Source organism: Bradyrhizobium sp. USDA 3364 (assembly GCF_054056355.1).
In genome coordinates this window covers 1-110,592 of sequence record NZ_JBSRYG010000002.1, presented here as the reverse complement: position 1 = coordinate 110,592, position 110,592 = coordinate 1, and the positions used below count along the sequence as shown (strand labels likewise).

114 protein-coding genes (1 of these 114 only partly in view) are annotated in these 110,592 nt (G+C 63.2%); 74 read left to right on the top strand and 40 right to left on the bottom strand.

Annotated elements, in window-relative coordinates:
• Positions 1–1,165, bottom strand: partial view of an ABC transporter substrate-binding protein gene (locus ACVILL_RS00725; RefSeq protein WP_456734135.1) — the 5' portion only. The gene continues 425 nt to the left of window position 1, outside the view; the window shows 1,165 of its 1,590 coding nt (coding positions 1–1,165); the start codon lies at positions 1,163–1,165; the stop codon falls past the left edge of the window.
• Positions 1,166–1,507: 342 nt separating this feature from the next.
• Positions 1,508–1,972 carry a GNAT family N-acetyltransferase gene (locus ACVILL_RS00720; protein ID WP_456727378.1) on the bottom strand — a complete coding sequence of 155 codons (465 nt, stop codon included), beginning with the start codon at positions 1,970–1,972 and terminating at the stop codon, positions 1,508–1,510.
• A 296-nt stretch (positions 1,973–2,268) separates the two neighbouring features.
• Between ACVILL_RS00720 and ACVILL_RS00715 the strand changes: the two genes are divergently transcribed.
• A complete protein-coding gene (locus ACVILL_RS00715) occupies positions 2,269–2,901 on the top strand; it encodes an invasion associated locus B family protein (RefSeq protein ID WP_456727377.1) in 633 nt (210 codons plus the stop codon).
• 8 nt (positions 2,902–2,909) lie between these two features.
• Here the strand turns inward: ACVILL_RS00715 and ACVILL_RS00710 are convergent, their stop codons facing one another.
• Positions 2,910–3,383: a hypothetical protein gene (locus ACVILL_RS00710; protein ID WP_456727376.1), complete on the bottom strand. Its 474-nt coding sequence runs from the start codon at positions 3,381–3,383 to the stop codon at positions 2,910–2,912.
• Positions 3,384–3,428: 45 nt separating this feature from the next.
• Complete coding sequence (locus ACVILL_RS00705; protein ID WP_456727375.1) at positions 3,429–3,875, bottom strand: hypothetical protein; 447 nt, start codon at positions 3,873–3,875, stop codon at positions 3,429–3,431.
• On the opposite strand from ACVILL_RS00705, the gene ACVILL_RS00700 reads away from it, so the two are divergent.
• A complete protein-coding gene (locus tag ACVILL_RS00700) occupies positions 3,868–4,800 on the top strand; it encodes a LysR family transcriptional regulator (protein WP_456727374.1) in 933 nt (310 codons plus the stop codon). The two genes, ACVILL_RS00705 and ACVILL_RS00700, sit on opposite strands and share 8 nt — an antisense overlap.
• Before the next feature lie 225 nt (positions 4,801–5,025).
• On the opposite strand, the gene ACVILL_RS00695 is transcribed toward ACVILL_RS00700, so the two are convergent.
• On the bottom strand, positions 5,026–5,820 hold the full coding sequence (locus ACVILL_RS00695) for a class II aldolase/adducin family protein (protein WP_456727373.1): 795 nt from the start codon (positions 5,818–5,820) through the stop codon (positions 5,026–5,028).
• 175 nt (positions 5,821–5,995) lie between these two features.
• Between ACVILL_RS00695 and ACVILL_RS00690 the strand changes: the two genes are divergently transcribed.
• On the top strand, positions 5,996–7,492 hold the full coding sequence (locus ACVILL_RS00690; RefSeq protein WP_456727372.1) for a M81 family metallopeptidase: 1,497 nt from the start codon (positions 5,996–5,998) through the stop codon (positions 7,490–7,492).
• A complete protein-coding gene (locus ACVILL_RS00685) occupies positions 7,489–8,499 on the top strand; it encodes a glutathione S-transferase N-terminal domain-containing protein (protein ID WP_456727371.1) in 1,011 nt (336 codons plus the stop codon). The genes ACVILL_RS00690 and ACVILL_RS00685 overlap by 4 nt, the downstream gene beginning before the upstream one ends.
• A gap of 4 nt (positions 8,500–8,503) precedes the next feature.
• On the opposite strand, the gene ACVILL_RS00680 is transcribed toward ACVILL_RS00685, so the two are convergent.
• The 6 genes from ACVILL_RS00680 to ACVILL_RS00655 form a co-directional block, all read right to left on the bottom strand.
• Positions 8,504–8,776, bottom strand: a complete 273-nt coding sequence (locus tag ACVILL_RS00680; protein ID WP_456727370.1) for a hypothetical protein — start codon at positions 8,774–8,776, stop codon at positions 8,504–8,506.
• Positions 8,777–8,848: 72 nt separating this feature from the next.
• Positions 8,849–9,478: a DsbA family protein gene (locus ACVILL_RS00675; RefSeq protein WP_456734134.1), complete on the bottom strand. Its 630-nt coding sequence runs from the start codon at positions 9,476–9,478 to the stop codon at positions 8,849–8,851.
• Positions 9,479–9,983: 505 nt separating this feature from the next.
• Positions 9,984–11,906 (bottom strand): flavin-containing monooxygenase, encoded by a 1,923-nt coding sequence (locus ACVILL_RS00670; protein WP_456727369.1) that lies wholly within the window; start codon positions 11,904–11,906, stop codon positions 9,984–9,986.
• A 9-nt stretch (positions 11,907–11,915) separates the two neighbouring features.
• On the bottom strand, positions 11,916–12,689 hold the full coding sequence (locus ACVILL_RS00665; protein WP_456727368.1) for an SDR family NAD(P)-dependent oxidoreductase: 774 nt from the start codon (positions 12,687–12,689) through the stop codon (positions 11,916–11,918).
• On the bottom strand, positions 12,686–13,330 hold the full coding sequence (locus tag ACVILL_RS00660; protein ID WP_456727367.1) for a TetR/AcrR family transcriptional regulator: 645 nt from the start codon (positions 13,328–13,330) through the stop codon (positions 12,686–12,688). Before ACVILL_RS00660 ends, ACVILL_RS00665 begins: the two co-directional genes overlap by 4 nt.
• A complete protein-coding gene (locus ACVILL_RS00655) occupies positions 13,327–14,823 on the bottom strand; it encodes an AMP-binding protein (protein ID WP_456727366.1) in 1,497 nt (498 codons plus the stop codon). Before ACVILL_RS00655 ends, ACVILL_RS00660 begins: the two co-directional genes overlap by 4 nt.
• A gap of 173 nt (positions 14,824–14,996) precedes the next feature.
• Here ACVILL_RS00655 and ACVILL_RS00650 point away from each other — a divergent pair, with 173 nt between their 5' ends.
• The 9 genes from ACVILL_RS00650 to ACVILL_RS00610 all read left to right on the top strand — a co-directional run bounded on the left by ACVILL_RS00650 (position 14,997) and on the right by ACVILL_RS00610 (position 23,082).
• The gene (locus ACVILL_RS00650; protein ID WP_456727365.1) at positions 14,997–16,256 is read left to right on the top strand and encodes an ABC transporter substrate-binding protein; all 1,260 of its coding nucleotides are present in this window, start codon (positions 14,997–14,999) and stop codon (positions 16,254–16,256) included.
• Between the two features lie 94 nt (positions 16,257–16,350).
• On the top strand, positions 16,351–17,253 hold the full coding sequence (locus ACVILL_RS00645; RefSeq protein ID WP_456727364.1) for a branched-chain amino acid ABC transporter permease: 903 nt from the start codon (positions 16,351–16,353) through the stop codon (positions 17,251–17,253).
• The gene (locus ACVILL_RS00640; RefSeq protein ID WP_456727363.1) at positions 17,250–18,269 is read left to right on the top strand and encodes a branched-chain amino acid ABC transporter permease; all 1,020 of its coding nucleotides are present in this window, start codon (positions 17,250–17,252) and stop codon (positions 18,267–18,269) included. The genes ACVILL_RS00645 and ACVILL_RS00640 overlap by 4 nt, the downstream gene beginning before the upstream one ends.
• Positions 18,270–18,271: 2 nt before the next feature.
• Complete coding sequence (locus ACVILL_RS00635) at positions 18,272–19,030, top strand: ABC transporter ATP-binding protein (RefSeq protein WP_456727362.1); 759 nt, start codon at positions 18,272–18,274, stop codon at positions 19,028–19,030.
• On the top strand, positions 19,027–19,743 hold the full coding sequence (locus ACVILL_RS00630; protein ID WP_456727361.1) for an ABC transporter ATP-binding protein: 717 nt from the start codon (positions 19,027–19,029) through the stop codon (positions 19,741–19,743). The genes ACVILL_RS00635 and ACVILL_RS00630 overlap by 4 nt, the downstream gene beginning before the upstream one ends.
• Before the next feature lie 27 nt (positions 19,744–19,770).
• On the top strand, positions 19,771–20,976 hold the full coding sequence (locus ACVILL_RS00625; protein ID WP_456727360.1) for a CaiB/BaiF CoA transferase family protein: 1,206 nt from the start codon (positions 19,771–19,773) through the stop codon (positions 20,974–20,976).
• A 15-nt stretch (positions 20,977–20,991) separates the two neighbouring features.
• On the top strand, positions 20,992–21,768 hold the full coding sequence (locus ACVILL_RS00620; protein ID WP_456727359.1) for an enoyl-CoA hydratase/isomerase family protein: 777 nt from the start codon (positions 20,992–20,994) through the stop codon (positions 21,766–21,768).
• Positions 21,769–22,224, top strand: a complete 456-nt coding sequence (locus ACVILL_RS00615) for a MaoC family dehydratase (protein ID WP_456727358.1) — start codon at positions 21,769–21,771, stop codon at positions 22,222–22,224.
• Between the two features lie 3 nt (positions 22,225–22,227).
• Positions 22,228–23,082: an HpcH/HpaI aldolase/citrate lyase family protein gene (locus tag ACVILL_RS00610; RefSeq protein WP_456727357.1), complete on the top strand. Its 855-nt coding sequence runs from the start codon at positions 22,228–22,230 to the stop codon at positions 23,080–23,082.
• A 525-nt stretch (positions 23,083–23,607) separates the two neighbouring features.
• Here ACVILL_RS00610 and ACVILL_RS00605 read toward each other — a convergent pair.
• The 3 genes from ACVILL_RS00605 to ACVILL_RS00595 all read right to left on the bottom strand — a co-directional run bounded on the left by ACVILL_RS00605 (position 23,608) and on the right by ACVILL_RS00595 (position 25,997).
• Complete coding sequence (locus ACVILL_RS00605) at positions 23,608–24,762, bottom strand: OpgC domain-containing protein (protein WP_456727356.1); 1,155 nt, start codon at positions 24,760–24,762, stop codon at positions 23,608–23,610.
• 164 nt (positions 24,763–24,926) lie between these two features.
• Positions 24,927–25,202: a hypothetical protein gene (locus ACVILL_RS00600; protein ID WP_456734133.1), complete on the bottom strand. Its 276-nt coding sequence runs from the start codon at positions 25,200–25,202 to the stop codon at positions 24,927–24,929.
• A 159-nt stretch (positions 25,203–25,361) separates the two neighbouring features.
• Positions 25,362–25,997, bottom strand: coding sequence for a LexA family transcriptional regulator (locus ACVILL_RS00595; RefSeq protein WP_456727355.1), 636 nt, complete (start codon positions 25,995–25,997; stop codon positions 25,362–25,364).
• A 126-nt stretch (positions 25,998–26,123) separates the two neighbouring features.
• Here ACVILL_RS00595 and ACVILL_RS00590 point away from each other — a divergent pair, with 126 nt between their 5' ends.
• The 4 genes from ACVILL_RS00590 to ACVILL_RS00575 all read left to right on the top strand — a co-directional run bounded on the left by ACVILL_RS00590 (position 26,124) and on the right by ACVILL_RS00575 (position 29,653).
• Positions 26,124–26,684, top strand: a complete 561-nt coding sequence (locus ACVILL_RS00590; RefSeq protein ID WP_456727354.1) for a GcrA family cell cycle regulator — start codon at positions 26,124–26,126, stop codon at positions 26,682–26,684.
• 90 nt (positions 26,685–26,774) lie between these two features.
• Positions 26,775–27,350 (top strand): DUF6456 domain-containing protein, encoded by a 576-nt coding sequence (locus ACVILL_RS00585; RefSeq protein ID WP_456727353.1) that lies wholly within the window; start codon positions 26,775–26,777, stop codon positions 27,348–27,350.
• A gap of 311 nt (positions 27,351–27,661) precedes the next feature.
• Positions 27,662–28,084 (top strand): GFA family protein, encoded by a 423-nt coding sequence (locus ACVILL_RS00580; protein WP_456727352.1) that lies wholly within the window; start codon positions 27,662–27,664, stop codon positions 28,082–28,084.
• 306 nt (positions 28,085–28,390) lie between these two features.
• Complete coding sequence (locus ACVILL_RS00575) at positions 28,391–29,653, top strand: CaiB/BaiF CoA transferase family protein (protein WP_456734132.1); 1,263 nt, start codon at positions 28,391–28,393, stop codon at positions 29,651–29,653.
• A gap of 155 nt (positions 29,654–29,808) precedes the next feature.
• Here ACVILL_RS00575 and ACVILL_RS00570 read toward each other — a convergent pair whose 3' ends face one another.
• Entirely contained in the window at positions 29,809–29,994 is a 186-nt protein-coding gene (locus tag ACVILL_RS00570) for a hypothetical protein (RefSeq protein ID WP_016847356.1), read from the bottom strand.
• A gap of 25 nt (positions 29,995–30,019) precedes the next feature.
• On the opposite strand from ACVILL_RS00570, the gene ACVILL_RS00565 reads away from it, so the two are divergent.
• Positions 30,020–30,202: a hypothetical protein gene (locus ACVILL_RS00565; protein WP_456727351.1), complete on the top strand. Its 183-nt coding sequence runs from the start codon at positions 30,020–30,022 to the stop codon at positions 30,200–30,202.
• A 22-nt stretch (positions 30,203–30,224) separates the two neighbouring features.
• Here the strand turns inward: ACVILL_RS00565 and ACVILL_RS00560 are convergent, their stop codons facing one another.
• The 4 genes from ACVILL_RS00560 to ACVILL_RS00545 are packed head-to-tail and all read right to left on the bottom strand — an operon-like array spanning position 30,225 to position 33,329.
• On the bottom strand, positions 30,225–30,545 hold the full coding sequence (locus ACVILL_RS00560; protein WP_456727350.1) for a cupin domain-containing protein: 321 nt from the start codon (positions 30,543–30,545) through the stop codon (positions 30,225–30,227).
• Positions 30,542–31,297, bottom strand: a complete 756-nt coding sequence (locus ACVILL_RS00555) for a YqcI/YcgG family protein (protein WP_456727349.1) — start codon at positions 31,295–31,297, stop codon at positions 30,542–30,544. The genes ACVILL_RS00560 and ACVILL_RS00555 overlap by 4 nt, the downstream gene beginning before the upstream one ends.
• Before the next feature lie 25 nt (positions 31,298–31,322).
• A complete protein-coding gene (locus tag ACVILL_RS00550) occupies positions 31,323–32,615 on the bottom strand; it encodes an MFS transporter (protein ID WP_456727348.1) in 1,293 nt (430 codons plus the stop codon).
• Positions 32,616–33,329, bottom strand: coding sequence for a hypothetical protein (locus ACVILL_RS00545; protein ID WP_456727347.1), 714 nt, complete (start codon positions 33,327–33,329; stop codon positions 32,616–32,618).
• 63 nt (positions 33,330–33,392) lie between these two features.
• On the opposite strand from ACVILL_RS00545, the gene ACVILL_RS00540 reads away from it, so the two are divergent.
• The 3 genes from ACVILL_RS00540 (at position 33,393) to ACVILL_RS00530 (ending at position 36,059) form a co-directional block, all read left to right on the top strand.
• A complete protein-coding gene (locus ACVILL_RS00540; protein ID WP_456727346.1) occupies positions 33,393–34,412 on the top strand; it encodes a GlxA family transcriptional regulator in 1,020 nt (339 codons plus the stop codon).
• A gap of 165 nt (positions 34,413–34,577) precedes the next feature.
• The gene (locus ACVILL_RS00535; protein WP_456727345.1) at positions 34,578–35,711 is read left to right on the top strand and encodes an alpha-hydroxy acid oxidase; all 1,134 of its coding nucleotides are present in this window, start codon (positions 34,578–34,580) and stop codon (positions 35,709–35,711) included.
• 192 nt (positions 35,712–35,903) lie between these two features.
• Positions 35,904–36,059: a hypothetical protein gene (locus ACVILL_RS00530; protein WP_456727344.1), complete on the top strand. Its 156-nt coding sequence runs from the start codon at positions 35,904–35,906 to the stop codon at positions 36,057–36,059.
• A gap of 13 nt (positions 36,060–36,072) precedes the next feature.
• On the opposite strand, the gene ACVILL_RS00525 is transcribed toward ACVILL_RS00530, so the two are convergent.
• On the bottom strand, positions 36,073–36,258 hold the full coding sequence (locus ACVILL_RS00525; protein ID WP_456727343.1) for a hypothetical protein: 186 nt from the start codon (positions 36,256–36,258) through the stop codon (positions 36,073–36,075).
• A 242-nt stretch (positions 36,259–36,500) separates the two neighbouring features.
• Here ACVILL_RS00525 and ACVILL_RS00520 point away from each other — a divergent pair, with 242 nt between their 5' ends.
• The gene (locus ACVILL_RS00520) at positions 36,501–36,854 is read left to right on the top strand and encodes a phasin (protein ID WP_456727342.1); all 354 of its coding nucleotides are present in this window, start codon (positions 36,501–36,503) and stop codon (positions 36,852–36,854) included.
• 25 nt (positions 36,855–36,879) lie between these two features.
• On the opposite strand, the gene ACVILL_RS00515 is transcribed toward ACVILL_RS00520, so the two are convergent.
• Positions 36,880–37,140 (bottom strand): hypothetical protein, encoded by a 261-nt coding sequence (locus ACVILL_RS00515; protein ID WP_456727341.1) that lies wholly within the window; start codon positions 37,138–37,140, stop codon positions 36,880–36,882.
• Positions 37,141–37,317: 177 nt separating this feature from the next.
• Here ACVILL_RS00515 and ACVILL_RS00510 point away from each other — a divergent pair, with 177 nt between their 5' ends.
• The gene (locus tag ACVILL_RS00510) at positions 37,318–37,662 is read left to right on the top strand and encodes a hypothetical protein (protein WP_456727340.1); all 345 of its coding nucleotides are present in this window, start codon (positions 37,318–37,320) and stop codon (positions 37,660–37,662) included.
• Here ACVILL_RS00510 and ACVILL_RS00505 read toward each other — a convergent pair.
• Positions 37,649–37,834: a hypothetical protein gene (locus ACVILL_RS00505; protein WP_074125408.1), complete on the bottom strand. Its 186-nt coding sequence runs from the start codon at positions 37,832–37,834 to the stop codon at positions 37,649–37,651. The genes ACVILL_RS00510 and ACVILL_RS00505 overlap by 14 nt on opposite strands.
• A 717-nt stretch (positions 37,835–38,551) precedes the next feature.
• Here ACVILL_RS00505 and ACVILL_RS00500 point away from each other — a divergent pair.
• From ACVILL_RS00500 to ACVILL_RS00465, 8 genes are all read left to right on the top strand, one after another.
• Complete coding sequence (locus tag ACVILL_RS00500; RefSeq protein ID WP_456727339.1) at positions 38,552–38,713, top strand: hypothetical protein; 162 nt, start codon at positions 38,552–38,554, stop codon at positions 38,711–38,713.
• A 1-nt stretch (position 38,714) separates the two neighbouring features.
• Complete coding sequence (locus tag ACVILL_RS00495; protein ID WP_456727338.1) at positions 38,715–38,969, top strand: hypothetical protein; 255 nt, start codon at positions 38,715–38,717, stop codon at positions 38,967–38,969.
• 408 nt (positions 38,970–39,377) lie between these two features.
• Positions 39,378–39,614, top strand: coding sequence for a hypothetical protein (locus tag ACVILL_RS00490; protein WP_456727337.1), 237 nt, complete (start codon positions 39,378–39,380; stop codon positions 39,612–39,614).
• Between the two features lie 4 nt (positions 39,615–39,618).
• Positions 39,619–39,912: a hypothetical protein gene (locus tag ACVILL_RS00485; RefSeq protein WP_456727336.1), complete on the top strand. Its 294-nt coding sequence runs from the start codon at positions 39,619–39,621 to the stop codon at positions 39,910–39,912.
• Between the two features lie 86 nt (positions 39,913–39,998).
• Complete coding sequence (locus ACVILL_RS00480; RefSeq protein WP_456727335.1) at positions 39,999–40,427, top strand: GNAT family N-acetyltransferase; 429 nt, start codon at positions 39,999–40,001, stop codon at positions 40,425–40,427.
• 310 nt (positions 40,428–40,737) lie between these two features.
• Complete coding sequence (locus ACVILL_RS00475; protein ID WP_456734131.1) at positions 40,738–41,913, top strand: acyl-CoA dehydrogenase family protein; 1,176 nt, start codon at positions 40,738–40,740, stop codon at positions 41,911–41,913.
• A 10-nt stretch (positions 41,914–41,923) separates the two neighbouring features.
• Entirely contained in the window at positions 41,924–42,478 is a 555-nt protein-coding gene (locus tag ACVILL_RS00470) for a flavin reductase family protein (RefSeq protein ID WP_456727334.1), read from the top strand.
• On the top strand, positions 42,475–43,161 hold the full coding sequence (locus tag ACVILL_RS00465; protein ID WP_456727333.1) for a TetR/AcrR family transcriptional regulator: 687 nt from the start codon (positions 42,475–42,477) through the stop codon (positions 43,159–43,161). Before ACVILL_RS00470 ends, ACVILL_RS00465 begins: the two co-directional genes overlap by 4 nt.
• A 6-nt stretch (positions 43,162–43,167) precedes the next feature.
• On the opposite strand, the gene ACVILL_RS00460 is transcribed toward ACVILL_RS00465, so the two are convergent.
• The gene (locus ACVILL_RS00460) at positions 43,168–44,043 is read right to left on the bottom strand and encodes a polysaccharide deacetylase family protein (protein WP_456727332.1); all 876 of its coding nucleotides are present in this window, start codon (positions 44,041–44,043) and stop codon (positions 43,168–43,170) included.
• Positions 44,044–44,059: 16 nt separating this feature from the next.
• Positions 44,060–45,157 (bottom strand): LLM class flavin-dependent oxidoreductase, encoded by a 1,098-nt coding sequence (locus ACVILL_RS00455; RefSeq protein WP_456727331.1) that lies wholly within the window; start codon positions 45,155–45,157, stop codon positions 44,060–44,062.
• 168 nt (positions 45,158–45,325) lie between these two features.
• Between ACVILL_RS00455 and ACVILL_RS00450 the strand changes: the two genes are divergently transcribed.
• The 8 genes from ACVILL_RS00450 to ACVILL_RS00415 all read left to right on the top strand — a co-directional run bounded on the left by ACVILL_RS00450 (position 45,326) and on the right by ACVILL_RS00415 (position 53,814).
• Positions 45,326–46,198 (top strand): FAD binding domain-containing protein, encoded by an 873-nt coding sequence (locus tag ACVILL_RS00450; RefSeq protein WP_456727330.1) that lies wholly within the window; start codon positions 45,326–45,328, stop codon positions 46,196–46,198.
• A gap of 4 nt (positions 46,199–46,202) precedes the next feature.
• Positions 46,203–46,688 carry a (2Fe-2S)-binding protein gene (locus ACVILL_RS00445; RefSeq protein ID WP_456727329.1) on the top strand — a complete coding sequence of 162 codons (486 nt, stop codon included), beginning with the start codon at positions 46,203–46,205 and terminating at the stop codon, positions 46,686–46,688.
• Positions 46,685–49,075 (top strand): xanthine dehydrogenase family protein molybdopterin-binding subunit, encoded by a 2,391-nt coding sequence (locus tag ACVILL_RS00440; protein WP_456727328.1) that lies wholly within the window; start codon positions 46,685–46,687, stop codon positions 49,073–49,075. Before ACVILL_RS00445 ends, ACVILL_RS00440 begins: the two co-directional genes overlap by 4 nt.
• Before the next feature lie 79 nt (positions 49,076–49,154).
• A complete protein-coding gene (locus ACVILL_RS00435; RefSeq protein ID WP_456727327.1) occupies positions 49,155–50,408 on the top strand; it encodes an ABC transporter substrate-binding protein in 1,254 nt (417 codons plus the stop codon).
• Positions 50,409–50,459: 51 nt separating this feature from the next.
• Complete coding sequence (locus tag ACVILL_RS00430; RefSeq protein WP_456727326.1) at positions 50,460–51,344, top strand: branched-chain amino acid ABC transporter permease; 885 nt, start codon at positions 50,460–50,462, stop codon at positions 51,342–51,344.
• Between the two features lie 7 nt (positions 51,345–51,351).
• The gene (locus ACVILL_RS00425; protein ID WP_456727325.1) at positions 51,352–52,338 is read left to right on the top strand and encodes a branched-chain amino acid ABC transporter permease; all 987 of its coding nucleotides are present in this window, start codon (positions 51,352–51,354) and stop codon (positions 52,336–52,338) included.
• On the top strand, positions 52,335–53,105 hold the full coding sequence (locus ACVILL_RS00420) for an ABC transporter ATP-binding protein (protein ID WP_456727324.1): 771 nt from the start codon (positions 52,335–52,337) through the stop codon (positions 53,103–53,105). Before ACVILL_RS00425 ends, ACVILL_RS00420 begins: the two co-directional genes overlap by 4 nt.
• A 4-nt stretch (positions 53,106–53,109) precedes the next feature.
• Positions 53,110–53,814 (top strand): ABC transporter ATP-binding protein, encoded by a 705-nt coding sequence (locus ACVILL_RS00415; RefSeq protein ID WP_456727323.1) that lies wholly within the window; start codon positions 53,110–53,112, stop codon positions 53,812–53,814.
• A 26-nt stretch (positions 53,815–53,840) separates the two neighbouring features.
• Here the strand turns inward: ACVILL_RS00415 and ACVILL_RS00410 are convergent, their stop codons facing one another.
• The gene (locus tag ACVILL_RS00410; RefSeq protein WP_456727322.1) at positions 53,841–54,992 is read right to left on the bottom strand and encodes a zinc-dependent alcohol dehydrogenase; all 1,152 of its coding nucleotides are present in this window, start codon (positions 54,990–54,992) and stop codon (positions 53,841–53,843) included.
• 194 nt (positions 54,993–55,186) lie between these two features.
• Between ACVILL_RS00410 and ACVILL_RS00405 the strand changes: the two genes are divergently transcribed.
• From ACVILL_RS00405 to ACVILL_RS00375, 7 genes are all read left to right on the top strand, one after another.
• Complete coding sequence (locus ACVILL_RS00405) at positions 55,187–56,194, top strand: ABC transporter substrate-binding protein (RefSeq protein ID WP_456727321.1); 1,008 nt, start codon at positions 55,187–55,189, stop codon at positions 56,192–56,194.
• Between the two features lie 37 nt (positions 56,195–56,231).
• Positions 56,232–57,047: an ABC transporter permease gene (locus ACVILL_RS00400; RefSeq protein ID WP_456727320.1), complete on the top strand. Its 816-nt coding sequence runs from the start codon at positions 56,232–56,234 to the stop codon at positions 57,045–57,047.
• Positions 57,048–57,051: 4 nt separating this feature from the next.
• Positions 57,052–57,837, top strand: coding sequence for an ABC transporter permease (locus ACVILL_RS00395; RefSeq protein ID WP_456727319.1), 786 nt, complete (start codon positions 57,052–57,054; stop codon positions 57,835–57,837).
• Positions 57,834–58,892 carry an ABC transporter ATP-binding protein gene (locus ACVILL_RS00390; RefSeq protein ID WP_456727318.1) on the top strand — a complete coding sequence of 353 codons (1,059 nt, stop codon included), beginning with the start codon at positions 57,834–57,836 and terminating at the stop codon, positions 58,890–58,892. The genes ACVILL_RS00395 and ACVILL_RS00390 overlap by 4 nt, the downstream gene beginning before the upstream one ends.
• Positions 58,893–58,901: 9 nt before the next feature.
• A complete protein-coding gene (locus ACVILL_RS00385) occupies positions 58,902–59,741 on the top strand; it encodes a phosphodiesterase (protein ID WP_456727317.1) in 840 nt (279 codons plus the stop codon).
• 299 nt (positions 59,742–60,040) lie between these two features.
• On the top strand, positions 60,041–60,784 hold the full coding sequence (locus tag ACVILL_RS00380; RefSeq protein ID WP_456734130.1) for a Crp/Fnr family transcriptional regulator: 744 nt from the start codon (positions 60,041–60,043) through the stop codon (positions 60,782–60,784).
• Positions 60,785–60,890: 106 nt separating this feature from the next.
• Entirely contained in the window at positions 60,891–61,208 is a 318-nt protein-coding gene (locus ACVILL_RS00375; RefSeq protein WP_456727316.1) for a hypothetical protein, read from the top strand.
• A 72-nt stretch (positions 61,209–61,280) separates the two neighbouring features.
• On the opposite strand, the gene ACVILL_RS00370 is transcribed toward ACVILL_RS00375, so the two are convergent.
• The 7 genes from ACVILL_RS00370 to ACVILL_RS00340 form a co-directional block, all read right to left on the bottom strand.
• Entirely contained in the window at positions 61,281–62,375 is a 1,095-nt protein-coding gene (locus tag ACVILL_RS00370) for an amidohydrolase family protein (protein ID WP_456727315.1), read from the bottom strand.
• 102 nt (positions 62,376–62,477) lie between these two features.
• Positions 62,478–63,473: a Bug family tripartite tricarboxylate transporter substrate binding protein gene (locus tag ACVILL_RS00365; protein WP_456727314.1), complete on the bottom strand. Its 996-nt coding sequence runs from the start codon at positions 63,471–63,473 to the stop codon at positions 62,478–62,480.
• Between the two features lie 20 nt (positions 63,474–63,493).
• The gene (locus ACVILL_RS00360) at positions 63,494–64,186 is read right to left on the bottom strand and encodes a cyclase family protein (protein WP_456727313.1); all 693 of its coding nucleotides are present in this window, start codon (positions 64,184–64,186) and stop codon (positions 63,494–63,496) included.
• A 92-nt stretch (positions 64,187–64,278) separates the two neighbouring features.
• Entirely contained in the window at positions 64,279–65,574 is a 1,296-nt protein-coding gene (locus ACVILL_RS00355; RefSeq protein WP_456727312.1) for a TRAP transporter large permease, read from the bottom strand.
• A gap of 15 nt (positions 65,575–65,589) precedes the next feature.
• Positions 65,590–66,102 carry a TRAP transporter small permease gene (locus ACVILL_RS00350; protein WP_456727311.1) on the bottom strand — a complete coding sequence of 171 codons (513 nt, stop codon included), beginning with the start codon at positions 66,100–66,102 and terminating at the stop codon, positions 65,590–65,592.
• Between the two features lie 41 nt (positions 66,103–66,143).
• Entirely contained in the window at positions 66,144–67,169 is a 1,026-nt protein-coding gene (locus ACVILL_RS00345) for a TRAP transporter substrate-binding protein (protein WP_456727310.1), read from the bottom strand.
• A 39-nt stretch (positions 67,170–67,208) separates the two neighbouring features.
• Positions 67,209–67,943 (bottom strand): GntR family transcriptional regulator, encoded by a 735-nt coding sequence (locus ACVILL_RS00340; protein WP_456727309.1) that lies wholly within the window; start codon positions 67,941–67,943, stop codon positions 67,209–67,211.
• Between the two features lie 81 nt (positions 67,944–68,024).
• Here ACVILL_RS00340 and ACVILL_RS00335 point away from each other — a divergent pair, with 81 nt between their 5' ends.
• On the top strand, positions 68,025–68,831 hold the full coding sequence (locus ACVILL_RS00335; RefSeq protein ID WP_456727308.1) for an SDR family NAD(P)-dependent oxidoreductase: 807 nt from the start codon (positions 68,025–68,027) through the stop codon (positions 68,829–68,831).
• Here ACVILL_RS00335 and ACVILL_RS00330 read toward each other — a convergent pair.
• A complete protein-coding gene (locus ACVILL_RS00330; RefSeq protein ID WP_456734129.1) occupies positions 68,828–69,535 on the bottom strand; it encodes a molybdate ABC transporter substrate-binding protein in 708 nt (235 codons plus the stop codon). The two genes, ACVILL_RS00335 and ACVILL_RS00330, sit on opposite strands and share 4 nt — an antisense overlap.
• Positions 69,536–69,573: 38 nt before the next feature.
• A complete protein-coding gene (locus ACVILL_RS00325; protein ID WP_456727307.1) occupies positions 69,574–70,548 on the bottom strand; it encodes a Bug family tripartite tricarboxylate transporter substrate binding protein in 975 nt (324 codons plus the stop codon).
• 149 nt (positions 70,549–70,697) lie between these two features.
• Between ACVILL_RS00325 and ACVILL_RS00320 the strand changes: the two genes are divergently transcribed.
• From ACVILL_RS00320 to ACVILL_RS00310, 3 genes are all read left to right on the top strand, one after another.
• Positions 70,698–71,768, top strand: coding sequence for an ABC transporter substrate-binding protein (locus tag ACVILL_RS00320; protein ID WP_456727306.1), 1,071 nt, complete (start codon positions 70,698–70,700; stop codon positions 71,766–71,768).
• 124 nt (positions 71,769–71,892) lie between these two features.
• Positions 71,893–73,992: a molybdopterin oxidoreductase family protein gene (locus ACVILL_RS00315; RefSeq protein WP_456727305.1), complete on the top strand. Its 2,100-nt coding sequence runs from the start codon at positions 71,893–71,895 to the stop codon at positions 73,990–73,992.
• A 69-nt stretch (positions 73,993–74,061) separates the two neighbouring features.
• Positions 74,062–74,841: an enoyl-CoA hydratase/isomerase family protein gene (locus tag ACVILL_RS00310; protein ID WP_456727304.1), complete on the top strand. Its 780-nt coding sequence runs from the start codon at positions 74,062–74,064 to the stop codon at positions 74,839–74,841.
• A 268-nt stretch (positions 74,842–75,109) separates the two neighbouring features.
• Here the strand turns inward: ACVILL_RS00310 and ACVILL_RS00305 are convergent, their stop codons facing one another.
• From ACVILL_RS00305 to ACVILL_RS00295, 3 genes are all read right to left on the bottom strand, one after another.
• Complete coding sequence (locus ACVILL_RS00305; RefSeq protein WP_050403640.1) at positions 75,110–75,538, bottom strand: GlcG/HbpS family heme-binding protein; 429 nt, start codon at positions 75,536–75,538, stop codon at positions 75,110–75,112.
• Positions 75,531–78,509, bottom strand: a complete 2,979-nt coding sequence (locus ACVILL_RS00300) for an FAD-binding and (Fe-S)-binding domain-containing protein (RefSeq protein ID WP_456727303.1) — start codon at positions 78,507–78,509, stop codon at positions 75,531–75,533. Before ACVILL_RS00300 ends, ACVILL_RS00305 begins: the two co-directional genes overlap by 8 nt.
• Positions 78,510–78,637: 128 nt before the next feature.
• A complete protein-coding gene (locus ACVILL_RS00295; protein ID WP_456727302.1) occupies positions 78,638–79,390 on the bottom strand; it encodes a GntR family transcriptional regulator in 753 nt (250 codons plus the stop codon).
• A 132-nt stretch (positions 79,391–79,522) separates the two neighbouring features.
• On the opposite strand from ACVILL_RS00295, the gene ACVILL_RS00290 reads away from it, so the two are divergent.
• The 5 genes from ACVILL_RS00290 to rfbG all read left to right on the top strand — a co-directional run bounded on the left by ACVILL_RS00290 (position 79,523) and on the right by rfbG (position 86,843).
• A complete protein-coding gene (locus ACVILL_RS00290; protein WP_456727301.1) occupies positions 79,523–80,722 on the top strand; it encodes a pyridoxal-phosphate-dependent aminotransferase family protein in 1,200 nt (399 codons plus the stop codon).
• Positions 80,723–80,926: 204 nt separating this feature from the next.
• Entirely contained in the window at positions 80,927–82,210 is a 1,284-nt protein-coding gene (locus ACVILL_RS00285; protein ID WP_456727300.1) for an MFS transporter, read from the top strand.
• Positions 82,211–82,920: 710 nt separating this feature from the next.
• Positions 82,921–84,591 (top strand): hypothetical protein, encoded by a 1,671-nt coding sequence (locus tag ACVILL_RS00280; RefSeq protein WP_456727299.1) that lies wholly within the window; start codon positions 82,921–82,923, stop codon positions 84,589–84,591.
• A 154-nt stretch (positions 84,592–84,745) separates the two neighbouring features.
• A complete protein-coding gene (locus ACVILL_RS00275) occupies positions 84,746–85,747 on the top strand; it encodes a glycosyltransferase family 2 protein (protein ID WP_456727298.1) in 1,002 nt (333 codons plus the stop codon).
• A gap of 46 nt (positions 85,748–85,793) precedes the next feature.
• Positions 85,794–86,843, top strand: coding sequence for a CDP-glucose 4,6-dehydratase (gene rfbG, locus ACVILL_RS00270; RefSeq protein ID WP_456727297.1), 1,050 nt, complete (start codon positions 85,794–85,796; stop codon positions 86,841–86,843).
• Here rfbG and ACVILL_RS00265 read toward each other — a convergent pair.
• Positions 86,840–87,979: a Gfo/Idh/MocA family oxidoreductase gene (locus tag ACVILL_RS00265; protein ID WP_456727296.1), complete on the bottom strand. Its 1,140-nt coding sequence runs from the start codon at positions 87,977–87,979 to the stop codon at positions 86,840–86,842. The two genes, rfbG and ACVILL_RS00265, sit on opposite strands and share 4 nt — an antisense overlap.
• Before the next feature lie 201 nt (positions 87,980–88,180).
• Here ACVILL_RS00265 and ACVILL_RS00260 point away from each other — a divergent pair, with 201 nt between their 5' ends.
• The 10 genes from ACVILL_RS00260 to ACVILL_RS00215 all read left to right on the top strand — a co-directional run bounded on the left by ACVILL_RS00260 (position 88,181) and on the right by ACVILL_RS00215 (position 99,124).
• Positions 88,181–89,431 (top strand): class I SAM-dependent methyltransferase, encoded by a 1,251-nt coding sequence (locus ACVILL_RS00260; RefSeq protein ID WP_456727295.1) that lies wholly within the window; start codon positions 88,181–88,183, stop codon positions 89,429–89,431.
• A 52-nt stretch (positions 89,432–89,483) separates the two neighbouring features.
• Positions 89,484–90,254, top strand: coding sequence for a glucose-1-phosphate cytidylyltransferase (gene rfbF / locus ACVILL_RS00255; protein WP_456727294.1), 771 nt, complete (start codon positions 89,484–89,486; stop codon positions 90,252–90,254).
• A gap of 6 nt (positions 90,255–90,260) precedes the next feature.
• Positions 90,261–90,971 (top strand): class I SAM-dependent methyltransferase, encoded by a 711-nt coding sequence (locus ACVILL_RS00250; RefSeq protein ID WP_456727293.1) that lies wholly within the window; start codon positions 90,261–90,263, stop codon positions 90,969–90,971.
• Between the two features lie 410 nt (positions 90,972–91,381).
• Positions 91,382–92,578, top strand: a complete 1,197-nt coding sequence (locus ACVILL_RS00245) for a pyridoxal-phosphate-dependent aminotransferase family protein (RefSeq protein WP_456727292.1) — start codon at positions 91,382–91,384, stop codon at positions 92,576–92,578.
• A gap of 33 nt (positions 92,579–92,611) precedes the next feature.
• Positions 92,612–93,409, top strand: coding sequence for an enoyl-CoA hydratase/isomerase family protein (locus ACVILL_RS00240; RefSeq protein ID WP_456727291.1), 798 nt, complete (start codon positions 92,612–92,614; stop codon positions 93,407–93,409).
• 364 nt (positions 93,410–93,773) lie between these two features.
• Positions 93,774–94,751 (top strand): Bug family tripartite tricarboxylate transporter substrate binding protein, encoded by a 978-nt coding sequence (locus ACVILL_RS00235; protein WP_456734128.1) that lies wholly within the window; start codon positions 93,774–93,776, stop codon positions 94,749–94,751.
• A 246-nt stretch (positions 94,752–94,997) separates the two neighbouring features.
• Positions 94,998–95,873: an S-methyl-5'-thioadenosine phosphorylase gene (locus ACVILL_RS00230; protein WP_456727290.1), complete on the top strand. Its 876-nt coding sequence runs from the start codon at positions 94,998–95,000 to the stop codon at positions 95,871–95,873.
• Positions 95,870–96,970: an S-methyl-5-thioribose-1-phosphate isomerase gene (gene mtnA / locus ACVILL_RS00225; protein ID WP_456727289.1), complete on the top strand. Its 1,101-nt coding sequence runs from the start codon at positions 95,870–95,872 to the stop codon at positions 96,968–96,970. The genes ACVILL_RS00230 and mtnA overlap by 4 nt, the downstream gene beginning before the upstream one ends.
• A 77-nt stretch (positions 96,971–97,047) precedes the next feature.
• Entirely contained in the window at positions 97,048–97,590 is a 543-nt protein-coding gene (locus ACVILL_RS00220; protein ID WP_456727288.1) for a tripartite tricarboxylate transporter TctB family protein, read from the top strand.
• 22 nt (positions 97,591–97,612) lie between these two features.
• The gene (locus ACVILL_RS00215; protein WP_076858927.1) at positions 97,613–99,124 is read left to right on the top strand and encodes a tripartite tricarboxylate transporter permease; all 1,512 of its coding nucleotides are present in this window, start codon (positions 97,613–97,615) and stop codon (positions 99,122–99,124) included.
• 48 nt (positions 99,125–99,172) lie between these two features.
• On the opposite strand, the gene ACVILL_RS00210 is transcribed toward ACVILL_RS00215, so the two are convergent.
• Positions 99,173–100,366: a CaiB/BaiF CoA transferase family protein gene (locus ACVILL_RS00210; protein ID WP_456727287.1), complete on the bottom strand. Its 1,194-nt coding sequence runs from the start codon at positions 100,364–100,366 to the stop codon at positions 99,173–99,175.
• Between the two features lie 299 nt (positions 100,367–100,665).
• Here ACVILL_RS00210 and ACVILL_RS00205 point away from each other — a divergent pair, with 299 nt between their 5' ends.
• The 8 genes from ACVILL_RS00205 (at position 100,666) to ACVILL_RS00170 (ending at position 109,572) form a co-directional block, all read left to right on the top strand.
• Positions 100,666–102,219 (top strand): lipopolysaccharide biosynthesis protein, encoded by a 1,554-nt coding sequence (locus tag ACVILL_RS00205; protein ID WP_456727286.1) that lies wholly within the window; start codon positions 100,666–100,668, stop codon positions 102,217–102,219.
• Between the two features lie 2 nt (positions 102,220–102,221).
• On the top strand, positions 102,222–104,060 hold the full coding sequence (asnB, locus tag ACVILL_RS00200) for an asparagine synthase (glutamine-hydrolyzing) (RefSeq protein ID WP_456727285.1): 1,839 nt from the start codon (positions 102,222–102,224) through the stop codon (positions 104,058–104,060).
• 98 nt (positions 104,061–104,158) lie between these two features.
• Complete coding sequence (locus ACVILL_RS00195; protein WP_456727284.1) at positions 104,159–105,160, top strand: glycosyltransferase family protein; 1,002 nt, start codon at positions 104,159–104,161, stop codon at positions 105,158–105,160.
• A 42-nt stretch (positions 105,161–105,202) separates the two neighbouring features.
• Positions 105,203–106,045, top strand: coding sequence for a methyltransferase domain-containing protein (locus ACVILL_RS00190; protein ID WP_456727283.1), 843 nt, complete (start codon positions 105,203–105,205; stop codon positions 106,043–106,045).
• Positions 106,042–106,611 carry an acyltransferase gene (locus tag ACVILL_RS00185; RefSeq protein WP_456727282.1) on the top strand — a complete coding sequence of 190 codons (570 nt, stop codon included), beginning with the start codon at positions 106,042–106,044 and terminating at the stop codon, positions 106,609–106,611. The genes ACVILL_RS00190 and ACVILL_RS00185 overlap by 4 nt, the downstream gene beginning before the upstream one ends.
• Positions 106,601–107,452, top strand: a complete 852-nt coding sequence (locus ACVILL_RS00180; protein WP_456727281.1) for a class I SAM-dependent methyltransferase — start codon at positions 106,601–106,603, stop codon at positions 107,450–107,452. Before ACVILL_RS00185 ends, ACVILL_RS00180 begins: the two co-directional genes overlap by 11 nt.
• Before the next feature lie 3 nt (positions 107,453–107,455).
• Positions 107,456–108,385 carry an NAD-dependent epimerase/dehydratase family protein gene (locus ACVILL_RS00175; RefSeq protein WP_456727280.1) on the top strand — a complete coding sequence of 310 codons (930 nt, stop codon included), beginning with the start codon at positions 107,456–107,458 and terminating at the stop codon, positions 108,383–108,385.
• Positions 108,382–109,572: a glycosyltransferase family 4 protein gene (locus ACVILL_RS00170; RefSeq protein ID WP_456727279.1), complete on the top strand. Its 1,191-nt coding sequence runs from the start codon at positions 108,382–108,384 to the stop codon at positions 109,570–109,572. Before ACVILL_RS00175 ends, ACVILL_RS00170 begins: the two co-directional genes overlap by 4 nt.
• A gap of 14 nt (positions 109,573–109,586) precedes the next feature.
• On the opposite strand, the gene ACVILL_RS00165 is transcribed toward ACVILL_RS00170, so the two are convergent.
• Complete coding sequence (locus ACVILL_RS00165; protein WP_456727278.1) at positions 109,587–110,030, bottom strand: glycosyltransferase; 444 nt, start codon at positions 110,028–110,030, stop codon at positions 109,587–109,589.
• Between the two features lie 133 nt (positions 110,031–110,163).
• On the opposite strand from ACVILL_RS00165, the gene ACVILL_RS00160 reads away from it, so the two are divergent.
• A partial coding sequence (locus ACVILL_RS00160) for a hypothetical protein (protein WP_456727277.1) occupies positions 110,164–110,592 on the top strand: 429 nt, incomplete at its 3' end.

The following is a 110,592-nucleotide window of genomic DNA, read 5'->3' as shown; positions in this document are numbered from 1 at the left end:
CCAGCATCGGGATCGCGGCCTCGACGATCGGCAAGCCCCAGCTCTCATTCTGGCTGGTGGTCCATTCGAACTCGAAGCCCGTGGGATAACCCGCGTCTGCGAGCAATTGCTTCGCCTTCGCGGGATCGTAGGGGTAAGGCTTCATGGCCTTGTCGTACGCGGGCGAGGTCAGCGGCAGCCAGCTCGTGGCGCGATAGGCCTTGCCCTTGACCAGCTTGTTGATGATCAGATCGGCATCGATCGCGTAGTTGATGGCCTGCCGAACCCGCTTGTCGGAGAAAGGCTTGAACGCGGGATTCATCCCCATATAGCGCGTGAAGACCTCGGCGACCTCGACGATGGTGCCCTTGAGATCGGGGTCGGCCTGATAGGCGACATACTGTGCCGGCCCGAGCACCGAGGTATCGATCTCCTTGTTGCGGAAGGCGACATCGCGCGCCGCGGCTTCGCCCATCAACGAGATGACGATCCTGTCGGCGTAAGGCTTGCCGCGCTTGTAGAACCGATCCCACCGTTCGAGCACGATGCGCGATCCCGGCACGTGCTCGACGAACTTGAATGGACCAAGACCGATTGGCTTCTGGATGAAGCTCTCCTTGGCGCCCTCATCGGCGGGATAGATCGAGGTCAACGCGGTGAAGAAATAGAACGCGGGATCGACCTTTTCGATCAGCTTCATTTCGAGGGTGAAGTCGTCGATCTTCTTCAGGCCGGAGATCTCCTTGGCCTGGCCCTTCTCGACCTCGGCCGCGCCCTCGATGATGCGGACAAAGCGTGCGCCGGGATAGGCCTTGGTGCCGTCCATGATGCGATTGTAGGACCAGATGATGTCGTCGGCCGTCATCCTGCGGCCGTTGTGGAAATAGGCGTCGTCGCGCAGCTTGAAGGTGTAAACGAGACCTCCGCCCGAGACGGTGACCTCCTTGGCAAGTTCCAGAACCGGCTTGCCTTCGGTCGAGTCCCAGATGTAGAGCGACCGGTGCAGAGCCTTGGCGTAGATCTCATCCTGGGCGCGGGGTGTCGTGTGGACGTCCATGCTGGTGAAGCTGGAACCATAGGGCGCCGTCATGCGAATGGTCCCGCCCTTGCGCGGTGTCTGGGCCGCCGCCGTGGCGACGAGTGCGAGCCCCAGACCGGCCGCGATCGCAATCATCTTGAACATCATGTTTCCCCAACGATGCAGAAGCGTTCCGATCAGCGAGTTGATCATCGGCGGCATGTCAGGCGCAAGGTCCTCATGTCGTGTCGATGACGATCGGCACCGATATTTGTGTCCTCTCGATGCGAGGGGCGGGATCATGGAAACGCAGAGTGTGGTGCGCATCCGGTCCGGAATACCGTCGACGCGTGCGCAACTTATGCTTGTGTGCAAGCGATTGCGATTGAACGGATTTCGGGTTCCGTCCTGAGTTCGCGAAACCAGGTTCTACAGTGAAGCCGATGGGCTTGGCGCAACGCATCATCGGGCGCACGTCGCGCTGACCCGTGGTCCCGACCATCCTGCGAACTACAACAGTCCCCGATAAATTCCCGGCGCGGAGCCTTCGATGGCCACCGCGCCGACGGCCTTCGAATAGAAATCCGCCGGCCCGACGCCACCGATGATGGCGTAGCCGAAGCCCTGGTGTTTCATGTCCTCGAGACAGGCGAACAGCAGCGCCTTGCCGATGCCGCCTTGCTGAGCCTTCGGCGCGACACCGGTCGGGCCGAAGAAGTTGCGACACGCCGCGTCGTGGCAAGCGAATCCCAGGATCTTCTTCTGCTGGACCGCGATGAAGCAGGAGACCGGTTGGCGGCTGAATGCGACCTCGGTCTCGCTGGCCCATGCCTCGCTGAACGTCTCCCGCACCCAGGCTGTGACCTTGTGCTTTTCAGGGGCGAGCGCGCGGCGCATGACAATTCCGGCCTGCTGCAACCGATCATAGGCGGGCCGGGAATCGGGCAGGGCATAGAGCTTGACGAGCATGTCCATCCGGCGAGCTTAGTTGAAAACGCGCCGCGGGCAAATCGCGCGAGGGAAGAGGGTCTTCGGGATGCTGCGCTGGCGACAGGCCGCGTCATTTCCGCTGTTGCCTGTCCGAGATCCTGGTCTCGCGCGCAACGGCCCAAAAATACCCGCCGCAGAACGCAACAATCGCAACAATGACGGTGGCGGCGATAATCTCTTGCATGTCGGCGGTTCTCCAAATACACGTACCTCGCATATGTGGGAAATATGCCCACACAAAGGAAAATCGGTTTCCGGACGTAACGCGGCGGAGCGAATGCATGGTCGGAGTCAGCGCAGCAGACAGGCGTCTTCGGGCGATCGCAGCCCTCGTCGTCATGGCCGGCATCGGCCCGGCGCAGGCCGCTCGAACCCATGATCTATCGGATGCCGGCGCGGGCGCCGTCTCGATTCCGGTCGACACGCGCAGCCAGACGTCCGCGGCGGAGGGCGCGGTCCGGGCCGTGCAGCTTCCCAAGGGCGCGTCCGCGATCAGCGAGACCTATGGAGACTGGATCGTCAAATGCCAGCTCGACGGCGGTGCAAGACTGTGCACGCTCAGTCAGACGCAGACCTCCAAAGAGACCAATCAGCAAGTCTTCGCCATCGAGCTGCTCCGCAGGAACGGAAAGACCGAAGGCAACATGTTGATGCCGTTTGGGCTGAAGCTCGACGCCGGGGCCGTCGTCAAACTTGACGGCAAGGATCTGGAGCAGACGCGCTTCTCCACCTGCACGGCGCAGGGCTGCTTGCTTCCGGTATCCTTTCCCACCGTCGTCACCGACACCATGAGCAAGGCCAAGACGCTGACGGTTGCCGCGCAGAACATCAACACCGGGCAGGCGGTCGTGTTCAACGTCCCGCTCAATGGCTTCGCCGCGGCGCTGGAGCGCACCATTCAACTTGGAAGCTGACCGGCGCGCTACGCGGCGACTAGACTGCGCTGGTCGACAGCAATATTGCGGGCCTCGATCGCCTTGACGGAGTTCTCGAACGCTTTCGCCAGCACGCCTCTGCCGACGGTGCGGAGCACGAGGCCGAGGATCCATCCCTTCAGGTTCTTGCCGTCGCGCACCACCACCACGTCGATGTCGGTGGCGCCATCGTGCCGTCGCGTGAAGTTGTAGATGTGGCCCGACGCGCCGCCCCACACATTGGAGTCGGTCGTCGTCAGCACGACACGATCGGGGTCGGACCAGTCGTAGTGCAAACGTTCCCAGAACCCGCCCGAACCTTCCGTCACGTCCGCATGCGAAGGGCCGCGATCATGCACCCTGAGATCGGCGTCGGCGCTGTTGGCGAAGAGCTTCGAGCGGCCCGGCCCAAAGTCAGTGAGGCCGGCGACGTACTGCTCGGGCGTCAGGCTTGTCGTGCGATGAAGGCGGATCGTGGACATCTGCGGCTCCTGGACGGGTATCGGAAAGACACCGACGGTGTCGGGCTAGTCGGAGAGTGCGCCTGACTTGCGGACGGTCAGGCCGGCGCCGTTGCGGCTGATCTCCAGCGCGCCTGCCTGGTTCGGCGTCGAGAGCAGGGCACGCTGACCGGGCGCCAACACCGAGACGAATCGGATAGGCGTTCCGGCCTCGCCGTGCGCGAGCGTGGTCACCACGCGATATCCGTCGGGCTCGACGGTGTAGTAGACGACGCCGGAGACGTCGCCGAGATGGATGCTTTGGCCTTCGATCGGTCTGAGCGTGCTTGCGTGCGCGGCTCCGAGTGAGGCCAGGGTGAGGGCGGCTGCGAGAATTGTGCTGCGGATCGACATGAGATCCTCCGTTGGCTTGGGGTGGACTTGGGCGGCGGGCGATAGCCCATCGGCTCCCTTGCCGGAGGAGATGGTTAGACTATGATTATCGATCAAACAGATGGGATCGATAATGGTCATCGATATCACTAATTTAGGTCGTATCGACTTGAATCTGCTGGTTCATCTCGATGCGCTGCTGACCGAACGGAGCGTGACGAAGGCGGCCGCCTGCGTCGGCATCGGCCAATCCGCGATGAGTCACAACCTCGCCCGCCTGCGCGAGCTGTTCGATGACGAGCTGCTGACGCGTGCGGCCGATGGCATGCGTCTCACCCCGCGTGCGGCGGCCTTGCGCGAGCCGGTGCGAACCGCGCTCATGCAGGTTGAGGCGGTGGTGTTGCGCGACCAGGCCTTCGATCCGGCGACGGCGGTGCGGACGTTCAGGCTCGGACTGTCGGACAGCATGGAAATCCTGATCATGCCCGTTCTGCTGGCGCGCATGCGCGAGATCGCACCGGGCGTTCACTTCCGGCTTTACAATGTTGATGCGTCCCGGCTGCTCGATGACCTCGACGCCGACGAGCTGGATCTCGCCGTCGCCCATGGGCCGCTCCCGCAGGGACAACTGCATCACAAGCGGCGCACGCTGTTGACCGAGCGCTTCGTGTGCATGTTCAATGCCGAGAAGACCGGTATCACGCCGCCGATCTCGCTTGAGGACTACGTAAGGCTGCCTCATGTGCTCACCAGCCTGCGGCCAGCCCGCAGCGTGCGCGGCATCGTGGACGAAGCGCTCGACAAGCTCGGCCTGCAGCGCACGGTTGCCCTGACCACGCCGCGTTTCCTCACCGTCCCGCATCTGGTGGCGCACGCGCCCGTCATCGTCACCATGGGAGCGCGCCTGGCCACGCGCTTCTCCGCTGAGCTCGGGCTCAGCCTCAGCCCGCCGCCGGTGGAACTGAGCGAGATGCCCGTGACGTTGCTGTGGCACGCCTCCTACGATCACGATCCGGCCCATGCCTGGTTGCGAAACCAGGTCGTCGAGCTGGCAGCCGAGCTGTGAGCCCGCGCGGCGATGTCGAGAGATGGCGGGGGTACGACACACACTGGCCGCGCGCCACACGCTCGCTGTCGTCGCTGCGAAAGCAGAGACCCATAACCACGAATGGTTGTTGTTGAGCGATGTCGGAACGACGCGTCCCGTTCAAAACCCCCGCCGCGGCGTATGCGTCCCTTGCTTTCGCAGGGACGACACCGGAGTTGGGGTAGCGCCTCACGCTCAGTCGCCTTACTCCCGATATGACGGGTCCGCCCGATCGAGCTTGCGCAGCAGCGCGGGCCAGGCGAGCTCGCCGTTGCGGGCGGCGCGACCGGGCTTGGGCAGCATCCGCTCATAGGTGTCTTCGAGGATGTTCTGTGGTGGGTAGGTCAGATTGGTGTTGCAGGATAGCGCCATCACCTGGGTCTGGCAGGCACGCTCGAGGCGGAACAGCACGCTGAAGGCGGCGGGCACGGTGCGGCCGACCACCAGCAGGCCATGGTTGCGCAGGATCATCGCCTCGTTGTCGCCGAGGTCGCGCACCAGGCGTTCGCGCTCGTCGACATTATCGGCGATGCCTTCGAAGTCGTGATAGGCGATGTGCAGGAAGCGCATCGAGGTCTGCGCCAGCGGCAGCAGACCGCATTCCATCGCGGAGACCGCCATGCCGGCCGGGGTATGGGTATGCGCGACGCAGTCCATGTCGTGCTTGGCCATGTGGATGGCGCTGTGAATGACGAAGCCGGCGACATTGACGTCGTAGTCGGTTGCGTTGAGCAGTGTGTTGCCCTCGACGTCGACCTTGATCAGGCTGGAGGCGTCGATCTCCTCATACAGCATGCCGTAGGCGTTGATCAGGAACTGGTCGGTGGTGCCGGGCACGCGGCAGGAGATGTGGTTCGCGATCATCTCGGTCATGCCGTACATCGCCGTCAGGCGATAGCAGGCGGCGAGATCGACACGGGCCTGCCATTCCTCGGCGCTCACCTGCTCGCGAACGGATTTGACGACCTTGATCGCGGGCGAGCTGACGGGCGGATTCATGGCGTTCTCTCCTTGGAAAAACCTGTGATCGTTGCCGTGGAAGATAGCAGAATCGGCGCGGCGGCAAGCTCCAGCGCGTCTGCTTATTTGCAGGGCTGGCGGGCAAAAACCGAATGCGGATTGGCGCGCGGCGGGTTCAATGCCAGTATGCGGAAAAAGAGGTGAGGCGCACAAAATGAGCGATCGCAAGATACGTATCGCCGTCCTGCATTTCTCCCACGAAACCGTCTCGTTCCTGCCGAACGAGACCACGCTCGACGACTTCATCTATCCGGGCTCGCCGGCCAAGGGCGAGGCGCTGCTGCAGTTCGATCCCAAGAACTACATGGGCGGCTTCGTGCAGGTGGCGCGCGAGTTCGCCGAGGTCGAACTGGTCGGCATCGAATCCCCGCTCTGGCCGAAAACCTACACCGGATCGGGCTGGATCACCCAGGAAGCCTATCGCACTTTCACCGGCAGGATGATTGCCGGGCTGAAGGAGGAGGGGCCGTTCGACGGTGTCTATCTCTGCCTGCACGGCGCGATGGCGGTGCGCGACGTGCCGCGGCCGGAGGCCGATCTGGCGCGGCAGGTTCGCGAGGTGGTCGGCCGCTCGGCATTCATCGCCGCAACCTTCGATCCGCACGGCAACGAGGACGAGGCGTTCCTCGAGCAGGCGGACATGGCGTTCGCCGTTAAATACTTCCCGCACTATGACGCGCATCTGCAGGGCGAACGGGCGGCACGCATGCTGGTCCGTGCGATCCGCGGCGACTACAAGCCGATGCACAGGACGATCAAGGTTCCCGTGATCTCGCCCACCGTGCTGCAATGGACCGGGGCGCGACCGTGGATGGATCTCGTGCAGCGCGCGCTGGTGTGGGAGGCCCGCGAGGTCGACGTCTACGTCAACATCTTCTTCGGCTTTCCCTTCGCCGATGTTCCCGACGTCGGCATGACCGTGCAGGTCCTGACCAACGACAACCCGAAGCTCGCAGAGCAGGTCGCGCGCGATCTGGCCGGCACGATCTGGCGGCTGCGCGAGGCGCTGCTGCAATCGACCAGGCTGCACAGCATCGCCGAAGGCGTGGCGCTGGCGAAGCAGGCCGCCGCTGATGGCCGCACGCCGGTGGTGCTTGCCGATCACAGCGACCGGTCGGGATCGGCAACCTGGCTGCTGCGCGAGATCATCGCGCAGGACGTCGCCAACACTGTCATCGCGACCATCGCGGATGCCAAGGCGACGGGAAGCGTGAAGGCGTCTGGCGCCAAGGCCGGCGATGCCTTCGACATGGAGATCGGCGGCCTCGCCGACGAGTCGGCAGGCGATCCGGTCCGCATTCAGGGCATCATTTCGGCAGCGACCGAGGGCTACGGGCAGTTCTGGGTCTGCGTGCGCTTCGGCCGCAACAACGTGCTGATCCTCTCCACCTATCTTGTGCAGATCGTGGAGCCGTTCCCGCTGAAGGCGCTGGTGCCCGACATCGATGCATTCGACGTGATGGCGATCAAGTCGCGTGTCCACTTCCGGCGCGGCTTTGACGACAACGGCTTTGCCAAGACGATCCTGCTGGTCGAACCGGACCAGCCGTTTCTCGGCACGACGCGCCTGGACAAGCTGCCTTACAGGAATGTTGATCTGACGCGGTACTATCCTTACGGCAATCCGGCGTTTCCGGAGCAATCATCATGACTGAGGGCCGCTATCGCCTGATCGGCTCGACCGCATCGCCCTATGCGATCAAGCTGCGTGCGCTGATGCGCTACCGGCGGATTCCGCACGACTGGGTGATCATGACCAAGGCGCTGCGCCAGGCGACAGCGCATCTGAAGCCGATGCTGATCCCGGTGCTGCAATATCCCGACGGCAGCTATCGCGGCGAGACCACGACGCTGGCCTATGATCTGGAAGCGCGTCACCAGGGACGCTCGGTGATCCCCGAGGACAAGGTCGTCGCATTCGTCTGCGATCTGCTCGAGGACCTCGCCGACGAATGGGCGGTGAAGCCGCTGTTTCTCTATCGCTGGTGGGATCCGGAAGACCAGGCCTATGTGTCGCGCTGGGCCGGAGAGGAATGGGCGACATCGGAAGCCGCAGCCGGCAGCCGCGACGAAATCGAGGAGTTCCGGCAGCGGCAGATTTCGCGCATGGTCATTCTCGGCGCGACGGACGAGAACAGGCCGCTGCTCGAGGAGAGCTATCGCCGGACGCTTGCGGCGTTCGAGCCGCATGTCGGCATGACGAGCTATCTGTTCGGCAGCCGGCCGTCGCTGGCAGATTTCGCCTGGTTCGGCCAGCTCAGCGAGATGGCGACCGACCCGACCCCGATGCGGATCATGCGCGAGCGTGCGCCGTTCACCGATCACTGGGTGCGGCGGCTCGACGACGCATCCGGTGTCGAAGGCAAGTGGTATCCGCGCGAGCAGGCGCTCGGCGGCTTCGCCGAGGCGCTGCTGCGGATCGCCGGTGAACTCTATCTGCCGTTCCTGGCCGCCAATGCGGATGCTTTCGCAAAAGGCGCCGAACGGCTCGAGATCAATGTCTGGCGTCTGCCTTACGCGCTGGCGCCGTTCAAATATCAGGTCAAGTGCCTGCAGCAGCTGCGCGAGAAGTTCGCCGCACTCGATGCCGGTGATCGCGCTGCGTTGAAGCCCGTGCTGGAACGCACCGGGTGCTGGGCGATCCTGAATGGAAGCTGAGGGTTCAGGCTTTGGGAAAGTCCTTGCGCATCGCGATCTCGGCCGCATCGCCCGGCGACAGCGTGTTGCTGTCGAAGGCGGCCTGGCGCTCGGTCACGATGTCGTAGAGGGAGATCTGCTTGATCGGCTTCGCCAGCAGCAACCGGATGCAGTCCGCCAAGGTTCCGTTGTAGACCAGATAGGGCGTCCGGTTGGCCACCCGCTCATTCCTGAGCGAAGGCCATTTTTTCAGATCAGCCGGCGCGTCATAGGCAATCGGGACGGTTTCCTTGAACATGCTTGGTTCCCGGTGGTCTCGTCATCGGGAAGGCTAGCCGCTGACGGTAAACAGATTGGAAACGGCCGACGCTCACGTCCGGTGCCTGCTGCCCAGCGCGACCGCGATCGATTCCGGATTTTTGATGCGCTGGATCAGCAGGTCGACGCGGTCGCCGCCCCAAAACAGCTCGCCGTTGAACACCATGCTGGGAACGCCGAACACGCCAAGCGCTTCGGCCTCGTCGATGATGCGATCGTGCTCGGCGCGGGCAGGGCCGTGGACATAGGCCTCGAATGCCTCAGTGGAACCGCCGATCGCGGCGATCACGCCGGCAATCTCCGACGGCTCGTCGATCTCCAGCTCATGATTCCAGAACCGCTGGAACACCGTGTCGTGGTAAGGCCGAAACAGTCCGTGACGCTGCGCGAACAGCATTCCGGCGCTGGCGTAGAAGGCGTCGTAGATCCGGCGCGGGCCCTTCATGGTCAACCCTTGCGCGTTGGCGTACCGCCGCGCGTCCATGTAGGCGTAGCGCACCTTGCGCCAGAAATGCGGCGTGCGTTCCTCGACCGTGCCCATGAATTCGGGAATGCGCAGCGTGTAGGGCAGCCATTCCAGCTCGACACCATAGGCCTCCTCGAGCTCGAACAGGCGCTTGTTGGCGACATAGGCGTAGGGAGACTTGTAGTCGGTGTAGATTCTGACCTTCGGCTTTTCCATCATCGTTCCTCACCTGTCACGACGATTGTTTCCGATCCCAGGCGGAGGTGCAATGCGGCGTGACGGCGGGGAGATCGCGGGCAAACGAGTGGGCCCCGGTGCATTCAAGCATCGCGGGGCCCTGCTACTTCGTTTTAGCGAAGGATGTCTGGTACAGACCAGGTGTGTTTCGGGACCTAAAAGCGCTTGGCCTTTGCGCTCTCGTCCTGCGGATATGCTCAGATTGTCGGCAGTGCACGCGGCTAGCAGCTGCTATCAGCCTCAACGTGCACCGAGACCTTGCCGCTGAGCAAGGTCGCTGGCTTGCGCCGGTGGCGTCATGCTCCTCTCCAAGGGTGGGCCGACGGACCTCTGTCCGCTTCTGCTGCCTGGCGTCCGATCCCATAATCGTCCGTCAATTCCTGCGACGCGAGGAGCAGACGCTCCAGCACTCCAACAGGTGCAGTCATCGAAATGCTGCGGCAGTTATGGCCTGCTGTCAAGTTAACGAGCGAGGTAATTCAGGTCAGGACTCCTGTCGCGACTTGGTCTGACGATACTGCGTGAAGTCCGGATCGTGCGTCATTTTCCAGTAGTCGACGAACCGCCACGGCATCGCCGAGAACACGCGACCGCTTCTGTTGCGGTAGTAGGTCGTCATGCCCGGATGCGTCCAGATCAATTGCTCATGCTCGGCATCGACGCTGCGGATGTATGCGTCATGCGCGTCGGGATGCACGTCGATCGCGGCGATATCGTTCTCAATCATCTCGACGAGGCAGGCGGAGATGTAGCGGCTCTGGCATTCCGACTGGAAGATCACGCTGCCGCCATGCGCAGGTCCCGAATTCGGGCCGAGCATCAAAAACAGATTGGGAAAGTCAGGCACCGTGAGACCGAGATACGCGGTCGGATTGTCGTGGCTCCAGACCTGCTTGAGGTTCTTGCCGTCGCGTCCGGTGATGTTGAGCCGCGCCGCCATCTCCGAGACCTTGAAGCCGGTCGAAATCACGACGACGTCGTGTTGGCGCGATGTGCCGTCGGCGGTGACGATTCCGTCAACCGCGAAACGATCGATCGTGTCGGTGACCAGTTCGACATTCGGCTTGGTCAGCGTCTTGAACCAGTTGTTGTCGAGCAGGATGCGTTTGCCGTAGGGTGGATAGGTCGGCATGCACTTTTCGATCAAATCGGGGCGATCCTTCAGCTCGGAGAGGATGAAGTCGGCCAGCTCCTGGCGATGCCGGTCGTTGCCCTTGTTGACGGCGCGCTCCGGATGCGGCCAGGCCGGATCCTTGCGCAGGAACGGCAGCAGCCCGTCGCCGTAACGCCAGAACATGTTGAAGCGGTACCACTGCACATAGAACGGCAGATGGGCGAGCAGCCACTGCGCGCCTTCGGTGATCGGATCGGAATAGCCCTTCACCGGCCGGGCCCACTGCGCGGTGCGCTGGTAGACGGTGACCGACGCGACGCGATCGGCGATCGACGGCACCAGCTGCATCGCGGTCGCGCCGGTGCCGATCACGGCGACATGCTTGCCGTCGAGCGTGACGTCGTCGGACCACAGCGCCGAATGGACCTTGAGCCCGGTGAAATCCTCGTCTCCGTCAAAGCGGGCGGGCAGGGGATCGTTGAGCTGGCCGATCGCGCTGACCAGCGCGGTGGACTCGAAGGTCTCTTCGCCGTTCGCGGTCTTCAGCGTCGAGATCCAGCGTCGCCTGCCTTCGTCCCAGCGCGAGGCGACGAGCTCGGTTTTGAGGCGGACGTGCTTGCGGATGTCGTATTCGCCCACGACCTTGAGGAGATAGTCGAGCAGCTCCTGGCGCCGCGCGAAGTAGCGGGTCCACGGATTGCGGGTGCCGAACGAAAAGGAATAGGAGTGGTTCGGCGTATCGACGCCGCAGCCGGGATAGCGATTGACGTACCAGGTGCCGCCCATCTCGTCCTGTCTCTCGACGATCGTGTAGGGAATGCCAAGTCGCCCGAGCGCAACGCCGAGCGCGATCGCGCAGACCCCGGCGCCGACGATCAGCACATGCTGTTGCGCCAGCCTCTCGTCGGCGGGGCGCTCGCGCCAGCGTGCATCGCGCGGGACGAAGCCCATCTCCTCCCGCATCAACGGGGCATATTCCGGCGCGACGTTCTCGCCGAGCGTCGCGCGCATCATCCGCAGCATCAGCTCGTTGCCGGGATCGGTGATGACGGGCTTCGGCGTGCCGTTCGCGAACAAGTTCAAGACCGCGGCGCGGATCTCGTCCTGGATCTCCTTCGGCACGCCGGCGTCCGGATCCGGGATCAGGCGGACATCGCGCTTCGGCTTGTAGGGCGGCTCAAGCCACTTCTCGTCGCCGGTCATGTGCACCAGCACCATCAGCAGCACGCGGATGTCGCCCTCGGCGATGGCGGAGGACAGATCGAGGTGTTTGCGCGGAAGCTCGATATTCATGCGTCGTCCTCAGCTCGCCGGTGCTTCCGGCAGACCGCCATAGGCGGCCCAGGTGGTGCCTGCGATGTAGCCGGCATCGACCGGCAGGTTGATGCCGGTCACGCCGCTGCTCTGCGGCGAGAGCAGCCAGGCGATCGCCTGCGCCACTTCCATCGGCTCGACCAGCCGGTTCAGCGCGGTCGGCCGCGCCAGCAGGTCCTTGTTCAGGGCGCCCGACGCAATGCCGGCTTCGAGCGCGGCGGTGCGGGTGAAGCCGGGCGACACCGCGTTGACACGTACGCCGCTGCGGCCCCATTCGGCGGCGAGCGTCTGCGTGATCTGGATGACGCCGGCCTTGGCCGCGGTGTAAGCGTGGATCGGGCCCGACGTCATGCCGGCCACCGAGGCGACGTTGACGATCGCGCCGTGCCGCCGCTTCGCCATGCCGATGCCGACGCTGCGCGCGACCAGGAAGGTGCCGCGCAGGTCGATATTGACCTCGCGGTCCCATTGCTCCATCCGCACCCGATCGATCGTGTGCATCTTGCCGAACACACCGGCCGCGTTGACGAGGCCGCTGATCGGGCCGTGCGCCTTCTCGATGTCGGCAATACCGGCGCCGACGGCGCTCTCGCTCGCGACGTCGAATGGCGCGGGCCACAGGATGGCGCTCGTTCCGGCCAACGGCTCGGGCGCGATGTCGACGATGACGACGCGATGGCCCTGATCGGCGAGCAGCGTTGCGGTCGCAGCGCCAATGCCGCGGCTGCCGCCGGTGACGAGGATAGTGCCGTCGTCGCTCATGATTTTCTTCCCCTGTCGCTCGTGGTGAACAGGCCGCGCGTGACCAGTTTCTGGTAAGCCGTGATCACATAGTCGGGCACGGCGGTGACGCCGCGCTCGGAATAGGAATAGCGGCGGCTGAGGTAGCCGCGCGCACCCATCAGAACCTGGACGATCGCCTCGAATTCCTCGTCGCTGAAATTGCTGGTCGCGCCCGCCGCCCGCGCGCGCTGGAGAATCCGGACATAGGCGTTCGAGATGTTGTCAAAATGCTTCTGGTAGCCGATCGGCGCGAAGAACTCGGCCTCGTTGAGGATGCGGAGAAACTCCGGCACCTCCCGGATGAAATCGAAGAAGGCGCTGAAGCGCTCGATCTCCTGCCGGGCTTCGCTCGCGGTGCCGGTGCGGGCATGGATGAAGCGGACCATGTCGAGGCCGATCTTCGGCAGCAACTGGTCGAGCAATTCCTGGCGGTTCTCGAAGTGATTGTAGAACGTGCCTTGCGCCACGCCGGCGGCTTCGGTGATGCGGGCGACCGAGGCTTCGGCATAGCCGTATTTGCCGACGACCTTGGTCGCGGCGTCGAAGATCTTCTGCTTGGTCCAGGCGTTGCGCTCGACCCGGTTGAGCTTGGTCACCTTGGCGGGTGTCGCTTGTGTCATGCATTGGCCTCGAGTTCGGCGCGGAGCACGCGTTTGAGCACCTTGCCGGAGGGATTGCGCGGCAGGCTGTCGCGGATGATCAATTGCCGCGGCACCTTGAAGCCGGCGAGCCGCGCGCGGCAGAATTCCGTGAGATCGGGGAGGTCGAGTTTGGCGTCGTCGGCCAGCACCACGATGGCGACCGGCTGTTCGCCCCAGCGGGCATCGGGCAGGCCGATCACCGCGACCTCGCGCACCTCAGGCATTTCGTAGATGACGCGCTCGACTTCGGAGGAAGCGATGTTCTCGCCGCCGGAGATGATCATGTCCTTCTTGCGATCGGTCAGATAGAGGAAGCCGTCGTCGTCGAGATAGCCGACGTCGCCGGTGCGGAACCAGTCGCCGAAGAAAGCGGATGCCGTTTTCTCCGGATCCTTCCAGTAGCCCTGCGTCACCTTCGGGCCGCGCAGGCAGATCTCGCCATCCTGGCCGGCGGGCAGGCGCTTGCCGGAATCGTCGCGGATCTCGATCTCGACATGAGCGATGGCGCGGCCGGTCGATCCGATCTTCTCGATCTCGCGGCCGGGCTCCATGAAGGTGTCGCCACCGCAGCTTTCGGTGAGGCCATAGGCATCGATGTAACGCGCGCCCTTGAAATAATCCGAGAAGGCGCGGATACGCACCTCCGGCGTCTTTTCGCCGCCGCCGATCGCCCATTGCAGGCTGGAGACATCGTAGCGGTCGCGGTTCGGGCAGGTGAGGAGGGCTGTGGTCATGACCGGCGCGAACCACGCCGCGTTCAGCTTCTCGCGCTCGATCGCGGCCAGCGCCGGATCGGGTTCGAAGGTGCGGTGAATGCAGAGCATGCCGCCATGCCAGAGCACGGCGATGCCGGGCAGGTCGAGCGCGCCGACATGATAGAGCGGACCCACCACGAGCAGCCGGGTGTCGGTGTTCAATCCGAGCACCAGCGTCTGGTCGGCGGATTTCCAGTAGATGTTCTCGTAAGTCAGCATCACGCCTTTGGGGCGATCCGTCGTGCCCGAGGTGTACATCAGCCGCATCAGGTCGCGCGGCTGGCGCACATGGATCGACGCCGGCGCGATATCGGGGGCGAGGTTGGTGACGCTGGACTGCGCGACTTCGTCGAGCAGCACGACCGGCGCATCGCCGGTTGCGATCGCGGCGAATTCCTCGTCGGCGACCAGCAGCCGCGCGCCGGAATTGCCGACGATGTAGCCGACTTCATCGGCCGATAGCCGATAGTTGATCGGCAGGAACACCGCGCCGATATGGCTCGTCGCAAACACCAGCTCGAGAAAAGCCGTACTGTTCTTCATCAGCACGGCGACGACATCGCCGGGCGCGATCCCGCGCGCCGCGAGCCAGCCGCCGACTTGCCGGATCCGCAGGTCAAAGTCGGCATAGGAGACGTCCTCGCCGCGATATTTCAGCGCACAGCGGACCGGAGTCCGTCTGGCATGAAATGCGATGAAGCTGGAAAGATTGATCATTTTGCCGTTCGTCGGGCCGATTTCCGGCGCCGTTGTCTCCCTAGATGAATTATGAGTCGTAATTCATCTTTGGCTTGACGTCACCCCCCTTGCTCTGAAAACATTGTGGTCACGGAGACGGGACGATCTCCGACAGGGATTTTGGGAACGCGAACCCGACAGGGAGGGGAATGATGGATAGGACCCGGAAGCCGGGCATCAGCCGGCGCTCGACGCTTGTGCTGATGGGTGCCGGTGCGGCGAGTTTTGCCGCGCCATGGGTGGCGCGCGCGCAGGCCAAGACGATCAAGATCGGCATGCCGACCATTCTGTCGGGCCGCGTCGCGCAGCTCGGCACGTCCTCACGCAATGCGGTGATGCTGGAAGTCGAGAAGGTCAATGCCGCCGGCGGGCTTGCCGGCCGGCAGATCGAGATGGTGATCCGCGACTCCAGGGGACAGCCGCAGGAGGCCGCGCGCATTGCGCGCGAACTCGTCAACACCGACGGCTGCGAGATGCTGCTCGACGGCGAGGCGTCGTCGGGATCGTTCGCGGTTCACGAGGTGGCGCGCGATCTCGGTGTGCTCTGCATCCACACCTGCTCGGAAGCGTCGTCGCTGACCGCCGATCCCAAGCAGCACATCCCGAACGCCTTCCGTTGCGTGCGGCAAGGTATTCATGACTCGATCGTCGGCGCCAGCTACGCTGCGGGGATCGCCAAGGCCAAGGGCCTGAAGAAGTGGGCGACCTGTTCGCCCGACTATGCCTATGGCCGCGACACCACCGGCGAGTTCGTGCTGTATCTGAAGAAGTTCGCGCCTGACGTCGAGATCATCAGCGAGTCATGGCCGAAGCTGTTCCAGCCTGATTACACCGAGGTGGTGACCAAGATCCTGCAAGCCAGGCCGCAGGCGCTCTATTCGTGCCTGTGGGGCGGCGATCTCACGTCCTATATCGACCAGGCCAACATCTACGCCCTGTTCACCCAGATGGAGGTGTTCGCGGTCAACATGGCCGACTACACCGCGCTCACGGTGGTGAAGAACCTGCCGAAGGGTATCCACTCCGGCGACCGCTACATCAAGACATTCCCGGCGACGCCGGAGAATGCGGCCTGGGGTGATGCCTACAGGGCGAAATACAACGAGTACCCGACCAACTGGTCGTGGCAGAACGCGACGGCGGTCATGTTCCTCAACGAGGCGGTCAAGAAGGCCAATTCGACCGACGGCAAGAAGGTCGCGGAGGTGCTCACCGGGCTCACCATCAAGTGCCCGTTCGGCGCTGACGGCACCGTCACCATGCGCGCCGACGATCGCACGCTGGTCGGCTACGCGATCGGCTGGGGCACCACGATCCCGCAGGAGCCCTATGTTCCTGACGTGAAGGCCGGCGACTGGAAGACCATCTTCGAACTCGAAGCCGAGTGGAAGAGGAGCAAGGGCTACACCTGATCCGCATGTGCGGCGGAGGCAGCATGCTGTCTCCGCCTTGCATCTGATGTTTGTCGCGCGCCGGCGTTGCGGCCCGCCGTAATGGATGATTCCCGTGGACCTCGACGCGCTCGCCAGTTGCCTCGCCAGCCCCGCCTGCCTGGTGACGCAGACCACCAGCGGCCTCATCATCGGCATGCTGCTGTTTCTCGTCGCCGTCGGGTTGACCTTGATCTTCGGCGTGCTCAAGGTGGTCAATTTCAGCCACGGCGCCTTCTACATGTTCGGCGCCTATTTCGCGATGACGGCCTACCAGCTCACCGGCAGCTTCGCGCTGGCGATGCTGAGCGGCGCCGCCGGCACCGCGATCCTCGGCCTGATCTTCGAGCGCGTGTTCATGAGCCGGGTCTACGGCCGCGATGTGCTGATGCAGCTCCTGGTCTGTTACGCCTTCGTGCTGATCTTCGATGACGTCGTCCGCATGATCTGGGGGCCCGAATTCAAGTCGATGGGCATGCCGGCCGCATTCCAGGTGCCGCCGCTGTTCATCGCCGGCGGCGTGGTGCCGCCCTATTACCTGCTGCTGATCGGCGTGGCGCTCGCCGCCGCGATTGTTCTCGGACTGGGATTGGCGCGCTCCAGGATCGGCAAGGTGATCCGGGCGGCCGCGCACAATCCCGGCATGGTGTCGGCGCTCGGCATCAATACCGGGCTGATCTATGGCGGCGTGTTCGCGCTCGGCGGCATGCTGGCGGGACTGGCAGGGGCGCTTGCCGCGCCGGTGCGCTCGCTGACGCCGGGCATGGGGTTCTCGGTGCTGATCGAGTCCTTCATCGTCACGGTGATCGGCGGCATGGGCTCGATCCTCGGCGCGCTGATCGGCGCGCTTTTGATCGGTTTGATCCGTTCATTCGGATCGCTCGGCTTCCCGCTGTTCACCGAGGGGCTGATGTACCTCTTCATGGTGATCGTTCTGGTGTCGCGGCCGACAGGCCTGTTCGGCAAGGAGGTCGCATGACCGAGTTGCAGGCCGGGCAAGGCGCGCAGCCCCTCAAGGTGCCCCGGATCGACGCCAGGCAGCAGCGCTATCGCGATCTCCTGATTGCGCTTGTGGCCTTTGTCCTGCTCGCGCTGCTGCCGTTCATCTTCGGCAGCAAGCAACTGCTCGATTTCGTAATCCGCTGCGCAGCCTACGGATTGTTCGCGACATCGCTCAACCTGCTGGTCGGATACACCGGGCTGATCTCGTTCGGGCACGGCATGTTCTTCGGTCTTGGCGCCTATGGGTTCGGCCTGATGATGCAGAAGACCGGCGTCGCGATCCCGGTGGCGTTCGTCGCCACGCTGGCGATGACCTTCGTGGTTGCCCTCGTCATCGGCGCCATCTGCGTGCGGCTGAAGGAAATCTACTTCGCCTTCGTGACGCTGGCGTTCCAGATGCTGATCCACTCGACCATCCTGTCGTGGCAGTCGCTGACCGGCGGCGACCAGGGCCTGCGCGGTGGCATTCCGCGCCCGCCGTTTCTCGGCATCGACCTGTCGAACCATCTGCATCTCTACATCACGAGTTGCGCGCTGCTGGTGATCGGGTTGCTCGCGATGCGCCAGATCGCGCAGTCGCCGTTCGGCTACACGCTGCGCATGATCCGTGACAATGCCACGCGGGCGAGCTTCGTCGGCATCGACGTCTGGCGCGCCAAGCTTGTGATCTTCGTGCTGGCGGCGCTGTTCGCCGCGACCGGCGGCATGATCATGGCGCTGTTCGTCTCCGGCGCCTATCCCGAATTCGCCTATTGGACGATCTCTGGCGAGGGCATCTTCATCAACATGCTCGGCGGCGTGACTACTTTCCTCGGGCCGATGGTCGGCACCGTGCTGCTGCTGATCCTCAACGATACGGTGACCCGCCTGACCGAATATCACGGCATCGTGCTCGGCATCGTGATCCTGTTCTTTGCCATCGGACTGCGGAAGGGCCTGATGGATTTTGTCGTCGAATGGTTCGCGCAGCGGCGCGGAGAGGGGCGCGGCTAGCCATGCTGGAGATTCGCGAGCTCTCGAAATCCTTCGGCGGCGTCAAGGCGACCGACAATGTCTCGCTCGACTTCGCCGACGGCTCGCTCACCGCCGTGATCGGCCCCAACGGCGCCGGCAAAAGCACTTTTTTTAACCTGATCACGGGCGCGCTGCGGCCGGACGCCGGCCAGATCCTGCTCAATGGCGTCGACATGGCGGGGAAGGCGCCGCCGGAGATCGTGCGCCACGGCATCGGCCGCGCCTTCCAGGTCGCGAGCATCTTCCCGTCGCTGACGGTCGAGGAGACGATGCTGGCTGCGGTCTGTGCCGATCAGCGCCGCGCCGGCGTGATGCATCGGCGCTTTCCATTGGCCGAGACGCGCGATCGCGCCGAGCACGCGATGGAACTGCTCGGCCTCGCCGGCAAGCGCAACAGGACCGCGTCGACGCTGTCGCATGGCGACCAGAAGCTGCTCGATATCGCGCTGGCGCTGGTGCTTGAGCCCAAGGTGCTGCTGCTCGACGAGCCGACGGCAGGCATGGGCACCGAGGAGCGCTGGCGCATGATCGACAAGGTGCGCGAGCTCTGGGAGAAGGAGAAGATCACCGTCGTGTTCATCGAGCACGACATGGATATCGTGTTCAAGATCGCGCCTGAGATCGTCGTGCTGTGTTATGGCCGGATCCTGGCGACCGGGACGCCGGACGCGATCCGCAGGAACGACGCCGTCATCGAAGCCTATCTCGGCAGCGACGACCACGCGGGAGCGGTGGCATGAGTGCGCAGCCGGTGGTGCAGGTCGAGGATCTCGACGTCTGCTACGGCACCAGCCAGATCCTGTTCGGCGTCGGCTTCTCGGTGCGCACGGGCGAGACCATGGCGTTGCTCGGCCGCAACGGCGCCGGCAAGTCGACGACCATGAAGGCGATCATGGGGCTGGCGCCGGCGCGCCGCGGCAAGGTGACCTTGCGGGGCAGCGTGGTGTCTGGAATGAAACCGCATCATATCGCGCGCGCCGGGCTCGGCTTCGTGCCGGAAGACCGCCAGATCTTTCCCGAGCATACGGTCGAGGACAATCTCGTCATCGGTCAGAAGAAGGGGCCGGACGGCGAGGACGAATGGTCGATCCGCCGCGTCTACGACGTGTTCCCGCTGCTGGAGCCGCTGCGGCACCGGATCGCCGGAAGGCTGTCCGGCGGCGAGCAGCAGATGCTTGCAATCGCGCGCACGCTGATGGGCAATCCGGTGCTGCTGCTGCTGGACGAGCCGAGCGAGGGGCTGGCGCCGATCATCGTGCAGCGTATCGGCGAGCTGCTGCGGCAGCTCCGCGGCACCGGTGCCACAGTATTGATCGCCGAGCAGAACATGCATTTTTGCCTTGGCCTTGCGAGCCACGCGACGGTTATCGACAAGGGACAGATCGTCTACACATCCTCCATCGAAGAGCTGAAGGCCAACGACAACATCCGGCAGCGCTATCTGGCGCTGTAGGGCTCTTCGAAGCTAACGGGAGGACAAATGGCGGGCGAACGCAAGCTGACGCCGACGCACGAGGCGCCGTATCGCGGGCTGAAGGTGCTCGATTTCGGGCAGGGGATCGCGTCGCCCTATTGCGCGATGCTGCTCGGGGTCTATGGCGCCGACGTCATCAAGGTTGAACCACCCGAGGGCGACTGGTCGCGCTATCTCGGCACGACCTACGGCAATCACACGACCCTGTCGGCGGTCTACAACCGCGGCAAGCGCAGCCTGTGCCTCGACATGAAGCACAAGGACGGGATCGCGATCGCGCAGCGGCTGGCGCGCGAGGCCGATGTGCTCATCGAAGGATTTCGCCCGGGTGTGGCCGAGCGGCTCGGGCTCGGCTATCAGAGCCTGTCGCGCGACAATCCGGGTCTGGTCTATCTGTCGGTCAGCGGCTTCGGGCAGAGCGGGCCGTACTCGAAGCGGCCCGGCTCGGACTCCGTTGCGCAGGCGTTCTCGGGGCTGGTCTCGATCAATGTCGGCACCGATGGCGTGCCGCATCGGGTCGGCACCACGATCTCCGATGTCGTCACCGGCGTCTACGCGTTCCAGGCCATTGCGACGACGCTGTTCGCCCGCGCGACCGTCGGCACCGGCCGCTGGATCGACGTCAATCTCTGCCAATCGACGTCGGCGCTGCTTGGTCACAAGGTCGCGGAATTCATCCTCGAGGGCGGTGCGCCGCGGGCGCTCAACGTGCCGGCCGGCACCTACCAGACCCAGGACGGCTGGATGATGGTGACATTGGTGAACGAGCCGCAATACAAACGTCTGTGCAATGCAATCGCCCGTGAGGATCTCGCGAGCGACCCGCGCTTCGCCGACTTTGCCCGCCGCGCCGATGCCGCCGATACGCTGATCCCGCAGCTGCGCGAGATGTTCCTGACGCAGCCGACGGATGTCTGGCTGACGCGGCTGCACGCCGCCGATATCATCGCGGAGCGGATCCTCAATCCTGGCGAATGGCTGCGCAACGTCCACGTCGAAGCGATCAAGGCGTCGGTGTGCCAGGAGACGACCGGCGTCGGCGCGGTCTATTCACCGCGGACGCCGGGGATTGCGAGCCTGTCTGAGGATCATCTCTGCCCCGCGCCGGACGTTGGACAGGACAGCCGCGCTGTGTTGACGGAGGCCGGCTTCGATTCGGCCGAAATCGACGACCTGTTGCTGTCGGGCGCCGTGCGGCAGGCCAAGCAATAGCGGAGGTAGCAGATCATGAGCACGGACTTGGTTCGTTATTCGGTCACTGAGCAGATTGCGGAGATCGTGCTGGATCGCGCGCCGGTCAATGCGCTCAGCATTCCCTTGATCGACGCGCTGCTGGCGGCGCTGGCAAGGGCGCGTGATGATGACGCGGTACGCGCCATCGTCATCAGCAGCGCCCACAAGGTGTTTTGCGCCGGTCTCGACCTCGACATCGTCAGGGGTAAGCCTGCGATCGAGGTCAAGGGATTCCTCGAGCGGCTGTATTTCGCGCTGAACGATACGCAGTACCGCATGGGCAAGCCGACGATCGCGGCGATCGATGGCGCGGTCCGGGCCGGCGGCATGACGATCGCGATCTCCTGCGACATGACCATCGCTGGCGACGGCTCGACCTTCGGCTATCCCGAGATTGATGTCGGCCTGATCCCGGCGATCCATTTCGTGCAGCTGCCGCGGCTGGTCGGCAAGCACCAGGCGTTCGGCCCGCTGTTCCTCGGCGAGCCCTTCGATGCAGCGACGGCCTTCCGGATGGGCTTGCTCAGCGAGGTGGTGCCGAAGGGCACGGCGCTGTCGCGGGCCCGCGAGATCGCGCGCAAGCTGGCGGCGAAATCGCCCATCGTGATGAAGATCGGCCGCGATGCCTTCATGCGCGCGGTCGACGCCGATTTCCGCCGCTCGGTCGAGAACACGGCGGAGAGCTTTGTGGTGGTGGCGTCGACGGAAGACTGCCAGGAGGGGTTGAATGCGTTTGTCGAGAAGCGGACGCCCAACTACAAGGGACGATAGATGGCTGGATTGTATTTCGAAGAGTTCGAGGTCGGACAGGAATTCCATCACGAGTTCAGCCGGACCGTGACGGAGATGGACAACACCATGTTCAGCCTTCTGACCATGAACCCGCAGCCGCTGCATATCGACGCGCATTTCTCTGAGAAGACCGAGTTCGGCCAGCGGCTGTTCAACAGCCTCTATACGCTCGGCATCATGATCGGAATGAGCGTTTACGACACGACCCTGGGAACCACGGTCGGCAATCTCGGCATGACCGACGTCAGGTTTCCGAAGCCGGTGTTCCACGGCGACACGCTGAAAGCACACACCAAGGTCATAGGCAAGCGCGCCAGCAAGTCGCGGCCGACCCAGGGCATCGTCGAGTTCGAGCACACCATGACCAATCAGCGCGGCGAGCTGGTGGCGAGTTGCCGCCGCACGGGCCTGATGCACTGTAAGCCGAAGGCATAGACGATGCGATCGTTCCTGTTCGTTCCCGGCGACAGCACCCGGAAATATGAGAGCGCCAAGAAGACCGCGGCCGACGCGCTGATCCTCGATCTCGAGGATTCCATCGCGCCGGACCAGAAGGTCGTCGCGCGCGGCATCACACGGCAGATGCTCGATGCGCGCAATCCGGAGCAGAGGCTCTACATCCGCGTCAATGCGCTCGACACCGACCTGACGCTGGGCGACCTCGCCGCGGTCATGCCCGGCAGGCCCGACGGCATCGTGCTGCCGAAATGCGCCGGTGCCGCCGATGTCAACAAGCTCGCGCTCTATCTCGACGCGTTCGAGGCAGCTTCCGGCATCGCGCAGGGGACAACGCGGATCGTCACGGTGGCGACCGAGACGGCGCGGGCAGTCCTGAAGATCCTCGATTTCGAGAACATGAGCCCGCGGCTCTGGGGCATGATGTGGGGTGCGGAGGACCTTGCGGCCTCGCTCGGCGCGACCCGCAACCGCACTGACGGCCACTATCATTCGCCCTTCATCCTCGCCCGCGATCTCTGCCTGATCGGGGCGGCCGCGGCCGGTGTGGTTGCGATCGACACCATCGCCACCGACATCAACGATCTCGACGCGCTGAAAGCCGAGGCGATCGCGGCGCGGCAGGACGGCTTTCTGGCCAAGGCCGTGATCCATCCCAAGCATGTCGACGTCGTCAACGCGGCGTTCATGCCGACGGATGAGGAGATCGCGTGGTCGGAGCGGGTGATCGCCGCGTTCGCCGACAATCCGTCCGGGGTCGCCAAGATGGATGGCAAGATGCTCGACAAGCCGCATCTGCGCGCCGCCGAGAAGATTTTGGCGTCGCGCCGGAAATAGCCCAGTCAGACCGCGGGAAACACCAGCTCGAAGGCGACGCCCTGGCTGGAGGGCAGGAGACGAATCGTGCCGCCATGGCTGATCATGACGGCCTGCGCGATAGCGGGCCGCATGCCGGTGCCGCCGCTATCGGGTCATCGTCGACAACGAGAATGCGGTGGGTCAATGGGGTCTCCAGATGCGGCGTCCTGGCCACGCCTTTGCTCTCGCGTGATGCAATTGTTCTACAAGGCAACCGCGGCGGGAGACAAGAAACGGATCGGCGTTATCATTGGTCGCGAAAGGGCTCGCGCGGGTTCGTCCATCGCGGGGGGATGAGAGCCGGCCCGCAGCATAGCGAAGTTGAGCCGCGCATGTGCAGCGGGCGAGAATGCGCCAGCAGGAGTTCAGGATTTTTGTGCAGATTGCATGCAGACGCGACTTATCGGCTCGCGCCGGCCGCACGAGGGGGGCTCGACGCCGCAATGCTGCACGACAGCGAGACGCGGCTGAGGCGCGCCACGCTGATCGACTAAAGCGAAAAACTCAGGAATGAGCTCTGACGGCCGATTTGCCGTCCTGCTGCTTCGACCACGAGACGTAGTAGGCAACCGCAACCATCGCCGCGATGCCCGCGATGCTGACCACGACCTGCCTGATCACCGAGTTCGGGCCGGTGATCAGGATCAGGTGCGCGGCAAAGGAGAGGAAGACGCCGGCACAGAACACGGCGAGCCACTCCTCACCGCACTTGATGATCGGCTGCAAGGCGTAGGACCGCAGATATCCCCAGTTGCACGGCACTAGCAAGGTGAACAGGAATGTCAGGGCCAGGAAATGCAGGATGCGATGCGGCGCGATATCCTCCCGGTCGCTCGGCAGGAGCATGTCGCTCAGTCCACTCGGCATCATCTGGGCGAGTGCCGGAATGTCGCCACTGGAGACGATCACGAGAGCGAACACCAGATACAACAGGGCCGCCGCGCGCAGTGCGGATATCGCCTGTAGCGCGCGAATCTCGGGTGCGAACCGCTTGCCGACGAGCGCGAGCCAGCCCCCCATCACGAACAGCAATTGCCAGCAAAACGGATTCAGGTACCAGCGTCCATCCGGGTATGACGTCAGGTTCCAGTCGAGCATGCGGGCGGTCGCATAAAGGGCTACAGAGCCGGCGAGCGTCGCGTTCGGCACGTAGAACAGCCCGCACACGACGATGGGCTGGAACGCCATCAGGGTGATGCTGAGTTGCAGCACATCCAGATTGAGCGGCTTGGCCTGCAGGAACAGGCCGTAGATCAGGGTTCGGATGCCGTGGTCGATGAATCCGGTGATGTTGAATTCGCTGATGATCTCGGGCGCCGCGGTCCGTGCTGCAACATAGCTGATCAACTCGACATAGATGACGAACAGAACGATGTAGGCGGCGTAGAGCTGCCACACCCGCCTGAAGATGCGGGTGGCCGCCACCAGCATGCCGCGCTCCACCACCATCCGTGTGTAGAACAGCGTCGTGGCATAGCCGCCGACGAACACGAACAAATCGATGGCACCGCTGAAGCCGAAGTTGCGGATGGTCAACGCGTTGACGATGTTGTGCGGGATGTGGTCGAGGAACAGAAACCAGTTCGCGATGCCGAGCAGCAGCGCAATCCTGAGATCGCCATCGGCCGTCGCGATCTCGGCGTTTGTTGTCGAGGTCATCTGAAGCTGAAATCTGCCGGCCCGAGAAACGAATCGTCAATCTAAAGGGAACCCTTGCCCGGTCCGAATAGACTTTACGTGAACCCTATCTAGTCCGTTTCCGGTTCCGGCCAAGTAGCCGGCTCAAGAAAGATCACAATTTCGCAATCACCGCGTGAGTGACGTCAGACCGACTCGTGCTTGCGCAGGTCGCGGGCGTGATCCAGTGCATTGGCTTGCAAATTGGCGCCGGTCGGAGGGATCTCCGGCAGGGCTGCCTCGGCAAGGATATCGTTTGTGACATCTTCCACCGAGGACTCGGCCACCTCGTGGATGAAACTGATGTTTGTGTATTCTCCCGACGCGATCCGTGACACGACCTCACGTCGCGTCATCTCGGGATCGACGATCGCCTCGCGGCCTCGGCGGCCATAGTCGATCATCACGACAAAGTACTGCATTGCCTGGTAGTTCGATGCGTTGACTGACATCGAACATTATTTCCGATAATCGGAATTATGTCAAGAGAAATTGCCGGTAATCGGAATTCGGCTCGACGTGCTCCGACCGACTCGGTGCGGAGGCATCCGAATCGGTCAGGTCGGTCTTGAAGCAGGGCCCTATTTCTCGGACGATCGACCGCCTTTGGAGGCGGATTTGCGGCCCTTCGACGCCGCCTTGCCGCGCAGCCTTTCGATCTGGCCACGGGGCAGGGTGACGCAGATTTCGCCGATCCACTCGAGCTTTACGCCGTTGATCGGCTTGGCGTTGAAGCTCTTGAGGTTGACCGTGCCGGAAGAACTGCCGCGTTCGATCGTCTTCAGATAGCGCTCGCCGGTCTTCAGCCGGACCGCCGCTTCCTCTCCGTAGAAGCTCGACAGCGGATAGCGCTGCTCGCGATATACCACGATGACATCGCCGTTCTCGTATTTCGGCAGCATCGAATCGCCCGAAACCTCGAATGCGACGGTCTCCTCCGTCACCGGGAAGGGAAGCTCGATTTCGCCGAGACCCTCCGGCGGCACCTGCTCGAGCTCCGGCTGGATCGAGGCGCCGGCGCCGACCCGGCCCACGATGGGCACCGAGTTCAGCTCAAGGTATTCCATGATCGGGGCGATCTCCGAAGCCTTGATCAGCCGTATTCCCGACAGGATTTCGGACACCGCCCCGGCCCGAACGCCCATCGCGCGGGCAAGCCCGCCTTTGCTCTTCCCAGTCTTTTCCAGTGCTCGTTCGATCAGTGCAGCGTCCAGCATGTTTCGTCCTCTCCAGACCCGGATGCATACTACCGTTACGATTATCAGAAATCAAGCTTGACTTTTTCTTCGGAATATCGGAAGGTGTGCGAGGCGCCGGCGGAACGACGAAAATGGGAATTTGGAATGGAAATGATGAACTGGCTGCCGGAGCATTCTGCAGCCTTGCAGGACCTGCGCGCTCGCGGCTTGTCCTATTCGGAAATCGCTGACGCGATCAACGCAACCTTCAACACAGCCTATACGCGCAACGCGGCGCTCAGCCGGGCGCAGCGCATGGGGCTGGCGGGCTTCGAACGGCTCGAGCCATCCCTGCCGAGGCACCTCGAGCCACCCAAACCGGCCTTGCCGGAACCCCCGAGGACCGGGCGGCTGCGTGAGGGACGGGCCGAGCTCAAGCCAGATCTGGCTCGTTTGCCCAAAATCTTCACCGAAACGGTGGAGATGCCGCGACTTCGTTGCGCCGCGGTCGAGCCGCAGCATCTTTCGCTGCTCGACCTCAAGCCCGGAGACTGCCGCTATCCCTATGGCGGGGATGCCGACGGCGAGACGATCACCTTCTGCGGTCACCCCTGCCGGTCGGGCACGAGCTACTGCACCCCGCATTTTCACTTGAGCCGTGATCCCGAGGCCTCGGCGAGGCCGGTCTTGAACGACGCCTGGCTTCAAGCCGTCGGCGCCAACTGAGGCAATTCATCTCCTGACCGACATCGGTCTGCAACCGCGATCGCGCGGAAGAGTCCGCGCGCCCATCATCAAACATGTTGGAGGTCACCAATGCCGCGCGCAAAACGCCGGAAGCCGTACGATCCCGCAGTAACACATGACCGGCGCTCGCGGGATCTGCCCTTTAATGCCGAAGTGGCGACCGTCGAGGTCGACGATCCCCTGGCGCTCGAGCCGGGCGACAAGGTCGTTGCATTTCGCTCGATACGTAATGATCCGCTCGGACGGTTGCATGTACACCGACAGATCGACAACACGCAGTATCGGAGCGGCCGGGCCTTCCAGAACGATTGGGAAAAGGCCGAGCGTGGTCCTCGCGCGGTGGATACGACGCGCGAGATTGTTGATGGCGGTCAGCAGCGTGAACCGATCACAGAGGGGCAACGTCAGGCGACCTTGCGCTTGAATCGCGCCGAGCACGAACTCGGCGCCGACGGCTCGGCGCTGGTGCACGACGTGCTGATCCTCGGCATGACCATGGAGCAGGTTGGGCAGCGGCGCGGACTGCGCACCCAGCGCTGGCAGGACTATTTTGCGCGGCGACTCAAGGAATGCCTGGATCGGCTGGCGCTGATGTACGGCCTTGCCGGGGCGAGCACGGGTTTCCCCAAGAACCGGCAATGCTGATCTCAAGCGATGTACGCACGTGCCGGTTGCCGTGCAGGCATCCGGCACTGCAGCAATTCATCACGTTGCAGCACCCTGCGTCGCCTCGCACTGCGCTCCATCCTTGTCTGTGACGGGCGATAAGCTCGGCGATGCTGTGTCGAAGATGGTCGACAGCGGCGCGGACTCTCATGTAGCTTTGCCGCGTCGACGACAAGGGAGTTCGCTGCGGCTACGCCCGCCTACATCTTATCCTGCATCGCGAACACCACGAGTAACGTGGGTCGATGCCGGCGCGGAGTCCGATCACTTCACCCAGGGAGAACCGACCGATGAATCATACTGGAAACTGCTTTTGTGGCGCCGTCGAACTCAAGGTCACGGGGGAGCCCGAGGCGATGGGCTATTGCCACTGCCGTTCATGCCGCTCCTGGTCCGGCGGTCCGGTGAATGCGTTCAGCCTCTGGAAGCCCGAGGCGGTCGAGGTCACCAAGGGCGCTGATCACATCGGGACGTTCGAGAAGACCGCGATGAGCCAGCGCAAATATTGCACCAAGTGCGGCGGTCACCTGATGACCAACCACCCGACGCTTGGGCTCGTCGACGTGTTCACGGCGACAATCCCGACGCTGAAATTCAGCCCTGGCGTTCACGTCAACTATTCCGAGGCGGTACTGCAGATCCGCGATGGCCTGCCGAAGCTGAAGGACTTTCCGGCCGAGTTCGGCGGCTCCGGCGATATGATCGCCGAATAGCGCGACCGGTCTCTCCGTGACGAAGGCGGGTGGCGACGAGGCGTCGCTACCCGCCGATCAATGGTCTTCCAGCGGCTGGACGCCCCGACAGATTCCGCCATCCGGCGGGTTTCCCTCACATTCGAGCAGTCCGACCGTGCCGGTGCCGCCGACCCTTGTGGCCGATGACAGCCATGTCAGACGAAGGTCCCGCCCTGCAAAATCCGGGTTTGGTTTTGGTGATGGGCTTCCGCTAAAAGGCAAGCGGTGCCGGTCTTGCCAAGGGCTGCGGTATTTCGCCTGACAAAATAACAGAGGAAGCGTCGGATCATGACCAAACCAGAATTGCCGGAGCGCGCGCCGCGCGGGGAGGGAGTTCCGACGGCGCTCGATGGGCTGCTGGTTGTCGACTTCACCCGCGTCGTCGCCGGCCCGGCCTGCACGCAAACGCTGGCCGACTTCGGGGCCGAGGTCATCAAGATCGAGAATCCGGACGGTGGTGACGACACGCGCGCGTACGAGCACGCCGAAATCGGCGGGGAGAGCGCGGCGTATCTGAGCCTCAATCGCAATAAGCGCGGCATTGCGCTCGATTTCAACAATCCGGCTGCGCTCGACGTTGCGCGCGCCTTGATTGCCAAGGCCGACGTCGTGGTGGAGAACTTCTCTGGCGGCGTGATGAAGAAATTCGGCCTCGATTATGCATCGGTGGCGCCGACCAATCCGCGGCTGATCTATTGCTCGATCTCCGCCTATGGCCGCAAGGGCGATTTCGCCCTGCGCCCCGGCTTCGACCCGATCACGCAGGCCGAAAGCGGCTTCATGTCGCTCAACGGCTTTCCGGATAGCGAGCCGGTGCGCACCGGTCCACCGATCGTGGACATGGCAACGGGCATGTCGGCCTGCAACGCGATCCTGCTGGCGCTGATTGCGCGCGATCGGCTCGGTCGCGGCCAGCAAGTCGAGGTCGCATTGATCGACACCGCGGTGTCGATGACCGGCTTCTACGGCATGGCCTATCTCATCAACGGCAACAACCCCGGCCGTTTCGGCAACTCTCCGAACGGCTCGCCGACCGTCGGCGTCTACCGTGCGTCCGATGGCCCGCTTTACATGGCCTGCGCCAATGACCGGCTCTATCGCCGGCTCGTCACTGACGTTCTGGACCGACCCGACCTTGTCACCGACCCCGAATTTGCTCACCGCAAGGCGCGGACGGCCAACAAGGAGAAGCTGCGCGCCATCATTGCCAGCGTGTTTGCGAGCGACACGCTCGAGAACTGGATGGCCAAGATGAAGAAGGCCAACATTCCGGTCGGCTATCTGCGTACGGTCGAGGAAGGGTTCAACGCGCCCGAAGTTCGCGATCGCGATCGCCTGAGCAAGATCGCGCATCCGACCGCAGGGTCGGTTCCGAACATCGAGTCGCCCGTCAATATGAGCCTGACGCCGACGGTCGATCCGGTCGCGGCTCCGCTGCTCGGTGAGCACACGCGGGATGTCTTAAGCAAGACGCTTGGCTATGACGACCGGCGCATCGCCGAGTTGGCCGAGGCCGGCGCGTTCGGCAAGGCGGGCAACACCGGCTAGCGTTGTTAGACCGCACCGAAGATCGAATATTCGCAAAGCATCCCGAAGGCGGGCGAGAGCAAAGCCTCTCGCCTCGCGGGACGTCGCTCAGGCGTCACAGGCTTCGGCACGTCGTGCCGGCGGCCTGGTACCGGGAACCGGCCCGTTTCAGGACCTCAGTTCGGCTTGCTGCGCAAGTTGTTCCTTGGCATACTTTCAACCTCCTCGGGCTCCGCCCGATCAATCTCGAGGCGTGCCATCCTGAGTATCAAGGTTGCCGTGGTCAGGCCGAGGCGTTCGGCCTCTTGCGCTGCGGTGTCGACCTTCTGGGCCAAGCCTTCACGTTTACCTGGGTATGCCATTCGTAATCCTCACCTAAGGTGCGAGATGAAAAATCCCACATATGTTGCAGAGCTGCAGAAAAGGCTCGGAGCTCCATCGAGCGAAACACTGGAAAGCCTGCGACTGTTGAAGGCTTTCCTTCGACTTGCGCCCAACCAGCGTTCCGAGGTCATCGGGCTGGTCGAACGTTTGGCGGCTGAACCGCCGCGCGATCCTTCACTGTCCTGAGGTGTTCGCGTTTTCCTGGATGTCAGTTGCTCATCGGCTTGGCGGGTGGTTGCGTCGCGATGACGTAGATTGCGCCACCCTCGAGCGCCTCTGATTGATGCCGGGTACCGGCGGGAAGCAGGATGGTGTCGCCGGCGCCGACGACCCGCTCTCCGCCGTCCCAGATGAAGTTCAGCCGGCCGCTGATGATCATCAGGATTTCATCGACCGGATGGGTATGGAAGTGATGCACCTTGCCGGCCGCGTCATGCTGCAACTCGACGGAGCCCTGGGCCGGGAGCAGGTTCAGGATCTCCGGATCGATGGCAAACTCGGTCTTCGTGCCCGCGATGATCTGGGTCATGCTGCCTGTTCCTTATTCGCGATAGGTGGCGTCTTGTTCTGCGCGAGTTTGGCGAAGGGACAGCCGGCGCTCGCATTGTTGTCGTCGTGCAGGAAGTACTGCTTGTACTCGCGGCCGTCGGTCGCGCCGTAACGGCCAAGCAGCGGAGAGGGGCTCGCGCTGTCATAAGGGATCAGACGCTTGCGCACCTCGGAGAACGCGGCGTTGGCCGCCTTTTCCGTCCCGAGAATCTTCTCGAACACCCAGCGCGGCTGGAAGGTGAGCATGAAGGCACTTGATCGCCGGCTCTGGCGCATCACATGCGCCGGCGTCGTGCAGACCACGAAGATCGGCTCGCCCGCAAACGAGAACTCCCACATCGGGTGGTCGATCTGCTCCGGAATCTCCACCGGCCACGGGTTCTTGTCCAGACGCGCGAGCTGGTCGAGCGTCAGCCACATCTTGCGATAGTAGGCATCGAGCGTCTGCACCGGGCGGGGCCGCGTGAAGACGATCAATGAGGTGTTGGGGCCGAACGAACGTGCTTCCGACACATATTGTCCGAGCTGTTCGCCAAGCACCGCAACGTCATACGGATCGAGAAAGAGGTAGCGGAGCTGATCCTGGCGATGTCCGGTCACCCCGAACACGCAGGGGAACGGCCTCGCCTCGCTGCTCATCTGCCCTTCAAACTCGGAGAACATCACGCTTTGCCAGCTGCTGACCGGAAAATTTGACGCGACTTCGCCTTTTCTCAAAAACAAGCGCTCCATAACACCCCCTACACTCATAACCACACTAACGAGCTATCAACTTGCTTCTCATCAGTAACGGCCCGGCAATGCCGGGCAGCGACATGAGAAGCAAAATGACGATCAAGGCGCTGTAGCCGCCGTCACCGATCGCAGCCGTGTTGTGCATGGCGTCGGGTCCGGCGGCATGGCTCGCAGCAAGCATCGCGAAACCGATGACGGGCTGCGAGACGCCGGCGAAGATCCCGGCGGCCGTGGTGTTCACGGAAGCGCCGACGCCGATCAGATCGGCGGTGTAGAGTTTCTTGACGCATTTCAGCACCAGCGGGACCGTCCCGCCGGCAACGAGGCCCAATGCTGTGAACACGACTGTGACGTAGGCGAGCCCGAACGTCCGGGCGATCGGCGGCAGCAGCAGCGCGATCAGCAGCATGCGCAACACGCAGATGCCGATCAGAGCGCGATCAAGCACCGCCGCCGCGCGATCGGCGGCATGACCCAGGAAGATCGAGCCGAGCGCATTGCCGATCATGAAGGCGAGCAGCGGCGTGCCGGCGGCCGTCGGAGTGATGTGGAAGAAGTGCGCGACCATCGGAATGCCCCAGACGCCCGACATCGTCGTCACGACCGCGAAGTGCGAGGCAAACGTCATCGCGCAGCCCCAGTTCGCGATATGGGCCAGCGATTGCCGCGCAGCGAGCACAACGCCTTTCAGCGTCTTGTTGCTGTGCGAGGCCGGGTCGGGCTTGAGCGCGAGCTTGGCGAAGGCGAGGTTGACCAGTCCGATGCACGCGATGAAGAGGAAGCAGGCGCGCCAGCCGAACCCGGAGACTGCGGCGGCGAGCGGCGTGGTTGCGATCACGCCGCCGACATAGCCGGAGACCTGCGAGATGCCCGACATTACGCCGAACCGCTCGTCCGCGAAGCTCTGCGCGACGAGTTTCAGGAGTGCAGTGAATACCAGCGCGTCGCCGCAGGCGACAATCAGCCGAGCGGCAAATACGTCAAGCAGGTTCGGCGCCAACGCGAACGCTGCGCTGCCGAGCGATGAGGCGACCATGCTGACGAGGACGACGCGCTTGACGCCGAACCGGTCGACCAGAAGGCCGGCCGGAATCTGCATCAGGGTGTAGCCCCAGAAGTAGCTCGACGCGAGCATTGCAACACCGGCCGCATCGGTGTTGAAGTCGTGCATGAAATTGAGGCTCATCGATTGCGGCGACACGCGCTGCAGGAAGGCGATGGCATAGGCGATCGCCACTGCCGTCCAGGCGAGGTAGGCGCGATCGGTGAAGCGCGACGTCGGGGCGTAAACCGCTTGTTGTTCGACCACCGACATTCAAACCCTCGCGTAACCGACCGAGAAAAGGGCATCCGCTGAATTCGGAATCTTGCGCGACATCGCGGCATCGACCAGCGACGCGGTGCCATGATAGGCCTGCCGATGGTGCTTAATGTGGCCGTAAGCGCCACGCATGATCATGTCGGGTAGTTCGAGCGGCTTGCCCGGATAGAGCGAGGTGCACATCTCGACACAGGCCGCCTGCAATGCGGGATCCTGTGCATCGTCGAGCAGCGATGGAGTCACTTTTTCGCAAATTTTAGCGTTCGCTGCCCAGACGATCGGATTGCGGGTCCGCCAGCCGTAAAGCACGTTGCCGTCGGCTCGCTCGGTGGCGCCTGAACATTTCAGGACTTCCGATGTGAAGAAGCCGTAGAAGCCGCGACCCTGGTGCGCGGGCAGCACTTCCGTGCCGCTTCGATAGATTCCAAGTCCGGCCGACATCTGCAAGATGCGGTAGACCGAGAACGCGACGAGGCCGGAGCCGTCATAGACGAGGATGAGGCTGTACTTCTTGTCGAAGGGTGAGGAGGTTGCCGTCCAGTGCGGCTCGGTGGCCTGCCAGTTGATGGCAATGATACCGTTCATGGCGTCCATCAGCGGCTGACGGTCGCAGGCTTCGATCCGCGAGGCATCGGGTAGGCTGTAAATCGCGTAATCAGCCCAAGGCGATTTGATCGCCTCGTATCCGCTGCCCAGATGTCGCGACATGACAGAACTCCAGAATTCCATCGCGAGCTATACAGGGCAGGCTCGAATGGCTTAAAGGACAATATGCCCTCGAAAACTGCCAAAGCGTCCCGACCCGAGCCGCGCGACAAGAAACCGACGCGGCGGATCGCGATCGTCGCCTTTCCGGGCGTGACCTTGCTGGACATCTCGGGGCCGGCTCAGGTGTTCGCGGAACTCGAGGCGATCGAACTGCCCGGGCCGGACTACTCGCTCTCCTACCTGTCGACTTCAGGCGGCTTGGTGCCGACCGATGTCGGCATGATGATCGACACGGCGCCGATCGCCGGTATTGCGCCGGCCGAGGTCGACACGCTGGTCATCCCAGGCGGGCCCGGCATCTGGAAGATCCGCAGCGACGCCGGGTTGATGGACTGGATTGCGGAGGCGCTGCCGAGGGCACGCCGTATCGCATCGGTCTGCCTCGGTGCATTTGCGCTGGCATGGACCGGGATCCTGGACGGCAAGCGTGCTGCAACGCACTGGCGCTATTGTCCTCGCTTGCAGGACAGCTTTCCGAATATCCGCGTCGAGCCCAACGCGATTTTCGTCAAGGACGGACATGTCTGGTCGTCGGCGGGCGTCAGCGCCGGCATCGATCTGGCACTCGCGATGATCGAGGAGGATTTCGGCCATACCATCGCGCTCGATGTCGCGCGCAGGCTCGTGGTGTTTCTGAAGCGGCCGGGTGGTCAGAGCCAGTTCTCGACCGTCCTTGCAGCCCAGGCGTCGGACGTCGAAGGCCGCTTCAGCGCGCTGCATGCCTGGATCATCGAGAACATCACGAGCGACCTCAAGGTCGAGACGCTGGCGGAAAAGGCCGGGATGACGCCGCGTACCTTTGCCCGGACCTATGTCAGCCGCACCGGTATGACACCGGCGAGCGGCGTCGAGGCGCTGCGCGTGGAGACCGCTCGCCTGCTGCTCGAAAGCCGCCAGATCGGCGGCGTGGTCGAGGTCGCCAAGCGCGCAGGCTTTGGCGACGACGAACGCATGCGACGGGCCTTCCTACGTCATCTCGGCGTGTCGCCGACCGAGTATCGAAATCGGTTTTCGGGCAGCTAGCGCGCCTCCGACGAGGCAGGTTCGGACGTGGCCGCTTTACCTCGGAATCCGATCTATCTCACGAGCGAATAGCTGGCCTTCGCTGGGCGAATTGGTGGTCCAAGGTGGTAGCTTTTCCGGTTTGTCTGCGGCTAATGTGCCGGCCAAATCGGGAGAAGAAACACCATGAATGACGGGACCCCCATTCGGCAGGCGCGCAATGTCGAACTCGGCGCCAGCGGCGAGGAATTCCAGAACCTGCACGAATTCGCGCGAAAGGCCCGCGCCAAGCTGAACCAGAACGCCTGGGACTACATTGTCGGCGCCTCGGAGACCGAGACCACGATGCGCCGCAACAGAATGGCGCTCGACGAGATCGCGTTCCGGCCGCGCGTGCTGCGCAACGTCATCAATGTCGATCCTTCCACCGAGGTGTTCGGACGCAAGCTCCGACTTCCGGTGATGATCGCCCCGGTCGGCGCCCTCGAGATCTTCGATCCGGATGCCGGCGCGGCCGTCGCGCGCGGAGCGGGAACGTTCGGCGCAGCGCATATGCTGAGCTCGGTGTCCGAGCCTGGACTGGAGAACACCGCCAAGGCGGCACCCGACGCCTTGCGCATCTTCCAGCTCTACGTTCGCGGCGATGATGCCTTTGTCGAGGATGTGGTCAGCCGTACCATCGACAACGGTTACGCCGCATTCTGCCTCACCGTGGACACCGCCCATTACAGCCGGCGTGAGCGCGACATCGCCAAGCGCTATGTCCGCGAAAGCCGCATCCGCGCCACCGGCGGCGATTTCCAGAAAGGTCTGGAATGGCGGACGGTGAAGCTGATCAAGGACAAGCTCAAGATTCCACTGATCCTCAAGGGTATAGCCACCGCCGAAGACGCCAGGATCGCCCTCGATCACGGGGTCGACTGGATCTACGTCTCAAATCACGGCGGACGGCAGCTCGACCACGGCCGCGGGTCCATGCATGTCCTGCCCGAGATCGTTCAGGCTGTCGCCGGCCGTGCCAAGATCATGGTCGACGGCTCGATCTGCCGCGGCACCGACATCGTGAAGGCCATCGTCTCGGGCGCCGACCTTGTTGGGATCGGCCGCCTGCAATGCTGGGCGCTGGCCGCGGCCGGCGAGGCGGGCATCGTCCGGATGCTTGAATTGCTGGAAGACGAGGTGATCCGCTGCCTCGGTCTGCTCGGCGTCACCAGCTTCGCCGAACTGGACAAGTCGTATCTGCATCCGGCGATGCCGACCAACCTGCCGGGCGTGTTCAGCGCATTCCCGCTGCTCGATATCGACCCCTACCGCTACTGAGCGGCAGCAAGCGACCTGTGCAGCGATGACGCGACCAGGGTGCTGGGCACCCTGATCGCGCCAGCTCGCCGTCAATCTGTGCCGTCCATGAAGCCGCCGCGGCAAAGACAAAGTCTGATCCAAATGCAGCACTAGTCGAGGTGAATGGCAGATAATCCATTCGCTGAGTTCTCACTTGAACGCGCCATCGGCTTGCGCTGGACCCTTCGCGATATCCAGGCCCGCAGGCTCCAATTGTCACCGGTCAGCGACGAGGATCTGGAGATCCTCATCGAGCTCGGTCTGGTCGAATTGCATGACGACGAGCCTGCGCTGACCAAGGCGGGAGCCGCGGTGCTGGGCGACTGAGCGGGCCGATAGCCTAGCGCGCGTTCAGGAAGCTTTCGCCGGAATTGCAGGGCGTGCACTGATAGATCAGCACGTCATAGACTTGGTCGCGCGGCTCGATCAAGGCGAGCCGCATCTGCGTGCCGCACTTCATGCACAGCATTTCTATGCTGGTCTTGAACCGGGTGCAGGTCGGTGTCGGACGAACCGCGCGCAGCATCGAATCCCCTTGTTCCCCAAGAGACGCGACAAGAGACGCGAACGCGACCAACGAAGAGCCCGAATCACTATGCCACAGTGCTGACATGATTGGAATCGGCTGATGGTGCAGTTCGGCCGCGGCTAGGTATTCTTTCCTCGGCTGTCGGAGTGATCTGGGCCCGTCATGGGCTGGCGATACGGCGCTGACGCCGTTACAATCTATGCTAACGTCGGTCGACGCTTATTTCAGGGGGCGCGATCATGATTGAGCCGAAGCTTGAAGTTCCCGCCGAGTTGCGCGATCTCGCGGAAAAGACCATCGACCAGGCCGAACAGGCCTTCAGCCTGTTCTTCGATGCCGCGAGCAAGTCGATGACGACGATGCCGGGCACCGGCACCGAGATTTCCAAACAGGCGCTATCGTTCACCGAGCAGAACATGAAGGCGGCGTTCGAGCATGCGCGCAAGCTCGTGCACGCGACCGATCTGCAGGAGGCGATGCGGATTCAGTCCGAATTCCTGCGCAGTCAGTTCACCAATGCCGGTGAACATATGCGCCAGATCAGCGGAAGCATGATGTCCGCAACCAAGGACGCGACAAAGGGCAAGTTCTAGCGCGGCCTTCGCGGCGCTTCGACGTCTAGCGGCGGCGCGCGACCGCAACGCCGAGCAGAAACGCGACGAACAGGCTTGCGAGCGGTGCCTCCCGGGTGACCGCACTCACCGTGGCCAGGGCACCGCCCGGCCGGCGCGAGGTTGCGATCGCCGCGCTGAGGCGATCGGCGGCCGCGCGAAGTCCGTCCGACACCTCCGTGATGGTGCGCGAAACGTCGGTCGCGGTGTCGATCGCTCGTTCACCGAGCGTAGGCTGCAGCGGGGACTCGGGTGTTTCCTGGCTCATATGCCGTGCCGCGATTTCACTGAGGGCGAGGCGACCGTCGGCACGTGAGCATGCTGGCAGCCACTTATCGTGGAAATTCGGTAGCTGTGGATTGGTTCCGCCGGCACACCTCGCTTTCTCATCACGGAACCGGAAACTTGCGCGCCGGTCGCGGTTTGTCTCCCTGGAGGAGACGGGATGACAATGCAGGCGCATGGCATAACCGAAGGCCGTTCGGTCAAGCATCGAGATCGGCATGGCGGTACGCCGCTGCTGGTTGCGGCCGTCGTTGCGATCCTCGGCGTGCTGGGTATGCTGGTCGTCGACCACGGTCCTTGGAATAAACCGAAAGTGCAGCCAGCCGCTTCCGCGAATTATTCAACGACCGGCGAGGCAGCACGTGCGGCTGGCGCGAAGGTGATGCCGACCGAGCCCAAGGCACCGATTGAGCCGGCACCGCCCGGCCCAAGGCCCCGCTCAACCGGCAAATCCGATCCCGCCGCAATAGACGGGGCGTTCGCGCGGATGATCAGCGCACGCTGACGAGCATGCCCCACGCGGCGGCGAAGCCCGCACCGACGAGAACCAGCACGGGACTGTCGCAGAAGATGCCGCCATATTGGCACATGGTAGCACCGATCGAGCCGATCTGATGATGGCCCGCGGCATAGAACAGGCCGGACAGGACCGCGAGCACGGCAGCAACGAAATACATCGACGCTTCCTCCTTGCAATCTAACGGCGGCGCGGGTCGGTTGACTGACACGAGCCAAAACTGTCCTGATGTCGGTACAAACATTGTGAGCCAATCGTCCGCTTGACGCGTCGGGCAAATCAGCGGCACACTGACATCATCGCAACGAGCATAAGGCGCTCGACGCCGGTTCGTCTTGCGATTCCAGATCACGCGCGGACTTTCACTCAAGGCGGTTTCTCACCGTCGAAGCCGACGCGTCCAATTTTACCGATCGCATTCAGATTGCAAAAACGGTTGACACGTCGGGCAACTCAGGAGCATAATCCGAAAATCAGAAATTGTTGAGCCCGCGCGGAGCAATCCGCGGCGGGCTTTTTGTTTGCCGTTTCATCAATCGGACGGCGGCCGCAACGTCACGACGCCACATCCTCCCAGCCCGTCGCCTGAGCGTCGTCAGCGCGCCGCCGTCCGAACCCTTTTTGAAACGAGCACGAAATTGGCCGGTGCGCGCGAACGCACCGGTCCTGCGGCGCGGCGAAAGCCGGCGCCGCCCGCGGCCCCACTCGTCAGGGATAAGGTTCGCGCCCCAAAGATCGTCGCCCGCTGCGCGATCTGCCGCACATTCATTCCATGGCCGTATCGCGCGCGGATGGCCGATCAACGAGGTTTCATGACCGCCTATCTCATATCGCTCGCGCTCGTATGTCTGATCGCCATTGCATTGTTGGAGGCGGCATGAGCGCCGAGATCATCCAGTTCATTCCGCGCCCGCGCCGGGATCGCGAGCAGACGGATTTTCCGACGACTACATTCCGATCGGCACTGCCCCGCCCCGAACCGGATCACGCGGACACGGCTCCGAGCGAATACCTCCCGTCCGATTGGCAGGAGAAGTGAGGTGGCGAAGACGATTACGCAAATCCGTTCGCTTGCGAGGAGTCACACGAGAAGCGCGATCAACGTGTTGGTCGGCGTGATGCGGTCCACGAGCGCAACACCGGCTGCCCGCGTCTCGGCAGCCAACGCCATCCTCGATCGCGGTTGGGGCAAAGCGCCACAGGCAATCGAGAATGGTGATGGAGCACTCGAGCTTGTGCACCGCATCGAGAGAATTATCGTGGAGCCGCAGGAGGTTGAGGGCGAGGATACTTGAAAGCTGCGGCCGCAGGCCGTCCCATTCGGCGGATCGCTAAAGCCGCTTCGTCGAGGATCCCTCCGATACGTTCAATCACATCATCGCGAACCCAGACCGCTATCGGGGTCGCTTTTGTTGATCGGATACGGAGAGAATTTCGCGGCCTGCTCGACCATGCTCAAGCACAGGCACTCTATGCGGCGACGAGACGGCTGAGCCCGCCCAGCGGGCAGCCTATGCGATATTTGCCGCCGTCCGTGTTTGTCCTTCCGGACAATTCCGATGTTCCGGAGACGGATTTCAATGACTGGCTTGCCGGCCTGATCCGGCCGCGTCCTCGTCAGTGACAGTCCACGGCCGACGATCTTCAGGGATCGCGAACACACCCGCCCGGCGCGCGAGCCGCTTTGCCTATCGAGAGTAGCCTTGTCGATCCTGAAAATTCCAACCGCAAAAGTGTTCGAGCCGCTGTTGCAGCCCGCGCGCTACAAGGGGGCGTTCGGCGGCCGGGGATCGGGAAAATGCGTGGTCTGGGACAAAGTCCTTGGGTTTGGGACGACGCCGCAACTTGCGGGAGACGTAAGCACATGGGCTGGCATGATCATGGGCTTCTATTTCGGAAAGCGCACGTTTGAGAATGTCGCCCGCATCATACGAAGGTGATCCAATGCAGGAAGCCGATATCAAAGCAATCGTGATGGAAACGCTGATCGAACAAGACCGGGTACGGCGGAGCGACATCGACGCTGTTGTTGTCAAGACCATTGCAACTGTCTTGACCTCATTCGGCTTCGAGGAGGGCGATAGGCGCGAGCTGCGCGCAGATTTTCAGCATCTGCGGCGGTGGCGACGGAGCGTCGAGCAGGCCCAAAGTTATACGTTCAAGGCGGTCATCACCGTGATCGCTACTGGCTTTCTCGGAGCTGTTTGGCTGGGCATCAAGGCAACGCTCGGAAAGTGACCAGCTTCGCCCCTGGCGCGGGCGAATTGATGTCCAGGGCATGGACCCGGGGACTTTGGCAAACAATGAACTCTCGAGGCGCAGGAATGTATCGGATCCGTGAGGTTGACGCGCAGGACGAGGAAATTGCCGACTCGCTCGCCGAGCTCCATCAACTGATATTCTGCGATGGGACCCGTGCACCGGACTTCGAGCAAGGATATTGGTGGCTCGCTTTCAGGGGATCGAAGCCGATCGCGTTCGCGGGCGTCATTCCATCAACCCATGTCACTAATGCTGGATATTTGTGCCGCGTTGGCGTCGCGATGCCGCATTGCGGCCACGGCTTGCAGGTGCGGCTTACTCGCGCGCTGGAAGCGCGAGCGCGGCGCGCCGGCTGGAACGCGATCGTCTCGGACACGACCGATAATCGGATCTCTGCGAATAACTTTATCCGGCTAGGCTATCGGCTGTTCGAGCCTGTCTCACCTTGGGCATGGCAGCACACGCTGTATTGGCGTAAGGAACTGGTCTAGAATCCGGCGAGATGGGGTGAGCTATCGCCAGCATTTCGACGACGTAGAGCGCCCGGTGGACGAATAGCCACCGGGCGCTTTTGTGTTTCCTGGAAGCGGTCCCTCCGATGGGCGCCTTCGGCAGTCATGGTCCCGGAGCGCTGAAATTCGCGGGCCCACAAACTTGCGAGCCTTGATCTCTGGTGATCGATCGATAAACTAAGCCAGATGGCTCGATCGTACGTTCAAATGTCTTGGAGATCGAACGAAGGAAGAGACCATGGTTGAGGTTGAGCGTGGGCTCGACGCCAAGGTGCCGCCAGGCCCAGATATGGATCGCTATTCGGTCATGGTCGCGCGAGCCAGGGCGCTTGTTCCGGCCCTGCGTGAGCGAGCGTCGCGGACCGAAGAGCTGCGTCGCTTGCCACCGGAGACCGAGCGGAATCTGCACGATAGCGGACTTTTTCGGATCCTGCAGCCCAAGCGCGTCGGCGGGAGCGAACTCGACTATGTTGCCTTGGTCGATTGCGCTGATGCCCTGGGGCAGGGTGACGCTTCGGTTTCCTGGAATTTTGCCAATCTTGCCAGTCACCACTGGATGCTGGGGATGTTTGCACCGGAGGCGCAGAGCGCGGTGTGGGGCGAGAATCCAGATGCGCTGATCGCATCTTCCTTTGTTTTCCCGGCCGGTCGCGCCAGGAAGACAAATGGCGGATATGTGCTGAGCGGCCATTGGCCGTTCTCATCCGGGGTGGAAGCATGTGGATGGAACATGCTCGCGAGCGTGGTGGCCTCGGATGATGAAGCCGACGGTGTCGAGTATCGGCTGTTCCTGTTGAACAGGCGGGACTACAGCATCGACGATACATGGAATGCGGCTGGTCTGCGCGGAACGGGATCGAACGATGTTCGCGTAACGGACGCATTCGTTCCCGAGCATATGACAGTCGCCGTCAGCGATCTTGCGGGTGGTGCAACGCCAGGCAGCGTCGTCAATCCGAACGCGCTCTATATGCTTCCGGTATTTTCGTTGTTTCCCTATGTGTTGTCCGGGGTCGGGCTGGGGAATGCCCAGGCCTGCCTTGACGATTATGTCGAGATCGCGCGACACCGCGCGTCGACGTATAATCGGGCCAAGATCGGGGACCTGCAGAGCACACAGATCAAGATCGCCGAGGCGTCGGCGAAGGTAGATGCCGCGCGGCTGATCATGCGCACCAACTGCGTTGAGGTGCTGACGGAGGTCCGGCGTGGCGATATCCCCGGTATTGCGGCGAAGACGAAGCTCCGGCGCGACGGCGCGTTCGCGGTCAATCTGTGCACCGAAGCGGTCTCTCTTCTGTTCGCGGCGAGCGGGGCGCGCAGCCTGTTCACCTCAGGAGCGTTGCAGCGCCAGTTCCGCGATGCGCATGCGGTGAACTCGCATCTCGCCTTCAATTTCGACGCGGCGGGCACCAATTACGGACGGGTAGCTCTTGGGCTGCCGTCTGAAAACCTGACCCTTTGAGGCGAGCCGGATGTCTGACTCACCCAAACATCCGCCGGATCCGGCCAGCGAGTTCGCCAGCGACAGTTCGACAATCGATCCTCGTGACTTCCGCAATGCGCTCGGTACATTTGCGACCGGGGTGACGATCGTCACCGCGATGTCGGCCGAAGGACGGCCGTACGGAATTACATGCAATTCCTTTGCGTCGGTATCGCTCAACCCGCCTCTCGTGCTGTGGAGCCTGGGCATGTTTTCGCAGGGGTTGCCCATCTTCCAGAATGCCAGCCATTTTGCCGTTAACGTGCTTGACGCCTCGCAGCAGGCGCTGGCAATGCAGTTTGCCAGATCGTCGGGCGATAAGTTTGCAGGTGTGAGCTGGACAGCAGGTCTCGGGAACGCTCCGGTGCTTGCCGACGTGGTCGCAAACTTCCAGTGCCGTGCCGCCAACCGTTACTACGGCGGAGATCACGTCATTTTCCTGGGGGCGGTGGAAGCCTACGCCTATAATCGGAACAATCCGCTGTTGTTCGCGCGGGGAGGCTTTGGCCGGTTCCTGGCTGACGATGGTGACAAGGCATCATGAATCGAAAGACGCCCGTCAAGCGAGCTCGTGCCAAGCAGAAGCGGCTATCGGCCGACGATCGTCGGAGTGAGTTCGTCACCAAGGCAACCGAGCTGTTTGCGGAGGAGGGATTTGGCGGCGGCACGCGTGCGCTCGCCCGCAAGCTCGGTGTGACGCAGCCGTTGCTTTATCGTTACTTTCCGAGCAAGGACGATCTCATCAAGGAGGTCTATCGCAAGGTATATCTCGAACCCCTTGAAATCGGCTGGGAGAAGTTGCTGTCGGATCGGTCACGTCCGCTCCGCGTGCGGCTTCAGGAATTTTACGAGATCTACACGGACGCAATCTTCAACCGAAAATGGCTGAGAATCTATCTCTACTCTGGCCTGAAGGGGCTCGATATCAATCGCTGGTATGTCGGCATGGTCAAGGACAAGATCCTGACCCGCATTCTCAGGGAATGCCGCCACGACGCCGGGCTCGCGACGCAGAGCAGACCGAGCGCCGCCGAGCTGGAACTAGCCTGGGTTTTTCACGGCGGCATCTTCTATTACGGGGTGCGCAAGTACATCTACGAAGCGCCGGTCCTCGACGACAAGGCTCAGATGATCAGTGACGCGCTGGACATCTTTCTCGCGGGATTTGAAAGGATGGCGGAGAGCGCAACTGATCGCCGACGGGCGCCGATCAAGGTCGTCGGCTGAGCCGCGCTACTTTTGCGCCGTCTGCCTCCGATACCAATCTCCAATGTCGCTCGCCGTCATGAGTGCGACGCCGTCATGGCTGGTCACGTAATCGAGCAAGGCCTCCAGGTACTTGATTCGATGCGGTACTCCCGTGATGTAGGGGTGCACCGAGATTGCCATGATCCGCGCATTCTCTGCGCCTTCGAGGTAAAGCCGATCGAACTGGTCGGTGCAGCGCGTCAGGAATTGTTCCGACGGAAGATGCTGCAACGCGTGAATGACAATGTCGTTGGTCTCGACGGAATAGGGAATCGTGGTCACGGTTCCGTGCGGCGTGGCGATATCCTGGGGTAGATCGTCGATCACCCAATCGGCCACGTATTCGATCCCGTTGAGGCGCAGCAGATCGAGCGTTTCTTCGGTCTCGGTCAGGCCCGGGCTTTCCCACGATCGCGGTGGCTTGCCGGTAAATCCCGCAATGGTGTCGACCGCACGCTTGATTGCATCCGCTTGGTTCTCGACCTTGTGCATAGGGCCCTGGATAAATCCATGTCCCATGAATTCGAAACCTGCCTCGAGCGCCGCCGACGCCACCCGCGGATAGCTGTTGCAAACGTTGGCGTTCGCGGCCAGCGTCACCGGTATCTTTCGGTCGGTGAGGGCCTTGAATTGCCGCCAGAAGCCGGCACGCATGCCGTATTCATGCCACGACCAGTTCGGCACGTCGGGCAGCAGCGGTTGGCCCATCGGTGGGCTCAGCACGGTACGCGGCATCGCATTCCCGATGCGCCATTCCTCGACATTGACGATGACCCAGACGGCAAGCTTCTTGCCGTCGGGCAAGGTCAGTTTCGGCCTATCGACCTGCGCCTGGTACGGAATGCGATCGGTAAAGGCCATGTCGAAACTCCCTAGATCACGTCGATGATCCGGTACTTGCGGCATTGATCCGCGGCAAGACCTTCTCGGCCATCAGGATCATCGACTGACGGCCCAGCTCGCGATCCTTCCAGTCCTTGCCGGCATAGAGCAGGGTTCCGAACGGGCCGGTTTCTTCCTGGAACGCCAGCAACTGGTCGGCCACGCTGTCGGGCGTGCCATAAATAATCAGCTTGTCGCAGATCGCCTCCAGCGTAACCTCGGCGTCAGGTTGGTCTCGTCGCGTCTTGAACAGCTCGAGCCGGCCGCCGCGCTTCAGCTTCGTGAACAGTTGGTGATAATAGTACACGTAGGGACTGTCGGGCGACGTGGCATAAGCCTTCGCGGTTGCTGCATCCTTTGCCACGAACACGCTCTTGGCGACGCGCCAATTGGCGGTGTCGGCCGTCCGATTCACTCGCTCGCACCCCTCGACGTATTTGGGCCAGTGACTCTTGACCCAGGCAGGCATCAGGAAGTTTGCCGAGATCGGATCCCAGCCGCGCGCCGCAGCCTCTGTGACGCCCCTTGAGAACGGCGCGACCGCGGTCACCACGATCGGCGGGTGAGGGGTCTGCAAGGGGCGCGCTACGAATCCCTGGCCGATATCCTCGATCAGAGTTCTCTTGACCGAGACGTTCCAATACTTGCCCTGCAAATCATAGGGCGGCTTGCCGGCCCAGATATCGAGAACTTGATTGATCGCCTCGAGGAACATCGCATTGCGGTCGGCGTCAAGATTGCCGAAAACCTCAGCGTCCGACAGCAATCCGCCCGGGCTTATGCCAAGTATGAAGCGGCCATCGAGCATGTGATCGAGCATGGCGACTGATGCGGCGGCTGCGGCTGGATGGGTGTTCGGCATGTTGATGGTGCCGGTTCCAAGCTTGATCTGCTTGGTTGCGGCTGCGAGCCAGGCAATGAAGGCGATGCTGGACGTGATGTTCTCGGCTTTGTCGGTGACATGCTCGCCGACATATGCCTCCGTGAACCCGAGCTCATCCGCGAGCAGGAAGGCTTCACGATCCTCCCGGAGCGATTGCCGCCAATCCTTGTCGAGAGGATGGATCGGCATCGTAAAGAACCCGAGCTTCAATATCCGCCTCCCTGCGTGTTGAACTTTAGTTGGCAGGAAACCTGCGTCCTTCCCAAGGTGAAGACAAGCCCTGCCGCGCAAATAATCACTCGATAAACAACCTTGACCTTTGAACAGGGCGGCCCTCTAATCGGGCAAACCAAATTGGGCCCGGGAGGCCACGCCCATATGAAAGCCGCGGCTTTTGCCTACGCCCGCGCGACCAGCGTCGTGAATGCGCTGGAGTTGCTTGCTGCGCATGGCGACAGGGCGAAGGTTCTGTCGGGTGGTCAGAGCCTGATGCCGGCGATGAACCTGCGGCTCCTTTCCCCGGACATTCTGGTCGATATCGGCGGCCTCGGCGAGTTACGTGGCATCGCCGTGAGGGGGGATGTACTAATCGTCGGCGCGCTGACGCGGCATGTCGACCTGCTCAGATCGCCGGAGATTGCACTGCATGCGCCGCTGTTGCGGGATGCCGTTGCCCAAATCGCCCATCCCGCCATTCGTAATCGCGGAACGATCGGCGGCAGTCTCGCCCATGCCGATCCGGCATCGGAACTGCCGGCCTGTGTCGTCGCACTTGACGCCGCGATCGTAGTTCGCGGCCCGGCCGGCGAGCGCCGGATTGCCGCGACGGAGTTTTTCAAGGGAATCTACGAAACGGCGCTGTCGCCGGACGAGTTGCTTGTCGCGGTCGAGGTGCCGGTCGCGAGCCAAGGCTCGACGTTCTTCTTTCAGGAGTATGCGCGGCGGCACGGTGACTACGCCATCGTTGGTCTTGCCGCGCGTGCTGTTGTTGCGGCTAGCAGGTTCACGGATCTTCGTCTCGGCTTCTTCGCGGTTGGCGACCGGCCTCTGCTCGCGGCGGCCGCCGGCAAGCTGATCAATGTATCCGTGGCTTCCGCCGTGCTCGCAGAGGCGGCGACAGCGCTAACCAATGAACTCGATCCGCAGCAGGATCAGCAGGCCACCGCGGCCATGCGCCGGCATCTCGCTACAGTCTTGCTCCGGCGCTGCGTGGCCGCGTTGCTCGGGCGTCCCGAACTGGCACGGGAGTGACCAAGTGAACGCTCCGGTTTCGGTCTCGCTTCTGGTCAACGGCGAACCCATCGATGCCGTTGTGCTGCCGCGGCTCAATCTCGCCGATTTTCTCAGGGAGAATCTGAAGCTGACCGGAACCCATGTCGGTTGCGAGCATGGCGTCTGCGGTGCGTGCACGGTCCGGATCGACGGCGAGATCGTCCGCTCCTGTCTGATGCTGACGGTCCAGGCGCAAGGCACATCTGTCGAGACAATCGAGGGGCTGTCCGACAGCGGTGAGATCGCCGATCTCCAGGCGGCGTTTCGGGAGCGCAATGCATTGCAGTGCGGCTATTGCACGCCGGGAATGCTGATGACGGCGCAGGACCTGCTCAAGCATGCGCCAGCGCCTGATCGGCAAGCGATCCGTGAGCATCTGTCCGGCAATTATTGCCGCTGTACCGGATATCAAGCCATCGTGGACGCTGTGGACGCGACAGCCAAAATGCGCGCGGAGCGGCCGGCATGACGGTGACCCGTGCGGCAACAGAAGCACTTTCGGTGCTCGATCGCCCGAACTCGTACATCGGCAAGACGGTGCCGCGGCCGAACCTCGACAGGTTGCTGCAAGGGCGCGGACGATACGTCAGTGACCTGGAATTGCCGCGGATGTTGCACGTGGTCTTCCTGCGTTCGCCACACGCCCACGCAAGGATCATGGCGATCAATGTCGACGCGGCCAAGTGCATGCCCGGCGTCATTTCCGTTGTCACGGGTCGTGAACTTGCAGCTGTCATCACGCCGTGGGTGGGCGTGCTCTCGCATCTAAAGGGATTGAAGTCGGCGCCGCAGCACGCGATCGCGGTCGATCGGGTCTGCTGGCAGGGTGAGGCCGTCGCGGCGATTGTGGCAACCAGCCGTGCTGCGGCCGAAGATGCCATGGAGCACATTTCCGTCGACTACGAGGAGCTCGAGGCGGTCACGGACATGCGAGTAGCGCTCGATCCGGCGACGCCCGTCATTCACGCGTCGCTCGGCGACAATCTTGCCTTTGAGCGCACCCTTAATGTCGGCGATGTCGACAGTGCATTGTCGGCGTCCGAGGTCGTCGAGGCCGACTTCGTATTCGGGCGCCACACCGGCGTGACGCTTGAACCGCGCGCCGTCGTCGCCGATTGGAATGCAGCCGAGGCGCGGCTCACGATCCATCAGGGCACGCAGGCGCCCCACATGGTGCAGAACATCGCGGCCCTGCATCTCGGGCTGAAGGAGGCGCAGGTCCGGGTGGTGTGCAAGGATGTCGGCGGCTCGTTCGGCATCAAGGTTCATATTTATGCTGACGAAATGGCGACCTACGCGCTGTCCAAGCTGCTACGGCGGCCGGTCAAGTTCGTGGCCGACCGCGTCGAGAGCTTCAACACGGATATCCACGCCCGCGATCATCGATGCAGGGGGCGGATCGGTGTCAGACCGGACGGTACGATCACGGCCTTCGAGATCGACGACCTGACGGGGATCGGTCCCTATTCGATGTATCCGCGCACCAGCGCCATCGAGGCAAACCAGGTGGTCAATCTGGTCGGCGGGCCGTATGCCACCCCGAACTATCGGGCGCGGGCGCGCGTCGTGTTCCAGAACAAGAACGTGATGTGTCAGTACCGGGCGGTCGGTCACCCGATTGCCTGTTCGGTCACCGAAGGCCTGGTCGATCTGGCCGCAGCCAAGATCGGCATGGACCCCGTCGAAATCCGCCGGCGCAATCTGATCGCAGACGATGCCTATCCCTGTGCATCCCCCTCGGGAATGAAGTTCGAGCAGCTTTCGCATCACGCCTCGTTGGCCAAGCTGCTGCAGATGATGGACTACGACGCATTGCGAGCCGAGCAAGCGGCCTTGCGCGCGAGAAACATTCACCGCGGCATCGGAGTAGCGAGCTTCATCGAAGTGACCAATCCGAGTGCAGCCTTTTACGGCGTCGGCGGCGCGAAAATCTCGTCGCAGGATGGCGTTGCGGTTCGGCTCGACGCGCAGGGCTCGGTGATCTGCCAGACCAGCATCACGGAACAGGGGCAAGGGTCGGAATCGCTGACGGCCCAGATCGTGGGCAGCGTGCTTGGCGTGTCGATGGAGCGGGTCCGGGTGATCCTGGGCGACACCGACAATACGCCCTATGGCGGCGGCACCTGGGCCTCGCGCGGCGCCGGCATCGGCGGCGAGGCCGCGTTGCAGGCGGCCAAGGCCCTGCGCCGGAATATTCTGGACGTGGCTTCGGCCATCCTGCAATCGACGCCGGCCGGGCTCGATATCGTCGACAACCGCATCGTCAACGCCGACGACGGCGCGCCGCGCATCGAGCTGAACGAACTGGCGCGGATCGTCTATTTCCGACCGGACACCCTGCCGCCGGGCGTCCAGCCCGAGTTGATAGCGACCCGGCATTTCGTTCCGCGCCAATATCCCTTTGCATTCACCAACGGTATTCAGGCCGCATGGCTTGAGGTCGACACCGACACCGGGTTCGTGACGCTGCTGAAGCATTGGGTTGTCGAAGATTGCGGCACCATCATCAACCCGCAACTGGTCGACGAGCAGATCCGCGGCGGAGTCGTGCAGGGGCTAGGCGCGGCGCTGTTCGAGAAATGCATCTATGACGAGCGCGGTCAGCTGACCAACGCCAATATGGCTGACTATCTGGTCCCGATGTCCGGCGAGATGCCCGATATCGAGATCGGCCACGTGGTGTCTCCGACGCAGGAAACGGAGCTTGGAGCCAAAGGCGCGGGCGAGGCGGGGACGGCCGGCGCGGCAGCCGCGGTTGCCAACGCGGTCAATGACGCGCTGCGGCCGATCGGCGCAATAATTACCGAGATTCCACTGACGCCTCAGGTTATCCTGACGGCCTTGGGACGTATCTGAGGCGGGGACGTTCCAGGCAACGATAACGCGATAAGCAAAACACAGACAGTGCACAGACAGTTCTTGGGGAGTAATGGTCATGACGAACAAGGTCACCAAAGCTGGATCGATATCGCGGCGTCGTCTGCTGACGACGGCAAGCGCCGGCGCCGCTCTCGCCGTCTCGCCCTTTCGCATCAACCTGCTGCAGGCCGAGGAAGCGCCCATCAAGATCGGCTTCCCCGTTCCCTTGACCGGTCCATACGGCGCCGAGGCCCAGGATCAGGTGCGGGCGGGGCAACTCGCCGTCGCCCAGTTCAATGATGCCGGCGGTCTCAACGGCCGCAAGGCCGAGCTCGTCGTGCGCGACGACAAGCTCAATCCAGGTGAGGCGGCGACGCGGACCTTGGAGCTGGTCGAGAAGGAGAAGGTGAATTTCGTCGTCGGCAGTCTGTCGGCTGCGGTTCAGCTCGCGATCAACAACGTCACCAAGGAGCGTGGCGTCATCTTCAACTCGATCAGCCAGTCCGACGCCATCAACGAGGCGGCGGACTTCAGCAAATACACGTTCCACGAGGCGCTGAACCCGCACATGACGTCAGGCGCGGTCGGCCGCTACGCCTTCGCCAAATTCGGCAAGAAGGTTGCGTTCCTCACCGCGGATTACGCCTACGGACACGAGATGGTGCGCGGCTTCCTCGAGGTCGGCAAGGAATTCAACATCGAGAACCTCGGTGACATCCGCCATCCGCTGGGAACGACCGACTTCTCCACTCTGCTGCCCCGTCTCCAGGCGCTGAAGCCCGACATCCTGTGCATCAGCAATTTCGGCCGCGACCAGCAGATCGCGCTGAAGCAGGCTACCGACTTCGGCATCAAGAAATCGATCCAGATCATTGCACCGCTGCTCTCGCATGCCAGCCGCGTCGCGGCGGGCCCCCAGGCGTTCGAGGGCGTCGTCGGCGGCTGCTCGTTCTACTGGGGCATCGAGGACAAGTTCGCCTCGACCAAGGCGTTCAACGACGCGTTCCGCAAGATGTATGACGGCAAGTTGCCGACCGACTACGGTGCGCTCGGCTATGGCGGTGTTCGGACCGTGCTCGAGGCGGTCAAGGGCGCCGGCAGCGTGGAGACCGACAAGGTCGTCGCCGCGTTGGAGGCCCTGAAGTACGACTACTACAAGGGGCCGCAATACTATCGCAAATGCGACCATCAGTCGGTGCAATCGGTGCTCGTGATCAAGTCGAAGTCCAAGGACATGAAGAACGAGTCCGATGTGTTCGAGGTTCTCTCGACCGAAGAACCCAACGAGAAGAACCTGCGTACCTGTGAGGCGCTCGGCCACAAGAGCTGAGTTCACGCGGCGCGCGCCGCGGGGCGGGGCGCGCCGTATTGAGGGGGACGAATGGCGGGCCTGAGCTTTGACCTGATTGCGCTGCAATTGTTTGCCGGGCTGGCGCTCGGCGCGATCTATGTGCTGTTTGCTATCGGCCTCTCGCTGATCTTCGGGATGTTGACGGTCGTCAATTTCGCCCATGGGGCGTTCTACATGGTGGGGGCCTATGTCGGGCTTTATCTGATCTCGATCGGCGGCAATTTCTGGATCTGCCTTGTCGCCGCGCCGATCCTGATCGGGCTGTTCGGCCTTGCGGTCGAACGCGTGTTGATCCGGCCCCTTTATGGCCGCGGCATCGACTATCCGCTGCTGCTGACCTTCGGGCTGAGCTACGTGATGGTCGAATGCGTGCGCATCGCCTTTGGCAAGACCGGCTATCCCTTCGACACGCCCGAGGTGCTCCAAGGCGCCGTCAACATCGGTGTCGGGTATTTCCCGCTCTATCGCCTGTTCGTGATCGGGGCGACGGCCGTCGTCCTGCTGGCGCTCTGGCTGTTCCTGGAGAAGACCAGCTTCGGGCTGATTATCCGTGCCGGCGCGCGCGATCCGCAGATCGTCCGCGTGCTTGGGGTCGATGTGTCCCGGGTCTGGCTGATCGTGTTCGGCATAGGTACGGCGATCGCGGGGTTTGCCGGCCTGTTGGCGGCCCCGCTTCAGGGCGTCATTCCGGAGATGGGCGGCACGATCCTCGCCGAAGCCTTCGTGGTGACGGTCGTGGGCGGAATGGGGTCGATCGGCGGCGCCGTATTGGCGGGCCTGCTGGTCGGTGTGGTGGTCAGCATGACCTCGCTGTTTGCACCCGAGATGGCCAAGGTTTCGATCTTTGCCCTGATGGCGATCGTTCTGATCGTTCGTCCCCAGGGCTTCTTCGGTCGCGCCGGATTGATGAGCTGAGCGAGGCATGACCGACGCAACCGAATTCATCAAGCAGCCCCGCGCCACGACGGCCGGCTGGTACGGGTTCGCAACGCGGCACCGCGCCAGCATTGTGGCCGCGGTGATCCTGATTTTCCCGTTGGTGATGCCGTTCACGGCGCTCGCCGTGAACATCCTGATCTACGGCTTGTACGCCCTCGGGTTCAACCTGGTGTTCGGCTATCTGGGCCTGCTGTCGTTCGGTCATGCTGCGCTGCTCGGGACCGGCGCCTACCTCTGCGGCATCGCCATCGTGCACTTCGGCTGGCCATGGTATGCGGCCATTGCGGCCGGGGTCGCCGGTGGCCTGTTGATGGCGCTGTTGATCGGTGTGCTCGCGATCAGGACCCGCGGCATCTACTTCGCCATGGTGACGATGGCGCTGTCGCAATGCGTCTACTACCTGTTCTATCAGGCCGTTGACTGGACCGGCGGCGAAAACGGGCTCCGCGGCATCAATGTCCGCACCATCGATCTGTTCGGCCTGCGGATCGATTTCATCAATCCGATGATCCGCTACTACGTCATTGCGGCCTTCGTGATCGCTGCATTCTTCGTGATGTCGCGCATTCTTGCGTCGCCGTTTGGTGCCGTCATCGAAGCGGTGCGAGAGAACGAGATGCGGGCGCGCGCGTCGGGCTATGATGTCACCAAGACCCGATTGCTGACCTTCGTCTTGTCGGGCGGCTTCTGTGGCCTTGCGGGCGCGTTGCAGGCGCTGCATTTGTCGATCGTTCCGATCGAGATCCTGCACTACGAGACGTCGGGCCTGGTTGTGATGATCGCGCTCCTGGGCGGCATGGGAACGTTCTTCGGGCCGATGATCGGCGCCGCGGTCTTCCTGGTTCTGGAGAACGTGGTTTCGGTGTGGACCGTTCACTGGCAGCTGATCGTCGGTGCCATCTTCATCGCATGCGTGTTGTTCTTCCCGGCCGGCATCTGGGGCACGTTGATTGCGCGAGGTCGACGATGACCGCCGCAGCAGGCCAGGCGAAGGAAATCATTCTGCGCACCAGGGGCGTCGGCAAGACGTTCGGGAAGTTTGTTGCGCTCAACAATATCTCGGCCGAGTTTTCTAGAGGGGCGATCACCTCCATCATCGGTCCGAACGGGGCGGGAAAGAGCACCTATTTCAATTTGCTGTGCGGCGCCTTTCAACCCACCAACGGCAGCGTGGAGTTCGAGGGCAAGGATGTCACCGGCCTACCTCAGCACCGCTTTGCCCATATGGGGATCGCAAAGTCCTTTCAGATCACCAGCGTGTTTCCGCAGCTCACGACGCGCGAGAACATCCGCGTCGGTCTGCAGGCCCTGGTGTCGCGATACGATATCTGGCGTCCTCGGGCGCGGCTGACCGAACTGGTCGAGCGCGCGGATGAGTTGCTGGCCCTGGTCGGATTGTGGGAGTCCCGGGAACGGGCGGCCAAGACGCTGGCGCATGGCGAGCAGCGGGCGCTGGAGATCGGGATGGCGCTTGCCAGCCAGCCCCGTCTGCTGCTGCTGGACGAGCCGACGGCCGGCATGAGTCCGGAAGAAACCCGGACCATGATGGACCTGATCGTGAAGCTCGCAAAGGAACGGACGGTCATCCTCGTCGAGCACAAGATGAAGCTGGTGCTCGGGATCAGCGATCGCATCCTCGTGCTGCATCATGGAGAACTGCTTGCCGAGGGAACGCCGCAAGAAGTCCGGCAGAACGAGGCGGTGAAGCGTGTCTATCTCGGCCAGCGGGAGCATTGAGGCGATGCTGCAGATCAGCAAGCTCAACGCCTGGTATGGCGCAAGCCACGCCCTGCAGGATATCAGCCTTGAGGTGACCAAGGGCGAGATCGTCTGCCTGATCGGCCGCAACGGTGCCGGCAAGACGACGACGCTGAAATCGATCATGGGTTTGATGGGGCGGACGCGCGGCTCGGTCACCTTCAAGGGTGAGGAGCTGCTGCGCCAACCGGCGCATGTGCGCTTCGCGTTGGGCCTCGCTTATGTTCCCGAAGAGCGGCGCATTGTGCAGGGGCTATCCGTGCGGGAAAATCTGCGGCTCGGGCTGGTGGCGTCGCCGGCGAAGAAGCGGGAAGCCGAACGGATCGACGAGATCGCTGGGATATTCCCTCGGCTGGCCGAGCGCATGGACCAGGAGGCGGTCACGATGTCCGGCGGAGAGCAGCAAATGCTCGCCATCGCGCGCGCGATGATCGCAAAGCCCGACCTGATCATGCTGGATGAGCCTTCGGAAGGCATCATGCCCGTGCTGGTCGACGAGATGTTCGAGCTGTTCCGCAGCATGAAGGCGCAGGGAACGACGGTTCTGCTGGTCGAGCAGAACGTCGAGCTCGCGCTTAGTATCGCCGATCGTGCCTATGTGCTGGATCAAGGCTCCGTCGTGCACCAGGCATCGGCGCAGGCGCTGCTGGCCGACGACGAAATCAAGGAGCGATACTGTTCGGTGTGAACAGGCTCCCGGGCAAGGACGCTTGCTTATTCCGCAGCGCTCGCGATCGCGTCGGCCTTGCGATTGGTGACCACGACCTTGATCGCGTCATCCACGCGGTCCCGCGCATATCTGAGCGCGGTCGGCAGGTCGGCCAGCGGAAACGTATGCGTATGGATCTTGGTCGCATCGAACCGCTTCGCCGCTATCAATTCCATGGCGCGGTGTGTGGCGCTGCGACCTTCGCCGCGGATGCCGTAGGCGTAGATGTTGTTCCGCACGAGATGCGCGATGTCCAGCGTCGCGGCCTCGTGCGGGAAGGCGGCCAGACAGATCCTGCCGCCACGATTGGTCATGTGAATGGCCTGGTTGAGTGTCACTTCGGTGCCGGCACATTCCACGACATAGTCCGCACCGATCCCTCCTGTTAGTTGCCTCACGACCTCAACGGCGTCTTCGTCGTTGATGTTGATAGCGCGGTCGGCCCCCAGCTCCTTGCCGATTGCCAGCCGCTTGTTGCGTGTGCCCGTCAGGATGACCGGGCGTGCGCCAAGCGCCTTGGCCACCGCGACTGCGAGCAGTCCGATCGGCCCCGGGCCGATCACCACGACGCTCTCGCCGGCGACCAATCCCCCCAGTTCCGTCAAGCCGTACATCGAGGTACCGGCAGTCACCACGAGTGTTGCTTCCGCATCGCTCATGGTATCCGGGACGCGCGCCAGCGTGTTGATGTGATTGACGGCGTATTCGGCGAATCCCCCATCCGTGGTAAAGCCGTTGGCGCGGTGGCCCTTCTCGGGCTTTCCATAGTTGAGACATGACGTGTACATGCCCTGGCGGCAGCGCTTGCACTGACCGCAGCCGGCATGAATCTCGACGCTGATCCGCTCACCGACCCTGAACTCGTCCACATCAGGGCCGAGCGCGGCAACCGTGCCCATGTATTCGTGACCCGGCGTGAAGTTCTTGTTGAAGGGCAAGCCGCCCTGAATGCTCGCCGGCGACCCCGCATGGATGATTTCGAGATCGGTTGCGCAGATCGCGACCGCATCGATGCGCACTAGCACCTCGGCACGTGACGGGACGGGTGTCGGCTTTTCACGAAGGTGGAGCTGGTCGGGGTCACCAAGGACCCAGGCTTCCATCAGGTCGGGAACGGGAAGATCGGGCGATGTCTTGACGCCGGGCGGCTGGTACATAGGCGCTTCCTCTTTCGGCTGATAGCCTAGCGCGAAACGACCGATCCTCGCGAGCATCCGATCGTCGGTGTCGGGGCCGTTGCATTTGTTGCACGGCAGCAAGCGCGTCGCAAAACGTTCATACGCGGCCTATACTTGGTCGCCTCGTTGATGTTGAAATCCTCATTGCATCCTCTCCCAGACCGGAGCCTCCCATGAAGACCGTCCGCCTTGTCCTTGCGTTGCTGGCGCTGACCTTGATCGCGCCGTGGCAATCCGCCAAGGCGGCCGACGTGATCTGCTACAACTGCCCGCCGGAATGGGCAGACTGGGCCTCGATGCTGAAGGCGATCAAGGCGGACCTCAACTACGACATCCCGCACGACAACAAGAATTCCGGCCAGGCGCTGGCCCAGATCCTGGCCGAGAAGAGCAATCCGGTCGGCGATATCGGCTATTTCGGCGTGACCTTCGGCATGAAGGCCAAGGCCCAGGATGCGCTCGAACCCTACAAGCCGGCGCATTGGGATCAGGTCCCCGCCGGCCTCAAGGACCCGGACGGCTACTGGACCACGATCCACTCCGGGACGCTGGGCCTGTTCGTCAACAAGGACGCGCTCGGCGGCAAGCCGGTACCGGCCTGCTGGAAGGACCTGCTGAAGCCCGACTACAAGGGGATGGTCGGCTACCTCGACCCGTCGTCGGCGGCGGTCGGCTATGTCGGCGCGGTTGCCGTCAATCTGGCGCTCGGCGGCTCGCCCACCAATTTCGATCCGGCGATCACCTTCTTCAAGGAATTGCGCAAGAACGATCCGATCGTGCCCAAGCAGACGTCGTATGCCCGCGTCGTCTCCGGTGAGATGCCGATCCTGTTCGACTACGACTTCAACGCCTATCGCGCGAAATATTCCGAAAAGGGCAACTTCGAGTTTGTGATTCCCTGCGAAGGCTCGGTGGTGTTTCCCTATGTCGTCGGTCTCGTGAAGAACGCGCCCGACAAGGAGAAGGCCAAGAAGGTGATGGACTATCTCTTGTCCGACAAGGGGCAGGCGATCTGGACCAATGCCTATCTGCGTCCGGCCCGCCCGATCGAGCTGCCGGCTTCCGTGAAGGGCAAATTCCTCCCCGACAGCGACTATGCCCGCGCCAAGAGCGTGGACTGGGGCGAGATGGAAAACGTGCAAAAAGCCTTCGTCGACCGCTATCTCGCCGAGGTCCGCTGAGGCAATATGGTGCCCTTGCCGGGGCACCACCCTTCCGATGCCGCAAAAATCCTTCGTTTGGCTCTGCCTGCTGCCGCTTGCGGTCGTGACCACGGCGTTCTTCCTGTTGCCGATGGCGCGCCTGGTGGTCGCAGGCGCCGAAGGGCCGCACGGGCTCGCCGGATATCTCGCGATCCTGACGGAAGGCCGCTATCGCGCGACGCTGATCAACACCGTGCTGCTGGCCGCGGCAACCACGGTCGTGACGCTGATCGTGGCGACGATTGCGGGCATGTTTCTGCAGCGGCACCGCTTTCCCGGGCGGGCCGTGCTGATAGCGATGCTGACCTTTCCGTTGGCGTTTCCCGGCGTGGTGGTCGGCTTCATGATCATCCTGCTGGCGGGGCGGCAAGGACTGATCGGCGACCTGTCGAACCGGATCTTCGGCGAGAAGTTCGTGTTCGCCTATTCGATCTACGGGCTCTTCCTGGGCTATCTCTACTTCTCGATCCCGCGCGTGATCCTCACCATCATGGCGGCCGTGCAGAAGCTCGATGTCGGTCTGGAGGAAGCCGCGCGTTCGCTCGGCGCGAGCCCCTGGGCGGTGCAGCGTGACGTCGTGCTGCCGGCGCTGGCGCCGGCTTTCGTTGCGTCCGGCGCGATCGCGTTTGCGACCGCGATGGGCGCGTTCGGGACCGCCTTCACGCTGGCGACCAACATCGACGTGCTGCCGATGCTGATCTACACCGAGTTCACGCTGGCCGCGAACTTCGCGACGTCAGCGGCGCTGTCGGTGGGGCTTGGCCTGATCACCTGGCTCATCCTGGCGCTCGCCCGCACGTTCAGCGGCAGCGCGGTCGCGGCGGCCGGGTGAAAGCATGCGCGATCGCCTGATCTTCACCAGCCAGTTCATCTTCACGCTGCTCGTTGCGGCGTTCCTGGTGGTGCCTGCGGGGCTTTCGATCTCCGCCGGCGTCACCGTCAATTACTTCCGAGGCATCCAGTCCGGCGTGACCCTGCAATGGGTCGCGCAGGTCTGGGAGCTCTATGCCGGCACCATCCTGCTCTCTTTCGTGATCGCGTTCGCAACCCTTGCCGTCACGCTGCTTGCGGGTGTTCCCGCGGCCTACGCATTGCATGCGCGGGGCGGGCGGCTTGCGCGGATCGTCGAGGAGATCATCACGCTGCCGCTGGCGATCCCGGGGCTTGCGATTGCGCTGGCACTGCTGCTCGCCTATGGCAGCTTCGGCGACTTTCGCCGGTCCTGGCTGTTCATCCTGGTCGGCCACGTGATCTTCACCATGCCGTTCATGGTGCGGTCGGTGATGGCGGTGTTTGCCACCGTGGACATCAAGACGCTCGATGAAGGGGCTGCCTCGCTTGGCGCATCGCCATGGCGACGCTTCCGCGACGTCATCGTGCCGAACGCGCTGCCGGGAATTCTCGCCGGCGCCTTGATGGTGGTCACGCTGTCGCTCGGCGAATTCAACCTGACCTGGATGCTGCATACGCCGTTGACGAAGACATTGCCGATCGGGCTCGCCGACAGCTACGCCTCGATGCGGCTCGAAGTGGCTTCGGCCTACACGCTGATCTTCTTCGTGATGATCATTCCGCTGCTGGTCGCGATGCAACTCTTGGCCGACGGGGATCACAAGCGATGAGTACGGCGGGGCACGGCGCAGCGGTGCGGATCGAGGCCTGCGGCAAGACCTTTGCCGACGGCACGCGGGCGCTCGATCCGGCAACCCTCGACATCGCGCGCGGCGAGACGCTGGTGCTGCTTGGCCCGTCGGGTTGCGGCAAGACCACGATGCTGCGCATCATCGCGGGCCTCGAGCTGCCGGATGCCGGCGGCAAGGTGCTGTTCGACGGCAAGGACATGACCTCGGTCCCGATCGAGCGGCGCAATGTCGGGATGGTGTTCCAATCCTATGCCCTGTTCCCCAACATGACGGTGGCGGACAATATCGCCTACGGGCTGAAGATCCGCGGCGTTGCCAAAGACGAGCGTGCCAAGCGCGTCGCCGAACTGGTGAGTCTCACCAACATCACGGGGCTGGAAAGCCGCCGCATCGACCAGCTTTCGGGCGGCCAGCGCCAGCGCGTGGCATTGGCGCGCGCGGTCGCGATCCGGCCCGGGATCTTGCTGCTCGACGAACCCCTGACTGCCCTTGACGCCGCCTTGCGAGACCGGTTGCGCAGCGAACTCAACCGGCTGTTGCGCGCGCTCGGAATCACGACGATCTATGTCACCCATGATCAGGCGGAAGCCATGGAACTGGGCGACCGGATTGTCGTCATGCGGAAAGGCATGATCGCGCAGATCGGCACGCCGCGCGAGGTCTACTTCGCGCCGAAGGATCGCTTTGTCGCGGAATTCATTGGATCGGCGAACATCATCGAAGCCCCGATCGAGAACGGCGCCATGATGCTGCCCGGCGGGCGATTGCCGATCGAAGGTGGCGCGACGACGGCGAACGCGACCGTCATGATCCGCCCCGAAACCATTCGCGTGGTGGAGGCTGGGGCAGGTCTGCTTGCGGGCATTGTCGATTCCGTCAGCTTCATCGGCGACCGGCAGCGCATTGTCGTGGGCAGTGCGTCGAGCAAGCCGCTCAATGTCGACGCGCCGAACACAATTCAGGCCAAGGTCGGTGATCGAATAGGGCTGTCGATCGCGGCCGACGCGGTTCGTCTGCTGCCTTCCGAACCCTGAGATTGATCGATGCCGTCGAAACCCGTCCTCATCGCCCAGATATCCGACCTGCACATCAAGCCGCCGGGCGCGTTGGCCTATGGCCGGGTCGATACCGCGAAGGCGCTCGAGCGCTGTGTGGCTGCGCTCAACGCGTTCGAGCCGGCGCCCGACTTCGTCGTCATCTCAGGCGATCTCGTCGATACGCCGTCGATCGAGGAATACGACTATCTCAAGCGATTGCTCGCGCCGCTGCGCCTGCCGTTTGCCGGCGTTCCCGGCAATCACGACTCGCGCGAGTGGATGCGCGCCGCGTTTCCTGCCGCTCCCTATGTGCACGCCGCAGGCCCACTCGACCAGAAGGTCGAGGTCAACGGCCTCGATCTGCTGCTGCTTGATTCAAGCGTCGCCGGGAAGCCGCACGGCATGCTGGAAGCGTCCACGCTGCAATGGCTCGACTCGGAGCTGGCGGCGGCAGACGACCGGCCGGCGCTGCTCTTCCTGCACCATCCGCCCTTCAAGAGCGGCATCTGGCATATGGACCGGCAGGATCTCTTCAATGCCGGCGAACTGGCAGGAATCGTCAGGCGACGCCCGAGTGCGCGGCTGATCGGGTGCGGGCATGTGCACCGTGCCATGCTGACCGGCTTCGCCGGGATTCCGGTGACACTGTGCCCCGCGCCGAACCATGCGGTCGACCTGGACCTTGGGCAGCTCCGCGTACCGTCGTTCAAGGTGGAACCGCCGGCGTTTCATCTGCACGCATGGTTTCCCGGGCCGGATTTTGGACAGTTGGTCACGCACCAGGTGCCCATCGGCCAGTTTGACGGACCGCACCCGTTCTTCGGGCCGGACGGCAAGCTGTTGTGAGTTGGTGGTGGCGCTAACCTCGCGCACGGGCGGTTTTGCCAGGCGGAATTGTCATTGCTGGACTGGAAATTCCGGATCACGGACGGCTATTGCCTGCAATTGAGCGTTGCATAGACACATATTTATTCCAAATTGTAGCTTGGATGCCTTCTATCCCAATGCCGCCGGCCCGGGCCTATTGTTGCTGTAGGGCCCCGGTGGGGCTATAGTCTCGGAGCTTTCATTGATCGATGGCTCTGTCGGCGTCCGCTCTGCTGTCGGGCGGCCGATTGAACGCAACACAATCAGTCTGGATCACGATGACCGGTGCGCCGCAAATGGAACGAACTGCCGGCGCGCCGTTGTTTGCGAACAACAAGCTGTCGGTGCTGCGCAAGCATCCCTATTTCGCCGACCTCGAGCCCGAGGCGTTCGATCAGCTCTGCCGCTACGCCAAGCACATCACGCTGAAGCGCGGGACGACGATCTTTTCCAAGGGCGATCCGGGCACCAGCCTGATCGCGGTGATCTCGGGCACGGTGAAGATCAGCATCTCGTCGCCGGACGGTCGCAACGCGATTTTGAACCTGATCGAGGCAGGCGAGATCTTCGGGGAGATCGCGCTGCTCGATGGCCTGTCGCGGACCGCCGATGCCACCGCCAACACCAATTGCGAGCTGTTCGTCATCGACCGGCGCGAGTTCATTCCGTTCGTGCGCAGCCAGCCGACGCTTGCGATGAAGTTCATCGAACTGCTTTGCGAAAGATTGCGCCGGACCAGCGATCAGGTTGAGCAGGTGATCCTGCAGAACCTGCCCGGCCGCCTCGCCAGCGCGCTGCTGCGTCTGAGCGACAAGCACAAGCGCGAGCCGCAGGGACGCACCATCTCGATCACCCAGCAGGAGATCAGCGAGATGGTCGGCATGACACGCGAGAGCATCAACAAGCAGCTCCGGGCGTGGGCGATTCGCGGCTGGGTCAGGCTCGAGCACGGCGCGATCGTCGTGCTGAAGCCCGAGACGCTGCAAGAGCTGGTCGACGCCGGGGCGAACGACGGCGAGTAGCCGCCGTCCGCTTGATCCGTCCTGCATTTCACGAAACGGTGAGCCGAACAAAGGCTGTGAAACCATTCACATCGGCCTTGCGTGCTGTGCGGTAAGTGACCCCTCGGTGGATCACGTCCGCAATGTGGAGGAATCCATGCAGGGCTCTTTCGACAACCGACAGCAAGACCCCGAAAGCAACCAGGATCCAAAAAGCAACTACGAGAGCTTCAGCATCAAGTTCATCGCTTTGCCGTTGCTCGCAATCGTTGCGTTGATCGGGATGCTGGTCAGTCACCCGGCCGCGGTCAAATGGATATCGGACGCGGCGCAGGCCGAGTTCGTTGGAACTGACGCCGTCTACGCCGATCCGGTGCCCAACATCGCGCAGACGGCGCCCGCTGCCCAGCCGCGCAATGAGATGCGGACGGTGAAGGCCTACTGATTGTCGTTGCCATCGTCGCAGGTCAGGGCGCGACGACGGCAATTCACATCGTCCAACGGTCCGCCGCCATCCTCACGCGGCAACGCCGAGCAGCTTCGCTGCGGTCCGGCCGAGAATGTTGGCCTTGTCGTCGTCGCTCAGCGATGCGCAGGCGAAGATGTGATCGACCGGCGCCAGTTGCCAAGGATACGGATAGTCGCTTCCCAGCACGATCTGGCCGGCGCCGACCTGGGCGGCGAGGTGCCGGACGGCCTCAGGCGTGAAGATCAGCGAGTCGAAATAGATCTGCTTGAGATAGTCGGTCGGCGCCTTCTGGAGCTTGATCTCCGGATTGCATCCCTTGGGCCCGACCAGGCAGGGATGGTCCGAGCGATCGGCATAGGAGGGAAGGTAGCCGCCGCCATGCGCGGCGATGATCTTCAATCCCGGGAAGCGGTCGAGCGTGCCCTCGAAGATCAGGTGAGAGAGCGCGATCGTGGTCTCGAGCGGATTGCCGATCGTGTTGCCGAGCCAGCCATTGCCGGAGAGCCGCTTGCCGAGCTCGGGCACGCCCTGCGGATGGATGAACAGCGGGACGCCGAGTTCCTCGGCCTTCGCCCACACCGGGTGAAACCTGGAATCGGAGAATTCGACGCCGTCGACGACGCCGCCGATCGCCGCACCCTTCAGCCCCTGCTTCCTGACCGCGGTCTCCAGCTCCTGCACCGCAAGGTCCGGCGCCTGCAACGTCAGCGAGGCGAAGGCCGCGAACCGGTCGGGCTTCGAGGCGCAGAGTTCGGCGAGTTTTTCATTCTGGGTTTTCACGATTCGACCGGCAAGATCGCGATCGCGGTCGTACCAGAATGGATTGATCGAGAGCACCTCCATGTCGACGGCCTGCGCGTCCATTGCGGCCAGGCGCTTGTCGACCTCGACGAAAGCTTCGTCGGCGCCGTTGACCGGCGGTAGTTGATATTTTCCAGCATCGGCGCCGAGCAGGGCGCCCGCCTCGCGGAAGTGGCAATGCGAGTGAATGTCGATCGTCTTGATGCGCTTGCCGTCGACGGTGACCGGCAACTTCTGGCGCGATTGCTGCGCATTCGCGTTGTGGACCAGCCCGCAGCTGCAGAACACGATGCCCGCCGCCGCATTTGCTCCCGCTTTCAGGAAATCCCGCCTTGTGGTCATGACGATCGCCTCCCTGTCTTTTTGTTATGGACGGGCAGCGTAGGGATGCCGGTTAGCGGTCGCAAGATCACACGCTGTGCGTGTCGCGCAATGTTGATCTGCTCAGACCGGCTTGATCCCGGCCTTTGCGATGATGTCGCGCCATTTCGGAACTTCGTCCGCGATTCGCTTGCGCATGCCGTCAGGGCCGTTCGCCAGCACCTCGAAGCCGTCATTGCGCAGCTGCTCGGCGATCTTCGGCCGCTTCAGGACCTCGATCGATTTCGCCGATAGCAATTCGACGACAAAGGAGGGCGTATTCGCGGGCGCGAGAAAGCCTTGAAAGGTGTCGGAGACGAAATCCTTGTAGCCGAGCTCGATCATGGTCGGCACATCGCGCAAATCGAACCAGCGATGGGTTCCCGTGACCGCCAGGGCCTTGAGTGCGCCCGACTCGATGTGCGGACGGGCGGGCGGGAGCGCCGCAAGCGCGACCTGGGTCGTTCCGCCCAGGATCGCCTGGATCGCGGGACCTGCGCCCGAGAACGGCACATGCGTCATCTGGATCCGGCCCATGAACTTGAACAGCTCGCCGGCGAGATGCGGCGTCGTCCCGAGGCCCGGACTGGCATAGTTCAGCTCGTCCGGGTTGGCCTTGGCGCGTGCGATCAGGTCGGCGACCGAATTGATGCCGAGCTTCGGATCGACCAGGATCACGTTCGGCGACGTGCCGAGTTCGGCAATCGGCGCAAAGTCCTTGTCGGGATCGTACGGGATCTTGGCGTAGAGGCCCGGATTGACCACATAGGCGCTCGACGCGATCAGCAGGGTATAGCCGTCCGGATCGGCATGCGCCGCAAGGCCGATCCCGATATTGCCGCCGCCGCCGGGACGGTTCTCGACCACGATGGTGCCGCCGAGCGCTTCGCCAAGATGGGTGCCGAGGATGCGGGCCATGATGTCGGTCGGTCCACCCGGCGCGAACGGCACGATGATCTTGACCGGGCGTTCCGGATAGCTTGCGGCCTTGGCCTCGCCAGCGAGGCCAGCGATCACGAGCGCGCCACTGGCCTTCAGGATGGAGCGACGCGAGGTAGGAGCCGACCTGCTGCCTGTCATCGGATATCCCCTCATCCGCATCACGCTTCGAGATCGAACACTGCCACCGCGCGGATCGGCGAGGCGGTTCCGTCGCGCCATTTCATCGGCAGGCCGATGAAGGTGAACGGCCCCTGGCCGAGCAGGGCTTCGAGATTGCACAGGCTTTCGATGTGGGTGATATCCAGATCGAGGCAGACCTTGTGAACCAGCAGGTTCTCGTCGCTGTCGGGGCCCGGCCGCATCGAGTCGATGCCGAAATGAACGATGCCTTGCTTCGCCAGCCATTCGGTGGCCGCGACATTCACGCCGGAATTGTCGGTCGAGTATTCCTTGCGCGGAAACGTCCGTGCGTGATGGCCGGTGCAGAGCAGCACGGTGCCGCCCTTCGGGATCGGCCGTCCGGCCGCCTTCACGGCCGTATCGAGGTCGGACGGCGTGATCTCGGCACGCGGTGCAATATGGCGCAGGTCGAGGCAGATGCCCGGCACGATGCACTTCTCCAGCGGATATTCGTTGATCGGGATGCCGCTCGGGCCGAAATGCCGGGGCGCATCGATGTGGGTTCCGCCGTGGTCGGGCATCGAGATGAACATCGATGCCAGCCCGTAGACGTTTCTCGACTCCGCCAGGGCTTCCTCGTGGTTCTTCCACATCCCGTGCATGATCGGCGGATGGCCGGGATAGCTCGGCGTGCGGTGATAGAGCTCTCGGCTCAGGTCGATGATCCTCACGACGGTGCCCTTTCTTGACGGAGCCGGCGCAGACGCGCTTCTGCCTGTCATGCTGACGCGTTTGCCGCGCCTGCGCAAGATGACGCTCGCCTTCAGTGCAGAACCTGAAGTTGCCGCGGCAGCCACAGCGAGATCTCCGGGACATAAGTCACGCACAGCAGGACAAAGAACATCACCGCGTAGAATGGCCAGATCTTGCGCATGACCTGCTCGATCGTGACCTTGCCGACCGCGCAGCCGACGAACAGGATCGCGCCGACCGGTGGGTGGCACAGGCCGATGCCGAGATTGAGCAGCATGATCATGCCGAAATGCACCGGATCAACACCGAAGTTTTTCATGACCGGCAACAGGATCGGCGTTGCGATCAGGATCGACGGTGCCATGTCGACAAGCGTGCCGAGCACCAGCAGCAGGACGTTGATCAGGAGCAGGATGACGTACTTGTTGTCGGAGATCGACAGGAAGAAGGCGGTCATCTTGGCCGGCATCTGCGTCAGCGCCATGATGTAGCCGACGCTGGAGGCGCAGGCGATCAGCGTCATCACCATGGCGACGGTGCGCAGCGTGCGATGCAGCAGCACCGGCAGGTCGCGCCAACGATAGTCGCGGTAGATGAACATGGTGACGAAGAAGGCCCAGATGCAGGCGATGGCGCCGGCCTCGATCGCGGTGAAGATGCCGCAGAGAATGCCGCCAAGGATGATGACGAGGGTGATGAGACCCCAGGAGGCATCGATGGCGATCCGGATCGCATCTTTGGCCGGCACGGTCTGGCCATGCGGGTGCTTTTCGCGGTAGGCGATGGCCAGGCACAGAATGATCAGTGAGAAGCCGAGCAGCAGCCCCGGAAACACGCCGGCCATGAAGAGGGCGCTGATCGAGATCGTTCCGCCCGTCGCCAGCGAGTAGAGCACCGCATTGTGGCTCGGCGGGACCAGCAGGGCCTGAACCGACGAGGTGATTGTCAGGTTCGTCGCAAACACGCGCGGATAGCCGTTTTGCTCCATCTGCGGGATCATCACCGAACCGATCGCGGACGTATCGGCAACGGCCGATCCCGAAATGCCGCTCAGGAATGTCGTGGCAAGCACGTTGACGATGGAAAGGCCGCCGCGCAGGCGGGTCAGTCCAACCAGCACGTCAGCAAACGCAACCAGGCGCCGGGCCATGCCGCCCTCTGCCATGATGGCGCCGGCCAGCACGAAGAACGGGATCGTCAGCATCGCAACCTTGCTGACGCCGTCGGAAATCTTCAGCATTACCGCTTCCAGCGGAATGCCGATCCACAAGGCGCCGACGATGGCCGCCATCGCCAGCGAGTAGGCGATCGGCATGCCGATCAGGAAACAGAACAGCATGGTCGCGAGCAGGATGGAGATGTCCATGATGGCTTCTCGCGGTCAGTCGATCGATACTTCGCGATGCGATCCGATCGGATCGGGTGGCGCACCGAGAAAAATCCGTTCGATGATGAACAGGAGCAGACAGGCGCCGCCGATCGGAATCGGAAGATAGGTGACGCCGACCGAGAGGGACGGGAAGTCGGCGATCGTATTGTACCAGGTCACCTCGACGAGCCGATAACCCCAGATCATCATGAACAGCGCGATCAACCCCATCAGCAGCTGGACGACGAGGTCGGCAAGGCTGCGGAGTGGGTCCGGCAGCTTGCCGGCGAAATAGCCGACGTTCATATGCAGGTTGAGCCGATACCCGGCGGCCGCGCCGATGAACGTCACGACGATGGTGAGCAGCACCGCGAGCGGTTCGGGCCAGGATGCGGCGCTGTTGAGCACATAGCGCGTGAACACCGCCCAGGGGATAACAGCTGAAATCAGGATCAGCGCAACAGAGCCCGTGATGACGCAAGCAAGATACAGATAGTCCATCGCGCGGCGATAGGATCCGGCCATGTCATGTCCTGTGGTATGTCGATTTCCTGTGCGATGTCGTGTCAGGCAGACTGGATGCGCCCGATCATGTCCTGGTATTTCGGGCCGTACTTGTCCCATACCGGCTTGACCGCGTTCTGGAACGGCGCCTTGTCGGCAATCTCGATGATCTCGCACCCGGCGGCCTTCGCCTTGTCCATCGCCTGCTGCTCGTAGATGTTCCAGAGCCCGCGCTCTTCCATCTGCGCCTCGCGGGCAAGCTTCCTGATTAGTGCCTGGTCATCGGCCGTCAGTGCGGACCAGGCCCGTTTCGCGAACACCAGCAGTTCGGGAACGATCAGGTGCTCGGTGAGCGAGAAGTGCTTCGCTGCGGTGTAGTGATTGCTGAAGACGTAGCTCGGGGGATTGTTCTCGGCGCCGTCGATGACGCCGGTCTGCAGCGCGCTGAACACCTGGTCGTAACCCATCGCGACGCCGTTGCCGCCGAGCGCGTTCATCATGTCGATGAAGATCGGATTGCCGATCACGCGGAACTTGAGGCCCTTGATGTCGGCGATGGTCTTGATCGCGTGCTTGGTGTTGTAGAGGCTGCGCGCTCCGGAATTCATCCAGCACAGCGCGACCAGCCCCGCATTCGGGCTTGCGGTGATCTTGTCCAGCAGCTCCTGGCCGATCGGGCCGTCCATCATCCGCTCGGCATGCGCCATGTTCTTGAACAGGAAGGGCATGTTGACGACGTTGATGTCGTCGACGATGGGACCGATCGAGCCGGCGCTGACGCGCAGCATCTGGATCGCACCGATCTGGGTCTGCTCGATGGTTTCCTTCTCGCCGCCGAGCTGCATCGACGGGAACATCTGCACCGATAGCCGTCCGTTGGTCGTCGCCGCCAGCTTCTTGCCGAGGTTCTCCGTCGCCACCACGGTCGGGTAGCCCGGCGGCTGGACGTCGGATGCCTTGAAGACGGCCTTGGTCTGGGCGACCACCGGCGATGTTGCAGCGGCCGCGCCAAGGCCGGCACCCATCCACATGACGTCGCGACGGCTGAGCCGCGCAACGCGGTGCTGTGATCGGCGTGCATGATTCATGTCGTTTCCTTCCTGCAGTTTTTTGCCCGGATCGCTCGACTAGTTCAGCTGGTCGAAGAACTCCGGATTGTCGTGTTTGGTGGTGCCGATGTCGGCGAGCAGCCGTTCCAGATGCCTGACCATTGCAGTCGCCGCGGATGATGCATCGCGCGCCTCGATCGCCGTCATCACGGCCTCGTGCTCGGCGATCACCTCGGCCATTCGCCCGCGCTGCGGCAGCGTGAGGCGCCGGAAACGATCGATGTGAACCTTGACCTGCAAGATCAGCTTCCAGATGCCTGGGTATCCTGCGATGTCGGCGATTGCGGCATGAAAGGCCTCGTCGGCCTGATGGAACGCCTCGCGGTCTCCGGCCGCATCGGCCTCACGCTGGCGCGCGAGGATGGAATGCAGGCCGAGGAGCTGGCTCTTGCTCGCGCGCTCGGTGGCCATGCGGGTCGTGGTTTCCTCCAGCGACCTGCGGACGATGATCGCCTCGGGGAGCGCTGCGAGCGGGATGCGCGACACGAAGATGCCGGATTGCGGGAAGATTTCGACCAGGCCCTCATCCGACAGGCGGAGGATGGCTTCGCGCACGGGCGTCCGGCTCACGCCGTGGGACAACGCGATCTCCGCTTCGAGGATCGGATCGCCCGGCTTGCGCTGCAGCGACACCAGTTCGGCGCGCAGGTCGGCGTAGATCCGCGCGGCGGCAGTCGCAGCACGGGGGCGGCCGCCTCGCCTGTGACCGGCGGGGTTGCGGAGCTCCGACTTTTTCGGCAAGCGGGCGGGCATTTCTGCTCCCAAAAGTGATATATTAGTATATGAAGTCATCATGGAAGGCAAACGAGCATCGCGCGCATCCCGGGAGGTCACATGACCGACTACCGCAAGTTATTCGATCTCACCGGCAAGACTGCCGTCGTGCTGGGAGCGGCGTCAGGGATCGGCAAAGCGGCGGCCGAAGCGTTGGCCTCGCTCGGGGCGCGCGTGCTGTGCGCCGATCGAACCCAGGAAGGCGCGGACGCAACCGCGGCTGCTATCCGGCGGCAGGGCGGATCGGCAACGGCCGTCGGCTGCGATGCCGCTGACCGCGCTGATGTCGGGGCGCTCGCCGCGAACGCGCTGGCGGAATTTCAACGCGTCGATATCGCGGTGACGACGCCGGGGCTGAACATCCGCAAGACCATCCTCGATTACACCGAGGAGGATCTCGACCGCGTCATCAACCTCAATATCAAGGGCACGGTCTGGTTCTTCCAGGCGTTCGGCCGCCTCATGGTCGAGCAGCAGGGCGGCAGCCTGATCGCCTGCTCGTCGGTGCGCGCGGTGACCATCGAGCCCGGCCTTGCGGTCTATGGCTCGACCAAGGCTGCGATCGGACTGCTGGTGAAGGGCTTCGCGTCCGAAGTCGGGCGATCCGGCGTTCGGGTCAATGCGATCGCGCCGAGTATCGCGGAAACCGCGCTGACCGGCCCGTTCAAGCAGCGGCCGGATATCTACAATCTCTATGCCGGCCACACCGTGTTCAATCGCTGGAGCAGTGCCGACGAGGTTGCCACCGCGGTCGCTTACCTTGCATCTGATGCGGCGAGCTATGTCAGCGGCAGCACGCTGTTCGTCGATGGCGGCTGGACTGCGGTCGATGGACCGCCGACGGGTCTCACACAGTTGGCGCGCTAGGTTGCATCGGAAACGAAGCCGGCCTGGCTGCGTGGCCCGGATGTCTCGGGCGATGTCAGCAGCGCGATCAAGCGTTGCGCCTGCGACGCCGACGATGCCTGCGTCGGGATGGCAGCCGTATACATGGTTGCGAGCCCGCATTCCGGCGGTAGCGTGCCGGACAGCACAACGCCCCCGGTGCTGATGATTTCGGTCGATTGCGTGCAACCGATCGGTCGCCGGTCTCTGGACTCGGCCAAATGCCGCATGGCAGTCGCGCCGTTCGGAAAAATTCTCAGGCGGTCGGCGACGACATCGGCAATGTCGAGCTGTGCTAGCACCCTGGCGACGTGAATTCCGGCCGTCGACGCCTTGGTATCGGGCACGAAGATCGCATCGGCAGCGAGCAGCACCGCGCGCAGGCCGGCACCATCTTCGGCGCGCGCCAGCGGATCGCCGGCCCGAACCGCAAGCGCCGTTTCAACGCGGCCGATGTCGGTGATCGAGCTGCGCACAACCAGTCCTTCGTCGGCCAGCTTCGCGATCAGGGCGGCGGTCAGGATGATGATGTCGGTCGGCACGCCGGCGCGCAATTTGTCGGCCATGGCGCCGACCGCGCCAAAATCCCCGGCAATGCCGAAGCCGGTTTCGGCTTCAAACGCAGGCGCAAGGCTGCGCACGAGGCCCTGCGCCGCGCCACCGCTCAAGATTTTCAACGTCTTCATCGGCACTGTTCCACAGCAACGGTCTTGCCGTTCCGCATCTATTGGGCCTTGTCCAGTCGCTTGACGACGTCTGCCCACTTCACGATATCGGCGCGCAGGAACTTGTCGAATTCGTCCGGCGTCATTGTCATCGGCGCCGCGCCCTGTGCGGCCCAGAGCTTCTCGACGTCAGGCCGCTTGATCGCGGCGTTCACGGCTGTGTTGAGCTTGTCGATGATCGGCTTCGGTGTCCCCGCTGGCGCCATCAGGCCGAGCCAGATCGTCGCCTCATAACCGGAAACGCCGGCCTCGGTCACCGTCGGAATATTGGGCAGTACGCTCGAACGGGTCTTGCCGGTCGTTGCGAGCGCGCGTACCTGGTTCTCGGCAACATTCGGCGCCATCGCCGGAACCGCATCGATCATCATCTGGACCTGACCGCCGATGACGCCGCTGCGGGCTTCGCCGCTGTTGCGGTAGGGCACGTGCACGACGTCGATCCCGGCCATCGCCTTGAACAATTCGCCGGCCATGTGATACGGCGTGCCCTGACCTGACGAAGCATAGTTCAGCTTTCCGGGCTGCGCCTTTGCCAGTGCAATGAATTCCTGCAGGGTCTTTGCCGCCACGCTGGGGTGGACCACGATCACCAGATCGGAAGAGTTGAGGGATGCGATCGGCGTCAGGTCGTGCATCAGCTCGTATTTGCGCTGCGGCACCAGCGATTCATTCGCGGTCTGGGTGTTCGACATCATCAGAAGGGTGTAGCCGTCGGCCGGTGCCTTGGCGACCTCGAAGGTGCCGATCACGCCGCCGGCGCCGGTGCGGTTCTCGACCACGAAGGGCTGGCCGAGGCCTTCCTGCAGGATGCTGCCGATCTGCCGCGCAACGACGTCGGCCGGACCGCCGGGGCCAAAGGGAACGATGATTCTGACCGGCCGCGCGGGGTAATCCTCGGCGCCTGCATGCGAGCCTGGCACCGACACGGTGAGCAGCGCCGCGATAAACACCAAGGCGTATCGAAAGCACGCCATTGATTGTTTCCCCCAACTTTAGTCTTGTTTCTTGACCATAAGTCTAGCTGCAACCTGAAGCATCTGTCGACGACAGACTCCGTCTTCGCGCAACGGAATAAGAGCGGGACGACGGTGTACCAACTTCGCCATCTCGTGCGGGGAATCATATGAGGAAATATTCTGGGCTATCGCGCCGTGACATGCTGAAGGGCACCAGTGCCGTGCTGGCAGGGGCCGCCCTTTCAACGCGCGTGATGGCCGCCGCGCCACCTGCGGAACCGGTGACCCCGGCGCTGATCGAGGCGGCGAAGAAAGAGGGCGAAGTCGTCTATTACACCTCGACCGATCTGCCGGTCGCAGAGAAGCTGGCGAAGGCGTTCGAAGCGAAATATCCCTATATCAGCGTGCGTGTCGAACGCACCGGCGCCGAGCGCGTGTTCCAGCGGGTCGGCCAGGAATATTCCAGCAACGTTCACGCCGTCGACGTGGTCAATTCCTCCGACGCCGCGCATTTCATCGTGTGGAAGCGCGACGGCATTCTGGCGCCCTATGTCCCGGAGGAGGTCGCAAAATACTATCCGGAGGAGCATCGCGACGCCGACGGCCAGTTCGCAAGCTTCCGGGTCTGGCTGTCGATCATCGCCTACAACACCAATCTCGTGAAGGCCGAGGAGGCGCCGAAGAGCTTTGCCGATCTGCTCGATCCCAGGTGGAAGGGCAAGATCGTGAAGGCGCATCCCGGCTATAGCGGCACCATCATGACCGCGACCTATCAGATGCAGCGCGATCTCGGCTGGAGCTATTTCGAGCAACTCGCCAAGCAGAACATCATGCAGGTGCAGTCCTCGACGGATCCACCCAAGAAGCTCGATCTCGGCGAGCGTGCGGTGATGGCCGACGGCAACGAGTACAACATCTTTCAACTGAAGGAGGCCGGCCGCCCAGTCGAGCCGGTCTACGCCACCGAGGGATCGCCGCTCATCGTCGGACCGAACGGCATCTTCAAGGACTGTCCGCATCCGAACGCCGCAAGGCTGTTTCAATCCTTTGCGCTCGGGCGCGAGGGCCAGCAGCTCAACATCGAGATCGGTGGTCTCCGCTCGGTCCACGCGCAGGCAAAGGAGAAGGCCGGCCGCAAGCCGTTGAAGGACATCAAGACGATGAAGGATGATCCGGCGGCGGTGGAGCGGGAAGGTGAGTCGATCAAGGCGCGCTATACCCGCATCTTCCGCGTTTGACGGACAAGCGGGCCGATAGCACTCCGGCCTGGGCGCTTGCCGCATGGCTCATGCCCGGTTTTCGCCCAGGCTGGGTCAATAATGCCCCTCGGCGGAGCGGGCGTTTGATGTTACCAATTTGGCCATGAACCAGCATGCCAAGGTCGACATCCGCCATTCCACCTGTCCGCACGACTGCCCCTCGGCATGTGCGCTCGACGTCGAAGTGATCGACGGACGTTCGATCGGCCGGGTGCGCGGCTCCAAACAGCAGACCTACACGGCCGGCGTGGTCTGCGCCAAGGTCGCGCGCTACGCGGAGCGGATTCATCATGCCGAGCGGCTGATGTATCCGCTGCGCCGGACCGGGCCGAAGGGCTCCGGCCGGTTCGCGCGGATCTCCTGGGACGAGGCGCTGGACGAGATCGCGGCGCGTTTCGATGCGGCCGAGCGGGAATTCGGCGCCGAGTCGGTCTGGCCCTATTACTACGCCGGCACCATGGGGCTCGTGATGCGCGACGGCCTCAACCGGCTGTCGCATGTGAAGAAGTATTCGCGCTTCTACGGCACGATCTGCGCAACCATCGCGCGCATCGGCTTTGCCGCCGGGACCGGCAAGATCGCCGGCGTCGATCCCCGCGAGATGGGCGTCTCCGACCTCGTGGTGATCTGGGGCACCAATCCGGTGAACACCCAGGTCAACGTGATGACGCACGCATCGCGCGCGCGAAAGGAGCGCGGCGCGAAGATCGCGGCGATCGACGTCTACAACAACGAGACCATGAAGCAGGCCGACATCAAGATCCTGCTGCGGCCGGGCACCGACGGCGCCTTCGCCTGTTCGGTGATGCATGTGCTGTTCCGCGAGGGGTTCGCCGATCGCGAGTATCTCGCGCGCTATACCGATTGCCCCGGCGAGCTCGAAGCGCACCTGAAGACCCGCACGCCGGAATGGGCCGCGGCGATCTCGGGCGTGCCGGTCGAGGAGATCGAGGCGTTCGCACGGCTGGTCGGGACCACCAAGCGCTCGTTCTTCCGGCTTGGCTACGGCTTCACCCGCAGCCGCAACGGCGCCGCGCAGATGCACGCTGCGTCATGCATTCCCGCGGTCACCGGCGCCTGGCAATATGAGGGCGGTGGCGCGTTCTTCAACAACGCTGCGCTCTGGCGCTTCGACGAGTCGATCATTGAAGGCCACGACGCGATCGATCCGGCAACGCGCGTGCTCGATCAGTCGCAGATCGGCCGCATCCTGACCGGCGATGCCGAGGCGCTGCGCGGCGGCGGCCCGGTCAAGGCGATGCTGATCCAGAACACCAATCCGATGACGGTGGCGCCCGAGCAGGCGCTGGTGCGCCAGGGCTTTGCCCGCGAGGATCTGTTCGTCGCGGTGCACGAGCAGTTCATGACCGAAACCGCACAGATGGCCGACATCGTGCTGCCGGCGACGATGTTCATGGAGCACGACGACCTCTACTACGGCGGCGGCCATCAGCACATCTCGGTCGGCCCGAAGCTGATCGATCCGCCCGGCGAGTGCCGTTCCAATCACGCGGTGATGCAGGCGCTCGGCCGCCGCCTCAACGCCGTGCATCCCGGCTTCGACATGACGCCGCGGCAACTGATCGACGCGACGCTGAAGAGGAGCGGGCATGGCGATATCGACGCGCTCGAGGCCGAGCTGTGGCGCGACCTGCAGCCTGATTTCCGCACCTCGCACTATCTCGACGGCTTCGCTCATGCCGACAAGAAGTTCCACTTCAAGGTCGATTGGGGCAAGGTGCCGGTCGGCACCGGCGGGCTGATGGGGGCATGGGACAAGATGCCCTCGCTGCCCGACCACTGGACCATCATCGAGGAGGCGGACGCGCAGCATCCGTTCCGGCTCGCGACGTCGCCCTCGCGCAGCTTCCTCAACACCAGCTTCAACGAGACGCCGTCGTCGCAGGCCCGCGAGGGTGCGCCGACGGTGATGATCCATCCCGACGATGCGGCCGCGCTCTCGATCGCCGACGGCGATGCGGTGACGCTCGGCAACGTGCGCGGCGAGACCACGCTGACCGCTAGACTGTTCGACGGCGTTCGCCGCGGCGTGCTGATCGCCGAGTCGATCCATCCGAACAAGTCGCACATCGGCGGTCGCGGCATCAACATGCTGACCGGAGCGGAGGCCGTTGCTCCGGTCGGCGGCGCCGCGTTCCACGACAACAAGGTCTGGATCAGGAAGGCGTCCGCCGCCGCATAATCCTGCTTGCAGTCGGCGCCGATCCTGCCGCAAATGTGGGCTGACAACAGCAGCACACAGGCGGGAAACATGACCGACAACAGCGTTCTTCTCGAAAAGCGCGGGCAGGCCTTCTGGATCACCATCAACCGCCCGGACAAGCGCAACGCGCTCAATGCCGGTGTGATCGCGGGCATCGCCAGGGGCTATCGCGAGGCGCATGACGACAAGGACGTCCGCGTCATCGTGCTGACCGGCGCGGGCGACAAGGCGTTCTGCGCCGGCGCCGATCTGCAGAACAGCGGCGCGGCGTTCTCGATGGATTTCTCGCGACCGAATGTCGACTATGCCGACCTGCTGCGGCTGTCGCAGAGCGCCACGAAGCCCGCGATCGCGCGGGTTGGCGGCGTCTGCATGGCCGGCGGCATGGGGCTGCTGTGCATGACCGACATGGCGGTCGCAGCCGATGGCGTGATCTTTGGCTTGCCCGAGGTGAAGGTCGGCGTGTTTCCGATGCAGGTGCTGAGCCTGCTGCAATCGATCGCGCCTGCGCGCCTCGTCAACGAATGGGCGCTGACCGGCGAGCCGTTCGACGCGAAGGCTGCGCAGGCGGCGGGTCTGCTCAACTACGTCGTTCCGGCGGCCGAGCTCGACGCCAAGGTCGACTGGCTGATCGGCCGCATCGTCGACAAGTCGCCGACCGCGATCCGGCGCGGCAAATACGCGATGCGCGCGATCGCCTCGATGTCGTTCGACGAGAGCATCGCCTACACCGAAAGCCAGATCGCGCTGCTCGCGATGACCGAGGACGCCAAGGAAGGCCTCAAGGCCTTCGGCGAGAAGCGCAAGCCGACCTGGACCGGGCGCTGAGGCATCGCCGTGCCGCTTCACCTCGCGCTGCCTGCGGCCGCCGCAGGCGCGCACTGGCAAAATATCGAAAACAACCCCATGCAAAGGGGCCGACGCCTGCCGGCGTTCGACAAGGCAACTTGACACGTCGGGCAAATCAGGAATATATTTCTAATATTCCGAAATACCTCGCTCGCAAATGACTTGTCGCCGGGAGAGGGCGGAACGCATCGTGAGATGCGCTCCGGGTGAAGAGAGCCTCCACGAGCCAGTTGTCGCGGAAGGGACTCTAGCCCGCGTTGGCCTTGAGGCCGGCGGCTTCGATGCCGGCCACGGCGCAGATCTCGTCATTGTCCGACGTGTCGCCGCTGACGCCAACGGCGCCGAGCAGGGTGGCGCCGTCCATGATCAGCACGCCGCCGGGGACCGGAACCAGCCGGCCCTGCGCCAGCGTGTTCACGGAATCGATGAAATAGGCCTGCTCCTGCGCGCGCTGGAACAGCGCCCGCGATCCCATCCCGAGCGCCAGCGCGCCATAGGCCTTGCCATGGGCGATCTCGGCCCGCATCAGGCTGGTGCCGTCCTGCGCCGCCGTCACCTTCACCGCGCCGCGCGCGTCGAGGATGGTGACGACCAGCGGCTTCAGCTTCTTCTCGACGCCCTTGGCCAGCGCGGCATCCAGAATCTTGCGGGCAGTATCGAGAGTGAGCTCAGCCATGGGCCTCGTCCTTTGTCGGCAATGATGGATCGGATTTCGATGTCGCACGTTTCAGGCTCATCGCCAATACGCTGGCGACATGCAGCGGCGTGCGCCCGCTGCCGTCCTTGATCTGGTGCCGGCACGAGGTGCCGTCGGCCACGATCAGCGTGTCCTGGTCCGCGCTGCGGACGGCAGGGAGCAGCGACAGCTCGGCCATCTCGATCGAGGCCTGATAGGTGTCCGCGCCATAGCCGAACGCGCCGGCCATGCCGCAGCAGCTCGACTCGATGGTCCTGACGTCGAGGCCGGGCACCAGCCGCAGCACCTTCTCCACCGGCTTGAACGCGCCGAAGGATTTTTGGTGGCAATGGCCGTGGACGACGGCCTTGCCGACAACGGCGCCGAGCGGCAGCGCGAGACGACCGGCCTCGGCCTCGCGCACCAAAAATTCCTCGAACAGCAAGGCGTGCGCGCCGACGGTCTTTGCGGCGTCATCGGAACGCAGCGACAGCAGCTCGTCGCGCAGGGTCAAAAGGCAGCTCGGCTCGAGGCCGATGATCGGCACGCCGCGCGCCGCGAACGGCGCGTAGGTCGCAACCAGCCGGTCGAGCTCGGCGCGGGCCTGCTCGACCAGCCCGGCCGACAGGAAGGTGCGACCGCAGCACGGCGTCCGGGCACCGTCCGATGGCCTCGGCAGATGCACGCGATAGCCGCCGGCGACGAGGACCTCAATCGCCGCGTCGAGATTCTCCCGTTCATAGCCGCGGTTGAAGGTGTCGGCGAACAGCACCACTTCGCGGCCGTCCACCGGACCCAGCACCTCAGCGTCGGGCCGGAAGGTATCGCGGCGAAACGCCGGCAGCGCACGCTTGGCGCTGATCCCGGCAAGTTTCTCGAACAGGCTGCGCAGCAGCGGGCTGCGGTTGCGCCAGTTCGCGATCGGCGCAAGGCGCGAAGCGAGATCGACATAGCGCGGCAGATAGCCGACCAGCCGGTCGCGCAGCGACAGGCCGTGGGTCGCGGCGCGCGCGGCCAGCACCTCGATCTTCATCTTGGCCATGTCGACGCCGGTCGGGCATTCATGGCGGCACGCCTTGCAGGAGACGCAGAGTTTCAGCGTGTCCATCATCTCGTCGGAGGAAAGTGCGTCCGCACCCAACTGGCCCGAGATCGCCAGCCGCAGCGTGTTGGCGCGGCCGCGGGTGACGTCCTTCTCGTTGCGCGTGGCGCGATAGGACGGGCACATCACGCCGCCTTCGAGCTTCCGGCAGGCGCCGTTGTTGTTGCACATCTCGACAGCGCCCTGGAAACCGCCGCCGGCGCCGGGATAGGCCGACCAGTCGAGGGCGGTCTTCAATTCGCCGACGCGATAGTCCGGCGAAAAACGAAACAGCGAGCGATCGTCCATCCTGGGCGGATCGACGATCTTGCCCGGGTTGAGCGTGTTGCCCGGATCGAAGCGCTGCTTGACCTCGCGGAAATCGGCAACGATGCGCGCGCCGAACATCGTCTCGTGGAATTCCGAGCGCACCAGGCCGTCGCCGTGCTCGCCGGAATGCGAGCCCTTGTATTCGCGCACCATCGCGAAGGCTTCCTCGGCAATGGCGCGCATTGCCTTGACGTCCTTCTCGAGCTTGAGATTGAGCACCGGGCGCACATGCAGGCAGCCTTCGGAGGCATGCGCATACATCGTGCCGCGCGTGCCGTGCCTGGCGAACACGGCATTGAGCCGCTCGGTGTAGTCGGCGAGATGCGGCAGCGGCACCGCGCAATCCTCGACGAACGAGACCGGCTTGCCCTCCTGCTTCATCGACATCATGACGTTGAGGCCGGCGGCGCGGAAATCGGCGATGCCGGTCTGCAGCGCGGGCTCCACGATCTCGACCACACCGCCCCATTTGCGCTGCGGCTTGTCCCAGCCGAAGCCGAGGTCGCCCATCAGCTCGCCGAGCTGCCTGAGGCGGGCGAGATTGTCGGCCTGGTCCTCTTCCGCGAATTCGACCACCAGGATCGCGTCGGGATCGCCACGCACTGCGGCCGAAATGATCGGCTGGAACATCGCGATCTCGCGGCCGAGCGCGATCATGGTGCGATCGACCAGCTCCACGGCAATCGGCCGCAGCTTCACCAGATGCTGGGCGGCGTCCATCGCCTCGTAGAAGCTGCCGAAATGGCAGACGCCGAGCGCCTTGTTGCGGATCACAGGCCACAGCTTGAGCTCGACCTGCGTCGTGAAGGCGAGCGTGCCCTCCGAGCCGACCAGGAGATGCGCCAGATTGTTCGGCGCGTTGCGCGGCACTAGCGCGTCGAGGTTATAGCCGCCGACGCGGCGCTGCACCTTGGGGAATTTGTCCGCGATCTCGAGCGCCTCGCGCTCGCCGAGATCGAGCATGTCGCGAAACAGCTGCAAGCCGCTGTCGGACGCATCGAACCGCGTCAGGTCGCGCGGCACCTCGCCGAAATGCAGCAGCGTGCCGTCGGCGAGCGCGGCATCCATCGACAGCGTGTTGTCGCGCATGGTGCCGTAGCGCAGCGAGCGGCCGCCGCAGGAATTGTTGCCGGCCATGCCGCCGATCGTGGCGCGCGAGGCGGTCGAGACGTCGACCGGAAACCACAGCCCGTGCTTCTTCAGTTGCCGGTTGAGGTCGTCGAGCACGATGCCGGGCTCGACCACGCAGCCGCGGTTCTCGACGTCGAGCGAGATGATCTTGTTCAGGTGCTTGGAGAGGTCGACCACGATCCCGTCATTGACGGTCTGGCCGCATTGCGAGGTGCCGCCGCCGCGCGGGGTCACGATTCGCCCGGCGTCGCGGACGATCGTAAGCGCGCGTAACGCCTCGTCGACGGTGCGCGGCGCCACCACGCCGGCCGGCATGATCTGGTAGAACGAGGCGTCGGTCGCGTAGCGGCCGCGGTTGAAGGCATCGAAAAACACGTCGCCGGTCAGTTCGGACCGCAGGCGCTGTTCGAGCGAGGAGGCGTTCTTCATCCCAGATCCGATGTGATCCATGGCGCTGACGTGTGCTCACGGATTATGCATTCTCTCGACAAGAGAATTATATTATGAATTCATAATGAGCAAGGATGGCTGCACTCCAGCCACCCTTAGCCGTCCCTTTAGTCGGTCTGGGGCGCCGTCTCCAGGCCGGTGTCCGGCGTCTCCGCGAGGTGCTCGATGGCGGCGGTCCGCTTGTTGCGCAGGTGCTGGAACAGGATGTCGCTGAGCTCGCTTGCGGCGCGGCGGCGCAGCGCGTCCAGGATTGCCTCGTGCTCGCGCATCGCCTCGGCCCAGCGCTGCCGCTTGCGGGCGAAATTGGCCGAATAGCGCACCCGGCGGATCCGGCCGGCGAAGTTGGCGTAGGTCGTCTTCAGCGTCTCGTTGCGTGCCGCCGCGACGATGCTCTCGTGGATCTGCTGGTTGATCTGGAAATAGCCGTGCATGTCGCGGTGCAGATAGTGGCCGTACATCTCGTAATGCAGCCGCTCGATCCCGGCGATTTCCTCATCGGTGATCACCTCGCAGGCCAGCCGTCCTGCGAGGCTCTCGAGCCCGGCCATGACGTCGAACAGCTCCTCGAGGTCGCGCGGGCTGAGCCGGCGCACCCGCGCGCCGCGATTGGGCAACAGCTCGATCAGGCCTTCGGCGGCCAGCACCTTGAGTGCCTCGCGCAGCGGCGTCCTTGAGATCCCCAGCATCTCGCAGAGCTGCCTCTCCGGAACGCGGGCGCCCTCGGGAATGTTGCCTTCCACCACATGGTCGCGCAGCCGCAGCAGGATCTCGCCATGGAGCGAGGCCTCCTGGCGGTCGCTGCCATTGCCGGCGGCGGGTTCGGTGATCGGAACCCCGGCTTCGGGAATCGCGGATTTCATATCCTGAACAATAATTTGCCAACGCGACCGCGTCGATCTGTTCAATCGAATACCAAAATTCGATTGAAAAGACAAAAAATGAATGCAAAATGGCTTTCAGAAGGGCCGGAATCCGGCAATTGGGAGGTTCTGATGCATCAAGGGCGCCATTTTCTGCAGATTCCGGGGCCGAGCCCGGTCCCGGATCGCATTCTTCGCGCGATGGACATGCCGGTCATCGACCACCGCAGCGCCGAATTTGCCGAGCTCGGCCGCACCGTGCTGGAGGGCAGCGGCAAGATCTTCCAGACGACAGGTCCGGTGGTGATCTTCCCGTCGTCGGGGACCGGCGCCTGGGAAGCCGCGATCGTCAACACGCTGTCGCCCGGCGACAAGGTTTTGATGGTCGAGACCGGCCACTTCGCCACGCTGTGGCGGCAACTGGCCGGCCGTTTCGGCATCGAGGTCGACTTCATCTCCGGCGATTGGCGCCGTGGCGCCGATCGCGCCCTGATCGAAGCCAAACTTGCCGAGGACACCGCGCACAGCATCAAGGCGGTGATGGTCGTCCACAACGAGACCTCGACCGGCGCCACCAGCCGGATCGCCGACATCCGCGCCGCGATCGACCGCGTCTCGCATCCGGCGCTCTTGATGGTCGACACCATTTCCTCGCTTGGCTCGGTTGATTACCGGCACGATGAGTGGAAGGTCGATGTCAGCGTCAGCTGCTCGCAGAAGGGCTTCATGCTGCCGCCCGGCCTCGGCTTCAACGCGATCTCGGAGAAGGCCCGCGCCGCGTCGCGCACCAACAAGATGCCGCGCTCCTATTTCGACTGGGAGGAAATGCTGAAGCCGAACGCCAAGGGCTTCTTCCCCTACACGCCGGCGACGAACCTGCTCTACGGGCTGCGCGAGGCGATCGCGATGCTGCTGCAGGAGGGGCTCGACAATGTGTTCGCCCGCCATCAGCGACTGGCCGCCGCGACGCGTGCGGCGGTCAATCATTGGGGGCTCGAAGTGCTGTGCCAGGAGCCGTCGGAGTTCTCGCCTGTTCTGACCGCGGTGTTGATGCCGCCCGGCCATGACGCCGACCAGTTCCGCAAGGTCGTGCTCGATAATTTCAACATGTCGCTTGGCTCCGGCCTGTCGAAGGTCGCGGGCAAGGTGTTCCGCATCGGCCATCTCGGCGAGTGCAACGAGCTGACGCTGCTCGGCGCGCTCACCGGCGTCGAGATGGGGCTGTCGGTCGCCGGAGTGCCGCACCGCGCAGGCGGCGTCGCGGTTGCGATGAAGCTGCTCGAGCAGCGCGACCAGCGCAATTCGTCGCATCTGAAGGTGGTCGGCACCTAGTCTTACTGTGTCACAAGCGCTGTGTCCCCTCATCCTGAGGAGCCCGCGGAGCGGGCGTCACGAAGGATGTAGGTCACAGCACGGGCCTCATGGTTCGAGACGCGCTTCGCGCTCCTCACCATGAGGGACTTGTGACGCAGTAGCAGCCACCTACGGCATCCCGCAGGACGACGAACTCAGAATAGTCAGGGAAGGGGAGGGGATATGAGGCTTCGGTTCAAGGCCACCCATGTCGTGTTGGCCATGCTCTGCGTGATGTATTTCATCACCTATGTCGACCGGGTGAACATCGGCACCGCGGCCGGAGACATCCAGAAGGAGCTCGGCCTGTCCAACACCGAGCTCGGCCTGGTGTTCTCGGCCTTCGCCTATCCATATCTGCTGTTCCAGGTGATCGGCGGCTGGGTCGGCGATCGCTTCGGGCCGCGCCAGACATTGTTTTGGTGCGGCATGATCTGGGCCGCGGCGACCATCATGACCGGCTTTGTCCATGGTCTGGCCGCGCTGTTCGTCGCGCGTTTCGCGCTGGGGTTCGGCGAAGGGGCGACGTTTCCGACCGCGACCCGCGCGATGCAGTACTGGACGCCGGCAAACCGCCGCGGCTTCGCGCAGGGCCTGACGCACTCATTCGCACGGCTCGGCAACGCGGTGACCCCGCCGGCCGTCGCACTCCTGATCCTCTGGCTGACCTGGCGCGGCGCATTCGTGGTGCTCGGCATCGTTAGTCTGCTGTGGGGTATCGTGTGGGTCTGGTACTTCCGCAACGAGCCCAAGGACCATGCCTCGATCACCGAAGCCGAGCTCGCGACGCTGCCGCCGCGGCCGAACGGCGAGCGACCTAAGGTGCCGTGGGGACCGCTGCTGCAGCGGATGTGGCCGGTGACCTTGACCTATTTCTGCTACGGCTGGTGCCTGTGGCTCTACCTCAACTGGCTGCCGCTGTTCTTCAAGAACAACTACAGCCTCGATCTGAAGAACTCGGCGCTGTTCGCATCCGGCGTGTTCTTTGCCGGCGTCGTCGGCGACAGCATCGGCGGCGTCATCTCCGACCGCATCCTCGAGCGCACGGGCAATGTGCGTCTGGCGCGGCTCAGCGTGACGGTCGTGGGCTTTGCCGGCGCGCTGCTGTCGCTGATGCCGATCCTGTTCGTTCACGACATCACGGTGGTCGCGCTGTGCCTGTCGGCCGGCTTCTTCTGTGCCGAGCTCGTGATCGGCCCGATGTGGTCGATCCCGATGGACATCGCACCGAAATATTCCGGCACTGCGGCGGGGATCATGAACACCGGCTCGGCCTTCGCGGCCATCGTCTCGCCGCTCGTCGCCGGCTTCGTCATCGACGCCACCGGGAATTGGTACCTGCCGTTCCTGATGTCGATGGGCCTGCTGCTGCTCGGTGGTTTCTCGGCATTTCTGATGCACCCGGAGCGCCCGTTCGAGGAGACCGGCGAACGGGTGCCGCCGGGCAAGGTGGTGGCCGCCGAATGAGCGGCGGCCGGCTCCGGCGGCGCGCCGTCAGATCTGCATGATGGACCCTCGCCGGGCCAGCGCTGCCAACAACTTCGCGTCCAGTCCGCCATCGGGGCCCCGAGCAAACTCCAGAACGGAGATGCCGAATAGGCGCTGGCAGAAGCACCATTAATTCTCAAATGGTCCGGACCCAAGGCCTCGTGCTCTCGTGCGCGCGAGCATCTGCGCCGGTCACCGTTCGTCGTTCTGCTTGGAGAGCCCGGGATAGGGAAGTCGACGCTTCTCGCGAATGGGGCCGGACGAAGCAGCTCCGTTGTCTCAGTCCGACGGAGACGAAAGTATAAGCGGAAGCTACCCTGTTTCCAATCTACAAGCTGAACGAGAGGACATATTCCGCAGCCGTCGAGGTTGCCGGTGACTTGTCTTTGCGAGGCATTCCCGTATCAGATGACGCTGGACGTCCATGGAACGAAGCCCGCGAACGTCTAGCGGAATGGCAAAGAAGCTGCGGCGGCGTATTCGGCGATTCGGGAGAGAAGGCTTTGCAAAGAACTCGGGCTTGGGTGCTTCCCTTTCGGATCATACTGCAGGTCATTTGCGAATATGCCCGCCTGGATCGCTATATTGTACCAATTCTCCTCTTGAGTCTGATCTGTATCGGTTCTCTCGTTCCGCGTAACACCGATAACCCTCAATTGCTGGCAGCTTTCGCCAACGATGAGCCATGGATGACGATGGCACTCGATGGCACGGTCGCCAAGCCTTTTGGCAATCCCGCCAATTACCTCGATCCGACAGCCGAAGCCTTCAAGAAAATTCCGGCATATTGGGGAACGCTTCGCTACGGCAACATCGTCTACTACGGCGCCGTGATGTTCGATATCGCTTTTCCCTTCTACGCGACGGCGCGCCTGGTCGGACTCCCTGCCTTTCCAACCGCTCCCATTATCCTCAGAACGATATCGGTGCTCGCTGCGTTAATGAGCCTTCTTTTCGTCTACAATTTCGCAAGGAAGCATGCGGGGGTTGTTGTCGGAATATTATCCTGTTCCGTCTTGCTGACGGATGGCTATTTTTTCTACTACACGACGGTCATTCATCCGGATACGCTTCAGGTATATTTCGGGCTCTTGGCACTCGGACTTGCACTCCGTCATTCAAATGACGGGCTCCTCTCAAGCCTCGCCGCTTTGGGGTTGGTGTGTGGTTTGGTGCAGGGGACGAAGTTCGGAGGGGCGTGGACGGTACCGTTTGCAACGGCTTCGCTCTTGATGGGAATTCGAGCGACAGGCGCTCACCAATGGGACAAGAAGGTCATTGCCCAGCGAGTTGCCGTCCTCGGAGCCACCGCCTTGGCGGGATGGATCGGTACGAATCCTTACGCAGTCATCACGCCCTATTATGTCCAGTCCTGGGTCACCCAATGGAGCATCGTCGGCAGCTCGGGTGGACCCCTGGGGACGTTCACACCTTGGAATTGGATAACGGCCATCTACGACTACGTTGGCCCGCTTGGTTCGGCGCTGGCTGTGGCAGGAACGCTGTACGCGTTGATCGGCGGCTTCTCGACGCCGCGCAAACGAGGCCTCTTCCTGGCCGCAATACTTTCATTGTCTCAGATTGCCTACTACGCGCTTCTCGGCAAACTTTGGGTCATTCTTGGATACCTTCTGGTCGCGCTCCCTCTAATGGCGATGCTTGCTTTTGATTTCGTCGTGACATGGCTGGAGTTTTTTCTTGCCAAGCTGCTCGGGCGCATGGCGCGTCCAATCACAGTGACTTCTGTTTTGCTTGCAACCCTATACTTCGGCACCGACCAGGTCTTCGCGCTGGTCAACCGCACGCTCGAACTACACCATCACGACAGCACCTTGCTCGCACTGAACGACTGGGCTGCCAAAGGCGGCATACCGCCGGATGCCCGCATCGTTTTCGACGACCTCGGCTACTTCGATCCAAAGATATTTAAGAACGCCAAGATGTATGGGGGCGTGTTGACGTGGAGCGGCGTCAATGCCCTCGATCCCGAGTATATCGTCCTTTCGAGCAGTCTGTACGGAAGCCCGCACTACGCCAAGCTGATCGAGACCCAACGCCTCGCTGCCGACGATCCCAATCCGTTTTCGATGCTTATGTACCAAGCTCTGATTCCAACCCCGGCGCCCGGCCCGACCGCCGCGGAGGGAATTACCTTCATCAAAGAGATAGCCCCCGATACCAGCGGGGTGACGGCCGCCCCGCCGGTTTATCTCACGCCATGGCCAAGTCTTGAATCCCGAGTGAGATACTCGCTCTCTTTGTTGAATGGCATTTGGCAGCCGATCGACAAACCACGCGTCGGACCGATCCTGAAAATCTATAAACGGAAGCCTAACAAACCCTCTGACGGCGAACGCTGACTCGGGTCCGCGAACTCAACGAATGCTCTCGCCGGGCGCTACGCAATATTCAACTATCCGTCTGCGGACGCTCGGGTGGCCGCTCATTCCAAGAGTTGCATATCTTGAGCGGCTCGCCTAGAAGTCCCGTTTGTATTAACAGCAACGATCTGACATGAGCAGCACCGTCGATACCGGGAGACCGGACGGAGAGCCGAACAGACGAAGACGGCTGATCTCCCTCGTCATGCCGGTCTACAACGAAGAAGCCAATATAGATCGCGCTTACGCCGCGCTGACGGCTATTTTCAAAGACCTGCCCCAATATGATCTGGAATTTGTTTTCACCGATAATCACAGCGAGGATCGAACATTCGAACATCTTGCTGCGCTTGCCAAGATCGACAACAGGGTCAAGGTAATCCGCTTCACGCGCAACTACGGTTTTCAGCGCTCGCTACTGACCGCCTACCGAAACGCATCCGGCGATGCAGCAGTCCAGGTTGATTGCGATCTTCAGGATCCACCGGAATTGATTCCGCAATTCATCGCGCTTTGGGAAAAGGGCCATGATGTGGTCGTAGGCTTGCGCCGACGCCGCGAGGAAGCAAGGCTGCTCACCCTGGGTCGCCGTGGATTTTACGCGCTGCTCAACTCCATTTCCGATGATCAGATCACCCGCGACGCCGGCGATTTCCGCCTGGTCGACCGCTCGGTGATCGACCGCCTCAAGGAACTGAACGACTACAACCCCTACGTCCGCGGCGTCATATCTTCGTTTGCCGCGCGCGAGACCGGCATTCCCTACGACCGGACACAGCGGATACATGGTCGCAGCAAATTCCCGGTGCGCAAACTGGTGGGTTTTGCCCTTGACGGGATTATCGGCCACTCGGTTCTTCCGCTGCGGCTCGCGTCCTATGCCGGCCTTCTGATCTCGATCGTTGTTTTTCTGCTGGGACTGTTTTATGTCGTCGAGGCGCTGCTGCGTGGCAGGTCGTGGCCGAGCGGCTTTGCGACGCTCATCGTCGTTATGCTGTTCGGGATCAGCCTGAACGCAATCTTCCTTGGCATTATCGGCGAATATGTGAGCCGGATCTATCAGCAAGTCCGCTTCAGGCCCCTGGTGACGGTCGAGGCCACCGCCAATATCTCCGCAGATCAGAGCAAACAATGACGTCGGCAAGCTTCACATCAGGTCTTCTGCGGCGGGAAGAGCGAAATTGACCCCGAGCTTCTGGCGCGGCCGCCGCATCCTCTTGACCGGACATACCGGTTTCAAGGGCGCGTGGGCCAGTGTGATTCTGGCCGATCTCGGCGCTGAGGTCACCGCGTTTTCCCTGGAGCCCCAGACCGAACCCAATCTCTGGCAAACCATCGGGCAGCGGGTGGCGATCGACAGCCGCCATGCCGATCTTCGCGACATGCCGGCGGTGACCGAAATCTGCAAAGCCGCCGAACCCGAAATCGTCTTGCATATGGCCGCACAGGCGCAGGTTCGGGAAAGCTATCGTGACCCGGTGGGAACCTTCGCCAGCAATATTATGGGGACGGTGAATTTGCTGGAAGCGCTGCGCGGCAGCCCCGGATTGCAGGCGATTCTGACGGTAACCAGCGACAAGGTCTATGCGAACGCGGAGACCGGGTTGGCATTTCCCGAGAATGCCCCGCTGGGCGGCTCGGATCCGTACAGCGCCTCCAAGGGCGCGACCGAAATCGTGGTCCGGAGTTACGCCGAGAGCTTCTTTGCGCCGCTCGGGGTGCCGCTGGCATCGGCGCGCGGCGGCAACGTGATTGGTGGCGGCGATTTTTCCAGCGACAGGCTCGTTCCGGACCTCTACAGGGCCGCACACAAAGGCGTGCCGGTTGAATTGCGATATCCTGCGGCGACCAGACCCTGGCAGCATGTACTTGACTGCCTCGCCGGCTATCTTGGCTTTGCGGAATACCTCGCAAACAGAGGTGCGGCCGATCCACCCTCCCTGAACTTTGGCCCGCTTACCGACGAATCAATGTCGGTCGCCCAGGTGGCGACAGCGATCGGCGAAGGGCTGGGCAATGGAGGTGCGTGGAAGCAGGCGTTGGGCTCGTTCCCGCCGGAAAAGCAGACACTGCGGATCAACAGCGCGCTGGCTGCCAAGACATTGAAATGGCGACCGCGGTTAGACGCCAGCGAGACGATCGCATGGACGACGCAATGGTATGCGGATTTCGCGAAGGGCAGGGACGCCCTCGAACTTATGCGTGCGCAGATTTCCCGCTACGGGACCTAGCCCGCGTCGAAAAATAGCCGACTTCTGGCCAAGAGCATCTTCAGTTCAGCTTGACCGCCGATTGTCGGCCAGGCCTTGGAGATGGTGTCGGCGTTTCCGGCTTCGTTGCTGCCGAATTCCGCAAGCGCATAGAGCAGTGCGGCATCGAGCGGTTCGCCCAGGCGGTTTGCCAACCATTCGGCCTGATGGGCGATGTAGCGGCCGCGAATCGCATCGGCAAACGCGGCAGATGCGATGGCCCGGTCCGGCGACAAACGCGGGTCCAGCGGTGCCCCTTCCACGACGGCAATGAACGCGGAGAGCATTGTTCCCAGCGGCCGGAGCGCCGTGCTCCACCGTGGGTCACCGTTCACGCGCGTCCCCGCGAAATCGATGACGCCTGGCTCGTCGGCGAAATCGAGCACGGCAACGCCTTTTCCGGTTTCGACTTCGATCCGGCGCTGCCGACCGTTATCGTTGCGTGCAATGAGCAAGGAAACCGGCAGCCCATTGGCCTGCGCTTCGATCGCCAGACGCGCGCCGCCGCGTCCAACCTCCAGCGAAACGAGTGCGAGATCGCGGAACTGCAATTCGCCGACCATCGGTACGATGTGGGGCAGCACATCATCGAACAGTGTCACCGCAGGGTCGTAGCTCTTGGCTTCCCCGCGACGGACGTCCGACGCGCCGTCGGTCCAAATCATCCGGAGGCCCCGCGGGCGGCCGAGCAAGGCCAGGGAGGCCGCATAGGCCTCGAGGTAACGTGCGAACAAGAACACGTGGCTGGCTCCGAACGCCGTACCCCTGGTTCTTGCGATGCTGTTCATTTGCTCGATATTGCCGCGTGAAAGGGCGACAGGTTTCTCAACCAATACCGGGATACCGTCAGCCAGAAAGCCAGCCGCAGCCTCAAAATGGTCTTTTGCGCGATTAGCGACAATGACGGCATCCGGTCGCTCCGGATCGGCGCCAGACGCCGGCCACGCGTCCAGAGCGCTCAACCGGCCGGCAAATTGCGGTTGCGCAGCCCACGCCTGGAGGCCGGCAGCATTGCTCGGTGAGTGCATTGTGATCCGATCCGTGCGGCCCGGGAGCCCGCACAGCACCGAAGCGATCGCTCGGGCCCAACGCCCGCCGCCGATGACCGATATCTTCATCGTTATCGCCGTAACCATCTGCGAAGGTTCTGGCAACCCGTCGAACGCGAGACGCCGCCAGCCCGCAAGATTTAGCGGGGATGGCCGCCGACCTTAACCTTTGACAAATGGAGCCCGATACGCAAAGTCACCACGTATTTCAGGGTACGGCGGCTTTGATACAACTAAATGCGCCGTAATAGCTTGTCACATGGATCCCGAATGAATTCGACAATCGTGCCGGCAAATCAGATCGATCATTGCGAAGTGTGCGGCAGTCGCACCCTTGCTCCCGTGCTGGATCTCGGCGCCCACCCGATGTGCGATGATCTGGTTGCGATCGGAAGCTCGCGGACGTGTGCCGAATACCCGATCGAGATTCTCTTTTGCGACAATTGCCGGACCGCGCACCAGCGCTTTCAGGTTCCAAAACGCGAACTGTTTCCCGAGAGCTATCACTACCGGTCGCGCTTCACCGCCGACGTGCTCTCCGGAATGAAGAGTCTTGCCGATTCCTGCGAGCAGCGCTTCGGCCCGGTTGCAGGGAAGAAGGTCGTTGATGTCGGCTGCAACGACGGAAGCTTGCTCGATTTCTTCCGTCAAAAGGGCGCCACCACCATCGGTGTTGAGCCGACCTCGGCTGCGCAGGATTGTGCGGCAAAAGGACATGTGACTATCCACGATTTCTTCACCGAGGCAACGGCGGAGCAGATCGTAGCCACGCATGGCAAGCCGGACTTCATCACCTTCACCAACGTGTTCGCGCACATCGAAAATCTCGGCAGCGTAATCGCCGCACTGAAGCGCCTGATCGGCGAAAGCACCATCCTGGTCATCGAGAATCACTATCTCGGATCGGTCTTACTGACCAATCAGTTCGATACTTTCTATCACGAGCATCCGCGCACATACAGCTACCGCTCGTTCGTGTTCATCGCCCGCGCGCTTGGTCTCAATCTGATCGACGTGCAGTTTCCCGCGCGGTATGGCGGCAACATTCGTGTTTTTGCGGGCAAGCTGGCGTCCGCGGTAGAGCCCGCAGCCATAGAGGAACTCGAGGCCAAGGAGGCTCACTTCGGCTTGGATTTCGCAACACTCCGCAGCGGCGTGACGCGCTGGCGCGACAAGAAGAGTCAGGAGTTGAGGGCTCTTGTACAGAAGAATGGCCCCCTTCGCGGCAAGGCGTTCCCGGGCCGCGCCGCCATCCTGATCAAGCTGTTGGCGCTCGACGACGACTCGATTTCAATCGTTCATGAAAAGCCCGGTTCGATGAAGATCGGCCATTACCTGCCGGGCACGCGGATTCCGATCGGCTCCGACGACGACATGCTCAAGGCCCCACGGGGCGCCAATCCATTGCTCAATCTGGCGTGGCACATTCCGGTGGAGATACGCAACTATCTCAAGGATATTGGCTATGATGGTCCGGTGATCGACATTCTGAGCCAGCAGGATTTTCAACCTGGCGCGTGAGACCGTCGACACAACTCAACTGCGCCGCGATGGGCGAACTGAGAGCCAAGACATGCAAGCGGTCATTCTCGCCGGTGGGTTTGGTACACGTCTTTCCGAGGAAACCGATCTCGTCCCTAAGCCGCTGGTCGAAATCGGCGGACGGCCGATTTTGTGGCACGTGATGAAGCTCTACGCCGCAGCCGGGCTGAATGATTTCATCATCTGCGCGGGCTACAAGGCGTCGATGATCAAGCACTATTTCGCCAGCTACTTCCTGGAAACCAACGACATCGAGATTCACACCGCCACGCGCGAAGTCCGCTACCTCACGCCCAAATCGCTTGATGACTGGACGGTGAAGATCATTGATACCGGCCTGAATACGATGACTGGCGGACGCATCAAACGTGTTGCGCCGTATCTTGATGGAACATTCTGTCTCACCTACGGCGATGGCGTCGCAAATATCGATGTCGCCAAGGTGATCGCATTCCATCGCAAGCACGGCAAGCTCGCGACGGTGACGTCAATCCCGTCACCTGGCCGTTTCGGCATTCTCGATATGGACCAGCACGATGCCGTATCGCGATTCCACGAAAAGCCAGACGCCGAAATGGGCTGGATCAATGGCGGGTTCTTCGTCCTCGAACCTGGCGTCCTCGACTATATCGACGCCGATGAAACGGTTTGGGAGCGTCGACCGCTGGAGCGACTGGCTGCCGATGGACAATTGATGGCCTATCGCCATCCAGGCTTCTGGAAGGCGATGGATACTCTGCGAGAGAAACGCGAGCTCGAAGAGATGTGGGCCTCAGGTTCCGCGCCTTGGAAGCTATGGTGACAACCGATGACACAGCCGGACGATATCAAGGGTGCCGAGTTCGACGCGTATACGGCAAACTACAATGAAGAGATCAACAAGGCCTTGAATTTTTCGGGCCTCGATATCGACTTCTTCGCGCGCGTTAAAAATGACTATCTGGTCGATATCCTCGACGCACGTCAGGGCGGCGCAGCCAAGGCCGAGCTGCTCGACGTCGGTTGCGGCGTTGCCAATGCCCACAAGCAATTGACAGATCGGGTCGGCAGGATTTCGGGAGTCGACGTTTCGAGTGCCAGCATTGCAGTGGCGCGACAACGCAACCCTGGCATCCACTACGAAGTCTTTGACGGCACCCATCTCCCGTTCGGCAACAAGTCATTCGACTGCGCGTTCGCGATCAATGTGTTTCATCACGTCCCTATTGCACTGAGGTCGGCGCTGGTTGCCGACGTGCGCCGGGTACTGCGTCCCGGAGGATTGTTCGTGATCTTCGAGCACAATCCCTTCAATCCGGTGACCCGGCGCATCGTCAACACCTGTGAATTCGACAAGGACGCAGTGCTGTTGAAACGACGTGATTCCGAAACTCTTCTCGATAGCGCAGGCTTCAACGATATCAGCACGCGATATATCTTTTCGGTGCCAGCGGCTGGCCCCTTGCTCCGCAGAGTTGACCGGCTGTTTTCGTTGCTACCGTTTGGCGCGCAGTACTATTCGCTGGGTACCAGCCACTAGAGTGCTGCCAAGTCTTCAGAGTGCTGCCAAGTCTTCGCGCGGCTCTCTGGCGGGATTCGCAGATCCTCTGACGGAAGTAGATTCAAAACTCTTGATGGGGCTCTGATCACGCATCTGTCGGGAAAATTGCTACGGCTCGGGACTGCAGGACATCCTTCGGCCGCCCCGTCAGTTCTGCACGATTTCCTCAATTCTGAACCTCCGAACTCATGGTCATCCATCTCTCGTTGCGGCGATTGAGTTCGGTCGGGAGTACGCGCATTGTCGTGGCTGCCGAATGAGCGGTGGCCGGCCCCGGTGGAGCGCCGTCAGATCTGCATGACGGACCCTCGCCGGGCCTGGGACAAATCCGGCGAATAGTGATATGCGAGCGGTTTACCAAGACCAAGGCAGGACCGGGAAAGACGCTCATGACCGTGCATACAGGAAGGCATTTTCTGCAGATTCCGGGGCCGACCAACGTGCCGGACCGGGTGCTGCGGGCCATGGATATGCCGACGATGGACCACCGCGGTCCCGAATTCGCCGAGATCGGTTTTGCTGTGCTTTCTGCGATGCAGCGTGTGTTCCGCACCAAGCAGCCCGTGATCATCTACCCCTCGTCGGGGACCGGCGCCTGGGAGGCCGCGATCGTCAACACGCTGCAGCCCGGCGACAGGGTTTTGATGTGCGAGACCGGCCAGTTCGCCGTGCTGTGGCACGGCATTGCCGACAAGTTCAAGCTCGACGTCGACTTCATTGCCGGCGATTGGCGCCACGGCGCCGACCTCGAGCAGATCGAGGCCAGGCTTGCCGCCGACAAGGCTCACAAGATCAAGGCCGTCTGCGTCGTCCATAATGAGACCTCGACCGCCTGCGTCACCTATCCGCGCGACGTCCGCAAGATCCTCGACACGCTGAAGCATCCGGCGCTGCTGATGGTCGACACCATCTCCGGCCTCGGCTCGCTCGAATATGAGCACGACGCCTGGGGCATCGACGTCTCGATCGCGGGCTCCCAGAAGGGCCTGATGCTGCCGCCCGGCCTCGGCTTCAACGCCGTATCAGAGAAGGCGCTGGCGGTGGCCAAGGCCAATCCGGGCATGCGCTCCTATTGGGACTGGCAGGAGGTCATCAACATCAACAAGGCCGGCACCTGGCCCTATACGCCCGCCACCAACCTGCTGTTCGGCCTGCGCGAGGCCGTCAAGATGCTGGAGGAGGAGGGGCTGGAGAACGTCTTCGCCCGCCACAAGCGCCACAGCGAAGCAACGCGTGCTGCAATCAAGGTCTGGGGTCTGGAGACCCAGTGCCAGGAGCAGGGCGCGCATTCGCCGGCGCTGACGGCGGTGCGGGTGCCCGATGGCCACGACGCCGACCATTTCCGCAAGGTCGTGCTGGAGAATTTCGACATGTCGCTCGGCACCGGACTCAACAAGGTCAAGGGCAAGGTGTTCCGGATCGGACATATCGGCCACTTCAACGACCTGATGCTGATGGGCACGCTGTCCGGCGTCGAGATGGGCCTCGATCTGGCCAAGGTGCCGCATCGCGGCGGCGGCGTGCTGGCGGCGATGGAGGTCCTGAAGGGCCGCGACGCCGCGCAGGCGTCGAAAGCTGTCGCCTGAGAATCGAATCGCAAACAACAGAAAGAGCGAGACATGAACGCGCCCGTCACTTCGACCGAAGACCTGATCTACTCCGTCGAGGACGGGATCGCGCGCATCACGTTCAACCGGCCGCAGGCGCGTAACGCGCTGACCTTTGCGATGTACGAGCAGATGGCGTCGATCTGCGAGAACATCAATCAGGATCACTCCATCAAGGCGCTGATCATGACAGGCGCCGGCGACAAGGCGTTCGCCTCGGGCACCGACATCTCGCAGTTCCGCGCCTTCGAGACCGCGCAGGACGCGCTGGACTATGAGGCGCGGATCGACCGCGTGCTGGGTACGCTGGAACAGTGCCGCGTGCCTGTGATCGCCGCGATCGCCGGCGCCTGCACCGGCGGCGGCGCCGGCATCGCCGCATGCTGCGACATCCGCATCGGCACCGAGGCGACCCGGATCGGCTTCCCGATCGCGCGCACGCTCGGCAACTGCCTCTCGATGTCCAACATCTCGCGGCTGGTCTCGCTGATCGGTCCGGCGCGGACCAAGGACCTGATCTTCAAGGCGCGCCTCGTCGAGGCGCCGGAGGCGCTCGCGCTCGGGCTGTTGAACGAGGTCGTCCCCGACGTGGAGACGTTGCAGCGCCGCGCCGACGAGACCGCCAAGCTCGTCGCCGGTCACGCGCCGATCACGTTAGAGGTGACCAAGGAGGCGGTGCGCCGCATCCGCCGCACGCTGTCGCGCGAGGAAGGCGAAGACCTGATCCTGCGCGCCTATATGAGCGAGGATTTCCGCGAAGGCATGGACGCCTTCCTCAACAAGCGCGCGCCGAATTTCAAGGGCAAGTAGCGGCTGCGAGAGGCTCCTGCGGACCGTGCAGCAAATTCAGGGTCGTCCCGGCGAAGGCCGGGACCCATAACCCCAAATAGTCATCGTTGCACGATGCTGGAATGACGAGTCCCGCTTACAACTCTTGCTGCGGCGTATGGGTCCCGGCCTTCGCCGGGACGACGGCAGTGCGAGTGGAAGCACCGTCGCGATGACGTAAGCGATGATGCGTGACCATGACGTACTCACCTCATTCCAAAGTCATAGGCCATGCGGCAGTTCGCGGCTTGAACTCACTCTTATTCTCGGCACAATGACCGCACCCCGCCACCTCGCAGGTTTTGCCAAGCCGAACAAATAGATAGGGAAGAAACACGTGGGACAGATTGTAAAAACCACGGCTGCAATCGCGGCCCTGCTGCTGAGCACGCCGGCGTTCGCCGGCTGGGAGCCGAGCAAGCCGGTCGAAATCGTGGTTGCGGCCGGCGCCGGCGGCGCCTCCGACCAGATGGCGCGGATGATGCAGGCGGCGATCCAGAAGAACAATCTGATGAAGCAGCCGATGGTGGTGTCGCTGAAGGGCGGTGCGTCGGGTGCGGAAGCGCTGATGTACATGAAGTCCAGCGAGGGCGATCCGAACAAGGTGCTGATCGCCTATTCGCTGATCTACATGCTGCCGCTGTCGGCCAAGATCCCGTTCAACTGGCGCGACCTCACGCCGGTGTCGGTGATCGCACTCGACCAGTTCGTGCTGTGGGACAACGCCTCCGGTCCGAAGACCGTGAAGGACTTCATCGCGGCCGCCAAGGCCGCGAGCGCGCCGTTCAAGATGGGCGGCACTGGCTCCAAGCGCGAGGATCACGTGCTGACGGTCTTCATGGAGCAGAAGACCGGCGCGAAATTCTCCTATCTGCCGTACAAGTCCGGCGGCGAGGCCGCGACCCAGCTGGTCGGCGGCCACACCGAGTCCAACGTCAACAATCCAAGCGAGAATCTCGAGGTCTGGCGCGCGGGGCAGGTCCGCGCGCTCTGCGTGTTCGACAAGGAGCGCATCTCCTACAAGGCCAAGGTCACCGACACGCAGTCCTGGAACGACATCCCGACCTGCAAGGAGGAGGGGCTGGACGTGCAGTATCTGATGCTGCGCGCGATGTTCCTGCCGGGCAAGGTCACCCAGGAGCAGCAGGCGTTCTATGTCGACCTGTTCCAGAAGGTGACGCAGACGGCTGAATACAAGGACTACATGGAGAAGCAGGCGTTGAAGCCGATCTTCCTCACCGGCAAGGACATGGTCGAATTCCTCGAGGATGACGACAAGCAGAACGCCTCGCTGATGAACGCGGCGGGCTTTGTCGCAAAATAGCGGTTGCGGTTGTCGTCAGTCCATCCTTCGTCATTCCGGGGCACGCGAAGCGTGAACCCCAATGCAATTGCGAATTGTGGAATCTCGAGATTCCGGGTTCGATGCTTTCGCATCGCCCGGAATGACCGGCCTGATTGCTTCACCCTCGGGCCGGAATTGCCTTGCAAGCGGCGGCGGCGCGGTGATTACTGCGCCGCAGTATGGCCGGACGTCCGGCAAGCCATTGCGGGACGGTGAGGAGCGATCATGACCAAAGCCGTGTTGGGGATCATCGGCGGATCCGGAATCTACGATCTGCCGGGTCTCGAGAATGTTCGCGAGGAAGCGATCACGAGCCCGTGGGGCGAACCGTCGGCGCCGCTGCGCCGGGGCGAGATGGCGGGACTGCCGATCGTGTTCCTGCCGCGGCACGGCCAGGGACATGCGCTGTCACCGTCCGACATCAACTATCGCGCCAATATCGACGTGCTGAAGCGGGCAGGGGTCACCGACCTGGTCGCGCTGTCCGCATGCGGCTCGTTCAAGGAGGAGCTGCCGCCGGGCAGTTTCGTGCTGGTCGACCAGTTCGTCGATCGCACCTACAAGCGCGAGAGCTCGTTCTTCGGCAGGGGCTGCGTCGCGCATGTCTCGATGGCGCATCCGGTCTCGCCGTTGCTGGCGAAGCATCTCGCCGCGGCTGCCGAGGCGGAGAGCATCGCATTTGCGCGCGGTGGAACTTACCTGTGCATGGAAGGGCCGCAATTCTCCTCGCTGGCCGAAAGCCTGACCTACAAGGCGCAGGGCTATTCGGTGATCGGCATGACCAACATGCCGGAAGCCAAGCTCGCCCGCGAGGCCGAGATCTGCTACGCCAGCGTGGCGATGGTCACCGATTTCGACTGCTGGCATCCGGCGCATGATGCGGTGACGGTGCAGGACATCATCCGCGTGCTGAACTCGAACGCCGAGAAGGCAAAGGCACTGGTGGCGCGTCTGGCGCGGGACTTGCCGCGCGAGCACGAGCCGTGCCCGGTCGGCTCGGACCGCGCGCTGGACACCGCGCTGATCACTGCGCCCGCGGCGCGCGATCCGCAGTTGCTTGCCAAGCTCGATGCAGTCGCCGGACGGGTGTTGCGCACATGAAAGTAGACGGACGGCATTTTCGCAGTATCTGGCTCGAGCCTGACGGCTGGTCGGTCGGCGCGATCGACCAGCGCCGGCTGCCGCATGAATTCGTTGTCGCGAATATCACGACGGCTGAGGAGGCCGGCGAGGCGATCAGCTCGATGCTGGTGCGCGGCGCGCCGCTGATCGGTGCGACTGCGGCCTATGGCGTGGCGCTGGCGATGCGCGCCGACCCATCCGACGCGGCGCTCGACCGTGCCGGCCGGATGTTGGCCGCGACCCGGCCGACCGCGATCAATCTGAAATGGGCTGTTGACGAGATGCAGCGCGCGTTGGCGCCGCTCGCGGCTTCGGCCCGCGCGGAGGCGGCCTATGCCCGCGCCCGCGAGATCGCCGACGAGGACGTCGAGATCAACCGCGATATCGGCCGCCATGGGCTCGACCTGATCGCGGCCATCGCCGCGACCAAGAAGCCGGGCGAGCGGGTGAACGTGCTGACGCATTGCAATGCCGGCTGGCTTGCAACCGTCGATTGGGGCACGGCGACATCACCAATCTACCAGGCCCATGACCGCGGCATTCCGGTCCACGTCTGGGTCGACGAGACGCGGCCGCGCAATCAGGGCGCCTCGCTCACCGCCTGGGAACTCGGCCATCACGGCGTGCCGCATACAGTGATTCCTGACAACACCGGCGGCCATCTGATGCAGCATCGCATGGTTGATCTCGCGATCGTCGGGACCGATCGCGTCGCCGCTAACGGCGACGTCTGCAACAAGATCGGGACCTACCTTAAAGCGCTGGCTGCGCACGACAACGGCGTGCCGTTCTATGTCGCACTGCCGTCGCCGACCATCGACTTTCGTATCGATGATGGCGTCAGGCAGATTCCGATCGAGCAGCGCGCGGCCAGCGAGGTGACGCACCTCACCGGGCGGACCGCGGATGGACGGATCGAGACCGTGCGCGTGGTTCCGGACGGCTCGTCGGTCGCCAATTTCGGCTTCGATGTCACGCCGGCGCGGCTGGTGACCGGATTGATCACCGAGCGCGGCGTGCTCAGGCCGGAGCGTGCTGCACTTGCGAGCGCGTTTCCCGAACGTTCCGGTGCTTAGCTGAAGGGCTGCATTGACGGTGATTGGTTCAGCACGCTATCCCAATCGTTGCCCTCGCAACCCAGACCGTCTCGTCCATGTCAAATACCGATATTGAGATCGTCGTCGACGATCCGACTGCGCCTGAAGATAATTCCCCCGCCGTCGTCTCGACCGGCGTCGTCGACATCGTCGTCTCGCTGCTTCTGCTTGCGCTCGCCGTCGTGCTCGGCTGGGACAATTGGCGCACCGGCGCATCGTGGGACTCGACCGGACCGCAGCCGGGCTATTTCCCGTTCTATCTCTCGGTGATCCTCGGCGGCGCCAGCCTCTACGGTCTCGGCGCCGCGTACCTCTCGCGCCGGGAAGCCGCCGAGACCTTCGTCACCCGCGCCCAGTTTCGCCGGGTGATGGCGGTGTTCGTGCCGACCTTCCTGTTCTGCCTCGCCACCCAATATCTCGGCCTCTATGTCGCGAGTTTTCTCTTGATCTCGGGCTTCATGCGCCTGGTCGGCAAGATCGCGCTGTGGAAGTCGCTGCTCACCGCCTTCGTCTTCACCGCCGCGATGTTCGTGACCTTCGACATCGCATTCGACGTCATCATGCCGAAGGGGCCGCTCGAAGCGGCCCTCGGCTACTGAGCGATCGACAGGATCTCGCGATATGGAAGCCTTCGGTCTCCTGCTGCACGGCTTTGCCGTTCTTCTGACGTGGAAGACGCTGCTGCTGATGATGGTTGGCCTCGTGCTCGGCATCTTCGTCGGCGTGCTGCCCGGGCTCGGCGGCCCGAACGGCGTCGCGATCCTGCTGCCGCTGACCTTCACGATGGATCCGACGTCGGCCATCGTGATGCTGTCCTGCATCTACTGGGGGGCGCTGTTCGGCGGCGCCATCACCTCGATCCTGTTCAACATCCCCGGCGAAGCCTGGTCGGTCGCGACCACCTTCGACGGCTATCCGATGGCGCAGCAGGGCAGGGCGGCCGAGGCGCTGACGGCGGCGTTCACCTCGTCGTTCATCGGCTCGCTGGTCGCGGTGCTCTTGATCACCTTCCTGGCGCCGATGATCTCGTCGTTCGCGCTGAAGTTCGGCCCGCCGGAATTTTTCGCGGTCTATTTGCTGACGTTCTGCTCCTTCGTCGGCCTCGGCCGCGAAGCCAAGCACAAGACGGTCATCTCGATGTCGCTCGGGCTTTTGCTCGCCGGCGTCGGCATGGATACGGTGTCTGGCCAGCTGCGCATGACGTTTGGTTCGGCCGAGCTGCTGCGCGGCATCAACTTCCTCGTCGCCGTGATCGGCCTGTTCGGCATCAGCGAGATCCTGCTCACGATGGAGGAGCGCCTGGCGCTGCGCGGCCATGCCGCCGGCATCTCGCTCCGCGTCGTGCTGTCGGTGTGGAAGGACCTGCCGAAATACTGGGTGACGCTGCTGCGCTCGTCGGTGATCGGCTGCTGGCTCGGCATCACGCCGGGCGGCGCGATCGCGGCCTCCTTCATGGGCTACAACCTCGCCAAGCGCTTTTCCAAGGATCAGGAGAGTTTTGGCAAGGGCCGTATCGAGGGCGTGTTCGCGCCGGAGACCGCCGCCCACGCCTCGGGCACCTCGGCGCTGCTGCCGATGCTCGCGCTCGGCATCCCCGGCTCGGGGACGGCGGCGATCCTGCTCGGCGGCCTGATGGTGTGGGGCCTCAACCCGGGCCCGCTGCTGTTCGTCGAGCACAAGGATTTCGTCTGGGGCCTGATTGCCTCGATGTATCTCGGCAACGTCGTCGGCCTGGTGCTGGTGCTGACCACGGTGCCGATCTTCGCCTCGATCCTGCGCGTGCCGTTCGCGGCGGTCGCACCGATGATCGTGGTGTCCTGCGCGATCGGCGCTTACGCCATCCAGAACGCAATGTTCGACATCTGGCTGATGCTGGGCTTCGGCGTCGTCGGCTACGTCTTCAAGAAGATCGGGATTCCGCTGGCGCCGTTCACGCTCGCCTTGGTGCTCGGCAGCCGTGCCGAGGACGCGTTCCGTCTGTCGATGATCGGCTCCGGCGGCGACATGAAGGTGTTCTGGTCGAACGGCCTCGTCGGCAGCATCACGACGCTGGCCATCGTGCTGCTGTTCTGGCCGGTGATCGACAAGGCGATCGCAGGCTTGGGACGAATGTTGCGGCCTGCGCGGGCGTAGGCGATTCGAATCTGATGAGCCTCGAATCGCCTCTGTATTAAAGTACCGTCAGACGACCTTGCGCTGGCGGAGCTCGGCGATCTCGTCCTTGCCGAAGCCGAATTCGGCCAAGAGTTCTTCGGTCTGCTCGCCGAATTCCGGCGGCCGCGCCGCCATCTTGCTCGGTGTCCGCGACAGCGTCACGGGCTGGCTGACCAACTGGATGTGCCGATTCTCGTCGTTCGGCACGTGCTGGGCCATGCCGAGATGCTTGACCTGGGCATCCTCGAACATCTGGTCGATCGAGTAGATCGGCCCGCACGGCACGCCGGCGGCGTTCAGGTCCTCGACCCAGGTCTCGGTCGACTTCTTCTCGGTCAACGCGCCGATCTTCGCATTCAGCGCGTCGCGGTTCTTCGAGCGCGCCGGTGCGGTCGCGTAATCAGGATCGGTGATCAGCTCGGGCGCGCCGATCGCCTGGGCACAGCGTTCCCAGATCCGCCCGCCCGTGGTGGCGATGTTGATGTAGCCGTCGGAGGTCTTGAACACGCCGGTCGGAATCGAGGTCGGGTGGTTGTTGCCGGCCTGCTTGGCGACTTCCTTTTCCATCAGCCAGCGCGCCGCCTGGAAATCCAGCATGAAGATCTGCGCCTGCAAGAGAGAGGTCTGCACCCACTGGCCTTGGCCGGACACGTCGCGCTCCAGCAGCGCGGTGAGGATGCCGATCGCGCAGAACAGGCCCGCGGTGAGGTCGGCGACGGGAATGCCGACCCGCATCGGTCCTTCGCCGGGCGCGCCGGTCACCGACATCAGGCCGCCCATGCCCTGCGCGATCTGATCGAAGCCCGGGCGCTTGTGATAGGGGCCGTCCTGGCCGAAGCCGGAGATGCTGCCATAGACAATCTTCGGATTGATCTTGCGGATGCTCTCATAATCGATGCCGAGCTTGGCCTTGACGTCCGGCCGAAAGTTTTCGACCACGACGTCGGCCTGCTCGGCCAGCCGCTTGAACACTTCGAGCCCCTTGGGGTCCTTCAGGTTCAGCGTCATGGCGCGCTTGTTGCGGTGCAGGTTCTGGAAATCGGAGCCACCACGCGGGCCGCCCGGCTGCTCGCCGCCGCCGTCCTCCAGCAGCGCATCGATCTTGATGACGTTGGCACCCCAGTCGGCGAGCTGGCGTACGCAGGTCGGCCCAGACCGGACCCGGGTCAAATCCAGCACGGTGAAACGGGACAGGGCTTGGGATGCGCGGGGAAAGGGCATTGAGACACCTCTTGTTTTGCGGGCCGCTCGGGGGGCTTCAGCCCATCTGCCATAGACAATTTGGCAGGCCTTTCCAACTGTTACCCGGACAACAATCCGGGACTGGAAACAAATAGGCATGGTTCCGTGGAGATCGGCTCGTCGCTTGGCAGTGGTTCTGGCCGGTATCCCCGGTGCCGCCGTCCGCCGACCCTCGACATTCCCCGCGCCGGCTGCTAGCCCGTCGCCATGCCGAATGGGTTTTGCCCTTATGGAAGAGGCACTTGAGGGCGTATCGGAGCGATGGACCGAAAGCGGGCATGGCGGTGAAAAAAGGTCCATCCCATCTGCTCGGTAACTCGGCATGGAACGCGACGGCCTTCGCGGTCGCGGTGCTGCTCAACCTCGCGATTCTCCCGTTCGTGATCTTCCGGCTCGGTCTCGCCGCGTTCGGTGTCGCGGGCCTGGTGACGGCCTGCGTCGCGCCGGCGCTGATGTTCAGCAATGCACTTGGCCTGTCGACGACGCGCGAGCTCGCGCAAAGGCTGGAACCGTCCGATCGCGACGAGGCGCGACGGTTTTTTGCGACCGCCCTGGCGCTCGCCATCGTCGCGGGCTGCCTGATCGCGGCCTTGCTCGGCCTTGCAGGCGCGCCGCTCGCACGACTGGCGTTTCACCTCGGTGGCCCGGCCGCCGACGACCTTCGGCTTGCCTTCGCATTGGCCGGCGCCGGCTGGCTATGCCAGTGCGTGTTCGCGGTCTTCCTCTCGCTGTTCACGGCGCGTCAGGACTATCGGCGGATCGCGTCGATCGGCATCACCGGCACGGTGGTGACGACGATGTCGATGCTGCTGCTGATCCCCTATGCGCCGCGCGCCTCGACCTTCCTCGGCTGCCAGGCGCTCGGTTTCGCGACCAATCTCCTGATGGGCATCGCCTGGTCGCGGCACGCGATCCGTGACTGGCTGGCACGGCCGGCACTCGATCGCGGTGCGCTGCATGCGCTGGTGAAACTTGGCGGCTGGCAGATGGCGGCGCAAAGCGGTGCGCTGTTCGCCGGCCAGGCAGACCGCTATCTGCTCGGCGCGCTGTTGCAGCCGCAATTCGTCGGCTTCTACAGCGTCGCGCAGCGGCTGGAGGAGGCGGTCTATATCGGTGTGCTGAAGATCGGCGAGATCCTGTTCCCGTTCTTCAGCACGCTGCAAAAGGAGGATGACGACCGCAAGGTCGACCTGCTGCTTCGCTCGTCTTGGATTCTCAACGTGCTGGCCGCGAGCGCGCTGGGCGGCCTGATCCCGGTCGCCGGCGCGCTGCTGTATCGATGGACCGGCGCCGAGGTCGCCGCCGAGGCCCAGCTGGTGCTGGTGGTGCTTTCGATCAGCGGGATATTGGGGTCGAGCGCCAACGTGTTTGCGTTCTATCTGCTGTCGCAGGGGCGCTCCAGATCCAACGCGCTGATCTCGCTCGTCACCGGCATCTTCACGCTGGCGACGAGTGCGATCGCGCTGCCGTATATCGGCTGGCAGGCCGCCGGTTGGAGCTCCTGCGTCGGGATGGTCGCGCAGATGGTGATCACGGTGCTGCTGTTGCGGCGGACCTTCAGGCTTTCCGCGATGTGGTCGCGGATGCTGCATTTCGTCCTGATCCCGCTCGGCACGGGCATCGCCGTTGCGTTGGCGTTGCGCTCCCAGCTTGGCCACACCTCATTCGACCACGCGCCGTCATGGTGGTATGTGGTGTCGCTCTACGGCGTGTCGGCGGCGGCGATCTTTGTCGCCGCCGTTGCCGTGTCGCAGCTCGGTCCCTATCGCGCCGTCTGCTGGCGCGATCTCCGCGTCATCATCACCCGCTTCTTGCCCTTCAAGGCCGCCTAGACATGTGTGGTATCGCAGGCATCGTCAATCTGCGCGGCGCCCCGGTGCAGCCGGCCGACATCTCGCGGCTCACCAGTCTGATCGCGCATCGCGGTCCGTTCGGGGAGGGCACCTGGTTCAACGCGAAGCGAAACGTCGCCTTCGGTCATCGCCGGCTCGCCATCATCGATCCCGGTGAGGGTGGCTATCAGCCGATGGCATCTGGCGATGGCCGCCATGTGATCGTCTACAACGGCGAGATCTACAACTTCCTCGAATTGCGCCGCGAGCTCGAGGCGAAGGGGGCGGTCTTCCGCAGCCAGTCCGATACCGAAGTGATCCTTGCCGCCTGGCGGGCATGGGGCGAGGACATGCTGCTGCGCTTCAACGGCATGTGGGCGCTGGCGATCTACGACACGGTCACGGACGATCTGTTCCTTGCCCGCGATCGCTTCGGCATCAAGCCGATGCTGTACGCGCTGTCGTCCGAGCGGTTCGTGTTCGCATCGGAGCAGCGGGCGCTGGCGCGGAGCGGGCTCATCGAGACGTCGCTCGACGTCGACGTGGCGCGGCGGCTGTTGCTGGACCCGTTCGGGATCGAAGGCAGCGAGCGGACCCTGTTCTCGCAGCTCCGCCGCCTGCAAGGCGGCCACTGCATGTGGCTGCGCCAGGGGCGGGTGCAGGTGCGCCGCTGGTGGCGGACCGTGGATCATCTGCCTGCGATCCCGGATACCGAGGCTGAACGCGTCGCGCGCTTTCGTGAGCTGTTTCAGGATTCCGTTGCGCTACGGATGCGCAGCGACGTGCCGATCGGGACCTGCCTGTCCGGTGGCTTCGACTCGTCCGCGGTGATCTGCGCGATGGCGAGCCACGAGAAGGCCGGCATGGGACCGCGTGACTCGACCGCCTGGCGGCACGCTTTTGTCGCGACCTTTCCCGATGCCAGCAATGACGAGCGGCCGATGGCGGAGGAGGCGGCCGCGTGGGCCGATGTGGCGCCGAGCTTTCTCGAGATCGGGCGCTCCGACGCGCTCACCGATCTCGACCGGATCCTCGACGACAATGACGACGTCTATATCGGATTGCCGAGCGCGCCGTGGCTGATCTATCGCGAGCTCCGCCGCCAGAACGTCACCGTGTCGCTTGACGGCCACGGGGCCGACGAACTGATGGGCGCCTACCTGCAGGAAGGGCAGTCGGCCGCATTCCGCATCCGCAACGCAGCAGCCGCACTCGCGTCACGATCGCAGCTCGCGCAGCGCGGCATCGACGTGTTGCGGGCGCAGATGATCCGGCGCCAGGGGCACTATTTCCTGCGCGGCGGCCTGACGGCAATGCCCGCGCCGTTGCCGCTGGTCGCCGAGGATGACGAACTGCCCGATACGTGGGGCGCACTGAACCGGCGCCTCTACCGCATGTTCCACTCGACCACGCTGCCCACCATCCTGCGTAATTTCGACCGGCTCTCGATGGCGCACGGGATCGAGGTGCGCATGCCGTTCATGGACTGGCGGCTGGTGACCTACACGATGGCCCTGCCGGAGGCGAGCAAATCGGCCGATGGCTTGACCAAGGTGGTCGCGCGGCAGGCGATGGCGAACCTGATGCCCGAAAGCATCCGCACCGCACGCCGCAAGGTCGGATTCAACTCGCCGATGCCGGAATGGCTGAATGGACCGCTGGCGGGCTGGACCGCGGAACTGCTCGATCGGAAGGTTCCGGCCTTTGCCGAGTTCGTCGACGAAGCGCCGCTTCGAACGGTGGTCGGCCGCTTGACGGCATCGCAGAGCTGGGGTTGGGAATCCGTCGGCCGGATCTGGCCATATCTGAACATGAAATGGATGTTGGCGAGGGCCGCGTAGCAATGCGTCTGTTCCAGAATAGCGGTCTCTATCCGTCCTATCTGCCAAGGCTGAACCAGCTTGCGGCAAAGGCGTCAGGCTTTGCGGCGCGTCGCGACGTGTTCCTGCATGATCGCTTTGGCGCGGCGCATTTTCTCAAGCCGGTGCTCGACGGCGCACCCGAAGCCTTCTTCACCAATGCCGACGATGAAGTGCTGCAACGCCAGTGGGCGCGTGAGCAGGGCATGCAGGGGACGCCGACGCTGGAGGGTATTCTGCTCGCGCAGATCGAGCATCACAAAACCGAAGTGTTCTACAACCTCGATCCAGTGCGCTATCCGAGTGCGTTCGTCGCCAAGCTCCCCGGCTGTGTGAAGAAGACGCTGTGCTGGCGCGCGGCGCCGTCGGGAAATGCCGACCTGAGCGCGTATGGCGCGGTGCTTGGAAACTTTCCCTCGATCCTCGAGGCGTGGCGTGGCAAGGGCTGCCGGGCGGAGCTGTTCTTCCCCGCCATTGATCCCGTCATGGAGCAGTACGGCCACGGCGAACGGCCGATCGACGTGGCATTTGTCGGTGGCTATTCGCGGCATCACGGTGCGCGGGGCAGGACCCTCGAACAGGTCGCGGCCCTGGCGACCGATCGCAATATCGTATTCTGCCTCGATGCATCGCGGCTGACGCGACTTGCCGAAAGCGCGGTCGGCCGGTTGCTGCCGCTGCGCAAGCACCGCCGCCCCGACGTCATCGCGCGAATCGCGCGGCAGCCGTTATTCGGCCGGGATCTCTACGAGCTGTTCGGATCCGCGAAGATCGTGCTCAACGGCGCGATCGACATGGCCGGCAACGATCGCGGCAATATGCGCTGCTTCGAGGCGATGGGCTGCGGGTCCCTGCTGGTGTCGGACGCGGGCAACTATCCGGAGGCGATGCAGGACGGTGTCACGATGCGCACCTACGACGCGCCCGAAAGGGCCGCAGAGGTGGTTTCAAGCAGCCTGCAGGATTGGCCGCAATGGGCCGGGATTGCCGCGTTGGGCCGAAGGCGGACGCAGGAAACCTACAGCAAGGCCTCGCAATGGGCCCACTTTATCGATCTCGTCGCGCGGATTGAGCCGTGCTAGACGGGGCAAAGAGCCGGCCAGAGGGCGGGCGATCGGGCCGAGATGATGTCTGCAGGTGACTTGATCCATCAACTGAAATGGGCAGCCGACGGGCTTGCCGTGCCGCTGTTCAGATTGCGGCCGCGGCCGTTCGGCCCGGGCTATCAGACGGTCAAGCGCGATACCATTACCGCGGCCATCGACGCGGGCCTGCTTCAGGCAGGAAAGGAGCTTCCGCCCGGCTACGGCGTCGCCATGGACGAGCGCGTGGTGGAATATCCCTGGGCCTATGGCCGATTGAACAATGTCGGCAAGATGCTGGACGCGGGATCGACATTCAATCACGACTTCCTGCTGCAGCGTCTGCCGCTGCGCGGCGCCGATCTCACCATCATGACGCTGGCCCCGGAGCGACGGTGCTATTGGCATGATGGCTATTCCTATATGTTCGGCGATCTCCGGAAGACCATGTTCGGGGATCATGTCTTCGACACGGTCGCCAGCATTTCGACGATCGAGCACATCGGCCTCGACAATCAGATGCTGTACACGGGCGATCCGCGCGACGCCGAGACCGACCGGGACGGCTTTGTTCCAGCGGTGAAGGAGTTCAAGCGTGTCCTCAAGCCTGGAGGCACCTGCCTGATCTCCGTGCCGTTCGGCAAGCGCGACAATCTCGGTTGGTATCAGGTGTTCGATCTTGCCATGATCGAGCGGATCATCGAGGCATTCGGCGCGGCATCCCACCATGTCGACTATTTCGGCTATTCGCGACAAGGCTGGTCGCGCCAGAGCGCCGAAGCGCTCGCCGAGGCCACCGTTTTCGACATCCATACCGGCAAGGGGCAGGGCGATGACCTCGCGGCGTCGTCGCGCGCCGTCGCTTGCCTGCAGTTGACGGCATGAATTTCGATTACCTGATCCAGCGTCTGATCGGTCGCGCGACTTGCCGGCTGCAGGCCGATGCGGCGCTTGGCCGCTATGCCAGGATCAGAAACATCCGCGGCGATTCCGACAAGATCGTCGTCGGCCGCAACAGCCGTATCCTGGGCGAGCTCCTGACTTTCGCGCATGGTGGAGAGATCCAGATCGGCGAGTGGTGCTATGTCGGAGAGGGAACCCGGATCTGGTCGGCCGCCTCGATCGAGATCGGCAATCGCGTGCTGATCTCGCATGCGGCGAATGTTTTTGACAATCTCACGCATCCGCTGCGGGCGTCGGAGCGGCACCGGCAGGTCCAGCAGATTTTCACGCGCGGGCATCCGAACGATATCACGCTTGACGAGAGCCCGGTTCGAATCTGCGATGATGCCTGGATCGGCGCGGGGGCGATGGTCCTGCGCGGCGTGACGGTCGGGCAGGGTGCGATCGTCGCGGCCGGTGCAGTGGTGACGAAGGATGTTGCCGCGTTTTCGATCGTCGCGGGCAATCCAGCTGTGCTGGTGAGGGAGCTCGAACCCGATGAGCGCTGAGCGCAAGTTCACGACCTGGGAAGACGCCGTGGTCTGGCTGCGCAATCAGCCCGACCAGCGCCAGCTCGTGCTCGACGCATTCTACGACGATCCCTTGGCCGGCGCTGCTGAACGCTATTTCCAGAGCTCCGAATGGCAAGCGGTTGCGGCGCTGCTGGCCGGCCGTTCGGGCACCGCGCTCGACGTCGGCGCCGGTCGCGGCATTGCGAGCTATGCACTTGCCCGAAGCGGCTTTGCCGTGACGGCGCTCGAGCCGGATCCCAGCGCGATCGTGGGAGCAGCGGCGATCCGAGCTCTCGCGCAACAGACGCAATTGCCGGTCCAGGTGGTTGAAGAGTTTTCCGAGCGGCTGCCGTTCGCCGATGCGACGTTCGATCTCGTCTTCGCCCGCGCCGTGCTGCACCATACGCGCGATCTCGAAGGGGCATGCCGGGAGATGTTTCGCGTGCTGCGGCCTGGTGGCGTGCTGATCGCGGCGCGCGAGCACGTCATCAGCAAGGAGGCGGATCTTCCGCAGTTCCTCGCGCAGCATCCGCTGCATCACCTCTACGGCGGCGAGCATGCCTTCCTGCTCGATCGCTATACCGGCGCGCTGACGACCGCGGGATTTTCCGCGATCGACACGCTGGCACCGCTGCAAAGCCCGATCAACCTGTTTCCCTATACGCTGGATACCCTGAAAGCCGCGATCGTGACGAAGCTGACGCGAAAGATTCCGGTGGCTCCGCTGTGGCGGACCGCGCTCGGATCGCGCCGGGTCTTTGTCTCTTTGCTGTCGATGGCCGAGCGTTTCGACAATCGGCCGGGCCGGCTCTATTCCTTTGTCTGTCACAAGGCCTGAGCGATGATCGTCTGGATCACGGGCGCGATCGGGTTCATCGGCCGCCATCTGGTGCATGAGTTGGCGGGAGCGGGCCATGCGGTGCATGGCGTCGGACACGGGGCGCTCGACGCGATGGAAGCCCGGCGGCTCGGCCTGCAGAGCTGGATCAACGGTGAAGTCGATGCCGCCAATCTCGATGCGCTTGCGGCTGCACACGGGCTGCCGACGCATCTGTTTCATCTGGCCGGCGGGTCGTCCGTCGGGGTCTCGATCGAGCGGCCGTTCGAGGATTTCTCGCGGACTGTCGCGAGCACCGCGCGGCTGCTGGAATGGCTGCGCGGATCGGCGCCGGACTGCGCGGTGGTCGCGGCGTCAAGTGCGGCCGTTTACGGGGCCGACCATGTCGGCCCGATCGCTGAAGGTGCCGTCGCAACTCCGATGTCGCCCTATGGGCAGCACAAGTTGATGATGGAGCAACTGTGCCGAAGCTACGCGCGGTCGTTTGGCATTCGCTGCACGATCGTGCGGCTGTTCTCGGTCTATGGCCCCAATTTGCGCAAGCAACTGCTCTGGGACATCTGCTCGCGGCTGGCGGCCAAGGAGCAGGTGCTCACACTCGGCGGGACGGGCAACGAAATCCGCGACTGGACCGACGTTCGCGATGTCGCAAGGCTGCTTGCGGGTGTCGCGCAACCGTTGCCGCAGGAGACCTTCCGGGTCGTCAACGGCGGGTCGGGCCGCGGGACCAGCGTTGCCGATATCGCAGCCGGCGTTGTCAGGCAGTGGGGCGGCAACACGGTTGTGCAATATTCGGGATTAAGCCGGCCCGGTGATCCCGTGAGCCTGTTGGCCGACGATGCAACGCTGCGCCAGATCGGGTTCGACTGGCGCATTGCGCTGGATCAGGGCCTCGCGGATTACGTCGCCTGGTTCAAGGGGCGGCCTTCGTGACGCCCCGCCCGTTGCGGTTCGCGTTCACGCACATTTCGCGACGGCTCTGGGCCGGTGGCTACAATTATCAGCGCAATCTGTTCGCGGCGCTCGCCCGGTTTCTGCCCGGCGAATTCGTTCCGGTGGTCTTTACGGGGAAAAGCGCCGACGAGAATGAGCTCGCGGAGCTTGCCGCGATACCGGGCGTTGAGGTCGTCCGATCGGAGGCATTCGATGGACAGCCAGGTTTGGCTGCGGCGCTGGGGCTTGGTCTGGATCGCGAAGCAGCGGCGGCGTTTCGCTCCGCGCGCATCGATGTCGTTGTTGAAGCCGCGCGCTTCTTCGGCTGGCGGCTGCCGATCCCGGCGGTAGCCTGGATTCCGGATCTGCAGCACCGTTCTCTGCCTCAGCTGTTTCCAAGGGCCGCACGCTGGCGCCGCGAGATCGGCTTTCGCGTCCAGATCGCGTCGGGGCGAACCATCATGCTGAGCAGCGAGAGCGCCTTGCGCGATTTCAAGGCGTGTTATCCGCGTGCCGGAAACCCCGTCAGGGTCGTTCGCTTCGCGACCCAACCGGCGGCCGCGTTTCTGAACACGGACCCGTCGGAAGTCATCGCGACGCATCAGCTGCCGACGAACTATTTCTACCTGCCCAATCAGTTCTACCGCCACAAGAACCACCAGCTGGTGGTCGACGCCCTGACTATCCTGAAGCGTCGCGGGGTCGACGTGGTGGTCGCCGCATCAGGCAGCACGGAAGATCGGCGCGAACCCGGCTACCATGACCTGGTCAATTCCGAGATCCAAAAGCGCGGCCTCGAAACGCACTTCCGTCACCTCGGCGTGATTCCGCTGCCGCATGTCTACGCACTGCTGCGGGCCTCGATCGCGCTGCTCAATCCATCGCGCTTCGAAGGATGGAGCACGACCGTCGAGGAGGCGAAATCGTTCGGCGTTCCAATGATCCTGTCTGATATCGACGTGCACCGGGAGCAGACCTTAGGGGCCGCTCGCTATTTCGGCGTCGATGATCCGGACGCGCTCGCCGACCATTTGATGCAGGCCTCACGGGAGGCGCAGGGGCCCATCGTCCGGCATGTCGTCCCGCATCAGGACGGTCACGTCAGGGCGTTCGCGGTGAATTTTGCGGCTACCATGCGACAGGCCGCCGGTCAGGATAAGCCTGCGGAAGTTGGCAGCAAGCGTTAAACGAGGCGCCGGCCTCAGTCCGCGTTCGGGATCAGTTCGAAGTCGGAGTCGGGGCTTTCGTAGGCTCTCAGCATGGCCTTCGCAATTTGCTCCGGGTTGTGCCATCGCTCGACGTAGCGCCGCGATGCCTGGCCGCGCGCGAGCCATTCGGATCGGCGCTCGAGAATGGCGGCAATGTCCTCGACGAGGTTTCCCGGGTTGAGTCTGTAGAGGGGCAGCTCGTGCCTGATGGCATCCGGGACGAACTTCATGTCCTCCTCCCTGATGTAGCATGCGACCGGCTTTCCCATCGCCATCATCTCGACCGCGAAGCCTCCGTACCAGCCCGCCAGCACCTGGTCGATTGCGAGATCGGCCGAGCGATAGATCTCCAGTGCCTGCTCGTGACTGGTCTTTTCGACAAGGACGAGCTCGAAGTCGTATCGCGACCGCAATTGCTCGAGGGCGTTCATGACCATCGGCGTGCCCTTGATCCGCCCGGCGGTCGGGGCATGAACGATCCTCGGTCGTCCTTGTCCGCGAGGGCGGCGCAACGTCGAATTTCTCGATCTCGACGTTTGCATAGGGCAAAAAGCGACCGTTCGGTACGACGTGTCCCAGCTCTGGATTCAGATAGAAGACCCGATCGAACAGCGGCAGCACCTTGTCGATCAGGAAATGGCGTCGATGGTCGAGCGCGTCCAGGCATCTCTGATAGAGCTCGCAATGTTGCGGAGCGCACATCGTCCATTCGTTGCGCTTATTACCCTCATTCGCCAACCGGACGTCGCAACCTTGCAGCGTCATGAACAGCTTCTTGTTGACGAGGCGCGCGACGTGCAGGTCCGCGGCCGAAAGCCGGTTGATGGTGTCCGTCAGCAGCGACACGCTGGAGAGCAACGATCCCGGCGCAGAGAGCGGAAAGCCCGGCGACAGAAAGGTCTGTCCAAAATAGAAATGAAGAACGTCGTAGTGCCATTGCTTCGTCAGGCCGAACGCTGTGCTGCGGATTGCCGTCTCAAGAAATCCGGCGTTCTTTGC

What these genes read in the sequence shown, in the direction of transcription:
- ACVILL_RS00720 (WP_456727378.1), bottom strand. Translation starts at nt 1,972, where the DNA reads ATGGACATGCTCGTCAAGCTCTATGCCCTGCCCGATTCCCGGCCCGCC.
- ACVILL_RS00715 (WP_456727377.1), top strand. Translation starts at nt 2,269, where the DNA reads ATGGTCGGAGTCAGCGCAGCAGACAGGCGTCTTCGGGCGATCGCAGCC.
- ACVILL_RS00710 (WP_456727376.1), bottom strand. Translation starts at nt 3,383, where the DNA reads ATGTCCACGATCCGCCTTCATCGCACGACAAGCCTGACGCCCGAGCAG.
- ACVILL_RS00700 (WP_456727374.1), top strand. Translation starts at nt 3,868, where the DNA reads ATGGTCATCGATATCACTAATTTAGGTCGTATCGACTTGAATCTGCTG.
- ACVILL_RS00705 (WP_456727375.1), bottom strand. Translation starts at nt 3,875, where the DNA reads ATGACCATTATCGATCCCATCTGTTTGATCGATAATCATAGTCTAACC.
- ACVILL_RS00695 (WP_456727373.1), bottom strand. Translation starts at nt 5,820, where the DNA reads ATGAATCCGCCCGTCAGCTCGCCCGCGATCAAGGTCGTCAAATCCGTT.
- ACVILL_RS00690 (WP_456727372.1), top strand. Translation starts at nt 5,996, where the DNA reads ATGAGCGATCGCAAGATACGTATCGCCGTCCTGCATTTCTCCCACGAA.
- ACVILL_RS00685 (WP_456727371.1), top strand. Translation starts at nt 7,489, where the DNA reads ATGACTGAGGGCCGCTATCGCCTGATCGGCTCGACCGCATCGCCCTAT.
- ACVILL_RS00680 (WP_456727370.1), bottom strand. Translation starts at nt 8,776, where the DNA reads ATGTTCAAGGAAACCGTCCCGATTGCCTATGACGCGCCGGCTGATCTG.
- ACVILL_RS00675 (WP_456734134.1), bottom strand. Translation starts at nt 9,478, where the DNA reads ATGGAAAAGCCGAAGGTCAGAATCTACACCGACTACAAGTCTCCCTAC.
- ACVILL_RS00670 (WP_456727369.1), bottom strand. Translation starts at nt 11,906, where the DNA reads ATGAATATCGAGCTTCCGCGCAAACACCTCGATCTGTCCTCCGCCATC.
- ACVILL_RS00665 (WP_456727368.1), bottom strand. Translation starts at nt 12,689, where the DNA reads ATGAGCGACGACGGCACTATCCTCGTCACCGGCGGCAGCCGCGGCATT.
- ACVILL_RS00660 (WP_456727367.1), bottom strand. Translation starts at nt 13,330, where the DNA reads ATGACACAAGCGACACCCGCCAAGGTGACCAAGCTCAACCGGGTCGAG.
- ACVILL_RS00655 (WP_456727366.1), bottom strand. Translation starts at nt 14,823, where the DNA reads ATGATCAATCTTTCCAGCTTCATCGCATTTCATGCCAGACGGACTCCG.
- ACVILL_RS00650 (WP_456727365.1), top strand. Translation starts at nt 14,997, where the DNA reads ATGGATAGGACCCGGAAGCCGGGCATCAGCCGGCGCTCGACGCTTGTG.
- ACVILL_RS00640 (WP_456727363.1), top strand. Translation starts at nt 17,250, where the DNA reads ATGACCGAGTTGCAGGCCGGGCAAGGCGCGCAGCCCCTCAAGGTGCCC.
- ACVILL_RS00635 (WP_456727362.1), top strand. Translation starts at nt 18,272, where the DNA reads ATGCTGGAGATTCGCGAGCTCTCGAAATCCTTCGGCGGCGTCAAGGCG.
- ACVILL_RS00630 (WP_456727361.1), top strand. Translation starts at nt 19,027, where the DNA reads ATGAGTGCGCAGCCGGTGGTGCAGGTCGAGGATCTCGACGTCTGCTAC.
- ACVILL_RS00625 (WP_456727360.1), top strand. Translation starts at nt 19,771, where the DNA reads ATGGCGGGCGAACGCAAGCTGACGCCGACGCACGAGGCGCCGTATCGC.
- ACVILL_RS00620 (WP_456727359.1), top strand. Translation starts at nt 20,992, where the DNA reads ATGAGCACGGACTTGGTTCGTTATTCGGTCACTGAGCAGATTGCGGAG.
- ACVILL_RS00615 (WP_456727358.1), top strand. Translation starts at nt 21,769, where the DNA reads ATGGCTGGATTGTATTTCGAAGAGTTCGAGGTCGGACAGGAATTCCAT.
- ACVILL_RS00610 (WP_456727357.1), top strand. Translation starts at nt 22,228, where the DNA reads ATGCGATCGTTCCTGTTCGTTCCCGGCGACAGCACCCGGAAATATGAG.
- ACVILL_RS00605 (WP_456727356.1), bottom strand. Translation starts at nt 24,762, where the DNA reads ATGACCTCGACAACAAACGCCGAGATCGCGACGGCCGATGGCGATCTC.
- ACVILL_RS00600 (WP_456734133.1), bottom strand. Translation starts at nt 25,202, where the DNA reads ATGCAGTACTTTGTCGTGATGATCGACTATGGCCGCCGAGGCCGCGAG.
- ACVILL_RS00595 (WP_456727355.1), bottom strand. Translation starts at nt 25,997, where the DNA reads ATGCTGGACGCTGCACTGATCGAACGAGCACTGGAAAAGACTGGGAAG.
- ACVILL_RS00590 (WP_456727354.1), top strand. Translation starts at nt 26,124, where the DNA reads ATGGAAATGATGAACTGGCTGCCGGAGCATTCTGCAGCCTTGCAGGAC.
- ACVILL_RS00585 (WP_456727353.1), top strand. Translation starts at nt 26,775, where the DNA reads ATGCCGCGCGCAAAACGCCGGAAGCCGTACGATCCCGCAGTAACACAT.
- ACVILL_RS00580 (WP_456727352.1), top strand. Translation starts at nt 27,662, where the DNA reads ATGAATCATACTGGAAACTGCTTTTGTGGCGCCGTCGAACTCAAGGTC.
- ACVILL_RS00570 (WP_016847356.1), bottom strand. Translation starts at nt 29,994, where the DNA reads ATGGCATACCCAGGTAAACGTGAAGGCTTGGCCCAGAAGGTCGACACC.
- ACVILL_RS00565 (WP_456727351.1), top strand. Translation starts at nt 30,020, where the DNA reads ATGAAAAATCCCACATATGTTGCAGAGCTGCAGAAAAGGCTCGGAGCT.
- ACVILL_RS00560 (WP_456727350.1), bottom strand. Translation starts at nt 30,545, where the DNA reads ATGACCCAGATCATCGCGGGCACGAAGACCGAGTTTGCCATCGATCCG.
- ACVILL_RS00555 (WP_456727349.1), bottom strand. Translation starts at nt 31,297, where the DNA reads ATGGAGCGCTTGTTTTTGAGAAAAGGCGAAGTCGCGTCAAATTTTCCG.
- ACVILL_RS00550 (WP_456727348.1), bottom strand. Translation starts at nt 32,615, where the DNA reads ATGTCGGTGGTCGAACAACAAGCGGTTTACGCCCCGACGTCGCGCTTC.
- ACVILL_RS00545 (WP_456727347.1), bottom strand. Translation starts at nt 33,329, where the DNA reads ATGTCGCGACATCTGGGCAGCGGATACGAGGCGATCAAATCGCCTTGG.
- ACVILL_RS00540 (WP_456727346.1), top strand. Translation starts at nt 33,393, where the DNA reads ATGCCCTCGAAAACTGCCAAAGCGTCCCGACCCGAGCCGCGCGACAAG.
- ACVILL_RS00535 (WP_456727345.1), top strand. Translation starts at nt 34,578, where the DNA reads ATGAATGACGGGACCCCCATTCGGCAGGCGCGCAATGTCGAACTCGGC.
- ACVILL_RS00525 (WP_456727343.1), bottom strand. Translation starts at nt 36,258, where the DNA reads ATGCTGCGCGCGGTTCGTCCGACACCGACCTGCACCCGGTTCAAGACC.
- ACVILL_RS00520 (WP_456727342.1), top strand. Translation starts at nt 36,501, where the DNA reads ATGATTGAGCCGAAGCTTGAAGTTCCCGCCGAGTTGCGCGATCTCGCG.
- ACVILL_RS00515 (WP_456727341.1), bottom strand. Translation starts at nt 37,140, where the DNA reads ATGAGCCAGGAAACACCCGAGTCCCCGCTGCAGCCTACGCTCGGTGAA.
- ACVILL_RS00510 (WP_456727340.1), top strand. Translation starts at nt 37,318, where the DNA reads ATGACAATGCAGGCGCATGGCATAACCGAAGGCCGTTCGGTCAAGCAT.
- ACVILL_RS00505 (WP_074125408.1), bottom strand. Translation starts at nt 37,834, where the DNA reads ATGTATTTCGTTGCTGCCGTGCTCGCGGTCCTGTCCGGCCTGTTCTAT.
- ACVILL_RS00500 (WP_456727339.1), top strand. Translation starts at nt 38,552, where the DNA reads ATGAGCGCCGAGATCATCCAGTTCATTCCGCGCCCGCGCCGGGATCGC.
- ACVILL_RS00485 (WP_456727336.1), top strand. Translation starts at nt 39,619, where the DNA reads ATGCAGGAAGCCGATATCAAAGCAATCGTGATGGAAACGCTGATCGAA.
- ACVILL_RS00480 (WP_456727335.1), top strand. Translation starts at nt 39,999, where the DNA reads ATGTATCGGATCCGTGAGGTTGACGCGCAGGACGAGGAAATTGCCGAC.
- ACVILL_RS00475 (WP_456734131.1), top strand. Translation starts at nt 40,738, where the DNA reads ATGGATCGCTATTCGGTCATGGTCGCGCGAGCCAGGGCGCTTGTTCCG.
- ACVILL_RS00470 (WP_456727334.1), top strand. Translation starts at nt 41,924, where the DNA reads ATGTCTGACTCACCCAAACATCCGCCGGATCCGGCCAGCGAGTTCGCC.
- ACVILL_RS00465 (WP_456727333.1), top strand. Translation starts at nt 42,475, where the DNA reads ATGAATCGAAAGACGCCCGTCAAGCGAGCTCGTGCCAAGCAGAAGCGG.
- ACVILL_RS00460 (WP_456727332.1), bottom strand. Translation starts at nt 44,043, where the DNA reads ATGGCCTTTACCGATCGCATTCCGTACCAGGCGCAGGTCGATAGGCCG.
- ACVILL_RS00450 (WP_456727330.1), top strand. Translation starts at nt 45,326, where the DNA reads ATGAAAGCCGCGGCTTTTGCCTACGCCCGCGCGACCAGCGTCGTGAAT.
- ACVILL_RS00440 (WP_456727328.1), top strand. Translation starts at nt 46,685, where the DNA reads ATGACGGTGACCCGTGCGGCAACAGAAGCACTTTCGGTGCTCGATCGC.
- ACVILL_RS00435 (WP_456727327.1), top strand. Translation starts at nt 49,155, where the DNA reads ATGACGAACAAGGTCACCAAAGCTGGATCGATATCGCGGCGTCGTCTG.
- ACVILL_RS00430 (WP_456727326.1), top strand. Translation starts at nt 50,460, where the DNA reads ATGGCGGGCCTGAGCTTTGACCTGATTGCGCTGCAATTGTTTGCCGGG.
- ACVILL_RS00425 (WP_456727325.1), top strand. Translation starts at nt 51,352, where the DNA reads ATGACCGACGCAACCGAATTCATCAAGCAGCCCCGCGCCACGACGGCC.
- ACVILL_RS00420 (WP_456727324.1), top strand. Translation starts at nt 52,335, where the DNA reads ATGACCGCCGCAGCAGGCCAGGCGAAGGAAATCATTCTGCGCACCAGG.
- ACVILL_RS00415 (WP_456727323.1), top strand. Translation starts at nt 53,110, where the DNA reads ATGCTGCAGATCAGCAAGCTCAACGCCTGGTATGGCGCAAGCCACGCC.
- ACVILL_RS00410 (WP_456727322.1), bottom strand. Translation starts at nt 54,992, where the DNA reads ATGTACCAGCCGCCCGGCGTCAAGACATCGCCCGATCTTCCCGTTCCC.
- ACVILL_RS00405 (WP_456727321.1), top strand. Translation starts at nt 55,187, where the DNA reads ATGAAGACCGTCCGCCTTGTCCTTGCGTTGCTGGCGCTGACCTTGATC.
- ACVILL_RS00400 (WP_456727320.1), top strand. Translation starts at nt 56,232, where the DNA reads ATGCCGCAAAAATCCTTCGTTTGGCTCTGCCTGCTGCCGCTTGCGGTC.
- ACVILL_RS00395 (WP_456727319.1), top strand. Translation starts at nt 57,052, where the DNA reads ATGCGCGATCGCCTGATCTTCACCAGCCAGTTCATCTTCACGCTGCTC.
- ACVILL_RS00390 (WP_456727318.1), top strand. Translation starts at nt 57,834, where the DNA reads ATGAGTACGGCGGGGCACGGCGCAGCGGTGCGGATCGAGGCCTGCGGC.
- ACVILL_RS00385 (WP_456727317.1), top strand. Translation starts at nt 58,902, where the DNA reads ATGCCGTCGAAACCCGTCCTCATCGCCCAGATATCCGACCTGCACATC.
- ACVILL_RS00380 (WP_456734130.1), top strand. Translation starts at nt 60,041, where the DNA reads ATGACCGGTGCGCCGCAAATGGAACGAACTGCCGGCGCGCCGTTGTTT.
- ACVILL_RS00370 (WP_456727315.1), bottom strand. Translation starts at nt 62,375, where the DNA reads ATGACCACAAGGCGGGATTTCCTGAAAGCGGGAGCAAATGCGGCGGCG.
- ACVILL_RS00365 (WP_456727314.1), bottom strand. Translation starts at nt 63,473, where the DNA reads ATGACAGGCAGCAGGTCGGCTCCTACCTCGCGTCGCTCCATCCTGAAG.
- ACVILL_RS00355 (WP_456727312.1), bottom strand. Translation starts at nt 65,574, where the DNA reads ATGGACATCTCCATCCTGCTCGCGACCATGCTGTTCTGTTTCCTGATC.
- ACVILL_RS00350 (WP_456727311.1), bottom strand. Translation starts at nt 66,102, where the DNA reads ATGGCCGGATCCTATCGCCGCGCGATGGACTATCTGTATCTTGCTTGC.
- ACVILL_RS00345 (WP_456727310.1), bottom strand. Translation starts at nt 67,169, where the DNA reads ATGAATCATGCACGCCGATCACAGCACCGCGTTGCGCGGCTCAGCCGT.
- ACVILL_RS00340 (WP_456727309.1), bottom strand. Translation starts at nt 67,943, where the DNA reads ATGCCCGCCCGCTTGCCGAAAAAGTCGGAGCTCCGCAACCCCGCCGGT.
- ACVILL_RS00335 (WP_456727308.1), top strand. Translation starts at nt 68,025, where the DNA reads ATGACCGACTACCGCAAGTTATTCGATCTCACCGGCAAGACTGCCGTC.
- ACVILL_RS00330 (WP_456734129.1), bottom strand. Translation starts at nt 69,535, where the DNA reads ATGAAGACGTTGAAAATCTTGAGCGGTGGCGCGGCGCAGGGCCTCGTG.
- ACVILL_RS00325 (WP_456727307.1), bottom strand. Translation starts at nt 70,548, where the DNA reads ATGGCGTGCTTTCGATACGCCTTGGTGTTTATCGCGGCGCTGCTCACC.
- ACVILL_RS00320 (WP_456727306.1), top strand. Translation starts at nt 70,698, where the DNA reads ATGAGGAAATATTCTGGGCTATCGCGCCGTGACATGCTGAAGGGCACC.
- ACVILL_RS00315 (WP_456727305.1), top strand. Translation starts at nt 71,893, where the DNA reads ATGAACCAGCATGCCAAGGTCGACATCCGCCATTCCACCTGTCCGCAC.
- ACVILL_RS00310 (WP_456727304.1), top strand. Translation starts at nt 74,062, where the DNA reads ATGACCGACAACAGCGTTCTTCTCGAAAAGCGCGGGCAGGCCTTCTGG.
- ACVILL_RS00305 (WP_050403640.1), bottom strand. Translation starts at nt 75,538, where the DNA reads ATGGCTGAGCTCACTCTCGATACTGCCCGCAAGATTCTGGATGCCGCG.
- ACVILL_RS00300 (WP_456727303.1), bottom strand. Translation starts at nt 78,509, where the DNA reads ATGAAGAACGCCTCCTCGCTCGAACAGCGCCTGCGGTCCGAACTGACC.
- ACVILL_RS00295 (WP_456727302.1), bottom strand. Translation starts at nt 79,390, where the DNA reads ATGAAATCCGCGATTCCCGAAGCCGGGGTTCCGATCACCGAACCCGCC.
- ACVILL_RS00290 (WP_456727301.1), top strand. Translation starts at nt 79,523, where the DNA reads ATGCATCAAGGGCGCCATTTTCTGCAGATTCCGGGGCCGAGCCCGGTC.
- ACVILL_RS00285 (WP_456727300.1), top strand. Translation starts at nt 80,927, where the DNA reads ATGAGGCTTCGGTTCAAGGCCACCCATGTCGTGTTGGCCATGCTCTGC.
- ACVILL_RS00280 (WP_456727299.1), top strand. Translation starts at nt 82,921, where the DNA reads ATGACGATGGCACTCGATGGCACGGTCGCCAAGCCTTTTGGCAATCCC.
- ACVILL_RS00275 (WP_456727298.1), top strand. Translation starts at nt 84,746, where the DNA reads ATGAGCAGCACCGTCGATACCGGGAGACCGGACGGAGAGCCGAACAGA.
- ACVILL_RS00265 (WP_456727296.1), bottom strand. Translation starts at nt 87,979, where the DNA reads ATGAAGATATCGGTCATCGGCGGCGGGCGTTGGGCCCGAGCGATCGCT.
- ACVILL_RS00260 (WP_456727295.1), top strand. Translation starts at nt 88,181, where the DNA reads ATGAATTCGACAATCGTGCCGGCAAATCAGATCGATCATTGCGAAGTG.
- rfbF (WP_456727294.1), top strand. Translation starts at nt 89,484, where the DNA reads ATGCAAGCGGTCATTCTCGCCGGTGGGTTTGGTACACGTCTTTCCGAG.
- ACVILL_RS00250 (WP_456727293.1), top strand. Translation starts at nt 90,261, where the DNA reads ATGACACAGCCGGACGATATCAAGGGTGCCGAGTTCGACGCGTATACG.
- ACVILL_RS00245 (WP_456727292.1), top strand. Translation starts at nt 91,382, where the DNA reads ATGACCGTGCATACAGGAAGGCATTTTCTGCAGATTCCGGGGCCGACC.
- ACVILL_RS00240 (WP_456727291.1), top strand. Translation starts at nt 92,612, where the DNA reads ATGAACGCGCCCGTCACTTCGACCGAAGACCTGATCTACTCCGTCGAG.
- ACVILL_RS00230 (WP_456727290.1), top strand. Translation starts at nt 94,998, where the DNA reads ATGACCAAAGCCGTGTTGGGGATCATCGGCGGATCCGGAATCTACGAT.
- mtnA (WP_456727289.1), top strand. Translation starts at nt 95,870, where the DNA reads ATGAAAGTAGACGGACGGCATTTTCGCAGTATCTGGCTCGAGCCTGAC.
- ACVILL_RS00220 (WP_456727288.1), top strand. Translation starts at nt 97,048, where the DNA reads ATGTCAAATACCGATATTGAGATCGTCGTCGACGATCCGACTGCGCCT.
- ACVILL_RS00215 (WP_076858927.1), top strand. Translation starts at nt 97,613, where the DNA reads ATGGAAGCCTTCGGTCTCCTGCTGCACGGCTTTGCCGTTCTTCTGACG.
- ACVILL_RS00210 (WP_456727287.1), bottom strand. Translation starts at nt 100,366, where the DNA reads ATGCCCTTTCCCCGCGCATCCCAAGCCCTGTCCCGTTTCACCGTGCTG.
- ACVILL_RS00205 (WP_456727286.1), top strand. Translation starts at nt 100,666, where the DNA reads ATGGCGGTGAAAAAAGGTCCATCCCATCTGCTCGGTAACTCGGCATGG.
- asnB (WP_456727285.1), top strand. Translation starts at nt 102,222, where the DNA reads ATGTGTGGTATCGCAGGCATCGTCAATCTGCGCGGCGCCCCGGTGCAG.
- ACVILL_RS00190 (WP_456727283.1), top strand. Translation starts at nt 105,203, where the DNA reads ATGATGTCTGCAGGTGACTTGATCCATCAACTGAAATGGGCAGCCGAC.
- ACVILL_RS00185 (WP_456727282.1), top strand. Translation starts at nt 106,042, where the DNA reads ATGAATTTCGATTACCTGATCCAGCGTCTGATCGGTCGCGCGACTTGC.
- ACVILL_RS00180 (WP_456727281.1), top strand. Translation starts at nt 106,601, where the DNA reads ATGAGCGCTGAGCGCAAGTTCACGACCTGGGAAGACGCCGTGGTCTGG.
- ACVILL_RS00175 (WP_456727280.1), top strand. Translation starts at nt 107,456, where the DNA reads ATGATCGTCTGGATCACGGGCGCGATCGGGTTCATCGGCCGCCATCTG.
- ACVILL_RS00165 (WP_456727278.1), bottom strand. Translation starts at nt 110,030, where the DNA reads ATGGTCATGAACGCCCTCGAGCAATTGCGGTCGCGATACGACTTCGAG.